This is a genomic window from Mycobacterium sp. Soil_C_30 (genome assembly GCF_057656995.1).
In genome coordinates this window covers 1-113,978 of sequence record NZ_JBDGJH010000002.1, presented here as the reverse complement: position 1 = coordinate 113,978, position 113,978 = coordinate 1, and the positions used below count along the sequence as shown (strand labels likewise).

113 protein-coding genes, 1 other RNA gene and 5 pseudogenes (1 of these 119 running past the window's edge) are annotated in these 113,978 nt (G+C 66.8%); 54 read left to right on the top strand and 65 right to left on the bottom strand.

Translation table 11 applies throughout. The annotated features are described in order from the left end of the window. A protein-coding gene (locus AC3A6P_RS03445) for a LysR substrate-binding domain-containing protein (RefSeq protein WP_487688426.1) crosses the window boundary here: on the top strand, window positions 1–61 show its end. 410 nt of this gene lie to the left of the window's left edge; 61 of the gene's 471 nt are visible here — the last part of the coding sequence; the start codon falls outside the window, past its left edge; the stop codon is at window positions 59–61. Window positions 62–522: 461 nt separating this feature from the next. After that, window positions 523–1,251: a sulfite exporter TauE/SafE family protein gene (locus AC3A6P_RS03440; protein WP_487688423.1), complete on the top strand. Its 729-nt coding sequence runs from the start codon at window positions 523–525 to the stop codon at window positions 1,249–1,251. A 456-nt stretch (window positions 1,252–1,707) separates the two neighbouring features. Here the strand turns inward: AC3A6P_RS03440 and AC3A6P_RS03435 are convergent, their stop codons facing one another. The 5 genes from AC3A6P_RS03435 to AC3A6P_RS03415 form a co-directional block, all read right to left on the bottom strand. Beyond that, the gene (locus AC3A6P_RS03435; RefSeq protein ID WP_487688421.1) at window positions 1,708–1,980 is read right to left on the bottom strand and encodes a hypothetical protein; all 273 of its coding nucleotides are present in this window, start codon (window positions 1,978–1,980) and stop codon (window positions 1,708–1,710) included. A gap of 212 nt (window positions 1,981–2,192) precedes the next feature. Further along, on the bottom strand, window positions 2,193–3,275 hold the full coding sequence (locus AC3A6P_RS03430) for an HAD-IIA family hydrolase (RefSeq protein WP_487688418.1): 1,083 nt from the start codon (window positions 3,273–3,275) through the stop codon (window positions 2,193–2,195). 267 nt (window positions 3,276–3,542) lie between these two features. Beyond that, on the bottom strand, window positions 3,543–4,625 hold the full coding sequence (locus AC3A6P_RS03425) for a zinc-binding dehydrogenase (protein ID WP_487688416.1): 1,083 nt from the start codon (window positions 4,623–4,625) through the stop codon (window positions 3,543–3,545). Continuing rightward, window positions 4,622–5,338 (bottom strand): phosphonatase-like hydrolase, encoded by a 717-nt coding sequence (locus tag AC3A6P_RS03420; protein WP_487688413.1) that lies wholly within the window; start codon window positions 5,336–5,338, stop codon window positions 4,622–4,624. Before AC3A6P_RS03420 ends, AC3A6P_RS03425 begins: the two co-directional genes overlap by 4 nt. Before the next feature lie 12 nt (window positions 5,339–5,350). After that, on the bottom strand, window positions 5,351–6,094 hold the full coding sequence (locus AC3A6P_RS03415; protein WP_487688410.1) for a GntR family transcriptional regulator: 744 nt from the start codon (window positions 6,092–6,094) through the stop codon (window positions 5,351–5,353). A 225-nt stretch (window positions 6,095–6,319) separates the two neighbouring features. Here AC3A6P_RS03415 and AC3A6P_RS03410 point away from each other — a divergent pair, with 225 nt between their 5' ends. Continuing rightward, window positions 6,320–7,273, top strand: coding sequence for a LysR substrate-binding domain-containing protein (locus AC3A6P_RS03410; RefSeq protein WP_487688408.1), 954 nt, complete (start codon window positions 6,320–6,322; stop codon window positions 7,271–7,273). A 47-nt stretch (window positions 7,274–7,320) separates the two neighbouring features. Here AC3A6P_RS03410 and AC3A6P_RS03405 read toward each other — a convergent pair whose 3' ends face one another. From AC3A6P_RS03405 to AC3A6P_RS03340, 14 genes and pseudogenes are all read right to left on the bottom strand, one after another. After that, entirely contained in the window at window positions 7,321–8,238 is a 918-nt protein-coding gene (locus AC3A6P_RS03405) for an alpha/beta fold hydrolase (RefSeq protein WP_487688405.1), read from the bottom strand. A gap of 141 nt (window positions 8,239–8,379) precedes the next feature. Beyond that, window positions 8,380–9,421: pseudogene (gene fbaA / locus AC3A6P_RS03400) on the bottom strand (class II fructose-bisphosphate aldolase). Between the two features lie 47 nt (window positions 9,422–9,468). Then, window positions 9,469–9,759 carry a WhiB family transcriptional regulator gene (locus AC3A6P_RS03395; protein WP_487688402.1) on the bottom strand — a complete coding sequence of 97 codons (291 nt, stop codon included), beginning with the start codon at window positions 9,757–9,759 and terminating at the stop codon, window positions 9,469–9,471. 145 nt (window positions 9,760–9,904) lie between these two features. Continuing rightward, the gene (locus AC3A6P_RS03390; RefSeq protein ID WP_487688400.1) at window positions 9,905–10,930 is read right to left on the bottom strand and encodes an ATP-dependent 6-phosphofructokinase; all 1,026 of its coding nucleotides are present in this window, start codon (window positions 10,928–10,930) and stop codon (window positions 9,905–9,907) included. Between the two features lie 16 nt (window positions 10,931–10,946). Further along, a complete protein-coding gene (dhaK, locus tag AC3A6P_RS03385; RefSeq protein WP_487688397.1) occupies window positions 10,947–11,942 on the bottom strand; it encodes a dihydroxyacetone kinase subunit DhaK in 996 nt (331 codons plus the stop codon). Continuing rightward, window positions 11,939–12,586, bottom strand: a complete 648-nt coding sequence (dhaL, locus tag AC3A6P_RS03380) for a dihydroxyacetone kinase subunit DhaL (RefSeq protein ID WP_487688395.1) — start codon at window positions 12,584–12,586, stop codon at window positions 11,939–11,941. The genes dhaK and dhaL overlap by 4 nt, the downstream gene beginning before the upstream one ends. Window positions 12,587–12,618: 32 nt before the next feature. Further along, window positions 12,619–13,416 (bottom strand): HAD-IA family hydrolase, encoded by a 798-nt coding sequence (locus AC3A6P_RS03375; protein WP_487689358.1) that lies wholly within the window; start codon window positions 13,414–13,416, stop codon window positions 12,619–12,621. A gap of 5 nt (window positions 13,417–13,421) precedes the next feature. Then, window positions 13,422–14,282 carry a class II fructose-bisphosphate aldolase gene (locus AC3A6P_RS03370; RefSeq protein ID WP_487688393.1) on the bottom strand — a complete coding sequence of 287 codons (861 nt, stop codon included), beginning with the start codon at window positions 14,280–14,282 and terminating at the stop codon, window positions 13,422–13,424. A gap of 99 nt (window positions 14,283–14,381) precedes the next feature. Continuing rightward, on the bottom strand, window positions 14,382–15,686 hold the full coding sequence (locus tag AC3A6P_RS03365) for an MFS transporter (RefSeq protein ID WP_487688391.1): 1,305 nt from the start codon (window positions 15,684–15,686) through the stop codon (window positions 14,382–14,384). Window positions 15,687–15,692: 6 nt separating this feature from the next. After that, on the bottom strand, window positions 15,693–17,081 hold the full coding sequence (gene phnA, locus AC3A6P_RS03360) for a phosphonoacetate hydrolase (RefSeq protein WP_487688389.1): 1,389 nt from the start codon (window positions 17,079–17,081) through the stop codon (window positions 15,693–15,695). A 133-nt stretch (window positions 17,082–17,214) separates the two neighbouring features. Next, window positions 17,215–18,363 (bottom strand): alpha-D-ribose 1-methylphosphonate 5-triphosphate diphosphatase, encoded by a 1,149-nt coding sequence (locus AC3A6P_RS03355; protein WP_487688386.1) that lies wholly within the window; start codon window positions 18,361–18,363, stop codon window positions 17,215–17,217. Window positions 18,364–18,524: 161 nt separating this feature from the next. Further along, the gene (locus tag AC3A6P_RS03350; RefSeq protein ID WP_487688383.1) at window positions 18,525–19,313 is read right to left on the bottom strand and encodes an SDR family NAD(P)-dependent oxidoreductase; all 789 of its coding nucleotides are present in this window, start codon (window positions 19,311–19,313) and stop codon (window positions 18,525–18,527) included. A gap of 134 nt (window positions 19,314–19,447) precedes the next feature. After that, a complete protein-coding gene (locus AC3A6P_RS03345) occupies window positions 19,448–20,341 on the bottom strand; it encodes an oxidoreductase (protein WP_487688380.1) in 894 nt (297 codons plus the stop codon). A gap of 398 nt (window positions 20,342–20,739) precedes the next feature. Next, a complete protein-coding gene (locus AC3A6P_RS03340; RefSeq protein WP_487688378.1) occupies window positions 20,740–21,459 on the bottom strand; it encodes a GntR family transcriptional regulator in 720 nt (239 codons plus the stop codon). 354 nt (window positions 21,460–21,813) lie between these two features. Between AC3A6P_RS03340 and AC3A6P_RS03335 the strand changes: the two genes are divergently transcribed. After that, a complete protein-coding gene (locus AC3A6P_RS03335) occupies window positions 21,814–22,377 on the top strand; it encodes an HD domain-containing protein (RefSeq protein WP_487688375.1) in 564 nt (187 codons plus the stop codon). Window positions 22,378–22,405: 28 nt separating this feature from the next. Here the strand turns inward: AC3A6P_RS03335 and AC3A6P_RS03330 are convergent. From AC3A6P_RS03330 to AC3A6P_RS03280, 11 genes and pseudogenes are all read right to left on the bottom strand, one after another. Beyond that, window positions 22,406–22,723, bottom strand: a pseudogene (locus AC3A6P_RS03330) (glycosyltransferase family 4 protein); the annotation flags it as partial. 348 nt (window positions 22,724–23,071) lie between these two features. Further along, the gene (locus AC3A6P_RS03325) at window positions 23,072–23,521 is read right to left on the bottom strand and encodes a hypothetical protein (RefSeq protein WP_487688373.1); all 450 of its coding nucleotides are present in this window, start codon (window positions 23,519–23,521) and stop codon (window positions 23,072–23,074) included. 133 nt (window positions 23,522–23,654) lie between these two features. Beyond that, window positions 23,655–24,683, bottom strand: a complete 1,029-nt coding sequence (locus AC3A6P_RS03320; protein ID WP_487688370.1) for a GAF domain-containing protein — start codon at window positions 24,681–24,683, stop codon at window positions 23,655–23,657. A 110-nt stretch (window positions 24,684–24,793) separates the two neighbouring features. Continuing rightward, window positions 24,794–25,411 carry an FHA domain-containing protein gene (locus AC3A6P_RS03315; RefSeq protein WP_487688367.1) on the bottom strand — a complete coding sequence of 206 codons (618 nt, stop codon included), beginning with the start codon at window positions 25,409–25,411 and terminating at the stop codon, window positions 24,794–24,796. After that, a complete protein-coding gene (locus AC3A6P_RS03310) occupies window positions 25,411–26,700 on the bottom strand; it encodes a vWA domain-containing protein (protein WP_487688365.1) in 1,290 nt (429 codons plus the stop codon). Before AC3A6P_RS03310 ends, AC3A6P_RS03315 begins: the two co-directional genes overlap by 1 nt. Next, entirely contained in the window at window positions 26,697–27,590 is an 894-nt protein-coding gene (locus AC3A6P_RS03305) for a PP2C family protein-serine/threonine phosphatase (protein ID WP_487688363.1), read from the bottom strand. The genes AC3A6P_RS03310 and AC3A6P_RS03305 overlap by 4 nt, the downstream gene beginning before the upstream one ends. 101 nt (window positions 27,591–27,691) lie before the next feature. Further along, window positions 27,692–29,890 (bottom strand): serine/threonine-protein kinase, encoded by a 2,199-nt coding sequence (locus tag AC3A6P_RS03300; protein WP_487688360.1) that lies wholly within the window; start codon window positions 29,888–29,890, stop codon window positions 27,692–27,694. After that, window positions 29,887–31,032 (bottom strand): hypothetical protein, encoded by a 1,146-nt coding sequence (locus AC3A6P_RS03295; protein WP_487688358.1) that lies wholly within the window; start codon window positions 31,030–31,032, stop codon window positions 29,887–29,889. The genes AC3A6P_RS03300 and AC3A6P_RS03295 overlap by 4 nt, the downstream gene beginning before the upstream one ends. A gap of 1 nt (window position 31,033) precedes the next feature. Further along, entirely contained in the window at window positions 31,034–31,993 is a 960-nt protein-coding gene (locus tag AC3A6P_RS03290; RefSeq protein ID WP_487688355.1) for a glutamate ABC transporter substrate-binding protein, read from the bottom strand. Then, window positions 31,990–33,252: a hypothetical protein gene (locus AC3A6P_RS03285; protein ID WP_487688352.1), complete on the bottom strand. Its 1,263-nt coding sequence runs from the start codon at window positions 33,250–33,252 to the stop codon at window positions 31,990–31,992. Before AC3A6P_RS03285 ends, AC3A6P_RS03290 begins: the two co-directional genes overlap by 4 nt. A 77-nt stretch (window positions 33,253–33,329) precedes the next feature. Further along, window positions 33,330–34,025 carry a proteasome protein gene (locus AC3A6P_RS03280; RefSeq protein ID WP_487688350.1) on the bottom strand — a complete coding sequence of 232 codons (696 nt, stop codon included), beginning with the start codon at window positions 34,023–34,025 and terminating at the stop codon, window positions 33,330–33,332. A 79-nt stretch (window positions 34,026–34,104) separates the two neighbouring features. On the opposite strand from AC3A6P_RS03280, the gene AC3A6P_RS03275 reads away from it, so the two are divergent. Together AC3A6P_RS03275 and AC3A6P_RS03270 are read left to right on the top strand one after the other, a co-directional pair. After that, window positions 34,105–35,073, top strand: a complete 969-nt coding sequence (locus AC3A6P_RS03275; protein ID WP_487688347.1) for a DNA polymerase domain-containing protein — start codon at window positions 34,105–34,107, stop codon at window positions 35,071–35,073. Then, window positions 35,070–35,603 (top strand): LOG family protein, encoded by a 534-nt coding sequence (locus AC3A6P_RS03270; RefSeq protein ID WP_487688345.1) that lies wholly within the window; start codon window positions 35,070–35,072, stop codon window positions 35,601–35,603. The genes AC3A6P_RS03275 and AC3A6P_RS03270 overlap by 4 nt, the downstream gene beginning before the upstream one ends. Window positions 35,604–35,611: 8 nt before the next feature. Here AC3A6P_RS03270 and AC3A6P_RS03265 read toward each other — a convergent pair whose 3' ends face one another. Then, complete coding sequence (locus tag AC3A6P_RS03265) at window positions 35,612–35,800, bottom strand: hypothetical protein (protein ID WP_487688343.1); 189 nt, start codon at window positions 35,798–35,800, stop codon at window positions 35,612–35,614. A gap of 106 nt (window positions 35,801–35,906) precedes the next feature. Further along, a complete protein-coding gene (locus tag AC3A6P_RS03260) occupies window positions 35,907–37,088 on the bottom strand; it encodes an acyl-CoA dehydrogenase family protein (RefSeq protein WP_487688340.1) in 1,182 nt (393 codons plus the stop codon). An 83-nt stretch (window positions 37,089–37,171) separates the two neighbouring features. Here AC3A6P_RS03260 and AC3A6P_RS03255 point away from each other — a divergent pair, with 83 nt between their 5' ends. Next, on the top strand, window positions 37,172–37,960 hold the full coding sequence (locus AC3A6P_RS03255) for an SDR family NAD(P)-dependent oxidoreductase (RefSeq protein ID WP_487688338.1): 789 nt from the start codon (window positions 37,172–37,174) through the stop codon (window positions 37,958–37,960). Here the strand turns inward: AC3A6P_RS03255 and AC3A6P_RS03250 are convergent, their stop codons facing one another. After that, a complete protein-coding gene (locus tag AC3A6P_RS03250; protein WP_487688335.1) occupies window positions 37,961–38,269 on the bottom strand; it encodes a DUF4242 domain-containing protein in 309 nt (102 codons plus the stop codon). Between the two features lie 132 nt (window positions 38,270–38,401). Here AC3A6P_RS03250 and AC3A6P_RS03245 point away from each other — a divergent pair, with 132 nt between their 5' ends. Next, window positions 38,402–40,999 carry an ATP-binding protein gene (locus tag AC3A6P_RS03245; RefSeq protein ID WP_487688332.1) on the top strand — a complete coding sequence of 866 codons (2,598 nt, stop codon included), beginning with the start codon at window positions 38,402–38,404 and terminating at the stop codon, window positions 40,997–40,999. 83 nt (window positions 41,000–41,082) lie between these two features. Beyond that, window positions 41,083–41,943 carry a class I SAM-dependent methyltransferase gene (locus AC3A6P_RS03240; RefSeq protein WP_487688329.1) on the top strand — a complete coding sequence of 287 codons (861 nt, stop codon included), beginning with the start codon at window positions 41,083–41,085 and terminating at the stop codon, window positions 41,941–41,943. Between the two features lie 102 nt (window positions 41,944–42,045). On the opposite strand, the gene AC3A6P_RS03235 is transcribed toward AC3A6P_RS03240, so the two are convergent. After that, window positions 42,046–42,477: a VOC family protein gene (locus AC3A6P_RS03235; RefSeq protein WP_487688327.1), complete on the bottom strand. Its 432-nt coding sequence runs from the start codon at window positions 42,475–42,477 to the stop codon at window positions 42,046–42,048. Beyond that, the gene (locus tag AC3A6P_RS03230; protein ID WP_487688324.1) at window positions 42,474–44,387 is read right to left on the bottom strand and encodes a gamma-glutamyltransferase family protein; all 1,914 of its coding nucleotides are present in this window, start codon (window positions 44,385–44,387) and stop codon (window positions 42,474–42,476) included. Before AC3A6P_RS03230 ends, AC3A6P_RS03235 begins: the two co-directional genes overlap by 4 nt. Window positions 44,388–44,519: 132 nt before the next feature. Between AC3A6P_RS03230 and AC3A6P_RS03225 the strand changes: the two genes are divergently transcribed. The 3 genes from AC3A6P_RS03225 to AC3A6P_RS03215 all read left to right on the top strand — a co-directional run bounded on the left by AC3A6P_RS03225 (window position 44,520) and on the right by AC3A6P_RS03215 (window position 46,539). Beyond that, complete coding sequence (locus tag AC3A6P_RS03225) at window positions 44,520–45,173, top strand: SGNH/GDSL hydrolase family protein (RefSeq protein WP_487688322.1); 654 nt, start codon at window positions 44,520–44,522, stop codon at window positions 45,171–45,173. Between the two features lie 71 nt (window positions 45,174–45,244). Next, window positions 45,245–45,469, top strand: coding sequence for a hypothetical protein (locus tag AC3A6P_RS03220; protein WP_487688320.1), 225 nt, complete (start codon window positions 45,245–45,247; stop codon window positions 45,467–45,469). A 29-nt stretch (window positions 45,470–45,498) separates the two neighbouring features. Further along, window positions 45,499–46,539, top strand: a complete 1,041-nt coding sequence (locus AC3A6P_RS03215; RefSeq protein ID WP_487688318.1) for a zinc-binding dehydrogenase — start codon at window positions 45,499–45,501, stop codon at window positions 46,537–46,539. A 56-nt stretch (window positions 46,540–46,595) separates the two neighbouring features. Here the strand turns inward: AC3A6P_RS03215 and ssrA are convergent. Further along, window positions 46,596–46,963: a transfer-messenger RNA gene (ssrA, locus tag AC3A6P_RS03210) on the bottom strand. Window positions 46,964–47,045: 82 nt separating this feature from the next. Then, window positions 47,046–47,891: a carbon-nitrogen hydrolase family protein gene (locus AC3A6P_RS03205; protein WP_487688316.1), complete on the bottom strand. Its 846-nt coding sequence runs from the start codon at window positions 47,889–47,891 to the stop codon at window positions 47,046–47,048. Between the two features lie 5 nt (window positions 47,892–47,896). On the opposite strand from AC3A6P_RS03205, the gene AC3A6P_RS03200 reads away from it, so the two are divergent. Further along, window positions 47,897–48,538 carry a GntR family transcriptional regulator gene (locus AC3A6P_RS03200; RefSeq protein WP_487688313.1) on the top strand — a complete coding sequence of 214 codons (642 nt, stop codon included), beginning with the start codon at window positions 47,897–47,899 and terminating at the stop codon, window positions 48,536–48,538. On the opposite strand, the gene AC3A6P_RS03195 is transcribed toward AC3A6P_RS03200, so the two are convergent. Continuing rightward, on the bottom strand, window positions 48,510–49,847 hold the full coding sequence (locus tag AC3A6P_RS03195; protein ID WP_487688310.1) for an MFS transporter: 1,338 nt from the start codon (window positions 49,845–49,847) through the stop codon (window positions 48,510–48,512). The genes AC3A6P_RS03200 and AC3A6P_RS03195 overlap by 29 nt on opposite strands. A 131-nt stretch (window positions 49,848–49,978) precedes the next feature. Between AC3A6P_RS03195 and AC3A6P_RS03190 the strand changes: the two genes are divergently transcribed. Next, the gene (locus tag AC3A6P_RS03190; RefSeq protein WP_487688308.1) at window positions 49,979–50,674 is read left to right on the top strand and encodes a DUF2848 domain-containing protein; all 696 of its coding nucleotides are present in this window, start codon (window positions 49,979–49,981) and stop codon (window positions 50,672–50,674) included. Here AC3A6P_RS03190 and AC3A6P_RS03185 read toward each other — a convergent pair. From AC3A6P_RS03185 to prfB, 10 genes are read right to left on the bottom strand one after another with little or no spacing between them, the layout of a single operon-like run. Next, complete coding sequence (locus AC3A6P_RS03185; RefSeq protein WP_487688306.1) at window positions 50,671–51,513, bottom strand: maleylpyruvate isomerase family mycothiol-dependent enzyme; 843 nt, start codon at window positions 51,511–51,513, stop codon at window positions 50,671–50,673. The two genes, AC3A6P_RS03190 and AC3A6P_RS03185, sit on opposite strands and share 4 nt — an antisense overlap. A 53-nt stretch (window positions 51,514–51,566) precedes the next feature. Continuing rightward, complete coding sequence (locus AC3A6P_RS03180; RefSeq protein ID WP_487688303.1) at window positions 51,567–52,574, bottom strand: tetratricopeptide repeat protein; 1,008 nt, start codon at window positions 52,572–52,574, stop codon at window positions 51,567–51,569. Beyond that, on the bottom strand, window positions 52,571–53,779 hold the full coding sequence (locus tag AC3A6P_RS03175; protein ID WP_487689356.1) for an ATP-binding protein: 1,209 nt from the start codon (window positions 53,777–53,779) through the stop codon (window positions 52,571–52,573). Before AC3A6P_RS03175 ends, AC3A6P_RS03180 begins: the two co-directional genes overlap by 4 nt. Before the next feature lie 48 nt (window positions 53,780–53,827). Then, window positions 53,828–54,673, bottom strand: coding sequence for a DMT family transporter (locus AC3A6P_RS03170; RefSeq protein WP_487689354.1), 846 nt, complete (start codon window positions 54,671–54,673; stop codon window positions 53,828–53,830). Beyond that, window positions 54,670–55,173, bottom strand: a complete 504-nt coding sequence (smpB, locus tag AC3A6P_RS03165; protein ID WP_487688300.1) for an SsrA-binding protein SmpB — start codon at window positions 55,171–55,173, stop codon at window positions 54,670–54,672. Before smpB ends, AC3A6P_RS03170 begins: the two co-directional genes overlap by 4 nt. A 3-nt stretch (window positions 55,174–55,176) precedes the next feature. Next, the gene (gene ftsX / locus AC3A6P_RS03160; RefSeq protein WP_487688299.1) at window positions 55,177–56,070 is read right to left on the bottom strand and encodes a permease-like cell division protein FtsX; all 894 of its coding nucleotides are present in this window, start codon (window positions 56,068–56,070) and stop codon (window positions 55,177–55,179) included. Next, on the bottom strand, window positions 56,071–56,760 hold the full coding sequence (gene ftsE / locus AC3A6P_RS03155; protein ID WP_487689352.1) for a cell division ATP-binding protein FtsE: 690 nt from the start codon (window positions 56,758–56,760) through the stop codon (window positions 56,071–56,073). Window positions 56,761–56,819: 59 nt separating this feature from the next. Continuing rightward, the gene (locus AC3A6P_RS03150) at window positions 56,820–57,287 is read right to left on the bottom strand and encodes an Rv3103c family proline-rich protein (RefSeq protein WP_487688297.1); all 468 of its coding nucleotides are present in this window, start codon (window positions 57,285–57,287) and stop codon (window positions 56,820–56,822) included. After that, the gene (locus tag AC3A6P_RS03145; RefSeq protein ID WP_487688295.1) at window positions 57,284–58,285 is read right to left on the bottom strand and encodes a mechanosensitive ion channel family protein; all 1,002 of its coding nucleotides are present in this window, start codon (window positions 58,283–58,285) and stop codon (window positions 57,284–57,286) included. Before AC3A6P_RS03145 ends, AC3A6P_RS03150 begins: the two co-directional genes overlap by 4 nt. Beyond that, the gene (prfB, locus tag AC3A6P_RS03140) at window positions 58,275–59,390 is read right to left on the bottom strand and encodes a peptide chain release factor 2 (protein WP_487688292.1); all 1,116 of its coding nucleotides are present in this window, start codon (window positions 59,388–59,390) and stop codon (window positions 58,275–58,277) included. The genes AC3A6P_RS03145 and prfB overlap by 11 nt, the downstream gene beginning before the upstream one ends. Before the next feature lie 227 nt (window positions 59,391–59,617). Here prfB and AC3A6P_RS03135 point away from each other — a divergent pair, with 227 nt between their 5' ends. Beyond that, window positions 59,618–60,979 carry an FAD-dependent oxidoreductase gene (locus AC3A6P_RS03135; protein ID WP_487688290.1) on the top strand — a complete coding sequence of 454 codons (1,362 nt, stop codon included), beginning with the start codon at window positions 59,618–59,620 and terminating at the stop codon, window positions 60,977–60,979. A 130-nt stretch (window positions 60,980–61,109) separates the two neighbouring features. Here AC3A6P_RS03135 and AC3A6P_RS03130 read toward each other — a convergent pair whose 3' ends face one another. Next, window positions 61,110–61,496, bottom strand: a complete 387-nt coding sequence (locus AC3A6P_RS03130; RefSeq protein WP_487688287.1) for a hypothetical protein — start codon at window positions 61,494–61,496, stop codon at window positions 61,110–61,112. Window positions 61,497–61,519: 23 nt separating this feature from the next. Here AC3A6P_RS03130 and hisN point away from each other — a divergent pair, with 23 nt between their 5' ends. From hisN to AC3A6P_RS03115, 3 genes are all read left to right on the top strand, one after another. Beyond that, the gene (hisN, locus tag AC3A6P_RS03125) at window positions 61,520–62,335 is read left to right on the top strand and encodes a histidinol-phosphatase (protein WP_487688284.1); all 816 of its coding nucleotides are present in this window, start codon (window positions 61,520–61,522) and stop codon (window positions 62,333–62,335) included. A gap of 76 nt (window positions 62,336–62,411) precedes the next feature. After that, complete coding sequence (locus tag AC3A6P_RS03120; protein WP_487688282.1) at window positions 62,412–63,776, top strand: acyl-CoA dehydrogenase family protein; 1,365 nt, start codon at window positions 62,412–62,414, stop codon at window positions 63,774–63,776. A 33-nt stretch (window positions 63,777–63,809) separates the two neighbouring features. After that, a complete protein-coding gene (locus AC3A6P_RS03115) occupies window positions 63,810–65,033 on the top strand; it encodes an acyl-CoA dehydrogenase family protein (protein WP_487688279.1) in 1,224 nt (407 codons plus the stop codon). 29 nt (window positions 65,034–65,062) lie between these two features. On the opposite strand, the gene AC3A6P_RS03110 is transcribed toward AC3A6P_RS03115, so the two are convergent. Genes AC3A6P_RS03110 through AC3A6P_RS03100 form a run of 3 tightly spaced genes read right to left on the bottom strand, consistent with a single transcriptional unit; the run spans window position 65,063 to window position 67,465 of the window. Further along, the gene (locus AC3A6P_RS03110; RefSeq protein WP_487688276.1) at window positions 65,063–65,599 is read right to left on the bottom strand and encodes an N-acetyltransferase family protein; all 537 of its coding nucleotides are present in this window, start codon (window positions 65,597–65,599) and stop codon (window positions 65,063–65,065) included. Then, window positions 65,596–66,456, bottom strand: a complete 861-nt coding sequence (locus AC3A6P_RS03105; protein WP_487688275.1) for an oxidoreductase — start codon at window positions 66,454–66,456, stop codon at window positions 65,596–65,598. Before AC3A6P_RS03105 ends, AC3A6P_RS03110 begins: the two co-directional genes overlap by 4 nt. Window position 66,457: 1 nt before the next feature. Next, window positions 66,458–67,465 (bottom strand): acrylyl-CoA reductase family protein, encoded by a 1,008-nt coding sequence (locus tag AC3A6P_RS03100; RefSeq protein ID WP_487688272.1) that lies wholly within the window; start codon window positions 67,463–67,465, stop codon window positions 66,458–66,460. Window positions 67,466–67,591: 126 nt separating this feature from the next. On the opposite strand from AC3A6P_RS03100, the gene AC3A6P_RS03095 reads away from it, so the two are divergent. From AC3A6P_RS03095 to AC3A6P_RS02960, 28 genes and pseudogenes are all read left to right on the top strand, one after another. After that, complete coding sequence (locus AC3A6P_RS03095; RefSeq protein WP_487688270.1) at window positions 67,592–68,752, top strand: acyl-CoA dehydrogenase family protein; 1,161 nt, start codon at window positions 67,592–67,594, stop codon at window positions 68,750–68,752. Between the two features lie 2 nt (window positions 68,753–68,754). After that, window positions 68,755–69,300, top strand: coding sequence for a TetR/AcrR family transcriptional regulator (locus AC3A6P_RS03090; RefSeq protein ID WP_487688268.1), 546 nt, complete (start codon window positions 68,755–68,757; stop codon window positions 69,298–69,300). An 80-nt stretch (window positions 69,301–69,380) separates the two neighbouring features. After that, a complete protein-coding gene (locus AC3A6P_RS03085) occupies window positions 69,381–70,472 on the top strand; it encodes a homogentisate 1,2-dioxygenase (protein WP_487688266.1) in 1,092 nt (363 codons plus the stop codon). Between the two features lies 1 nt (window position 70,473). Next, on the top strand, window positions 70,474–71,652 hold the full coding sequence (locus AC3A6P_RS03080; RefSeq protein ID WP_487688263.1) for an alpha/beta hydrolase family protein: 1,179 nt from the start codon (window positions 70,474–70,476) through the stop codon (window positions 71,650–71,652). Next, window positions 71,649–72,854 carry a CaiB/BaiF CoA transferase family protein gene (locus tag AC3A6P_RS03075; RefSeq protein WP_487688261.1) on the top strand — a complete coding sequence of 402 codons (1,206 nt, stop codon included), beginning with the start codon at window positions 71,649–71,651 and terminating at the stop codon, window positions 72,852–72,854. Before AC3A6P_RS03080 ends, AC3A6P_RS03075 begins: the two co-directional genes overlap by 4 nt. Beyond that, a complete protein-coding gene (locus AC3A6P_RS03070) occupies window positions 72,851–73,762 on the top strand; it encodes a hydroxymethylglutaryl-CoA lyase (protein WP_487688259.1) in 912 nt (303 codons plus the stop codon). Before AC3A6P_RS03075 ends, AC3A6P_RS03070 begins: the two co-directional genes overlap by 4 nt. 2 nt (window positions 73,763–73,764) lie before the next feature. Next, window positions 73,765–74,379: a TetR/AcrR family transcriptional regulator gene (locus tag AC3A6P_RS03065; RefSeq protein WP_487688258.1), complete on the top strand. Its 615-nt coding sequence runs from the start codon at window positions 73,765–73,767 to the stop codon at window positions 74,377–74,379. Window positions 74,380–74,410: 31 nt separating this feature from the next. Then, window positions 74,411–75,652, top strand: a complete 1,242-nt coding sequence (locus tag AC3A6P_RS03060) for an acyl-CoA dehydrogenase family protein (RefSeq protein WP_487688256.1) — start codon at window positions 74,411–74,413, stop codon at window positions 75,650–75,652. Continuing rightward, a complete protein-coding gene (locus tag AC3A6P_RS03055) occupies window positions 75,649–76,641 on the top strand; it encodes a phosphotransferase family protein (protein WP_487688254.1) in 993 nt (330 codons plus the stop codon). Before AC3A6P_RS03060 ends, AC3A6P_RS03055 begins: the two co-directional genes overlap by 4 nt. After that, window positions 76,638–76,994 carry a DUF6285 domain-containing protein gene (locus AC3A6P_RS03050; protein WP_487688251.1) on the top strand — a complete coding sequence of 119 codons (357 nt, stop codon included), beginning with the start codon at window positions 76,638–76,640 and terminating at the stop codon, window positions 76,992–76,994. Before AC3A6P_RS03055 ends, AC3A6P_RS03050 begins: the two co-directional genes overlap by 4 nt. Continuing rightward, window positions 76,991–77,391, top strand: a pseudogene (locus AC3A6P_RS03045) (nuclear transport factor 2-like protein). The gene AC3A6P_RS03050 and the pseudogene AC3A6P_RS03045 overlap by 4 nt, the downstream one beginning before the upstream one ends. Window positions 77,392–77,407: 16 nt before the next feature. Continuing rightward, on the top strand, window positions 77,408–77,935 hold the full coding sequence (locus tag AC3A6P_RS03040; protein WP_487689350.1) for a YceI family protein: 528 nt from the start codon (window positions 77,408–77,410) through the stop codon (window positions 77,933–77,935). Window positions 77,936–77,973: 38 nt separating this feature from the next. Continuing rightward, window positions 77,974–78,390, top strand: a complete 417-nt coding sequence (locus AC3A6P_RS03035; protein WP_487688249.1) for an Rv3143 family two-component system response regulator — start codon at window positions 77,974–77,976, stop codon at window positions 78,388–78,390. A 205-nt stretch (window positions 78,391–78,595) separates the two neighbouring features. Continuing rightward, window positions 78,596–78,955 (top strand): NADH-quinone oxidoreductase subunit A, encoded by a 360-nt coding sequence (locus tag AC3A6P_RS03030; protein ID WP_487688247.1) that lies wholly within the window; start codon window positions 78,596–78,598, stop codon window positions 78,953–78,955. A gap of 19 nt (window positions 78,956–78,974) precedes the next feature. Further along, entirely contained in the window at window positions 78,975–79,529 is a 555-nt protein-coding gene (locus AC3A6P_RS03025) for a NuoB/complex I 20 kDa subunit family protein (protein ID WP_487688245.1), read from the top strand. Further along, window positions 79,526–80,212, top strand: a complete 687-nt coding sequence (locus tag AC3A6P_RS03020) for an NADH-quinone oxidoreductase subunit C (RefSeq protein WP_487688242.1) — start codon at window positions 79,526–79,528, stop codon at window positions 80,210–80,212. The genes AC3A6P_RS03025 and AC3A6P_RS03020 overlap by 4 nt, the downstream gene beginning before the upstream one ends. Beyond that, a complete protein-coding gene (gene nuoD, locus AC3A6P_RS03015; protein WP_487688240.1) occupies window positions 80,212–81,525 on the top strand; it encodes an NADH dehydrogenase (quinone) subunit D in 1,314 nt (437 codons plus the stop codon). Before AC3A6P_RS03020 ends, nuoD begins: the two co-directional genes overlap by 1 nt. After that, window positions 81,522–82,394, top strand: a complete 873-nt coding sequence (gene nuoE, locus AC3A6P_RS03010; RefSeq protein ID WP_487688238.1) for an NADH-quinone oxidoreductase subunit NuoE — start codon at window positions 81,522–81,524, stop codon at window positions 82,392–82,394. The genes nuoD and nuoE overlap by 4 nt, the downstream gene beginning before the upstream one ends. Then, the gene (gene nuoF / locus AC3A6P_RS03005) at window positions 82,395–83,732 is read left to right on the top strand and encodes an NADH-quinone oxidoreductase subunit NuoF (RefSeq protein WP_487688235.1); all 1,338 of its coding nucleotides are present in this window, start codon (window positions 82,395–82,397) and stop codon (window positions 83,730–83,732) included. A 79-nt stretch (window positions 83,733–83,811) separates the two neighbouring features. After that, window positions 83,812–86,187, top strand: a complete 2,376-nt coding sequence (locus AC3A6P_RS03000) for an NADH-quinone oxidoreductase subunit G (protein ID WP_487688232.1) — start codon at window positions 83,812–83,814, stop codon at window positions 86,185–86,187. After that, window positions 86,184–87,413 (top strand): NADH-quinone oxidoreductase subunit NuoH, encoded by a 1,230-nt coding sequence (gene nuoH / locus AC3A6P_RS02995; RefSeq protein WP_487688230.1) that lies wholly within the window; start codon window positions 86,184–86,186, stop codon window positions 87,411–87,413. Before AC3A6P_RS03000 ends, nuoH begins: the two co-directional genes overlap by 4 nt. After that, entirely contained in the window at window positions 87,406–87,909 is a 504-nt protein-coding gene (gene nuoI, locus AC3A6P_RS02990; RefSeq protein WP_487688227.1) for an NADH-quinone oxidoreductase subunit NuoI, read from the top strand. The genes nuoH and nuoI overlap by 8 nt, the downstream gene beginning before the upstream one ends. Beyond that, on the top strand, window positions 87,906–88,685 hold the full coding sequence (locus AC3A6P_RS02985; protein ID WP_487688225.1) for an NADH-quinone oxidoreductase subunit J: 780 nt from the start codon (window positions 87,906–87,908) through the stop codon (window positions 88,683–88,685). The genes nuoI and AC3A6P_RS02985 overlap by 4 nt, the downstream gene beginning before the upstream one ends. Before the next feature lie 61 nt (window positions 88,686–88,746). Further along, window positions 88,747–89,046, top strand: coding sequence for an NADH-quinone oxidoreductase subunit NuoK (gene nuoK, locus AC3A6P_RS02980; protein WP_487688222.1), 300 nt, complete (start codon window positions 88,747–88,749; stop codon window positions 89,044–89,046). A 9-nt stretch (window positions 89,047–89,055) separates the two neighbouring features. After that, window positions 89,056–90,933 carry an NADH-quinone oxidoreductase subunit L gene (gene nuoL / locus AC3A6P_RS02975; protein ID WP_487688220.1) on the top strand — a complete coding sequence of 626 codons (1,878 nt, stop codon included), beginning with the start codon at window positions 89,056–89,058 and terminating at the stop codon, window positions 90,931–90,933. A gap of 4 nt (window positions 90,934–90,937) precedes the next feature. Beyond that, complete coding sequence (locus AC3A6P_RS02970; RefSeq protein ID WP_487688218.1) at window positions 90,938–92,500, top strand: NADH-quinone oxidoreductase subunit M; 1,563 nt, start codon at window positions 90,938–90,940, stop codon at window positions 92,498–92,500. Then, window positions 92,497–94,074: an NADH-quinone oxidoreductase subunit NuoN gene (nuoN, locus tag AC3A6P_RS02965; RefSeq protein WP_487688216.1), complete on the top strand. Its 1,578-nt coding sequence runs from the start codon at window positions 92,497–92,499 to the stop codon at window positions 94,072–94,074. Before AC3A6P_RS02970 ends, nuoN begins: the two co-directional genes overlap by 4 nt. 218 nt (window positions 94,075–94,292) lie before the next feature. Beyond that, window positions 94,293–95,057 carry an enoyl-CoA hydratase gene (locus AC3A6P_RS02960; protein WP_487688215.1) on the top strand — a complete coding sequence of 255 codons (765 nt, stop codon included), beginning with the start codon at window positions 94,293–94,295 and terminating at the stop codon, window positions 95,055–95,057. A gap of 41 nt (window positions 95,058–95,098) precedes the next feature. Here the strand turns inward: AC3A6P_RS02960 and AC3A6P_RS02955 are convergent, their stop codons facing one another. Together AC3A6P_RS02955 and AC3A6P_RS02950 are read right to left on the bottom strand one after the other, a co-directional pair. Beyond that, entirely contained in the window at window positions 95,099–96,055 is a 957-nt protein-coding gene (locus tag AC3A6P_RS02955) for an SDR family NAD(P)-dependent oxidoreductase (RefSeq protein ID WP_487688212.1), read from the bottom strand. Next, window positions 96,055–96,663, bottom strand: a complete 609-nt coding sequence (locus tag AC3A6P_RS02950) for a TetR/AcrR family transcriptional regulator (RefSeq protein WP_487688210.1) — start codon at window positions 96,661–96,663, stop codon at window positions 96,055–96,057. Before AC3A6P_RS02950 ends, AC3A6P_RS02955 begins: the two co-directional genes overlap by 1 nt. A 43-nt stretch (window positions 96,664–96,706) precedes the next feature. Here AC3A6P_RS02950 and AC3A6P_RS02945 point away from each other — a divergent pair, with 43 nt between their 5' ends. After that, window positions 96,707–97,846 carry a phosphotransferase family protein gene (locus AC3A6P_RS02945; protein ID WP_487688208.1) on the top strand — a complete coding sequence of 380 codons (1,140 nt, stop codon included), beginning with the start codon at window positions 96,707–96,709 and terminating at the stop codon, window positions 97,844–97,846. Then, window positions 97,846–98,985 (top strand): Rv3169 family protein, encoded by a 1,140-nt coding sequence (locus AC3A6P_RS02940; protein WP_487688205.1) that lies wholly within the window; start codon window positions 97,846–97,848, stop codon window positions 98,983–98,985. Before AC3A6P_RS02945 ends, AC3A6P_RS02940 begins: the two co-directional genes overlap by 1 nt. A gap of 54 nt (window positions 98,986–99,039) precedes the next feature. Here AC3A6P_RS02940 and AC3A6P_RS02935 read toward each other — a convergent pair whose 3' ends face one another. Beyond that, window positions 99,040–100,017: a TIGR03617 family F420-dependent LLM class oxidoreductase gene (locus AC3A6P_RS02935; protein WP_487688203.1), complete on the bottom strand. Its 978-nt coding sequence runs from the start codon at window positions 100,015–100,017 to the stop codon at window positions 99,040–99,042. Window positions 100,018–100,048: 31 nt separating this feature from the next. Between AC3A6P_RS02935 and AC3A6P_RS02930 the strand changes: the two genes are divergently transcribed. From AC3A6P_RS02930 to AC3A6P_RS02920, 3 genes are all read left to right on the top strand, one after another. Next, a complete protein-coding gene (locus tag AC3A6P_RS02930; RefSeq protein ID WP_487688201.1) occupies window positions 100,049–101,392 on the top strand; it encodes a flavin monoamine oxidase family protein in 1,344 nt (447 codons plus the stop codon). Window positions 101,393–101,485: 93 nt separating this feature from the next. Further along, window positions 101,486–102,955: a PE-PPE domain-containing protein gene (locus AC3A6P_RS02925; protein ID WP_487688198.1), complete on the top strand. Its 1,470-nt coding sequence runs from the start codon at window positions 101,486–101,488 to the stop codon at window positions 102,953–102,955. A gap of 83 nt (window positions 102,956–103,038) precedes the next feature. Further along, window positions 103,039–104,277: a cytochrome P450 gene (locus tag AC3A6P_RS02920; protein ID WP_487688196.1), complete on the top strand. Its 1,239-nt coding sequence runs from the start codon at window positions 103,039–103,041 to the stop codon at window positions 104,275–104,277. On the opposite strand, the gene AC3A6P_RS02915 is transcribed toward AC3A6P_RS02920, so the two are convergent. The 5 genes from AC3A6P_RS02915 to AC3A6P_RS02895 form a co-directional block, all read right to left on the bottom strand. Next, complete coding sequence (locus tag AC3A6P_RS02915; protein ID WP_487688193.1) at window positions 104,278–105,216, bottom strand: alpha/beta fold hydrolase; 939 nt, start codon at window positions 105,214–105,216, stop codon at window positions 104,278–104,280. It lies immediately after the preceding gene. 148 nt (window positions 105,217–105,364) lie between these two features. Then, complete coding sequence (locus tag AC3A6P_RS02910; RefSeq protein ID WP_487688192.1) at window positions 105,365–105,565, bottom strand: hypothetical protein; 201 nt, start codon at window positions 105,563–105,565, stop codon at window positions 105,365–105,367. Window positions 105,566–105,679: 114 nt separating this feature from the next. Further along, complete coding sequence (locus AC3A6P_RS02905) at window positions 105,680–106,780, bottom strand: M14 family metallopeptidase (protein ID WP_487688190.1); 1,101 nt, start codon at window positions 106,778–106,780, stop codon at window positions 105,680–105,682. A gap of 4 nt (window positions 106,781–106,784) precedes the next feature. Then, complete coding sequence (locus tag AC3A6P_RS02900) at window positions 106,785–107,096, bottom strand: hypothetical protein (protein WP_487688188.1); 312 nt, start codon at window positions 107,094–107,096, stop codon at window positions 106,785–106,787. A 1-nt stretch (window position 107,097) separates the two neighbouring features. After that, complete coding sequence (locus AC3A6P_RS02895) at window positions 107,098–108,636, bottom strand: S8 family serine peptidase (protein WP_487688185.1); 1,539 nt, start codon at window positions 108,634–108,636, stop codon at window positions 107,098–107,100. 134 nt (window positions 108,637–108,770) lie between these two features. On the opposite strand from AC3A6P_RS02895, the gene AC3A6P_RS02890 reads away from it, so the two are divergent. Beyond that, the gene (locus AC3A6P_RS02890; RefSeq protein ID WP_487688182.1) at window positions 108,771–109,250 is read left to right on the top strand and encodes an SRPBCC family protein; all 480 of its coding nucleotides are present in this window, start codon (window positions 108,771–108,773) and stop codon (window positions 109,248–109,250) included. Between the two features lie 60 nt (window positions 109,251–109,310). Here the strand turns inward: AC3A6P_RS02890 and AC3A6P_RS02885 are convergent, their stop codons facing one another. From AC3A6P_RS02885 to AC3A6P_RS02875, 3 genes and pseudogenes are all read right to left on the bottom strand, one after another. After that, window positions 109,311–110,630, bottom strand: a complete 1,320-nt coding sequence (locus tag AC3A6P_RS02885; protein ID WP_487688179.1) for a S1C family serine protease — start codon at window positions 110,628–110,630, stop codon at window positions 109,311–109,313. Window positions 110,631–110,758: 128 nt separating this feature from the next. Then, a complete protein-coding gene (locus AC3A6P_RS02880) occupies window positions 110,759–111,085 on the bottom strand; it encodes a hypothetical protein (protein WP_487688177.1) in 327 nt (108 codons plus the stop codon). 576 nt (window positions 111,086–111,661) lie between these two features. Beyond that, window positions 111,662–112,020 (bottom strand): annotated as a pseudogene (locus AC3A6P_RS02875) (MFS transporter); the annotation flags it as partial. Window positions 112,021–112,188: 168 nt separating this feature from the next. Between AC3A6P_RS02875 and AC3A6P_RS02870 the strand changes: the two are divergent. Together AC3A6P_RS02870 and AC3A6P_RS02865 are read left to right on the top strand one after the other, a co-directional pair. Continuing rightward, window positions 112,189–112,761, top strand: coding sequence for a TetR/AcrR family transcriptional regulator (locus tag AC3A6P_RS02870; protein ID WP_487688175.1), 573 nt, complete (start codon window positions 112,189–112,191; stop codon window positions 112,759–112,761). A gap of 22 nt (window positions 112,762–112,783) precedes the next feature. Continuing rightward, window positions 112,784–112,927: a hypothetical protein gene (locus AC3A6P_RS02865; protein ID WP_487688172.1), complete on the top strand. Its 144-nt coding sequence runs from the start codon at window positions 112,784–112,786 to the stop codon at window positions 112,925–112,927. On the opposite strand, the gene AC3A6P_RS02860 is transcribed toward AC3A6P_RS02865, so the two are convergent. Further along, on the bottom strand, window positions 112,914–113,774 hold the full coding sequence (locus AC3A6P_RS02860) for a MaoC family dehydratase (protein WP_487688170.1): 861 nt from the start codon (window positions 113,772–113,774) through the stop codon (window positions 112,914–112,916). The genes AC3A6P_RS02865 and AC3A6P_RS02860 overlap by 14 nt on opposite strands. Window positions 113,775–113,792: 18 nt before the next feature. Next, window positions 113,793–113,978: pseudogene (locus AC3A6P_RS02855) on the bottom strand (4-hydroxy-2-oxovalerate aldolase); the annotation flags it as partial.

Genomic DNA, 113,978 nt, shown 5'->3' with positions numbered 1-113,978 from the left:
AGGCATGTCTCGTCGTACCCGAAGTCCGTCGCAACGAGAGTCTTTACCGCGCTTTCCTTGAGATCACCGCGGCTCACCTCGAAGCCAGTAAGCACTCAGCAGCTTGACCTCAGCTGTTCGACGTAACTCAACCCTCGCATCGGACCGGCATCGGAGTGACATGTCGAGCCGGGCGATGGGTTTCCGCGCGAAGACGGCGCCACGTCCAGTGCGTCGAGAGCCGTGCGGTGAGAAGTCGATAGTCGGGGATGCGACGGACGCAGTCGCCCACGACGGGCGAACGCATCAGGCAAGGCCCGCACGTGCAATGACTTTCGCCTTCGCAGCCCGCGCCGGGCTGGAACCGTCCCTCTGGCTGCTACGGTAGATCTGACAGCGCCTAGGGTTCCGGCGCGCCCCTGTCGGCGCGCGTCTGGTCCGAGCGGCGCCACCGCGGTTCTGGATGGATCGCGGTCATCTGAACGGACAAAAGCCTGGAGGATCGCCGCTGGCGTGCCCCACTCCGGCGAGAAGGTCCTATCAGTGTTGTCGTTGATCGCCGTTTTCCTGTTGGCCCTGGGCGCGGGAGCCTTGGGCAGTGTCGTCGGAACCGGGTCCTCGCTGATCCTTCTACCCGTAATGGTGGAGCTGTACGGTCCGCGAATGGCGGTACCCATGATGGGCATCGCGGCCGTCATGGCCAACGTCGCTCGAGTCGCCGCCTGGTGGCGTCAAATACAATGGCGGCCGGTGTTGGTGTACGCCGCGCCGGGCGCACCCGGTGCCGTTCTCGGCGCACACACGTTGCTGACTATCTCGCCGAGAGTCGTTGACGGACTATTGGGCGTCTTCTTCCTGGCGATGATCCCGGCTCGACGGGTGGTTGCGAGGCGTGCGTGGCGGGTGAGGTTGTGGCAGCTCGCAATTGCAGGCGGCGTCGTAGGATTTCTTACAGGCCTGGTGTTGTCGACGGGCCCACTGAGCGTGCCGGTCTTCACCGGATTCGGGTTAAGCGGTGGCGCTTTCCTCGGGAGCGAGGCCGCCGGCTCGCTGCTGCTGTATTTCGCCAAACTCGCTACCTTCGGCCAGTCCGGCGCACTGGACTGGGACATCGTCGGCAGGGGTCTCGTCATCGGCGTCGCGCTGATGATCGGAACCTTTTTCACGCGCGGCCTCGTCCGCCGCCTCCGCCCGCAGTCATACGCCATCCTGATTGACGTCGTCCTGGTGGTCGCCGCCGTCGGCATGTTCAGCGCCACCTGCTCGCGGTGACCGCGAATGCGCTTGGGCCGCTCTGCGTTCGTGTCATCCGCTGTGGCTGAACCCGTCGCCGTCCAGTCGCAGACCACGGCGGCACCCGAAAGCCGCTGCCACGGCCGTTCTTCGCCTTATCGAGAACAGTCGCAGTCTTAGACTTACCGCGCGCTCCGGTCTCAGATGCCCTCCGTGGGTCGAACTGCCCAAGTCGACGCGCTGTGCGGGTATCAACCGTGTGCTGCCCTCGACCACGACCTCTTTCGCGGCCTCCTGCCAGCTTGCGGAGTGAACCGCGCCGCAGTGCCCATGGCGGTACGCGTGCTCATCGGCGTGCATCTCGTAGAAGTAATATCGGGTCGGGGTTTTGTTGAGCGCGGTGCAACGTGTCCCTACGTCGAGTGAGCCGGCGTTCCCTGAAGCAAGATCCGCGGCCTTCGGTGTCTGGTACGGACGCTCCCGTCGTCGGCGGACTCAGCTCGAGCCGACGTGTGACGAAACGGCGCCGTTCGTTCGGCGTCTCGTGTCGGCGAGCAGTCGCTGCAGTCGCTGCTGATCGGGATGCTCGTCGTACGCGTTCAGCCAGCAGGCGATCTCGGTGGCGACTGCGTCGGGTATCAAGGTCCCCGTCGCAGCGGACGCCTCCAGTGCTGCAGTGATCGCCCGCCGGTAGTGACGGCATCCCAGATGCATGTAGATGGGCGGAAGAGCCTGTTCGGGCAGCACGTTCTTGAGAGCGTCGATCACCAGCCACCCGAGACGGTGGGAGGACACCGGATCGGTTCGGCGCGCAACGGGTTGCGTGTCCGTCCCAGGATCGTCATGCGGGCACTGCACGGCACGTCCTTTCCAATAGTGCTCCGTTCGAATCCCCTGCGCTGCAGGCGAATCTGGTGGTCTCCTCACCGGCCGCCGCGGGCGCCTGCGGGTGGTGCCAGCGCGGTTCGCGTCGTCGCCGCTCATGGCGGTGTCTGCGCTCGCGTCGAACAGGGATCCTCCGGTCCCGGTCTCACACGTCCCTTCCCCGATCCGGTGTCGGGTAGCAGAGCCCAGCGGTGAAGGGCCACCCATGCGGCGTCGTCGCCTGGCTCAAGGGTTTTCCGCTCGTCGCGAATGTCGTTGTTCCACAGTGCATGTGCCGCGGCGCGCACTACCGATAGACCGTCAGCGCCGGGATCGGCGCCGGTGGAAGTGATGCCAATAGATCGACGGCCGACCGTCACGCTCCACGCCGGGTGTTCGGCGACGGCGATGTCGGCGGCGGCTTCGTGCAGTCCGCCGAGGTCGCGTGCGATGTGGGTGGGCCGGTGCCCGGGACCGGCGCGCACCGCGTCGCCGGCACTGGTCGCGCCAGTCAGCACAAGCATGCTCGGCAGACCCGCGGCGTCTGCCGCGGCGATGTCGGTGTCGAGGCGGTCGCCGACGACGAGCGGGGATCTGAAGTCGCCCCGTGACAGTGCTCGGGCGATGATCGCCGGCGTCGGCTTACCGGCGACCTGCGGAGCCCGGTCGACGGCGGTAGCCAGGGCGGCGACCATCGAGCCGTTGCCGGGCACCAGGCCGCGTTCCGACGGAAGTGTGGCGTCCAGGTTCGTCGCGACCCAGACCGCGCCGGCGCGGATGGCGAGTGCCGCCTCGCACAACTGCGTCCACCCGGTCGACGTGGAGTGTCCCTGCACGACCGCGGCAGGCGCGTCTGCGGACGCGCGGACCGGCGCCAGGCCCGCGGCTCGGATCTCGGCGGCGAGCGCCTCGGTGCCCAGCACCAAGACCTTCTGGCCGCCGTCCAGCTGGTCCGCCAGCAGCGCGGCCGCGCTCTGAGCGCTTGTGACGATGTCTTCGGCGGTGGCGGCGACTCCGAGTCTGCGCAGATCCGTCGCGACTTCGGAAGGGGTCTTGGACGCGTTGTTGGTGACGAATAGAGCGCGGGCGGTACTGGATCTCATCGCGTTCACGGCGCCGGGGGTGGGCCGCGGACCTCGATACACCGTGCCGTCGAGGTCCAGCAGAAGACAGTCATGTAGCTGGTCCAGGGTCGTCATCGCTCGTGTGCTCCCCTCAGGCCGGCGGTGCTCCGCGCGGCCGCCGCGGGCCGATGCCGGATTCCTGGCGCCGTCAGCTGCTGAGGCGGCCGGCTGCGATTAAAATCGTTTGCGGAGTCGTGAATGTCGTCGGGGGAACGGTTGGAACCCCCGTCTCCGGCGATGCCCGAGGTGAGGTGCGGAGTGCGTTCGCCGCACCCGCACGATCACCGCGAGCCCTCACCTCGTCCCTATCCGCGGTACCGGTTCGGAACCGTCACCGCATCGTCACGGCGCGACCGAGTACCGGGGTTTGGTGCCCGGCGCTCCGGTCAACAGGCTGCCAATCCGATCGAGCGGTACTGGTTCGGCCACCAGATCCGTCCACGGAAACCGAACATTGGTTCGCTGAAGGAAGTCCAGCGCCTGGATCAGGTGCCGGGGCTCGTAGTTGTGCACGCCGCGGAACGACAGGTGGCGCCGCACGACCGATTCCGGGTCCACCGCTATGTCGCCGTCCGGAGCGACGGAGCCGGCGAAGATGGCGACGCCCTGAACGTCGAGCTTGCCAATGCCCTCCTGCAACGCCGCCGCCTTTCCCGACAGCTCGATCAGGACGTCGCACTGCTCTACATCGCCGATCGACGCCACGACAGAGGTCGCGCCGAACTGCAGGGCAAGTTCCCGTCGCTCGGCCGCAGGGTCGACTGCAGTGACCGACGACGCCCCCGTGTCCGCGGCGGCCGCCAGTGCAGTCAGTCCGAGCATGCCCGCCCCGATGACCACGACGCGCCGGCCCGCCAACGGCATGGCCCGTTCGATGACGGCCATGACCGTCGCCGTCGCGCACGCGGCCGGCGCGGCGAGCGCGTCGGTTACGTCGTCCTCGACGATGGCGATCGGCATTCCCCGCGGCAGCAGCACGTGCTCGGCGTACCCCCCAGACAACGCCCAACTCGAGTCGAAGGCCTCGTGCCCCGCCTTGCGGACGGTACGACACTTGGCCGTGACACCGGCGAGACAGCGGTCGCAGGTGCCGCACGGCAGCGTCTCCGACCAGATGACGCGCTGACCGACCTGGAGCTGCCGGCCGTCCACCGACTGCAGCTCGTCGCCGCCGCCGAACGCCACGATGTGTCCGACGGTCTCATGACCCAGGATTGAGGGGCAGGGCTGGGCGCGTCGCCCGCTCACGGTGTGGCGATCGCTGCCGCACACCGTGGCCAGCGTCACCCTCACCAGCACTTCACCGGGCTCGAGTGGGGGCACCGGTACCGACTCGAGCGCCACGTCGTCCCCGCCGCGCCAGATCGCCGCGAGGGTGTGCTTTACCTGCGCCGGCGTGGCCGTCTGCTGCAGCTGATCTGTCATGACGTCTTCGCCCAGGCCTGGCGCACGCCGATGAGGCCGGGGATGTCGGCGACCGAGGACAGCAGGTGGGTGTGCGGATGTGCGCTGAGCTCCTCCTTGTCGCTAGCGCCCGACAGGACCCCAACGACGAAACCGGCCCCGGCGTTCGTGCCCGACTCCAGGTCACGTGGGGTGTCCCCCGCCACCAGCACCTTGGAGACGTCCTGCACGTTCAGCTGTTCCATCGCCCGGAAGATCATGAACGGCGCTGGGCGGCCCGCAGGCACATCGCTACCGCACAGGACGGTATCGGCCACGGCATTACCCTCCCAGCCAAGGGCGGACAACAACGAGTTGACGACGTCGCGGTCGAAGCCGGTGCTCAGGGCCACCCGAATGCCCGCGGCGCGGAGGTCGGCGAGAGCCTGTTCCACTCCCGGAAGAGCGACCGGCGGACGTTCGGCGTAGGCGGCCTTGAGCCGGGAGCGGAAGTCATCGACGATGGGCTTCAGTACTTCGTCACTGAGCGGTTCCTCTCCCTCAGGCGTGAGCATGACGCGCAGTGCCTCGTGCTTTGCGGCTCCGTGCCACTTGTTGATGTCGGCCTGGGTCGGCGACCCACCGTGCGCGACGACCGTCTCCTCAAGTACCCGGTACACGGCAAGACCCTCGTCGATGGTCGTGCCCGCCATGTCCAGAACGACGAGCTCAGGTTGAACCGTTTTGTTACTCAATGTGTTTCCTTTCTAGGGTGACGCGTTGCGTACCAGGGTGGAACGCACGTCGAGGTTGTTGTCCAGGGTGAAGCTGACAATGTCCGGCAGGTAGCGGTCGTCGTGGAACTCGACGAGCTCGCCGTCGGCGGCCCGCGTCGAGCGCTGCTGGCGAAGCAGCGGAGAGCCTTGTGCGACACCGAGATGCAATGCGTCGACCGAGTCAGCGCCCACTGCCGCGATGACGTGCGAGGCCCTCGCTAAACGGATGCCTCGAGACTGCAAATATGCCCACATCGACCCGGAGTCGGTGTCGAAGTCGAACAGCAGTCGGCCGACGTGCGCGACGAACGTCCCGCGTTCGAGCATGGCGATTTCTCCGTCCAGGTAGCGCAAGCGCAGCACCTGCACGACGGGTTCACCGACGGCGACGTCCAGGTTCGCCGCGGCTATCTCGTCCGCCGGACGCAACGTCAACTCGAGTGTTCGCTGCCCGGGAGTGCGCCCGATCGAGACCGCCCAGGCCGAGTAGGACAGCAGGGTGTCGAATGGCTGACCGATCGCCGTTGAGCACACCACGGGCGGCTTGCCGGCGCCCCCCGTAATGACCCCCTCCGCCCGCAGAGTGGCAAGAGCTTGACGCACCGGACCACGCGAGGCGTTCCACTGACTGCACAGCTGCGACTCCGACGGCAGCGCGGCTCCTACAGCGAGCTCACCGACGCGAACGCGCTCGCGGATGTCCTGTGCGATCTGGATGTGCAACGCCTCTGTCACAGACCTGACCATACAAGTTGACCATTGGGCGGATCAATGGCCGCGGCATCGTAAAACCCAATGACACCAATACTTTCCTGCCTATACCAGTGAGGATCGGCGCTACTGCGCCATTGCCGATCCGACGAAAAGGGCTCACCTGTATGTACAGGTTGCTATGGTAGAGATTGTGAGGTCCGTCACCCCGCCGTCACGCGCTGGTCTGTCGCGAACTGAAAGGTGCCCATGGAGCTGAAATCCCACCAGCTGCAGGTCTTTCTGCAGGTGGTCGAGTGCGGAGGATTCTCCGCTGCGGCCAACAAGCTGTTCATGAGCCAGCCGTCGGTATCCCAGCAGGTACGTCAGCTGGAGGCAACGGTCGACGCGACCCTAATCGACCGCTCCAGCGGGCGTGCGAGGGCCACGGCCGAAGGCGAAGTGCTCGCCGAATACGCAAAACGGCTGATTCTGCTCGGCGAAGAGGCGGTATCGGCCGTGCGGCAGGTCCAGGGCCTCAGCCGTGGGCACCTGCGACTCGGGGGAAGCACGACGGTCGGTACCTATCTGCTCCCCCATCTTCTCGGCCAGTTCCAGCATCTGCACCCGGACATAGAATGCGACTTGTTCGTGGGCAACGTCGAGCAGCTCACCGCGCGACTGGTGTCCGGTGAGGTCGGATTGGGCGTCTTCGTGGGCAAACCGTCCAACGCGCAGCTCGAGACCCGAGAGATCATGCTGGACCTCGCCGTCCTGGTGGCCGCTCCGGACCACCCGCTCGCCGGCAAGCGGATCGCAGCCAAGGAGCTTCTGGAGCAGCGGTTCATCCTTCGGGAGCGGGGCTCGGGGACCCGCTCGCTGCAGTCCGAGGCACTCGCCGAATGGCAGTTGCACGAAGTAGCTTCGACCGAGATGTGGGGCAGCGAGACGGTGAAGCAGGCGGTGCGCGCAGGCCTGGGCATCTCACTGCTCTCCGAACACGCCGTCCGTCAGGAGTTGGAGCACGGCATGCTCGCCAGCGTCGAGGTGGACCCGCCCCCGGTCGGGAGGCCCGTCGTCGCTGCCTACCGTAGGGAGCGGGTATTGGCGCCCAGCGAGAGAGCCTTCCTCGACGGTCTCCGAGATCTCAACACGTGGCCGAGCGCACTGCTGTCGAACCGCGCCGGATCTATGCGTACGCATGGAACTGTTTCGGACCGCTGACCCGGACCGACCGTCGCTTCAGCAGGATTGCACTCTGCAACGGCCGCTCACCGGGGGTTCAGCACCAGTACCGCCTCGGCGAAGGCCTGGGGGTTCTCCTGCGGCAGCCCATGGCCGGCGTCCACGAGGCGGTAGCCGACTAGTCGGCTGAAGTGGTCCTCGTGGGTTCCAGAGATGGGTCGCTTACCCAGCCCGTCGTGCTCGGTGTCCAGCACGACGGTGGGGACGGTAACCACGGGTTCGGCAGCGATGAGCTCCTCGGTGGCCTCGTACGCCGGATCACCGTCGACGAGTCCGTAACGATGTCGGTAGCTGTGCACAACCACGTCGACGAAATCCGGGTTCTGGAACGCCCGCGCCGTGGCCGCCAAGGTCTCGTCGGAGAACGACCAACGCGGAGACCACTGCTGCCACAGCAGCTTCGCGTACTCGACGCGGTATCGTTCCAGCCCTCGACGCCCCCGCTCACCGTGCAGGTAGTACTGGTACCAGTACACGGCCTCCCGTTCCGGCACAGCGGGTGTCAACGCTCCCGCGATTCTCTGGACGTTGTAACCGTCCACCGTCACCAAACCTGACACCAAGTCCGGCCAGAGCGCTGACACGATGCATGCTGCGCGACCGCCCCAGTCGAAACCGGCCACGATCGGACCCTCGAGCCCGAGCGCGACGATCAACTCGCGCAAGTCGTGCGTCACCGCGGCCTGCTGACCCGAACGCAACGTCGTCGCATCGACGAAGCGTGTCGGACCGTAGCCACGCAGGTATGGCACCACCACATCGGCGCCGGCTTCCACCAGCGGCCCCACCACATCGTCGTAACATCTAGGCGCATACGGGAACCCGTGAAGTAACACAACCGGCCAACCGCGCCGATCGCCGTACCTTTCGTAGGCGACGTCCAGCACTCCGGCGCGAACCACGTCCACGGGCACTGTGCTGCCGGTCCCGGTCACGTCTGCCATCGATCCTCCAAGTTGTTATCGAATCCGCACTCGTCACTGAATCTCGCCGTGGAACTGTCGCCGCCAGACTGCCGTTCACGTCAGAGTGTCCACAAGCGCTATTTCGCTATACCCGTTCGCTATACCCGCCAATGCGCTTGTCTATGGCGCCGCGGTCACGCTCCGGCCGCTGCTGTGCAGGTCGTTGCACGCCTCGATGACGCGCTTAGTCATGCCCGCCTCGGCCTTCCTCAGGTAGCTGCGCGGATCGTAGACCTTCTTGTTGCCGACCTCACCGTCGACCTTGAGCACCCCGTCGTAGTTGGAGAACATGTGACTCACGACCGGCCGGGTGAATGCGTACTGCGTGTCGGTGTCGACATTCATCTTCACCACGCCGAACTTCAGCGAGTCTTCGATCTCGGACTTCAGCGAACCCGACCCACCGTGAAACACGAAATCGAACGGCTTGGAACCCTCCGGCAGCCCGAGCTTCGCCACCGCCACTTGTTGACCCTGACCAAGCACCTCGGGCTTGAGCTTGACGTTGCCGGGCTTGTACACGCCGTGCACGTTGCCAAACGTCGCCGCCAGCAAGTACTTGCCCTGCTCGCCGGCGCCGAGCGCGTCGATGGTCTTCTCGAAGTCCTCGGCAGTGTGTACAGCTTGTCGTTTGATCTCAGCCTCCATACCGTCTTCCTCGCCGCCGACCACGCCGATCTCGATCTCCAGGATGATCTTCGCCGCTGCCGAGAGCTTCAGGAGCTCCTGCGCGATCTGCAGGTTCTCGTCGATCGGCACCGCCGACCCGTCCCACATATGCGACTGGAATAACGGATCCCGGCCGTTCTTGACCCGCTCAGCCGAGATCGCCAGCAGCGGACGCACGAAACTGTCGAGCTTGTCTTTCGGGCAGTGATCGGTGTGCAACGCCACCGTGATCGGATATCTGGCGGCCACGACATGCGCGAACTCGGCGAGCGCGGTGGCGCCGACAACCATGTCCTTGACTCCGATACCTGAACCGAATTCCGCTCCACCGGTGGAGAACTGGATGATGCCGTCGCTGCCGGCGTCGGCGAACCCCTTGATCGCCGCATTGATGCCTCTGCGATCCAACACAGTTGATCGCCGGAAAGGCGAAGGAGAGTTCCTTGGCGCGGCCGAGCATCTCGGTATAAGCCTCGGGCGTGGCGATGGGCATGTCTCTCCTTTGGCATTGCAATTCGGTGCGCGGGGTTTCACGCGTGGTCAGAATCCGGTGAGCAGGCGACCGCCCCAGACACCCCAGGACGTGCGTGTTGCGTTGGCGTATTGCGAGCAGCGTTGCCGTACGGGGCAACTGCTGCATATCGCGACCACGTCGTCGACCTTGCCTCGCATGTCCGCCTTTTGCTTCGCGCTGGTGCCCGCGAGCTCCGGGAAGAACGCCGCGGTGTCCATCCCGCGGCACGCCGCCTGGTCCTGCCACACGAACCGCGCTTCGTCGGAGGTGAGCCGGAACGAAATTCTGGAAGTGGCTCGGTAGGCTGGACTGTTCATGGGAGTGCGTTCGTCTCACTTTCGATCGGATTCGTCTTGGGTGCGCGCACTGTGCGCATCGAGACCGTTTAACCGGACGCTGGGCGGCGGCGGAGCGCACGAAAGTCCCATGGTGAAGGACAGAGCGGGGAGTCGGCCGTCTCCGTCACCCCAGCAGCGTGACGGCCTCGTCGTACCGGGCCGCAGGAACGGTTTTGAGTTCGGCCACGGCGTCGTCGAGCGGAACGTTGACGAGGTCGGTGCCGTGGATTGCCACCATGGTGCCCCAGTCGCCCCGGTGCCCGGAGCGGACTGCCGCCATGCCGACTCGGGTGGCGAGCACCCGATCGAATGCGGTTGGGACGGCTCCGCGCTGGATGTAACCGAGTGTGGTGGCACGTGTCTCGATGCCGGTGTGCTCTTCGATGAGCGCGGACAGCATGTCACCGATTCCGCCTAGCCGCGGGCGCCCGAATGTGTCCAGACCGTGCCGGTGGTGCGGCGTGTCCATGGTGTCCAGCGCGAATCCCTCGGCCACAACCGCAAGCGGCGTGCGGCCGCGGTCACGAGTGCTCTCCATCCAGCTGCAGATCTGTTTGATGGAGACCTTCACCTCCGGGATCAGGATGGCGTGCGCACTCGACGCGAGGCCGGCGTGCAGTGCGATCCATCCTGCGTTGCGGCCCATCACCTCGACGACCATGCACCGGTGGTGCGCCTCCCCCGAGGTTTGAATCCGGTCGATCGCCTCGGTGGCTACCTCGACGGCGGTGTCGAACCCGAAACTGTAGTCCGTCGCCGACAGGTCGTTGTCGATGGTCTTCGGTACTCCGATCACGCGGACCCCGCCGCGCTTCAGTTCGGCGGCTACCGAGAGCGTCCCCTCACCGCCGATCGCGATGAGGGCGTCGATTCCCGAATCCGCGAGCGCGGTGTAGACAGTGAGATCATCGGTGCCGGCGGCGAACGGATTGGTCCGGGACGTTCCCAGTACCGTGCCGCCGCGTCGGTTCAGACCGCGCACCGCCCGCCAGTCCAGCGACACGTAGTCGCGTTCCATGACGCCGCGCCACCCGTCTTTGAACCCGACGAACTCGTCATCGTATGCGCGGGTTCCCTGGAGCACTGCCCCGCGGATCACGGCGTTCAATCCGGGGCAGTCGCCACCGCTGGTCAATATGCCGAGTCGCATACTGTCGCGGCCTCGCTCAGAAGATCCGCAGCGCGGTCGCCGCGGGTGCATCCAGAAGAGTATCGATTTCGTCGTCGAGCTCGACGAGGGTGATCGATGCCCCGGCCATGTCCAGGGCGGTGCAGTAGTTGCCGACGTAGGACCTCTTGACGTCCAATCCCTTGTCGGCGAGGCGCTCGTGGGCGCGGCCGTACAGCAGGTAGAGCTCGCTGATGGGGGTCGAGCCCAGCCCGTTCACCATGAGCGCGACACGCGCGCCCGGCTCGTACGGCTTGTCGGCGACGACGGTGTCAACCATCTCGTCGATGATCTCGTTGGCGGAACGCAATTTCTCACGTCGGCGCCCCGGCTCCCCGTGAATGCCGACGCCGAATTCGATTTCGTCATCGGCCAAGTCGAACAACGGCGCACCCTTTGCCGGCGGCGAGCACGCCGTGAGCGCGACGCCGAGCGATCGCGTGTTGGCATTGACCCGCTCGCCGATGGCGCGGACATCATCGAGCTTGTCGCCCCGCTCGGCGGCACCGCCCACGGCCTTGATGACAAAGAAGTTGCCGGCGACACCGCGGCGTCCGACCGTGTAGGTCGAATCCTGGACGGCGACGTCGTCGTTGATGAAGAGGAGTTGCGCTTCGATGTCCTCGTCGGCGGCCATCTCCTGAGCCATCTCGAAGGCCATCTTGTCACCGGTGTAGTTGTTGACGAGCAGCAGGACGCCGGCATCCGTGGCGACCTCACGGATCGCGGCCATCACGTAATCCACCGGCGGTGCGGCAAAGACGTCACCTGGACAAGCAACGTCGAGCATGCCGGGGCCGACGTTCATGACGTGGGCCGGTTCGTGCCCGGACCCCGAACCCTGCACGATGGCGACCTTGCCGGCCACCGGTGCGTCGGCACGGACGATGAGATTGAACTTAGGCTCGTACCGCAGGGTAGCGGGATTGGCGCGCGCGACCCCGTCGAGGATCTCGGCCACGAAATTTTTGGGGTCGTTGACAAATCGTTTCATCGGTGTGATTCCTCCTGAAGGGGTCGGGATGGGTCGGTGTCGGTTCTCGATGACCAGGCTTGGGCGATGTTCTCGGCCATGACGGCGACGGCGACGGCACCGGGGTCCTCGTACCCGATGCTGCGGTCGCCGACGTAGCTGGCCCGCCCGCGGTTGGCCTTGAGTTCCCTGGTGTGCTCGGCGCCGCGGCGCGCGGCGGCGGCCACGGCTGCAGCGACTTCGGCCGGCGCGTCGGATCGCGTGGTCGCGGAGGCGAGTTCGTCGCGCACCGGGTACAGCGCATCGAGCAGGGTCTTGTCCCCCAGGGTCGCTCCGCCGCGGCGTTCGATCCCACCGATCGCGGCGTCGATCATCGCGCGTGCGTCCTGCAGGCCAAGCTCGGTGCGGTCCTTGACCGCCGCTCCGGCTCGCATGAAGGCGGTGCCCCAGATCGGGCCGGACGTTCCTCCCAGCCGGTTCGATAGCGTGGTGGCCACGCCCCGCAGAAAGCTAGACGGAGTCGTGGCGTCGATGGCGTCCCAGTTCTCCAACACGGACTCGAAGCCGCGGGCCAGCGAGAACCCGAAGTCGCCGTCACCTGCCACGGCGTCCAACTCACAGAAATACTGCTCGTTGCGCACCGCCGTGTCGGCAATTATTCGCACTGCTGCACAAACTGATTCGATCGAACTCATTTCTACTCCCGGTGTGTTGAGCTGAGTGATTGACGGCGCAGGGCCAGCAGCCGCTGTAGCGCCTCGACATCGACGACGTCGCCGAATCCGACGTGGTGCGGATCGGAGACGACTGTCGTCGGGTGGCCGGTGTCGCCCAGCGAGGTCACGACCGCGGCAGCCGGTGTGAAGTCCTCGTCCATCGTGTAGCTGCTGGGTGTGACGATGCACGCGAGCCCGGCCGACAACGCCGCACGCATTCCGACGGCGCTGTCCTCGACGACAATCGTCTTGTCGGTGTCGGCGCCCAGTCGATTCAGCGCCAGCAGATAGATGTCCGGAGCGGGTTTCTTCGCCGGGACCGCGTCGCCGGCGAAGATCGGAATGCTCTCTGCGAGGTGCTGTCCCACAACGGAATCGAGCACAGATCGCACGGATTCGGGAGCGGAGGTCGATGCCACAGCAACCTGCCATCCGTCCGAGAGCGCCGAGCGAATAAGCCGCGCCACCCCGGTCCGTGGCGGCATGACACCGTCAGCGACCAAGGAACGGTAGATGGCGGTCTTCACCTTGTGGATTCGCGGCACCACGTCATCGGGCACACCATCCTGCCCGAACAGGCCGTCACGGCGCGGTTCGGCCAACGCGGCGGTGATTCGCTCCTTCCCGCCGCCGATGCGAACGAGATCGGCGTAGTCGTCTTCGCTCCATCGCATGGGGATACCGAGTTCGGCGAACGCGCCGTTGAACGCCGGTAGGTGTCCGTGTCGTTCCGTGTCGGCCAGCACTCCGTCGCAGTCGAAGATCAGCGTGTAACCCATACCGGTCACGACGCGGCCCCCGCACTTCCGAACTGCCGCATCAGATCCGACACCATGAGGTGAATCTGTCCCGCCGTGTCCTTGAACAGTGATGGCGGATCCCACTTGTCGGTGCGCTCGGCCTCCCGCAGGTGGTCCAGACCGGCCCGCATGTACGTCATCTTTAGGGCCGTGGAGATGTTCACCTTCGCGCATCCCAACGAGATCAATCGGGTGAAGTCCGACTCCGTCAGCCCGCTGCCGCCGTGCAGCGCGATGGGGATGCTCGTCGCCCCGACGATGTCCTCCACGCGCGCGAAGTCGAGCACGGGCTCCTGCTTGTACACGCCGTGCGCGTTGCCGATGGCGGGGGCGAAGACGTCCACACCGGTGCCCCCGATGAAATCGAGCACGGTGTCCAGCGGCTGGCGTTGGCCTTCCTCGTCGGACCCGTGGTCGTCCTCGACTCCGGTGATCGATTCGATCTCGCCTTCGACGTGCGCGCCGTGTAGGCGGGCTTCGGCGACGACTTCGATCGTCTGACGACGGTTCTCGGCCACCGGAAGCTCGGACGCATCGAAGAGCACCGAGTTCCAGCCGAGTTCAAGGCATTCGGCGATCACCGTGCGATCCGGGCAGTGATCGAGATGAAGCGACACCGGCACCTCGATCCCCGCTGTCATCGCCTCCCACATCGCGAACAGAGTCGCGGCACCGACGCTGCGGACGGTCTTGACCGACGTCTGCACGATGAGCGGAGAACGTTCCGCGACAGCTGTGGCCAGAACCGCCTCCATCGTCAAGTCGTTGAACACGTTGATCGCAGGAACGCCGTACCTCTCGTCGAACGCGGGCTTGAGAATCGCGTTCAAGGGCACTACGGGCATGTACTTCTCTCCTCAGTTGGACCTGTCGTGGATGTCCGGAACACGGTCGCGGCATCCATTGGGAAACTGGTTGTCAGGTGTGGTTACGCCGTTCATCGGTCACCGTCTGATCGTGAATGCGGCTGCAGCGCTCAGCACACAGCTGGTGGCGACAATCGGAAAGACCAGCGAAGTGTCACCAGCGCCGTCGATCAGGTGACCGATGAACGGCTCGGCGGCGCCCGCGAAGACGTACGAGAAGCAGTTGACCACTCCCGTGGCCGTGCCGGCCATCCGCTTACCCACGAGATCCGGGCACAGCGCCCAGAATGACGACTGCGGTCCGTAGACGAAGAACCCCGCGAGGAACAGCACCACGATTCCGCCGTAAGTGCCCAGCTCGGCCAGCCACAGCGTCACGGCACAGACCCCGCCTGCCAGCATGAACAACATGATGGGCCGGTCGCGCCGCGAGCCGAAGAACCGGTCCGACAACTGGCCGTTCGTCAACGCCCCGACAGCCATACCGAAAGGCAGCGCGACCGTGATCCACAGCGGACTGATCCCGCCGTCGCCCGACTTCCAATCGGAACCCAGGAAGTGCACCGGCACCCAGATCAACAATCCATACCGCGCGGCGTTCTGGAAACCGATCGCGACACCCGTGGACCAGATCTTCCGGTTGCGAAGCACCAACCGGTACCGGGTCAACGACCGCTCCTGATCCTCGCCATCGACCTGGGGCTCCTCGATGACCTCTTTCTCCGTGTGCGACGCCGGCGGCTTGACACCCGCAGCCTTCGGACTCTCACGGGCAACCAGAAAGAACGTGATTCCGCCGACGAGCATGAGCAGCACCGGGATTCGGAAGATCCAGTGCCACGAAAGGTGGAAGGTGTCGACTACAAGGGTCGAGGTGACGAAAGCGAGAACCGAGGCCATGCCGGCCGCGAAGGTGTAGAAGCTGAAGCTCTTTCCGCGTTCGTGCGACCCCCACCAGTTGGAGATGACACGACCACCGGACGGCCACCCTGCTGCCTGGACAAATCCGTTCGCTGCCCATGGCACCGCGAGCGTCTTGGCGCCGACCGCAAAACTCGTGCACCAGTTCAGGATCGTCGAAACCACCGCCCCCGCGGTCATCAGGCGGTGGCCGCCCCACTTGTCCGCGAGGTTGCCGTTGATCATCTGTCCGAGTGCATAGGACCACAGCATGGCGCCACTGATTGCGCCGAGCGTGGTCTTGCTGAGCCCCAGATCCGCCTGGAGGCCAGGGATGGCGAACCCGAAAGTCTGCCTGCCCGTGTAGAAAAACAGGTAACAGAACATCGCAGCGAGCAGCATGCGCCACTTCAGGCGCGAGTACTTCTGTTCGGATACTTCGACAGGATCCAACTTCGGGGGCTTCTGGAACGTGCTGGACATCGTTGTTCACCGATCCTTTGCAGTGCTGACCATTGCTTTGACGGGGGATGTTGTTTTCTGGTGCTGTGCGGCGAGGGTGGTCGCCACCCAGAAGGCGTCGTAGTTGTGTACGTAGGCGAGGTCGCCGTAAGGCTCGTCGAGTGCGGGCGGCCTCGGCAGTTCGCGATTGACGATGAACGGAATCTGCAACTCCCCCAACGCGCCGTGCGAACGCAGGGGAGCGTCCAGGCCGCTCAGGTCGTGCCAGTCGGCGAAGCGGCCCAGTGCCGTTCCGGCCTCAGCCAGCACTACGATCTCTCCGATCCGGTCCGGGGGAAGCGCGTACAGCCGCGCGGCCTCCTCCCGGAGGTGCACCGCCTCTACGCCGTCCAGTGCCCGCAGGGCGGCGCTGACCGCGTCCAATTCGGCGCCGGCGGGCAGGTATACGCTCGCGAACGAGCCGAGTGCGCCGTGGTGGACGGTGTACGGATCGGTGATCGGCAGGATGACGCGCACCCCGTCGTGAGCTTGATCGTCGGAAACTTCTGGCAGTCCGAGGATTCTGCGCACCTCGTCCTCGACGTACAGGACGCGTGGTCGGCCGTCGTCGTCGCTCTTGGAACTCATGCCGTGGTCAGCGGTGAGTACCAAGGTGGCGCCGAGCTCATCGATCTGAGCGGCGTAGGAGTCGATCATCGCGTAGAAGTCGTCCGCCGCCGCCGTACCCGGTGCGTGCTTGTGCTGGACGAAGTCGCTGAGCGACAGGAACATCAGGTCCACCCGACGCGAGGCGAGAATGGCGACACCGGCGGCGAGGACGAACTCGCTGAGATCAGCCGAGTACACGCTCGGTTGGGGCTTTCCGACGAGCTCGGTCACGTCGGCGATGCCGTTCTCCACGACCGTGGCGTCGTCAGCGCTCTCCGCGGAGAAGCACACGCCGGTCCTCGACGGAGCGACGAAGCCCGGAGCGCCGTCGAGTCCCGGGCCCTCGTCGACCAGGCCGGCGCCGAGAATCCGACGAAGCTTGTTCTTCGCCGTGACGACCACGACGTCGAGCCCGGCCTCGTTCGCCGCGGCGAAGATGGTGGGTCCCCGCAGAAAGCGCTTGTCGTTCATCAGGGTCTCCTCGCCGCTCTCGGGGTCGAAGAAGTAGTTGCCGCTGATGCCGTGGAACGCGGCCGGATGCCCGGTGGCGATCGAGACGTTGTTCGGGTTCGTGAGTGCGGGTATAGCGCAGTGCGCGGGCCATGAGCTGGCACCTCCGTCCAGCACCCGGGTGAGCCAGGGCATGCGTCCCGCCCTCATCGCCTCGATGTGGTAAGCGGGCTCACTGCCGTCGATACAGATGACGACGACGGGAGTGTCCGGCACGGAGTACGTCCGACCGTTGACCGTGAACGAGGTCGATCCCACGTTGGGCTCCTGGTATTCGCGCTGAAGAAGTCACGTTTCACATTGCCCGTGATCGCGGTCACGCAGAACCCGGTTTCTGCTTATCGAGGTCATAGCCGAAACGCAATAGGAGCGCACCGCGCCTCGGACGGAATCAGACGAGACCCAACTGCGGAACGCCACTGCGCCACACCTGCCGCACCAACGGAGTGTCGTCCGCAGCATCGACGGCAACGAGATCGGCGGCGAGGCCCTCCGCTATCTCCCCCCTGTCGTGAAACCCGGCCAGGCGCGCCGGACCCCGCGTCACCAGGTTCAAAGACTCAGCCCAGGTGGCACATTCGTCACGAGCCAGGCTGTACGCGGCCGCCAGCATCGAGGCCGGGTGGTAATCGGAGACCATCGCATCGACCATGCCCGCACGGACCGCGGTGCGGGCTGACAGCCATGTCAAGTGCGAGCGCCCCTGCCAGGCATTCGGAGCGCCGACGACGACCCCTAAGCCGAGGCGACGTGCTTGCGTCGCCGCCTCGAGCGTGAGAGGGAACTCCGAGATGGTGGCTCCGACCCGCGCCGCTGCTGTGACGTCATCGATCGTGACATCGTCGTGGGATGCCAGCGCGATCCCAGCCCCGCGTGCCGCGTCGGCGACGCGCGATCTCGCGGCCGTGATGTCGCGAGCCCGGTCTGCCCGCCCGGACGCGAGACGATCCCACTCCTCGGGAGCAGCCCGGTGCCGCCCGGGGTACAACCGGTGCCAAGCCCCACCGTCGAGGGCGTATTGCCCGACGCCGGGCGCGTGGACCATATAGGAGACGACCCGTGCGAACCCGCCGTCCACGAGCTCCGTGGGGAGTTCGGCGAGTTCCGCGCTCAGCTCGAATCTCAGATGCAGATAACTGTCGGTCCTGAGTCGACGTCGCCCGGCGCGTAGCGCCCGCCACCACTCCGCAGGATGAGCGACGTCACCCCAATGTGTCAATTCCTCGTCGACGGTCACGCAGACGCACTGCGTGGTGACGCCGTTCGAAATCGCCTCCGTGTCGGCCTGAACGAGGGTGGAGCCCAGCGGGAAACGCGTACCCGGCCGAGGTTGTCGCCGCCGGTTGACGCTGTCGCAATGCAAGTCGACGACGCCGGGAATCAAATCCAGCGATCGGATGTCGACGACCCGGCCGCCGCGGGGGCCGTGCCGACCCACCTCCTCGACGAGACCGTTGCGAATGGTCACGAAGGGGCCCGCCACCTCGCGTCCGCCGATCAACGCACGGCGGGCGCGCAGGGTGACGAACGAATCCTCCATGGGTCTCCGAGTATGCGCCGTCGCGGCCGACTCCCGCAGGGAGACCTACAGACCCGCGACCGGGAGTCGCCACACTCCAAAGCCAATAGCGCTGCAGCACTACGGCATCTAGGCAGCTTCGGGAGTGCAGATCGCGGCAACCTCGATGCGCGTCGACCGATTCAGAGCGCCGACCTGGTGTACCCACCATCAATGTTGTACGCGACGCCGGTGATCCAGGCCGCGGCATCCGAGGCCAGGAACGCCGCGAGCGCCGCCACTTCCTCGGGTCGGCCGAATCGACCCATCGGGACATCGCGCCGCGCGACACGGTCCAGTACCGCGTCGACAGTCGACGTCGACTCATCGAGCATGGACTCGGCCATCCGCCGCCACAGCGGCGTGTCGATGCGCGCCGGACAGATGCTGTTCACGGTTATCTTGGGAGCAAGTTCGTTGGCCAGGGTCTTGGAGAATGCGAGTACGGCCGCCTTCGCGGCGTTGTAGTCACCGCGGCCCGCCGGCGGCTGGTGCCCGTTAACCGAGGAGATGTTGATGATCCGCGCGTGCCGACTCCCGAGCAGGTGCGGGATCGCCGCCCGTGAACAGCGGACGGTGCTCATGAGTGAGGTCTCCAGCATTTCCGCCCACTCGAGGTCGCTTGTCCGCCAGTCGTGTCCCATGATGGAGTCGCCGACGTTGTTGACGAGAATATCGATGCGGCCGTAGTACTCGGCGACCTCGCCGGTCATCCGTTCCACGCTCGCCGTCTGGCGCAGATCGCCTTCGAACACGTAGGGAGTGGAGGCCAGGTCCTCGATCTCAGCCGCGGTCTCCTGCAGGGCAACTCGGCCACGCGCACCGATGGCGACCGACGCGCCGAGGCCGGCGAACTCCAGTGCGATTGCGCGGCCTATCCCCTTGCTGCCGCCGGCGATCAGCGCGACCCGGCCGGTGAGGTCGAGGTTCAATACCACTCCTGACTGTTGCGAACTCGTTGAGCGGCGACACACGAGCGCCGATGTGAAACGCGCACGGCACCTCACCCCGTTGGTCACGACCGCGTCGACATCGACCGGCGTGCTGATCGCCGGCGCGTCCCGAACTAGCCGGGCCCGTCACTGGCGGCCGCGAGTAATGGGAGTACCACGTCGCTGACCGGCGTTGGAATGCCGTGCGCGCGGCCGAGGCGGCGTACCACGCCGTTACGGCTGTCCCATTCCAGGGGGCGTCCGGCCTCGCGGTCGGCGAGGATCGAGGTGCCCATGTCGGCGGGGAGAGCGTGGAACTTGTCGACGATCTCCTGCGCTGCGTCGTCACCGAGGTCCGCGCCCTCGGCGCGGGCGACGGTGACGCATTCCCCCGCATACGCCAGTGCCAGTTCGGTGATGTCGGCGCGGGTGAACATCCCCGCCCGTCGGCCGGTGAGAACCTGCAGTCCGGCGACCGCGTTCTGCAGCAGTTTGCGCCACGCGACGGTCGTGAAGTCGGCGGCGACGTCAACGGTCACGCGAGTGCCGTGCAGGGCCGCGAGCGGCATGCTCGTCGCGTGGGTGTCTGGCAAGCTCAGACGCGGTTCGCTTCGGAGCCAGACCGAGCCGTCTGACTCCCGCTGCGCCGGGAACCACACGACGGCGGGCAGCACCGCGCCGCGCGCGTAGGGCGCTACGAGCGCCCGCTGCTCGACACCGTTCTGCAGTACGCAGATCACGGTTTTCGCCGAGCACAGCGCCGACAGCCAGGGCCCGGCAGCCTCGACCTGCGTCGCCTTAACAGCAAGGAAGACCAGATCGAACTCGCCGGTGATGTCTGCCGGATCGGTGCGAACTGGTCCCGGTACAACGATGCAGCCCCCGTCGTGGCGCAGTTCCAGGCGCTCGCGCCCCGAGCGTCCGCAGATCGTCGGCGTGCGCCCCACCTCGTGCAGGGCCGCCGCCACTGTGGTGCCGATCGCCCCGGGGCCGACCAGAGCTACGGTTGGATTCTCAGACGTCGTCATCACCTCGTCGCGCTCGTCGTCTGTTCTCGCAAGACGTCGCCTCCCTCCGATGCGGAGTCGGCCGACGGCCCGAGCGACGACGGTAGCGCGTCGAACTTGACTAATCAAGAGGAACGCAGGCCGGGCGAGGCCGCCGCGCGGACTGTTCCGATGCCCCAACCGGCGGGCGGCGCCGCTATCGCCGCCACGGCTGCGGGCGCGGCGAGAGCGAGGGGCGCAGTCTCGTTGACGACCGCCGACACACCGCGCCGGACGAGCTCTGGCACCAAGTGCGTAGCCGAGGCACCTCAACCCCAGCAAATTTCCGGGACGGGACGGCAGGCCGTGAGACGCGTGCGGTGGCCAAGCAACCGCGATCCCGGGGTTGTGACGATGACGCCAGCCCCCGGAAAGTCTCATCACCTCATCTCGACGACCAGATCGACCGTATCGGGTCGCAACCAGGTCTCGCCGAACTCGATCACCCGCCCACCCGAGCGGGGGTCCTCCAGCAGCGCCGAGAGTCGATGGACCATCGGTGCGCCGCGGAGCTCGAGGTGCTTCGCGACATCGGCGGGAGCGGGCCGCAACTCCACCTTCGCCCAGGTACGCGTCGGCCGCATGCCGTACTGGTCGACCAGAATGTCATGCAGCGACGCACCGTCCGACAGTCTCGAGCGGAATCGGGGCAGCAGATCCCCGGGAAGGTAGCTGGTGGTGCACGTCGCAATCAGACCGTCCACGAAACGTCTTCTCAGGAGGACGAATACCCGCTGGCCTGGCCTGATTCTGAGCTGCTCGGAGACCCACTTCGACGCTGGCCTCTCGTGCAACCACACCGTCGAGACGCTCGGCGTACCACCGGCGGCCCGAACACTTGCACTCCAGCTCGGTGAGGATCCTGGGCTGACGACATAAGGGAGACGACGAGCGACGAAGGTTCCCCGGCCCTTGCTTCGCCGGACGACGTATCGGCGCTCCAGCTCCTCGAGAGCCGATTGAGCGGTGAGGCGGTTCACCGCAAACCGCTTCGCGAGTTCGTTCTCGGAGGCGACTTGAGTACCCGGCGCCAGCAGCCCCAACTCCTGCTCGAGCAGATTCGCGATCGCCTGATACCGCGGTCCAGTGTCGTCGGCCAACTGCCGCCCCCTCTGTCGCAGACTCGGGCGGTCCCGCGTCCACGTCACGCCGCCGGGCGACTCCGCCCGCATGCGCAGCCACGCAACCTCGCGCAAATCCTACTGCACGCACGACTTGGAACGGCCCCGCCCGGTGGGGCTTGGTGCACCCACGCGCAGAGGACGGCATGCCTGCCCAACCCGGCCCGGCCGCCTGGGGGATGTCAGCCCGCCCTCCTGGACCGGAACAGGTCGCCGCGGTCCTGAGCCCTCAATGGTCCCGCCCTCTTCGCAGAGCTCCAGGACTATACTTGACTAGTCAAGCGACGGTAGTCGAGTATGGGTTGCGTTCCCACCACCGAAAGGCGCCAAGCGTTGTCCAGCCCACACTTCTCCGTCTCCGACATCGTCGACATCCTGCGCCTCGCCGAGGCGAGCCCCTATGAGGACGAGGCGGTAAACCAGCTGCAGCACGCTCTGCAGACCGCGCAGCGAGCACGTGACGCCGGCCACGACGACGTCATGGTCGCCGCAGCTCTCCTCCACGATATCGGCCGTGCGCCAGCGGTTCTCGCGCACTATGGCGATGGCGTGCACGAACGCATCGGCGCGCAGTTCTGCGCCGACCACATCTCGCAGCGTGCGGCCTACCTGGTCGGCCAGCACGTACCGGCCAAGCGCTATCTGGTCGCAACCGACCCTGCTTACGGTGATGCCCTCAGCCCGGCGTCCGTCCGATCTCTCGCTCGCCAGGGCGGCCCAATGACACCTGCGGAAGTCGAGGAATTCCGATCGCACAAGTCGTACTCGGAGGCGGCTCAGCTCCGCCGCTGGGACGACGCCGCCAAGGATAGCGGCGCGGTCACAGACGACCTCTCTTCGTATGAGGCCATGTTGCAGAGAGTTTGGTCAACCGCTGCGCCAGCCGATCCGAAATGACCTATGGGCCGCGCTCCCGCGGGATCCGCTCGGCCTCGACGACTGACAGGTCGGCACCCGCATTGGCCAGCAGTCGTCGCTTACTGACGGCGTCGGCCTCCCCGACGACGGTGTCAGTGTCGCGCAGCAGCGGCGCTACCTGCTCCTCGAAGTAGGCCCTATCGGTCGGTTCGTCGCACTTGCCGGCCAACACCAGTGGGATATCCGCCTGGTGTGCGGCCTCCGCAGCCAGGTGCGCACCCTTGTACGGAGCATACCTACCGAGGAACAGTGCGTAGTCCTGCTTGTCCTACTGGAACGGCGATTTTTGGACACGCAGTGAGTTATGCACTCGCTCAACCGAATTGTCGTCCGCGCAACTTCTTGCTGGCGGTGGCCTGTGTGGTCTCGGGACATAGGTGACGCATTGTTATCGGGACATGGTTACCGTTGTTGGTGACGGGTGGCGTTGAAGTTGCGGATGGGTTTGGTCGATGTTCGGGCGTGCAGTGACAGTTCTGTGATGCCATCGAGCACTCGGAGTGGTGATCTTCGACCACGACGGTGACGATGAGCCCGGCATGGGTTCGTCCGACTCGCAGTCGCTGCCCGGCGACCATGACGACACCATCTTTGGGGACTCGCCGCTGCACACTTTGCGGTCCAGCGGGCGGTGGTGCGGGAAGTGTCGACGTCGCGGGACGGGCTCCCCGTATTACTCGAATCTCGTTAACGGGAACGGATTCGATAGTGTCTCGAGTAGCATGTTGCCGGCGGTGGCGTGGATCAGGCCGGCGTCAAATCGCAGCGCGACTCTGGTCCCGGCGATGCCAGTGCCCAGTGCCAGTTCCTGACCGTGGACGACGACGATGCCGTCGCGGTTAGCGGTGCGCTCTAGCTCGATCGGTGTTGAGCGGCTGTTCACGCTGTCGCCGGTCGGCGCGGGGGCGGCGGGGTCGGGTCGCCCTATGCGAACTCCGCGCAACGATAGGCGTTCGAGGTCGGCGGTGGTGACTCGGGATGGGACGGTCTTGATGGCCTCGTCAGCGTTTAGGATGTGGGTGCAGGTCAGGTGAATCCACAGTGTCACTGTCCGTCCGGCGTAGTTTTTGCCGATCCAGAGCTGCTGCAGGCCTGCGATGACGACGACGCCCGACGGCGGCACGCGGGCGTCTTAATGGGCTGGGGGGCTGTGGTGACGGCCGGTAACGCCGTCAGCGGGAGGGGCCTGGTGGTTCGTCGGGGCGGAGTAGCCCTTACGCAGAGCAGAGTTGAACTCCCGACCTCACAATGATGCGTCAGATGCCGATCAGGGTGTCACCGCGCAGCATCGGCACCGCCAGCACCGACCGCCAGCCATCGCGCAGCAGGACGTCGAGGTAGGGGTCCAGTTCGGTGTCGGCGAGATCCGGGATCTCGAGTGTGTTGTGCGCCAGCGCAGCACGGCCCAACCGCGTCGAATCCCGATCTATGGTGATGGCGCTGAGCTGCTGGAGCAGTTCGGCGCTGCTGCCGAACGCGGCGCGCATCCTCAGCACGTCGGCGGCTTCGTCGTATTCGAGGATCGACCCGCCGTCGGTCCCCAGGGTGATGTCACCGAAGCCGAGGTTGGTCAACCGGACGGCGTTGCTGACGATCCGGTCCAGCACCTCGTCGAGATCGAGGCTGGAACCCACCGCCTCGCCCACTTCGCGGAGGGCTTCCAATTGGGCGACTTTGTTGGCCAACTCGCCGCCGCGCGCTTCCAGCGCACGCAGCAGTTCGACCTGGCGCAGCACGATGGCGCCTTGGACGGCGAACTCCTCGAGTAGCTCGCGTTCGTGAACATCGAAGGGCGCCACGTCGGTTCGCCACAGCGAGAGCACGCCCACCACCTCGTCCTGGAGGATCATCGGGGTGGACATCAAGGTGCGGAACCCGGTGAGGCTCTGCAGGTCGAGGCGCCCGTATTCGGAATCATTGAGCACGTCGGCGATCTGATGGGTCTTCTTGTCGGCCGCCGCTCGCCCCACGGTGGACGAGCGGTTGCGGGCGATGGGTTGTTCGAGCAGATGCTGCCGGTAGGTGTCCGGGGTCTTGCCGGACACCCGGGACAGCCGGAACATGTCGCCGTCGAGCAGGAACAACTGTGCGGCGCCGGCGCCGCACAGTCGCGCCGCGTATTCGACCACCGTGTCGAGTACGGCTCCGGGATCGGCGACGTCGCGGCCCAGCGCCGCGAGGATCTCCCGACTGGCTGCCGACTGTTCCCGGGCGTCACGCAACTCGCGGAGCAGATCGGGCGAATCACCCGAAGAGCTTCCTGTGACACCCGGCGGATCGGCCACAGTTCCCCCCTTTAGGACCTCTAGCCATTCTGTGCCCTCAGGCGGGCCGCGGCAATACACGTCCGTCAGATGGATTCATTCTGCCGTTGTGGCAGTGGAGGTTTCGCCGTTCATGGGCTGCGCAGCACCGTGATCGTGGTCCAGGCCCCCACGTGGATGCGGTCACCGTCGGCCAGCGGGGTCTCGGCGCCGTTCTTCAGCAAGGCCTCGCTGTCGTTGAGGCTGGTGCCGTTGGTGGAGCCGAGGTCGGTGATGGTCAACTCCGCACCGTGCAGGCGCAGCACCGCGTGCTGGCTGGACACCCCGCGATCGCTGGGATGGATGCCCAGGTCGATCTGCGGTTCGATACCCTGGCCGGCATTGCGCCGACCGATGAGGGTGGCGTTGTCCTGCAGCGTGATTCGTCGTTCCGGGAAGAACTGCGGGAACTCCACGGTATCGGGTCCGCCGCGCGCCAGCACCCGGTTGTAGAAAGCGCGGTCGGCGGCCACCACCGCGGTCCACACCGTCTGCTGTGCAGCCGGTGTGGCAGCCGAGGACGTGACGGGCGCCGGAAGCGCCGAGTCGTGACCACAGGATTCACAGAACCGGCCACTGATGGGCGAACCGCACGCCGGGCACGATGCCGGTTCGGCAACCGGCGCAGCCGGTGCGGCGGCGATCGCCGAACCGCAGACGTCGCAGTAGTCCGTCGCCACGGATGTGTGCCCCTCGATGCAAGTGGGCATCAGGACTCCTTCCGCACCCGGGCCGTCTTCGTCGACCGCGCGTCCAAGGCCATCTCGTCGGCGGCGGCCACTTCCCGGCGCAGTCGCGCGGTCCCGGTCCGCTCATCCACGTCGATCACGCCCCGCAGCAAGGTGGCGGTCCCGTCGTTGCCGGACTCCACCGCCAGTTCCATGGCACGCTGCAGCTTGGCGGTGGCGGTGGCTTCGTCGCCGCTCTTGCGCGCGCTCAACCCTTCCTGCACGGCCTGCGCCAGTTCCGCCTGGCCGGTGTAATGCGCCACCCGCCTGCTGATCCGGGCGGACAACGCGGAATCGGCGGTCCACACCGCTTTGACCAGCCCCTCACCCAGCACCTGATCCCCCGCCACGACTGTCACCCGGGCGGCGAGCTTCTCGCGTCCCACCGCGGCGGGTTCGACGTCCACTTGCACGTGGTAGTCGCGCTCCTCGGCGCCCCAGGATCCCAGCGGATACTCGCCCGTCTGGGCGGCGGTGTCGACACGCCGGGCGGTCAGGTCCTCGACGGTCGGCGCCACCTGTTTGACGAACTCGATGCGGGCGCCCGCCGGGGTCCACAGCCGCAATGTCATATCGGCGATCGACTTGGCCATGGAAGTGCGCATCATGCTCGCAAAATCCTCGGCCAGGTCTTCGGGGTCGGCCACGATGTCGACGGTGCCCAGGAGAGCCGAGGCGATGGCGCGGAGCTCTTCGACCTGCCAGTCGGTGCCCACTCCGCGGCAATCACAGGTGAACTCGCCTTCGGACAGCCCGATCTCCTGGCCCAGCTGTTCGGGGGTCTCGTGTTCGTCCTTGCCGTCGGTGAGCAGGATGGCATGGGTCAACGCGCCGGGGCGTTGCCCGACGATGCCCCTGACATGAGCCAGCCATTTCCCGATCGCGGTGCCGCCGTTGGGCCGTAGCGAATCGACCGCGCGAGCCGCCTCGGCTCTGGTCGTGGGGTTGGCCGGGGCCAGCCCGCCCTGAGCCGGATAGACACTCTTGGCTTTGTCTGAGCCCGCGATCACCGTGAAGTGGGTCCCGTCGACGAGTTCGTTGATGGCCGCCAGCGTCGCGCGTTTGGCGCCGTCGAATTTGGAGGCGGGCGACAGCATGGAGGTCGAGGTGTCGATGACGATGGCTTCCACCCGTTCTGGGGCCGGGGTGGTGGCGGCCAGCTCTGCGCTTGCGGCGATGCTGACGATCGCGTCGACTGTGCCGCTGCCCTCGGCCAGATAGGGATTGTGGTCGACGTCGACGGAGATACCCTGCTGCGCAGCTGAACTCATGGTGTTCCTCCGATCGGGACGATGACGACCGTGATGTTGTCCTGGCCACCCGCGGACAGTGCGTACTCCACCAGCGCCTGTGCGGCCGAGGTGGCGTCCCCGGCCGCACAGAACCGCGCGAGCTCCTCGGCCGCGGGCAGGTAGTTCCACAACCCGTCGCTGCACAGCAGCAGGACCCCCGGGCCGGTGACGGTGAGGTTCTGCACGCTGTCCTCAGCCCAGGGCTGGGGGTCGGCATCGGCACCGAGCCAGCGGGTGATGGTGTGCGCGCCGCGCAACACGGCGGGCGAGTCGGCGGGCAGCCCGGTGGCGATGAGTTCCTGCGCAAGCGAATCATCGACCGTGAGTTGGCGGGCGGCTGCCGGCGGGGCGGGCAGCCAGTAGGCCCGGCTGTCACCGACATTGCCGATGGTGATGGTGGCAGAACCGTCGCCGGCGGGCAGGACCGCGGTCGCGGTGTAGGTGCACGACGGCGCGGTGGCCGGGTCGGCTCCGGCGTGCGCTGATGCGGCGGCCTTGGTGGCTTGGGCCAAACCGGCCAGCGTCGCCGCCCGGGTGTCCGCCCCCGCCGCCAGGGCTGTCAGCATGGCGTCCACGCCGGCGGTGGCGGCCGCCGCCGACGCCAGCTGCGCTTCGTCGGAGGTGGAGACACCGTCGCTGACGGCGATCGCATAACCGGTGAGGGAGCCGTCACCACCTCTGATCACTCCGGCGGCGGCGGCGTCCTCGTTGCGGCTGTGTTCGATACCGCGATCGGTGACCAGTACCACGCCGCCCAGTTCGGCCTGGTCCCGGTCGGGTGCCGCACGCCGGTGCCCGCAGGCACTGCAGTACCCGTCGGTGAAGGTGGTGTTACCGCAGTCCTGACATGCGGCGCCGGTGTCTTGCATCGATCGTGGGATGGTGACCCTGTGCAGGTCCGCCAGTGGGGCACCGCAGCTGCCACAGAACCGGTCGGCGGTCGCCACAGTTGCATCACAGCGTGGGCACGTCACAGGCGTGTCCTCGGCCGGACGCCGTTGGCCTTCTCCACCAGCGTGATTCGTTCCCACATGTCGGCGGTTTCGTGCGCGAGGTCGCGGTAGCACCGTTCCATCCCGGCTCGGATCCCCGGTTCGGTGAAGTCGGCGCCCAGCAGCCGCGGCGTCGACGGTTCCTTCCCGGTCTGCAGCCAGCTCAGCGCCGCCTCGAACACCCGAAGTTTGATACTCGCCCGCCGCTCCGCCGACTCCAGGGTCAGGGCCGCGGCCCGGGCGCCGGCGTCGGTCAGCGTGGGCTCGTCCACGGTGTCCGGGGTGCTGCCGTCGAGTAGCGCCTCGATGGCGGTGACCCGGGCCGCGGTGTACTGCGCGGACGCGGGCACCACCTGGTCGAGCGCTGCGACGGCACCTGCGCGCTCCCCGGCGCGCGCCCGCTGGCGCGCCAGACCGAATGCGGCGCTGACGTACCCGCGATCGGTGCGCCAGACCGTTTCGTAGTACTTTGCGGCGCGGTCATAATCGCCGCCCAGTTCAGCGGCCGCCGCGATCGCCACCTTCGGGGCGAGCTCGCCGGGCAGTGAGGCCAGCACCGAGGTGAACTCTTCGTCGGCGAGATCGAACTGTTTCTCCAGCAGAGCACACTGTCCGCCGTACCAGCGCAGCCGCCAATCGTTGAATATGACGGAGTTCAGCTCGGCGAGCCGGGCCCGGGCCACCGCGGGGTCACCGAGTTCGAGCGCCGCACGCACCAGACGCAGCGGTATTTCCACGGAGCTGTCTGCGCGCTGCCGGGTTCCGCTGTGGGACAGGCGAAGCGCCTGTTCCAGCTGTGCGGGTGAGGTGCCGCTGGTGGTGGCCAGCAACGCCGCGCCGCTGTCATTGGGGTCGACGACCGGCACCGACAGGGTGGCCACCACCTGAGCCGGTGTCAACGGCTCATCCGATCCCGCCCCGAACACCGCGCGTTGCGGGCTGAAGTAGTGCGACGTGCGTGGCTGCTCGGCGCCGGTGTCGGTGGCGACGATCTCGTGCAGTACACCGGTGAGCTGATCTGCCAGCTCCTCCATCGACGAAAAGCGTTGTGCGGGATCGGCATCGGTGGCGCGCTGAATGGCCAGGTGTAGAGATTCGTATTTGGCCAACACGGGAACGGTGTCAGGGCCGGGCAGTGCCGCAACGAAGTGCCCGTTCTCCTGCGGCACGTCCATCACCAGGACGGCGAGGGTGCGACCCACGGTGTAGACGTCGCTGGCGACAGTCGGTCCGGTATGGGCGATCTCGGGCGCCTGATAGCCGACGGTGCCGAACAGGGAGCTCTCTTTGTCATCCATCGAGATGACGGCGCCCAGGTCGATCAGCTTGAGTTGCTCATCGCTTTGCATCACGTTGTCGGGTTTGAAATCGCAGTAGGCCAGCCCCTGGGCATGCAGATAGCCCAACGCGGGGGCGATCTCGATGATGTAGGCGACGGCCAGATCCGGCGGCAGGGGGGCATTGCGGGTCTTGCGGATCTGTTTCAGCGATGTGCCGCCGACGAACTCCATCACGATGTAACCGACCGCGGTGCCCGCCCGGTCGACATGCTCGACGAAGTTGTAGATGCGCACGATGTTCGGGTGCTCCACTTCGGCCAGCGCCAGAACCTCGGCCGCCGCGGCCGCGATGGCGTCGGCGTCACTGGAGTTGATCAGCCCCTTCAACACCACCCACCGGTTGTGCACATTGCGGTCGATCGCCAGATATATCCAGCCCAGCCCGCCATGGGCGATCGCGCCCTGCACCTCGTACTGGCCACCCACCAGGTCGCCACGGGAAAGCTTGGGGATGAACGAGTACCGGGTGCCGCACTGCGTGCAGAACCCCTCGGTGCGGCCGGGCTGATCATTCTGCGCGCGCCCTACCGGCTTGCCGCACTGCGGATTGCCGCAGAACCGGTTCCGTTCGGGCACCTGCGGGTCGGTGAGGATGGCCGCGGCGGGGTCACCTTTCGGCATCCGGGGAACGGCGACGATTCCCGCGCCGAGGCGGCCGCGCACACTGGCCGAGCGGCTGGAGCCGGTGCGGGCGGTGACGGCCGACCGGGCGGTCGCGACGCTGGGTGCGGCCATGGCGGCGGTGCCCGGCGCCTCGACTTCCGCAGGCGCGGTGCCGCACACGTTGCAGTAACCGTCGACGACGGTGCCATCGCAGCCGGGTTCGGCACACTTCATCGGGTATGTCCCCGCTTCTCGGTGAGCAACTGCTGGAAGTCTGCCACCGCGCGGGTGACCGCGCGCAGATCGCAGGGCCGCCGGGACAGCAGACCTGAGGCGATACGACCGCAGGCCAGCAGATCCCGGTCTTCGCCCAGGCCCAGCCGCGCCGCCTTGGCCTGGTAGGCGCTGAGCCTGCCGTTGAGCTCGGCCCGGCGGTCGAGCAGGCCTTGCGCGAGTTCGTGGTCGTCGCGGGCTGCCTGCAGTGCGTCATCGATGCGCTGCCGTAACGCACGCAACGCCCGCGGATCCGGTGCGGTGAGCGCCGCCAGCGCGGCGCGCAATCCGGCTTCGGTGTTGTCGCGTACCGGGAACGCGCCGGCGAGCACCACTTGCTCGGCGTGGGTCCTGGTCTGCGCGGCCTGTTCGGTGACGCGATGCAGTTCGTCGAGTTGCACTGCGGTATCCGTCAACGCTGATGGCCAATTCGCTTTCACTGCTTGCAGTTCTGCCAGTTCATCGAGGCTCTGCGTGACGCGCTCGGCGATGGCCGCGACACGGTCGTCGATGTCGCTCGGGCTCAGTGACAACGGGTCGTGTGCCGAGGTGTGCAACAACTGCGCCATTTCCGGCGGTGCGGGGGTGCCCGCGTCCTCGAGACGCTGCTGCCACGGCGCAAGGCCTTTGGCCACAGCGGCGTCCACCGCGTCCACTGCGTCCAGGAATTCGACCACCCCGGGATAGGTGGCGCGCATGCGGTCAGCGGTGTCGGCCAGCCCCACGAACTCGACCGCCTCGGCGGGACTGGCGATCTCGCGTTGCGACAGTGGGACCGGCCGGCGCGCCACCTCGTAGTGCCGCTCCCGCAGCAACCGGGTCATCTCGGCGCGCTCGTCCTCGTCGAGCCGCGATCCCCGCGCCCGCGTGGCCCGCGCCGAATCCAGAATGGCGCTCATCCTGCCGAGGTCTTCCCACAGTTGGGTCAGCACCGTCTCGATCACCGTCCAGCGTTGAGCGGTGAGACCGGTCGGCGGGTACCGGCGCAGGTGCGCGAGTCCAGGGTGGCTGTCCAGTTCCACCATGGTGGACGACATGGCGGCCACTTCCCTACTGCGCGAGTCGAGTTCGCGATCGATTTCGTCGGTGCTCAGCGCCGTCATGTCAGTCCTCGTACCGTGCCGCCGGCGGACCGGGTGACGGGCCGAAGCTCTGCAGGTGGGTCGCATAGAGGCGCTCCCAGGTGCCGTCGTCGCGGAGTCGGTCCAGGACTCCGTTGACGAATCGAACCAGGTCGGCATGCTCCTTGTTGATCCCCACACCGTAGGGCTCCACACCCAGGCTCTCACCGACGATCTCGACGGTGGGATCCTGACGCGCCAGGCCGGACAGCACCGCGTCGTCGGTGCTGATCGCGTCGATCTGGCCCTGCTGCAGCATCACCAGGCAATCGGTCCAGGTGCTGACGCTGGTCAGTTCCGGCCGGGGGTCGAGCCCGTACAGCGCTGCCAGCGACGTCGTCCCTGCCACCGCGCACACCCGCTTCCCGGAAAGTGCTGCCGCAGAATCGATCCCCGAGCCTTTCAGCGCCAGGATGCGTTGCTTGGCGTTGTAGTAGACGGTGGAGAAGGCGATGTTCTGTTTGCGCGCGCAGGTGATCGAGAAGGTTCGCACCACCAGATCCACTCGCCCGGACTGCAATTCCGATTCGCGTTGGCTGGCATCGACGACACGCAGGTCGACGCGGTTCGGGTCGCCGAAGATGGCCCGGGCGATCTCCCTGGCGATGTCGATGTCGAAACCCTCCAGCTGGCCGGTACCCGGGTTGCGGTAGCCGAACAGAAAGGTGTTCTGGTCGACGCCCACCACCAGGCGGCCGCGCTGCTGGATGGTCGCCATCGTCGACCCGGGCGGCATGGCGCCCGGGGCGGGCAGCGGACCGGGACGCAGACTCGCTTCCCGATCACAGTCCGCCACTGCCGTTGTCGGCATCGTGGTCACCTCGATGGCACTGGCCGGCTCGGGGTACACCGGCGCCACCGATACCGACCCTTCCGGCGTCGAGGAGGAACACCCGGCGAGCAGCGCCACCGCTGCCGCGAACGCTGCCCAGTGTGTCCTCACAGGAACTCCTTGAGCCGCGGCCACAATCCGACCACGGCCGCGGCCCCGGCCACGACCATCAACACCAGGGTGCCGGTGGGACTCCAGGCCAGGAAGCCGCCCGCGGTGGACACGTGATCGCGCAGGGTGGCCCGCGTCTGCTCGATCTCGTCGCGCAGGCTCGTTTCGACGCCGGCGAACTGCGCCGCGGACGCGTCCGGCGCGTCCCCGATCGCCTGTGTGACAGCCGCCGGGTAATCCCCGCCGAGGTAGGCCTCCACGTGCTTGCGGTGACTGTCGGTCCACTTGGCGAGGCCGTTCATCGCGGCGGACGGACCGTCGTCGAGTTGACCGTCCAGGTTCGCGACACGTTCGTTGAAGGTCTTCTCCGAGGCCGTGATATCCCCGCGGGCGATCAGCTGGAGAGTCTCATCGGTACGTGCCTGCTGAGCCAGAATGCGCGCCTGGGCCAGCTGCCCGAACCGGACGGTGCCCTCGGTCCGGCTGTCCTCGATGGCATTGCCCGCCAATGTCGTGGCCGTCACCACCCACACCAGAACGACCACCACGACGGCCCCGGACACCACCAGGCCGAGATTGAACACGCGGTTGGTGCGCGCCGCCGTGATCACCGAACTCACCACCAGCAGAACCAGGATCACGGCCAGCAGCACAAGGGTGGTGATCGGCAGGGCGCCCACGGAACGCTGGTCTGTGTCCAGCGCCGCCAGCTTGTCGTCGAAGATCTTCTCTGCGCCCGGCAGCAGTGAATTCTGCATCAGCGCCGACGCCTCCCGCAGGTAGGCCGACCCGATCGGGAAATTCTGCCGATTGTTGGCCCGTGCGGACTCGATCAGACCCGCGTAGGCCGTCAGTTGCGCCGAGATGTCGGCTGCGGCAGTACGGGTGGCGGTATCGGCGGCACCCGCCGTGACGTCCGCCAACGCCGACGCGGCGCTGGCGAGTGCGTCTTTGTAGCGGGCCCGCATGGCCGCCGTCTCGACGCCACCCGACAGGAACGCCGACGCCGCAGCGGCGTCGGCAGCCGAGAGTGCGGCGTACAGGTCTTGCGCCGCATAGGCCAGTGGCTCGGACCGGTCGAGAACTCTGGTGTGCTGCGCTATTCGCCCGTCGAGCTGGCCGCCGCTGACCACACCGGTCAGGACGCACGCGAACGCGAGCACCGCGGCGATGAGGCACAGTACGCCCGGAGTGGTACGGGCGAAGCGCCGCAACCACGCCACCGAAGCGCGGGTATCCACCGTCCGCGGCGCGACCATCGTCTTCACCACCCCCGTCAGCTACGCGTGATCGTAATCCCAGGGGGCCTTCGAGCGCGCGCTGTCGGAGATTCCGGTCAGTCGAACAGCTGGTCGAGAGCCTTCTGCTCGAGATCCACCCACCGATTCACTTGGCGGCGAATGTCTTCCACCTCGTCGGGGGTGAGGTGATGGGCTCCTTCGGGGGTGAGCCGGCAGATGTCCATCGGGCCACCGACACTCGGCGAGGATGCATCCAACGCTTCCAGTACCCGTAACGCGGCGACGACGCCGTAGTCGAGGTCGCGTTCGGTCATGCGGAAATGCGCCAGCAGAGCGTGGGCCTGCTGCGCCATGGGTGCACCGCTGCCGATGGCCTGAAAACCGGTGACCTCGTGATGTCCGAGCAGTCCATTGGGATCGAGGTCGATGATGAAAGGCTCGTCGTCGACGTACCCCGCGGCCAGGAGATACGTCGCCGGTGTACCCGCCTTCTCCTGGCCGGGTACCTGGGGGATGAAGCTGTCGTAATGGTGTTTGAACACCGGAAGCACCTTGGCCTGCAACGCATGCCCGATGTTCTTGGCCTCCATCACGGCGTCGGCTTCGTCGTGGAAGATCTGCTCGATGTCGTAGAGCACCGCACGGGATCCGCTGCCGCCCCACGCCGCGTGCCCGCCCAGCGGGTGCAGTTTCTGGGCGGGGTAACTCAGTCCCCGGCCAGGGTCGGTGATTTGCGAGTCGGATGCCAGCACGATGCCGTTCGCACATTTGATGGCTAGAACTACGGTCATGCTTCCACCGTAGGGTGGGTGGGCATGAGTACCAGCGAGAAGCGAGTGCGCGAGGAACGAGTGCGGGAGCGGATCGCGCATGAGTACTAGCGAACAGCGAGCCGGGGTGGACCTCACCAATCTCGATCAGCAACTCGGCCCCGATTCCGGTGCCACCAAACGCGACCTGGTGGACTACCTCGACGCGGTGGCCGATCGCATGCTGCCCGGGCTCGCCGGCCGGCCGTTGACGGTGCTTCGCGCACTGCGCGGACGCGCGCCGTTCATGCAGAAGAACGTGCCCAAGTACACCCCCGACTGGGTGCGCACAGTGCCACTGTGGGCCGAAGCCTCCAAGCGAGAGATCCACTACGCCGTGTGCGACGATCGCCGGACCCTGCTGTGGCTGGCCAACCAGCGTGCGATCGAATACCACCCGACGCTGGGGTTGGCCGACAACATCTATCGCCCCACTCATCTGGTGCTGGACCTCGACCCGCCCGACGGCGCCGATTTCGCCGCGGTGGTGGCCGTCGCGCACCTGGTGCGGCAGGCGTTGACCGACAGCGGGCTGGCGGGGGCCGTGAAGACCAGCGGCTCGCGCGGCGTGCACATCTTCGTGCCACTCGATACCGACTCAGCCGGCAGTGTCGAGGACGTTGCCGCCGCCACCCGGGCTTTGGCCGCCCGTGCCGAAGCACTGGACCCGGCGATCGCGACCACCGCATTCATCGTCGAGGACCGCGCCGGGAAGGTGTTCGTCGATGCCACCCGGGCCGGCGGCGCCACGGTCGCGGCCGCCTACAGTCCTCGGCTGCGGGCCGGTACCCCGGTGTCGTTCCCGCTGGCTTGGTCGGATCTGGACCGGGTGGTGCCGCACGATTTCACCGTGCTCACCGCGGTCGACGCGCTGGCCGGGCGAGATCCGTGGGCGGAGTCGATGCCCCCGGCGCAGCACCTGCCCGCCGATCTCGTCGAACAGGGGCACACCATTCCGGTGGCGCGGGTGGCGGCGATGCACGAAGGCAAACGGCGGGCGAAGGCACGGCGGGAAAGTGAGCAGAGTTGACGAACATCTGCGTCTTCCTGTCGGCCGCGGACCTCGACGTGCGTTACACCCGGCCCGCCCGCGAATTCGGTGAGTCGATCGGCGCGGGAGGGCACACCCTGGTGTGGGGCGGGTCGAATACCGGGCTGATGCGGGTGGTTGCCGACGGTGTGCACGACGCGGGCGGCCGCCTGCTCGGCGTCTCGGTCGAGTTTCTGCGGCACCTCGCCAGGGCCGATGCCGACGAGATGGTGATCACCGCGAGTCTCGCCGAACGCAAAGCGCTGATGCTGGCGCGCTGCGACGCGATCGTGATTCTGGCCGGTGGACTGGGCACGCTGGACGAAGCGACGGAGATTCTGGAACAGAAGAAACACGGCTTACACACCAAACCCGTGGTGCTGCTGAACACCGAGGGGTTCTACGACGGGCTGATTCTCCAATTGCGCAGGATGGAAGACGAGGGGTTCCTGCCGCTGCCGTTGACGGACCTCGTCATCGTCGCCGACGACGGTCCCGAAGCGCTGGCGCTGCTGACCGCAGACTTGTGAGTGCCGAATTACCCGTCTGAGTGCGACTTGGCGACACCGCCGGTGACCAGAGAATTGGCCAGCCAGTCATCAAAGTCGAACTCGCCGTCGATCCACTGGGAGGAGTCCAGCTCATCGACGTGGGCCTCGACCTCCTCGCGAAGCTGCTCGAGTGTGAGCTCGCGGTTGTTGTACAGGTATGTGGTCTGGCTGCTCATGAAATGACCTTCCCGAAGTCCGCCCGGCGGGGTTTGACTCCCCACGTTACGTGGCCTGCGGTCACGGCGAATGGCAGGTACTCGCGGCGCCGGCGTCGTCCCCACCTCACAGCGAGAAGTGATCGTCCATCACACCCAGCCAGACCTGCGCTGAATCGATGGCAACCTTCTCACTGATGAATGCGTGCTGTGTGCCGGTGTAGAGATCGCGGAAAGCTCGCTCCAACCGGCTGCCCTCCCGGATCGATGTGGTGCCTGCGACCAGATGGGCCCACTGGGCGCACTCCCGGGCGACGTCGGTGGCGTACACCGCGGCCACCCGCATGTCGGCGCGTGACGTCGGCGTCAGGTCATCACCCGACGAGACCACGGCCTCGGCCGACCCGAACGCGTCGAGCACCAGCAGTCGCGCCGCGCGCCACGCCGCCACATGATGAGCGAGGTCTTTCTGGAACGTCGGCCGGCTGGCCAGTGCCGCCATATCGGACATCCGGAACTTCGTGGCGGCCAGCTCCTGTACGTCGTCGAGCATGCTCTTGGCCACCCCCAACGCCCAGGCCGCATGGCCGGCCGCCGTCACCGGCATCATCCCCATCCGGCCCGCCGCGGCATCACCGCGTAGGGGTTCGCGGGTAAAGAGCCGGAAGGCGCGCGCCTCGGGCACGAACACATCGGAGACGTTGTAGTCATAGGAGCCGGTGCCCTTGAGGCCCTGGACGAACCAGCCGTCGGTGAAGGTGACCTCGGCGCGTGGCAGTAGCGCGACCATCAGTTCGGGCTCACCCTCGCTGATCCAGCGCATCTCCCCGTTGTCCATCGGGATGAAACCCGCGGCGATATAGGCCGAATGGCCGGTGCCCGAACCGAAACTCCACCCCCCGGTCAGGCGGTAACCGCCGTCGGTCACGACACCCTGGCCGTTGGGCGCGAACTGGCCACCCATGGTGACGCGATTGTCGTGGGCGGTGAACACCTCGGCGAATCCCGCCTCGGGCAGGTAGCTGGCCGCAGCGAAGGACGACGGCAGATTCGCAATACCCGTCCACCCGAAAGAACCGTCTTGCCAGGACATTTCGATCCACGTCTCGATCATCTCGGGAAAAGTCGGCTCCACTCCCCCGGCGGTCACAGGGTTGAAGGCCGTCATCAACCCGGTGTCCCACAGGGCGTCGACGACAGGTTGCGACAAGGTGCGTAGCCGTTCCGATTCCGCCGCCTCGGCGCGGACGAGGTCACGCAGACCGCGCACGCGCTCGGCGAGGTCGACACGCGCAGGCGCACTCGTCATCACAATCTCCTCATGGTCGCTGCCTGACCATACATACTTCGGTCATCGGATGGTTTGGAATCGGTCGACGAAAAGGGCAGCGAATGAAGAGGTTTGAGGGCAAGGGCATCCTGGTCACCGGGGCGGCCTCGGGAATCGGGCTTGCCACCGTGCATCGCTTGATCGGCGAGGGTGCCACGGTGGTGGGTGTCGATCTGGCCGACGACGGCCCGGGGCCCGGTGTCTTCTACCACCGCGCGGACGTGCTGGACGCCGGTGCCGTCGGCGCTGCCGTGGCGGCCGTGGTGGAGCATGCGGGTCGGCTCGACGGGGTGGTGCACTCGGCCGGGGTCGCCGGGGGCGGACCCGTCCACCTGGTTCCCGATGACGAATGGGACCGGGTGGTCGACATCAACCTCAAGGGCACGTTCGTCGTCACCCGGGCCGCGGTGCAGCAGATGCTGCAGCAGGACCGGGTGGCGGGCGAACGGGGCGCCATCGTGAACCTGTCGAGTATCGAGGGACTCGAAGGCACCGCGGGCGGTAGCTCCTACAACGCTTCCAAGGGCGGCGTCGTGCTGCTCACCAAGAACACCGCGATCGACTACGGGCCGAGCGGGATTCGGGTCAACGCCGTCTGTCCGGGTTTCATCGAGACGCCGATGTTCGAGTCGGTGGTCGGTATTCCCGGCATGGAGCAGGCGCGTGAAGGGCTGCGCCACGAACACAAGCTGCGACGGTTCGGGCGCGCCGACGAGGTGGCGGCGGTGGCGGTGTTCCTGCTCTCGCCGGAGGCGAGCTTCGTCAGCGGGCAGGCGATCGCGGTCGACGGTGGCTACACCGCCGGCCGCGATCACCATGTCACCGAGTTGATGGGGTTGGGCGAGCGGTGATCACGTCTGCGGTGCGGCAACTTTCTGATCTGTCGCCGGCTTGGCGGTTTGTGGCCCGATCTCCGTTGCCACCTCGGTGACCTTGGTGGCCGGGAAGCCACCGCGGCGGGCATGTTCGCGGACGGTGGCCTCGTCATCGGCCTCGTGCACACAATAGAACTTGTCGCCGGCCACATAGCTGGTGATCCACCGGTACGGCACTCCCAATGAATCCATTGTGGCGTTGGACTTCTCGGCTATCTCCGCCAGCTGGTCCTGGGTCAGCTCAGCGGCACCCGGGATATCGCGCTCGATGATGAAGCGTTTCATGATCGTCTCCTCGTTCAGTCCGGACCGGTGCGCCGGATGTATTCACTCTGAGCGCACTTCGGCGGCCGGTCATCGGTAGAAGCTCCCCATTTCCCGCCGCAGCCTGAGCCGTTTGTCGATACCATCGCCGATGTGACGCTCACCGAGCGCGAGCACGAACTCGACCAGCTCGCCGCCCGGGCAGCCACCGCTCACTCCGGCCGTGGCGGCGCGGTGATGGTCTGCGGCGAATCCGGGGCGGGCAAGACCTCATTCGCCGAAGCTGTCGTCGCCCGGTACACCGAGCAGTTCGGAGACAGCGGCCGGGTGCTGTGGGGGGCGTGTGATCCGCTGTCGACGCCGCGGCCGTTGGGCCCGCTCCACGACCTGGCCCACGAATTCGGCCCGGCCACGCGGGATCTCCTGGGCAACAGCGAGCAGTCCTTCGACATCTTCGCTTCGGTGTTCGACGACCTCAAGACGCAGCCGACGATCCTCGTGCTCGACGACCTGCACTGGGCCGACCAGGGCACCATCGACCTGCTGCGATTCCTGCTGCGACGGTCCCGCACGTCAACGCTGCTGACCATCGGCATCGCCCGCGACGACGAGGTGACCGTGACCCACCCGCTGCGGGGTCTGCTCGGCGACGTCGCCCGCTCTCCCCACGCGCAGACGGTGGTGCTGCCACCGTTGACGGTGCAGGCGGTGGCCACCCTGGTGGGCGACCGCGCCGTCGATCCCGGCTGGTTGCACCGCGTCACCGGAGGCAACGCGTTCTTCGTCTGCGAGATGCTCGACCATGACCAGGACAGCGAACTACCGACAACGGTCCGGGACGCGATCTTGGCCCGCACGGCCGACCTGGACGTCGCGGCCTGGGATCTGCTGAATCTGCTGACCTGCGCACCGGGTTCCATCCCCGATCACCTGCTCAGCGACCTCGGTGTGAGCTTGCCGGCGTTGCGCGCACTCGATGACGCCAAGCTGATCAAACGCGACGCCCGCGGTGTGGCGTTCCGTCATGACCTGTGCCGGCGCGCAATCTCCAGTGTCATTCCCCCCGGCGCCGAGCCCACTCTGCACCGGCGGTTCCTGGCTGCGCATCAGGCTGCGGCACAGTCGGATCCGGCGGTGCTCACCCATCACGCCCTCGGCGCCGGGGACAAGAGATTGATCACCTCGGCCGCGGTGGACGCCGGACGTGCCGCGGCCCGCTCGGGCGCGCACCGACAGGCGTGCGAGTTCTTCGAGATCGCCGTCGAGCAAGGTGGAATGCTCACCCCCGCAACCGAAGCCGAATTGCTCGAGCTGCTCGCCGCCGAGTACTACCTGACCGACCGGCTGGACGACGCCATCGGTGCATGCCGCCGCGCCATGCGGATTCGCCAGGAACTCGGCGCCACCGTCGCCGTCAGCGCCGATCATCATTCGCTGGCGGTGTACGAGTGGTACAACGGGAACCGCGCGGTCGCCGACGGCCACGTCGCCGACGCGATCGCCGCCCTCGACCACGAGTGCGCCGAACCCGCCACCCTGGTGCAACTGGGTCACGCGTTCTGCATGCAGGCGTTCCTGGCGGTGCAGTCCAGCCACCTCGACCAGGCCCGCAGCCTCCTCGTGCGTGCCGGTGAGATCGCCTCAGCCACTGGCGATCCCACGCTGAACGTGCGGGTGCGGCTGATCGGTTACTACTGCGATATCGCGGCCGGCGAACACGTGGTGCGTGATGACCTGCTGGCGGTTCTCGCCTCCGGGCCCAGCCACATCGACGAGGTGTATTCCGGTGGCTACACCAACCTCACCTACTTCGACGTCGAACAGCGCCGTCTCGTGGTGGCCGCCGACCTGCTGGAGACCAGCATCCCTCTGATGGTCGAACACGATCTGCCCATCTGCCGGGTGGTGCAACTGGGATCACGCAGCCGGCTCAAACTCCTCGTCGGTGACTGGGATGACGCGTTGGCCGACGCGGATTCCGTGCTGAGCGGCCTGAGTGCACCGCTGGCGCGTACCTGGCCCCTGCTGATCCGCGGGCTGGTGTCGCTGCGGCGCACCGGCGACGACGCCGGGGGCATCGACGCGGCCTGGGACCTGGCCTGCCGGTTCGGGGAACTGGTGCGGGTGCTGCCGGTGGCCGCCGCGATCGTCGAACGGGTCTGGCTCACCGGGGAGCCCGACCCCCGTCTGGCCCAGTGCCGCACCCTGCTCGACAACGCCCCGGCCACCGGGCTGGAGTGGGCGCGCGGGGAATTGGCCATGTGGCTGCGGCGCCTCGAGCCGGCGACGACCATACCGGCGGTCGCCGAGCCCTACCGGCGGCTGTTCGACGGCCAGTTCGAGGCGGCAGCCGACCTGTTCCAGGACCTGTCGACCCCGTATGACGCCGCGCTGGCCCTCGTCGACTCCGGGGATCCCAAGCTCGCCCGGCGGGCACTCGATGTGCTCGACCGGTTGGGCGCCGACGCTGTCGCGGCCAAGGTCCGCTTCGATCTGCGGGCCGCCGGTGCGCAGACCATCCCGGCGCCGCGCCGGGCGACCACCCGGGCCAATCCGGCGGGCCTCACCACCAGGCAGGTGGAAGTGCTGCGGCTTCTGGATGACGGCCTGACCAATGCGGAACTGGCCGAACGCCTGTTCCTCTCGGTCAAGACCGTGGATCACCACGTCTCGGCGATTCTGGCCAAGCTGGACGTCACCAAGCGCCGGGACGCGGTACGGCGCGCGCGGGAGGTCGGGATCCTCACCTGAGGAATATAGGTAGCTCTTCCCGATGCCCAGGGACACCGCCGGGACGGATCGTGGACACAACTGAACGTTTCAAGGGAGGGCACATGAGCACCACGCCGACTAGCGAATTGTCACCGGCGGAGCAGGAAGCCGACAGGACACTCAAAGCCAAACATCGGGCCCTGTGGGCCGCGGGCGACTATCCGGCGGTGGCCAGCGACTTGATCCCCGAGCTCGGGCCCCGGCTGGTCACGGCCAGCGGTCTGCGTGCGGGTCAGCGGGTCCTGGACGTCGCGGCCGGGTCCGGCAACGCCGCGGTACCCGCCGCCGCGGCGGGGGCGACCGTGATCGCCAGCGATCTGACTCCCGAGCTGTTCGATGCCGGCCGGGCCCACGCCGCGCGCCTTGGCGTCGAACTCGAGTGGGTGGAGGCCGACGCCGAGGCGTTACCGTTCGAGGACAACAGCTTTGATGTCGTCCTGTCCTGCGTCGGCGCCATGTTCGCGCCGCACCATCAGGTGACCGCCGATGAGTTGGTGCGGGTGGTGCGGCCCGGCGGAACCATCGCGATGATCAACTGGACGCCCACCGGTTTCATCGGCAAGCTCTTCGCCACCATGAAGCCGTATGCGCCGCCGCCACCGCCCGGCGCCAGCGCTCCGCCGCTGTGGGGCGATGAGAACCATGTGCGAGAGTTGTTCGGCGACAAGGTATCCGAGCTCAATACCCGTCGCGAAACAGTGCTTTTCGAGCACAGTGCCAGTCCGCTGGAATTCCGCGAGTACTGGAAACGCAACTACGGTCCCACCATCGCGGCGTACCGGTTCAATGCGGACAACCCCGACCGCGTGGCAGATCTGGACCGCGACTTCCTGGCGTTCCTGGAGAGCACCAATGCCGCCACCGAACCGGGCCGCACCGCCTACGAAGCCGAATACCTGGTGGTGACGGCCACCAAACGGTAGGAACCGCCACCCGATGTTCCACCATGCCCCGGACCCACCGGGGAACGCGCCCATGGTGGTGCTACACACCGTTCGAACCTCAACCGCCACCACAGATCGACATCAGCCCGTGACGAACAACTCCAGCTGGATGTTGTCCGGGTCGCGGAACACCACCGTGGCGAACTCGAACGGCACCTGACCGTTCCTGACACCGGAATGCTCGATGCCCAAATCGTCGAGCCAGGCGGTCCAGGCGGCCAGGTCCTCCCGGGATCCCACATTCAACGCGATGTGGTCCAGACCGGTACGGGCTTCATCGAACGGTTGTCCGTCGTTGCCGCTGTTGGTGTGCAGACCGATGATCACCCCGGAGCGCTGATCGACCAGCAGTTCACCGTATCCGGTGTCCTCGCAGCCGTAGTGCGGGAACTTCATCGGCACGCGGTCGGCGCCGAACAGCCGCTGATACCAGTCGAGGCTGGCTTCGATGTCGGTGACGGTGATCGAGAAGTGATGGATTCCCGTGATCGGGGGGACCTGCGGGCCACTCATGTCGTGTCTCCCATCACCACGCCCTCGCGACGTGGGTCTGCGCCACCGACCCAACCCGGGTCACCGCGAACGATAGCTGAGAGCCCGCTGGACTGATCGGCAAGGTCGACTTCGTGTCCGAGGGCGCGCAACCCCTGTACCAGTGGGTCGTGGTCGCCGTTATCGGAGGTGTTGATCGCCGGATGCTCGCCGCCCACATTCGTTTTCGGCGTGTTGGCGGCGCCGAAGTCGACCATCGACACCGCCTGCTGCGGGTTCAAACCCCAATCCAGCAGTCCGACAAGGGTTTTGACGACGAACTGGATTATGACCGAGCCGCCCGGGGAGCCCAGCACGGCATACAGCGGGCCGCGCCCGGATGCTGCCCTGTCGAAGACCAGCGTGGGCGCCATCGAGCTACGCGGACGCTTGCCGGGTTCCACCCGGTTGGCCACCGGCACGCCGTCGGGGCCCGCCGGTTCAGCGGAGAAGTCGGTGAGCTGGTTGTTGAGCAGGAAACCGTCGACCATGTGGAACGAACCGAAGGCCGACTCCACGGTGGTGGTGAACGAGGCTGCGTTGCCTTGTGAATCGACCACGCTGATGTGACTGGTGCCGTGCTCGGGCACCGGCGGCGCGGGAACGGCCGGAACGCCGAACTCGCCCGGCTTGGCGGTGCCCATGGTGCGTTCCTGCGAGATCAGCGCCGCCCGTCCGGCCAGGTAGTCACTGGCCAGCAGGGTCTGCGGGGTGCCGCCGGGCAACGGCACGAAATCGGTGTCTGCCACGTACTTGTCGCGGTCGGCGTACGCCAGCCGCTCCGCCTCGGAGATCAGGTGCACCCCCATCACCGCGGGCCGGCCGCCGTTGAGGTCGATGTCGGTGGGCGCGTGCTGGTTCATCGGGAAGTGTTCCAGGATGCCGAGGGCCGAGGCCACGGCGATGCCGCCGGAGGACGGCGGCGGCATGCCGCAGATCTCTTTGTCCCGGTACGGGCTGCACAACGCTTCCCGCTTCTTGGCGGTGTAGCCGGCGAGGTCGTCGGTGGTGATCAGGCTCGGTGTCCGGCCGCCCGACGTGTCCCCCGCCGCGGCGACGATGGCCTGGGCCACCGCACCTTGGTAGAACCCCGGTGCGCCATCGGACGCCACGATGCCCAACGTCTTGGCGTAGGCGGGGTTGGTCAGCCGGGTGCCCTCGGCCTTGGGGCTGCCGTCGGCATTGAGGAAGTACGCGGATGCCTGTGGATCGACTCTGAGTTCGGCGGCCGCGTCGGCGATCGCGCTGGCCAGCCGGGGGCTGATGTCGAAGCCGTCGTCGGACAACCGGATTGCGGGATCGAACAATTCGCGCCACCCGGTCTTGCCGTGTTCGTCGTGCACGTCCTGCAGCATCCGGACCACGCCCGGCACCCCGATGGAGCGCCCCGAGGCGCGCGCATCCGGTTTCGGTTCGGTGCGGTCGACGTCGTCGACCCAGCGCAGATAGTTCTCCGTGGCCGCGGCCGGAGCCGTCTCGCGTCCGTCGTAGGCCTGCACCCGACCCGACACCGCGTCGTAGTAGAGCAGGAATCCCCCACCGCCGATGCCGGAGGACTGCGGCTCCACCAGACCCAGCACGGCCTGGGCGGTGACCAGCGCGTCAGCGGCGGTTCCCCCGTCCCGCAGGACTTCGCAGGCCGCTCGGGTGGCCAGCGGGTTGGCGGTGACGACGCCGTAGGTGTTGGTGTGCACGGCCGACATGTTCACGCGGTAGCCGGTGGCGACCTCGGGGGCGGAAGCGTCGCCCTCGTTTCCGGTGTCGCTGGCTTGTCCTTCGGACACGATCGCGCATGGTCCGGCGGGCGGCGCGGCGGATGCTCGATCACCGCCGCAGCCGGCCAGTAACAGTGTCAGCGCCGCAAGCGAAGCTGTCATCGTGCGAGCTGACATGACGCCCTCCCTGAAGGCCGGCCACTGCTTGTCTTCGTTGAGTACATTGGCAGCCGACGTCACACTGGGCAAGTGCTGTAAGAGTGTGTGGCGCACGGCGTTCTGGGCCCCGATCTGCCAGGATGACGCCCGATGAAGCTCCGAAGACTCCTCGGCGCGCTCCTGGTTCTCAGTGTTCTGGGGGGCGCGCAGGTACAGCTCGCCGACCAGGTCACGGCCGCACCGGGTTCGTATCCGACGGTCGCGTTCATCGGCGACTCCTACACATGGGGCTCCGGCGCATCGACCATGGACAAGCGCTGGACCTCACTGGTTGCTTCCCGGATGGGCTGGCTGGAGTTCAACGTCGGCGAAGGCGGGACGGGTTACCTCAAGACGTTCGAGAACCGCCCCAACTACTACGGCCAACTCGACGAGATCACCGCTTTGCGGCCCGACATCGTGGTGGTCGCCGGCGGCCAGAACGATCAGGACACCCTCACCGCGAACTCACCCGAACTGTTCGCCGCGGTCAGCCACTTCTACGTGCAACTGCGTTCCCGTCTGCCGCGCGCCCGCATCATCGGGGTGGGCCCGTCGTTCCCCGACGCGCTCACGCCGGAGCGTTTCGCGTTCGACAGGGTGGTGCGCGATGCGGTGCGCGCCGTCGGGGGCCAGTTCGTCTCCCTGATCAGACCGACGTCGGTGATCGATCCGGCGATGCTGGAGCCGGATCGTGTGCACGTCGGCGATGCCGGCCATGCCGCGATCGCCGATCGAGTGCTGGCCAATCTCAACCCGGTGTGAGGCCGTAACACTTCGCACTCGTTTCGATCACGGTCGCCGACCGCCCACTGGTGGGGTGTTTCAATCGAGGCGTGGGAGTTCTGGACGTCGCCTGGCTTCTTCTCGGTGTCGCCGCGATCGCGTCGTTGAGCGGCTACGCCGGGTCGGCGCTGTCGCGGCGACGCAAGCAGCGTCGTCCTCACCAGATCTTCCTGTTGGGGTTGTTCTGCGGGGCGCTGGCGGGTTCCGCGGTGCGGCGGCGGCCGCACCCGGTGGCGGCGCTCGCCAATCTGCGTCAGCGGATGCTGCGGAGCTGACGCGGCGCCGGTCCTGAGACCATGGCAGCGTGCGCGCTGCAGTGATCGAAGAATTCGGTGGTTCGGTCGACGTCCGCCCGGTGGCCGACCCTCGCCCCTCACCGGGCGGCGTCGTCGTGGAGGTGCACAGCACCGGCCTGTGCCGCAGTGACTGGCACGCGTGGGCCGGACATGACACCGATGTGACACTCCCCCACGTTCCCGGCCACGAGTTGGTCGGCGTCATCACGGCGGTCGGCGCCGACGTGCAGCGGTGGAGCGTCGGCGATCGCGTGACCTCGCCGTTCATCTGCGGCTGCGGGGTGTGTTCGTGGTGCCGGACCGGCCAGGCGCAGGTCTGCCCGGACCAGACGCAACCGGGCTTCACCCACTGGGGATCGTTCGCCGAATACGTGGCGCTGCACGCTGCCGACACCAATCTGGTGGCAGTCCCGGAGGCAGTCGAGGATGCTGCCGCCGCCGCGCTGGGGTGCCGGTTCGCGACCTCATACCGGGCCCTGATCGCGCGCGCGAAGCTGCGTCCCGAGGAGTGGGTGACGATCATCGGGGTGGGGGGCGTGGGGCTCAGCGCCGTGCAGATCGCGGCCGCCGCCGGCGCCAGGGTGATCGCCGTGGACCGCACCCCCGCCGCGCTCGAGCTGGCCCGCAGACTGGGTGCCGAGCACACCGTGGGTGCCGAGGAGAACGTCGCCGCCGTGGTGCACGAGCTCACCGGCGGTGGCAGCCATGTCGCCGTCGACGCCGTGGGCACCGCGGCCGCGTGCGCAGATGCCATCCACAGTCTGCGCCGGCGGGGTCGCCACATTCAGGTCGGTCTGCTGCCGAGCGTCGACGGCCACCCCGCGGTGCCGATGGACCGCGTGATCGCCTGGGAGCTGGATGTGCTCGGCAGCCACGGGATGGCCGCGGTGGACTATCCCGCGATGCTGAGCCAGGTCGAAGCCGGTGCGCTGCGACCCCAGGACCTGGTGGAGCGGGTGGTCGGGCTCAACGAGGGGGCGCGACGGTTGCCGTCGTTCGAGTCGTCGGCTCCCGTCGGGATCACGCTGATCGACCCGCGGCGGGACTGACATGCTCGTGACACAAGAAAGGCCCCCCATTTCTGGGGGGCCTGACCTGCGGTTTTCGGTGGAGCTGCCGGGAATCGAACCCGGGTCCTACGGCATTCCCTCAAGACTTCTCCGTGCGCAGTTCACTGTGTCTCTACTCGGATCTCTCAGTCACGTGAACAAGCCGAGATGACGATCCCAGTCGCTGTTTGATGTCCCCGTACGTCCCGCGACCGGACGTATGGGTTTGTCCCTCTAGATGACGCCAGGGTCCGGGCCGAGGGCCCTCCCGGTCTGACGGATTAGCTTCGCTTAGGCAGCGAGAGCGTAATCGCGCTGATTGGAATCGGCGCTTAATTGGTTACAACGACGCTTACGGTGGTCAGTTGTCTGCACCGGCACGCTTCCCTTGATTCGATGCGCGAAGTCGAAACCGTTCAGCCCCTCGCATCCCTGCTGACTTTCAGCAGGAAAGATTAACTATACCGGGGTGTTCAACGTGGGCCAGCCATTTATTGTTCCGCGCCTCAGGCGAACGCGCGCCGGTTGGCCAGCACCGGTAGCTGGGCGCGTACGTCGGGAACGCGGGTCAGGTCCAGATCCACGGTCAGCAGGTCGGGTGCGGCCCCCAGCGCCGCGATCACCTCGCCGGTCGGTGAGCACACGATGCTGTGGCCGACGCCCAGCGGGGCGGTTCCGCTGACGGTCTCGCCCGAGGCGGCCGGGTCGGCTTGATCGCAGGCGGCGATGTACGCCGTCGAGTCCAGCGCCCGGGCCTGGGCCAGCAACGACCACTGCTCGGCTTTGCGCGGGCCGGCCCCCCAGGACGCGGCCACGGCCACCACTTGGGCGCCCTGATCGCCGAGCTTCTGGAACAACGCCGGGAAACGGAGGTCATAGCAGGTGGCAAAGCCCACCGTGGTTCCGGCGATGTCGATCGTCACAGGGTCGGAACCCGGTGCGACGGTGTCGGATTCGGCGAAGCCGAAGGCATCGTAGAGATGGATCTTGTGGTAGTGGGCCTCGACTCCCGGACCCGTGATCAGCAGCGTGTTGTACACGCGTCCGTCGCTGGACGGGGTGAACATGCCGGCGACGATCACAACGCCGTGGCGTTGGGCGATGGCGCGGACGCCGTTGGCCCATGGCCCGCCGAGCGGCTCGGCGATTTCGGCCAGCGGCGCCCCGAAGCGACGCATCATGGCTTCGGGGAAGATGACCAGGGACGCGTCGGCGGCAGCGGCCTGTGCGGTGTAGGTTTCGACGGCCTTCAGGTTGGCGCCGGGGTCGATGCCGCTGGTCAGCTGCGCCAAACTGAGCCGTAGGGCGGCCGGGCGAGAAGCGTCGGGTTCGGCTTCGGGTGAGGTATACATTTGGTATGCAATCCCTTTCGGGTCGAGATCGGGCCTATGCGTTCGTGCGGGATCAGGTACTCAGCTCACCCGCGGCGACGGGTACGTTCCTCAACGAGCAGCAGCTGGCCACCCAGATCGGCGTGTCCCGCACACCGGTCCGGGAGGCGCTGCTGATGCTGCAGGCCGAGGGCCTGGTCGAGATGGTGCCCAAGCGCGGGGTGTACGTGCCGGCCATGTCGGGCCGCCAGATCGGCGAGCTGATGGATCTGCGCGGCGCGCTGGAACGTCACGCCGCCTCGACCTGCCTCAAGGCCGGCACCACGCCGGTCGCCGCCATGGAGAGCACACTGGCCGGCCAGCAGGAGATCTGCGCGTCCGACGCCGAGGGAGCCGGGCATCAGTTCATCGAACTCGACACCCGGTTCCATCAGATCCTCATCGACGCCGCGGGCAGTGAGCTGCTGTCCCGTACCTACGCCGGCCTGCGGGCGCGGCAGCTGCGGGTCGGTTTGACCGCGCTGCTGCACGGTCGCGACCGCCGGCGCGACGTCTGCACCGAGCACCGCGCCATCGTGGAGGCGCTCGCCGGAGGGGACGAGCAACTCGCGCACCGCGCCATCGAGGATCACCTGGGTATCACTCTGCAGATCTTGTTGCGGGCGTAGCACTTTCGGCGATCTCGCGGTAGTGCTCCTCTTCGGTGCTGTCCGGGTTGCGGCCCAGCAGCAGACCGATGACGGTCAGCACACCCACCACGGCGATGTAGCCGAGAATCGCCGGCCAGCTGCCGGTCGCGTCCAGCAGGTAGGTGAACAGCAGCGGGGCCACGGCACCACCGAAGACACCGGCGATGGTGTAGGCCAGTGACGCACCGGTGGAGCGCAGCGGCACGGTGAACTGCTCGGTGACGAAGGCCGCCTGCGGTCCGTACATGAACGAGTGGAACGCCAGGCCCACCACAACGCCGAGCACCAGCAGCGGGAATGAGCCGGTGTCGATGAGCAGGAAGAAGATCAGCGTCCACACCACCCCACCGACGGCGGCCACGCCGTAGACCAGGCGGCGGTTGATCCGGTCGGACACCGCGCCGGCCAACGGGATCAGGCCCAGCTGACACGCCGAGCCGATCAGGATCGCGATCAGCACCTCGCTGCGGTCCATGCCGAGCTGCAGGGTGCCGTAGGTGATGGAGAAGACGGTGAACAGCGCGTACATCACGTCGGGCGCGATGCGGCTGAGGATGGCCGCGATCAGCGGGCGGGTCTGAGTTTTGAAGACGTCGCGGATGGGCGCCTCCGGGCGGTCGCCGCTTTCCTGCAGCGCCTTGAACACCGGGGTGTCCTCGAGCTTGAGACGGATCCACAACCCGAAGCCGATCAGCACCGCCGACAGCAGGAACGCCAGCCGCCAGCCCCAATCCTCGAACTGCTCCTCGGAGAACGCCAGGGTCAGGCCGGCGAGGGCGCCGTTGGCCAGCAGGTTGCCGGCGGGCGGACCCACCTGGGCAGCCGAAGCCCAGAAGCCGCGCCGCCTGGGGTCGCCGTACTCACTGGAGAGCAGGACCGCACCACCCCATTCGCCGCCGACGGCCACCCCCTGGGCGAATCGCATGGCCACCAGGAGGATCGGCGCGGCGATGCCGATCGAGGCGTAGCTCGGGATGAGGCCGATGAGGAAGGTCGTGACACCGATCAGGAGCAGCGTGATCACCAGCAGCTGCTTGCGACCGATGATGTCGCCCAGGCGGCCGAACACGAACCCACCGATGGGACGCGCCACGTAGCCGACGGCGTAGGTGGAAAAGGCCAGCAGGGTCCCGGTCAGCGGGTCACTTTCTGGGAAGAACACCACCGGGAACACCAGTGCCGCGGCGGCCGAGTAGACGGCGAAGTCGTACCACTCGAGGGCCGTGCCGGTGAGGCTGGCGGCAAAAGCCTTGGTCAGGCTCTTTCTATCGGCTACATGCGCCGTCATCGAACCAATCCTCTTCTTGTGCGGGCCGCGCGTCGACGGCTCGTGTGACGTACCATACTTCTCGTATACAACATGTATGCGGACGCATGGTCAAGGCGGAAACGCAGAATTTACGAGGAGGAGCAAGCCCGATGCTGACGTTCGAACTGCCCGACGGATCCGAAGTGACGGTCGAGCCGACCACCGTGCTCAACGCCGGATATGCAGGCCGTAACCAGGAGGAGGTCGCCGCCCACATCGCCGAACTCGCCGAACTCGGCGTTCCCGCACCGTCCGTCATTCCTGCGCTGTACCCCGTCTCGCCCTACTTGGCACAGCAGACCGACACTGTTTACACACAACATGGCCGCACCTCCGGCGAGGCCGAGTGGGCGCTGGTCATCGGCGGCGACCCCGAGGCCCCCGCATCTGAGGACAACGTCCTCCTCACCGTCGCGTGCGATCACACCGACCGCGAACTGGAAACCCACAGCGTGGCGTGGAGCAAGAACGCGGCCCCCGATGTCGTGGGCAAGCAGGCGTGGCGCCTGTCCGAGATCGCCGACCGGCTCGACGACATCACGCTCAAAGCGTGGGTCGGCACCGAGGAAACCCTGATCCAGTCCGGCACTGTCGGCGATCTGCTGGCGCCCCAGTACTGGATCGGAATCCTCAAGGAACGCGGCCTGTTTCGGCCCAACACCGTGCTGCTGTCGGGAACCATCATCATGGTGGCCGGGGTGGATCAATTCGCCGACGCGTGGAAGGTCGAGCTCGCCGATCCCGCCACCGGACGCAGCATCACCTGCCAGTACCGCACGGTGCCGATGCCGGAACCGATTGGTTAGATCACGTAAGCCAGGTTCTCGAGGATCCGCTGACCGACTTCGCGATCGCCGCGGATCTCGACACCGGCGGCGGAGGCCGGCCGGCCTCCGCACAGCCGCGTGAACTGGATCCCGTCAAGCCGTAACGCCGTGGTGGGCTCCGCACCACCGAAGTCGTCGACCACCACAGCACGCCCGTCGACGGCCACCCGAATGGTGCGGGCCAGCGGACCGGTGAGTTCGAGGCCGATCCGGGAGCCGGCGGGCGCTCCACCGCGCTTAGCCACGACGAACCCCATGCTGGCCGTCAGCTCGTCGAGCGCCAGCCGCGCCGACGGGCAGCTCAGTTCGGCCTCGGATGCCGGTAGGCGCAACGCCTCCCGGATGTCCTGCTGATGCATCCAGCAGTCGAAGGTCCGGATACGCATGAACCGGCCGTAACTTTCCGGGCCGGCGGGTGTCATGGTGACGGCGTTCCAGGCGTCGTCGGTCATGTTGGTCAGCATGGTGGTGCGCTCGGCAGTCACATCACCCAAGCGGGCGAGCATGTCGTCGGGCGTCTCGCTGCGCAGATACCGCACCCAGCACTCATTGAGCGCGCCGATGTCGTTGCGCACGTGATCCAGCGCGGACACATCGCAGTCGGGTTCGGGGGTGGGAACCCCGGCCAGCATCGACTCCGTTCCGATCACGTGGCTCACCACGTCGTGCACCCGCCACCCGGGCAGCGCGGTCGCGGCGTTCCACCGTTCTGAGGGCAACCCGGTCATCAATCGTTCGATGGCCTCCCAGGACGCGAAAAGACCTGACAGAACGTCGTTTCGGTCGAGTGTGGTGACGGGGCGAACGGGGCTGGACATGCCGCGATGCTATCCAGAACGGCGGTGACGCCGGGCCGATTCGCCGATGCCGGTCAGGTTCCCGACAACCAGCCCACGACGGTCATCACCACCGCGCTGAGCAGGAGCACGACCGCAGCCGGTAGCGAGACCGCCGGCACCACCCCCACCACACTGATCGCCCCGACCAGCACGGCCGACACCGCCAACCCTGCGCGCACCGCGAGCATCGGGTGCCCGCGCAGCACCGACCGCCGAGCGGCCCGGGGCACCAGTCGCAGCACCCACACCAACAACCCCACCAACACCGCGATCGCCACGGCGGTGGTGACGCGCGGGACGAGAACGGAGGTGTGCTGGTGGCACAGGATCGCGAAGTAGCTCAGCAGCAGCGCCACCAGAGTCGTCCACCTCAGCGGACGGATCAACGCGATGCCGACGTTGCGGCGAACATGTTGTCCGAGAGAAGGATCCATGCGTGCAGCACCGAGAAATCCGTCGAGGGCCCGGGTCCACTGCCCGCGGTTGAGCCGGTTCACGGCGATGTTGTGCGCAGCCTCGGCATGCTCCGGGTCCAGGCGCAGCGTCTCCTGGTAGGCGGCAGTCGATTCCGGGATCCGGCCCAGCTGGTTCAGGATGCGCGCGGCCAGGAAGTGATTCTCGGCATCGGACGGTTCCAGCCGCACCGCTTCACCGACCGCCGTCAGGGCCTGTGCCGGATGACCCGCGTTCAGCAGCAACGTCGCATAGGTGTAGTGGGTGAGGTGATTCTGCGAATCGGCCTGCACTGCACGGTAAGCGACGGACAAGGCGTCGTCCCGACGGCCCAGGCTGTCGAGCGCGACGGCGTACACGCGCATCGCATCCGCGTTATCGGGAGCGTGTGCCAGGGCGGCATGCGCGTTGGCCGCCGCGGCCCCGGATTCACCGAGACCCAACCGGGCGCGCGCCATGGCGACCAGCAGCGCCGGGTCCTCCGGGTGGGTCTGCAGCGCCGCGCCGAGGATCTCGACAGCTCTGGAGAAGTTGCCGCCAGAGGCGTAGACGCGCGCGTGACCGAGCGCGTCCGCAACAGACGTCAACGATTCTTCCTACGCCGCAACACTTTCGCCAGATCGTCGTAAGTGCCGTCACTGTTGCCGAATTCGACCACGTTGCGGGCGGCTTCGAACCACGGGCCCGTGCTGGGCCGGATGTGTGCCAGCGCGGCGTCGACATCGGCCATGGTCACCGGGCGCACCTGTCCGCGGCGCAGCGAATCCGCCATCGCGAGTTGTGTTGCCGCTTCGCACAGGTGGGCCAGGTCCGCCCCCGAGAGTCCGTCGGTGCGCGAGGCGATCTTGCCGAGGTCGATTCCCTCGACGGGCCGGTCACGCAAGTGACTTCGCACGATGGCGGTGCGTGCTTCGGTGTCGGGCAGTCCCACGAAGATCATCCGGTCGAACCGCCCGGGCCGGCGCAGCGCAGGATCGACATCCCAGGGCATGTTCGTCGCGCCCAGGATGTACACCCCCTCATTCGACGATGTCGCCGAGTCCATCTCCGCCAGCAGGGTGTTGACCACCACCCGCAGTGCCGAATTGAGACCGGTGGCGGAGCGCCGCTGACCCAATGCGTCGATTTCGTCGAAGAACAGCACGCATGGGGCGTTGCGGCGGGCCGTCTCGAAGATCTCGTGCAACGCGCGTTCGCTGTCACCGAAGTAGTGATGCATCACGTCGGTGATGCCGACCGGCAGGAAATTGGCGCCCAGTTCGCCGGACACCGCCTTGGCCACGAAGGTCTTGCCGCAGCCCGGAGGGCCGTACAGCAGCAGCCCACCGCGAGTGGAGATGTTGTAGGCCTTCAGCAGCTCGGGATTGCGCAACGGCCCCAGCAGCGACAACTCCAACTGAGTCTTGACTTCGGGCATGCCGGCGACGTCGTCGAGGCGGACGGTGCTGCGCTGCACCGCGTCGTAGTCTCCGTCGCCGACTGCCGATGGCAGCTCTTCGGATTCGACGAAGGCGGGACCGATGATGTCGGCCACCTCTTCCTCCGCGGCCGACCAGTTGAAGTCATCGGCCGGGGCCTGCGGTCCGCTCAGCGCGGCGCTACAGCGTTGCAGCAGAGCCAGTGCTTCGGTGTTGCCGGGATCCCGGGTCAACGCCGTGCTGCAGTGGCCCAGCGCCTCGGTGGCCCTGCCGTCCTGCAACAGCAGTTCGGCGAGATGCAGACGCAGCGACAGCACTTCGGGGCTGCGTTCCACGGCCGCCGCAAGCTCTCTGATCAACGCGTCCTGCGCCACTGTCACCCTTCCCGGATCTCGCCCGTAGCCATGGGAGATCCTACGTTTTCACCCGGTGGCGATCATCGCGACCGCGGCCAGCGCCAGCACCATGCCGGCCACTTGTGTGCCGGTGACACGTTCCTTGAGCACCACGATGGCCAACAGCACGGTCGCCGCCGGGTACAGCGAGATCAACACACCGGCCAGCGACAGCAGCGACGCATGCAAGGCCAGCAACATCGCCACATTGGCGACGGTGTCGAGGACTCCGGCCAACAACGCGAGTTTCAGTGGCACACCCGACGGCCGGACGAGCGTGCGCAGGAGTGCGGCGATCACCACCACCAGGACCGTCGCAGAGATACGCGCGAACACCAGCGGCCACAGGCCCGCCTCGGGGGGAGCCTGGTCGATCAGGACGAAATTCAGTCCGAACGCCAGCCCGGATCCGACGGTCAGCCAGGCCACCATCGGGGTGAAGCGGTGCACGGTGGTGTCGGAATCGGTGGCGTCGCGGCTGACCAGGAACACCGCGACCAATGCGATCACGATGCCCGCACACGCCAGCAGCTCGGGCCGCTCCCCCAGCGCGAGCCCCACCGCCACGGGCACACCGGCCACCAGGATGGCCGTCAACGGCGACACCACCGAGATGGGCCCGGACCCGAGCGCGGCGTAGAACCACCACACCCCGAAGGCTTGGCTGACCCCACACAGCGCACCCCAGAGCACGGCGCTCCTGGAGATGTCCCCACCGACCACCGACGCTGCCACCATCAGCAGCACCATGGCCACCGGGTAGGAGACGATCACGATGCGCAGCGCGGCGATCCGGCGAGACGCCACACCGCCGACGAAATCGCTGATGCCGTAGCTCAGCGCCGACAGCAGCGCGAAGAGGATCCCCGTCAGCGCATACCCTTGACGCGGCGACCCATCTCACGGCTGATCTCGCGTTGGGCGTCGCGCTTGGCCATGTCCTGGCGCTTGTCGTGGGCCTGCTTGCCGCGGGCCAACGCCAGCTCGACTTTCACCTTTCCGTCCAGGAAATAGATCGACAGCGGCACCAACGTCAGGTTGCCGTCGCGGATCTTGCCCGTCAGGTTGTCGATCTCGTTGCGGTGCAGCAGCAGTTTGCGGTTGCGTCGCGTCGCGTGGTTGGTCCAGGTCCCCAGGTGATATTCGGGGATGTGGACGTTGCGCAGCCACACCTCGCCGTCGTCGACGGTGGCGAAGGCATCGGCGAGCGAGGCCTGACCTTCACGCAGGCTCTTGACCTCGGTGCCCTGCAGCACCACGCCGCACTCGAAGGTGTCGAGGATCGTGTAGTTGTGCCGGGCCTTGCGGTTGGTCGCGACGATCTGGTTGTTCCGCTTGTCGACGATCTTCTTCGCTGATCCTGTTTTGGCCATGTATTACCTGCGTACGTAGAGGCGCAACGTGACGTACCCCGTGATACCGGACATCAATACTCCCAGCGCGAAGAGTATCGGTGAGATGTACAGGATGTCGGCGTAGTCGATGCGCGCGATGAGATTGGCTTGATAGAACTGATCGAGTGCGCTCTCCAGGAACCACGCGCGCACCATGATCAATCCCAACACGGCGATGATCACACCAAGGGTGGCCGCGATCACCGCCTCCAATAGGAACGGCAGCTGGGTATACCAACGACTGGCGCCGACCAAACGCATGATGCCGATCTCGGTTCTGCGGGTGTACGCCGCCACTTGAACCATGTTGGCGATCAACAACACCGCACCGACGGCTTGCACCAGGGCCACGGCGAACGCCGCGCTCGAGAGGCCGTCGAGCACGGCGAACAGCCGGTCGATCAGCTCCTTCTGGTTGAGCACGCTTCGGACACCGGGTTGGCCCACCATCGCCGCGTCGAAGTCGGCGTGCTGTTCGGGGTTGTCCAGCTTCACGATGAACGACGCCGGGAAGGCGTCCTTACTGGCCACGTCGCGGTACTGCGGCACCCGGCGGACAGCGTCCTCGTAGGCGTCGTCGCGGTTGAGGAACCGCACGGAGCTCACGTCATCGCGTGATTCGATGGTTTCCCGCAGCGCCTGGCACGGCTCGGAATCACAGGTCAGGTCATTGGCCGAGATGTCGTCGGTGAGGAACACCTGGGTCTCGACGCGGTCCAGGTAGATGTTGCGCGACTGGTCGGCCAGCCGCAGCACCAACAAACCTCCGCCGAACAGGCCGATCGAGATCGCGGTGGTCAGGATCATCGCGATCGTCATGGTGACGTTGCGACGAAGCCCGGTCACGACCTCGTTGATCAGGAAGCCAAAGCGCACTTAACGATCCATTCCGTAAACGCCGCGCTGCTCGTCGCGGACCAGTCGGCCCAGCGACAGCTCGACGACGCGCTGGCGCATCGAGTCAACGATGTGGTGGTCATGGGTAGCCATCAGCACCGTGGTTCCGGTGCGGTTGATCCGCTCGAGCAGATCCATGATGTCCTTGCTGGTTTCGGGGTCCAGGTTCCCGGTGGGCTCGTCGGCCAGCAGCACCAGCGGCCGGTTGACGAAGGCACGGGCGATCGCCACCCGCTGCTGCTCCCCGCCGGAGAGTTCAGCCGGCAGCCGGTTCGCCTTTCCGGACAACCCCACCATCTCCAGCACTTCGGGAACCACCCGGTTGATGGTGTCGGCCCGTTTACCGATCACCTCGAGCGCGAAGGCGACGTTCTCGAACACCGTCTTCTGCTGCAGCAACCTGAAGTCCTGGAACACGCACCCCAGCACCTGCCGCAAGCTCGGCACATGACGGCCGGCGAGCTTGTTGACGTGGAATTTGGAAACACGAATATCACCCGAACTGGGGTGCTCTTCGGCCAGCAGCAGCCGCATGAAGGTGGATTTGCCGGAGCCCGACGGCCCGATCAAGAAGACGAACTCACCCTTGTCGATCTTGACGCTGACGTTGTCGAGCGCGGGTCGCGCCGACTGCTTGTACTGCTTCGTCACGTTGTCGAGGGTGATCATCACGGCACGCCAGTGTAGCGGTCCCACCTCAGCAAACGACCGAACCGCCCCTGTGGTGATCAGAACCCGGGGATCGGCGGAACCGGCGGCGGACCCGGCTCCGGGGTCGGGGCTGTGGTGGGCGTCGTCTGCGGTGTCGGCGGCGTCGGCAGGAACGGGTTCTGCGTCGTCGTGGTCGGCGTCGTCGTGGTGGGCGACGGCTCCGTCGTCGTCACCGGCGGCTCGGTGGTGGTCGTCGTGGTGGGCGTCGATGTCGTCGTGCGGGGCGTCGTCGTGGTCGGATACTCGCGCACCGACGTGCGCGGAACCCAGGTGTACTCGGGGTCGGGCACGAACCCGGGTGGCACGATCTGGCCGGCCGGCGCCGTCTCAGGGGGTGCTGGCGGCGGCTGGTAGGTGTCGTACAACCAGGCGGTCACGAAGAAGGCCACGATCAGCCCCAGCGTCGACGTCCGCATCCGGCCGCCCAGGATGTAGCCGGGCCAGCCGCGGGTGTCGCTCTTCTTGGTGCGCAGGGTGAGCTTCATCGTTGACTCGTGGGTCCTTGTGTTTCCTCTTCGGCGCCACCCGAGGTCGCCGGGTGCACGATGGCGCCGACCATCGGCATGGCTTCGGTGGGTGTGACGATGCCGGCGCGGCCCAGCGCCGCCACCACGAGCAGGCGCAGCCGGCGGCCCACCTCGAACTGCTTACCGGGCAGCGTGCGGGCCACCATCCGCAGGTTCACATTGTCGAGCTCGATGCTCTCGACGCCCATCAACTGGGGTGCATCGAGCAACAGCTCCCTCATGCCGGGATCTTTCATGGCGTTCTCGCACACCGCGTGCAACAACTCGTTGACCTTGTTCAGGTCGGCGCTGGTAGGCACCGGTACGTCGACCACGGCGCGCGCCCAGTCCTTGGACAGGTTGAGCGACTTCATGATCTGGCCGTTGGGGATGGTGAACACCTCGCCGTCGCTGGTGCGCAGCTTGGTGACGCGCAAGGTGACGTCTTCGACGGTGCCGGTCGCGTCGTTGGCCGAACCCAGCGTCAGTGTCACCAGGTCACCGAAGCCGTACTGCTTCTCGGTGATGATGAAGAACCCCGACAGCAGGTCCTGCACGATGCGCTGCGCACCGAAACCCAGTGCCGCGCCCAATACCGCGGCCGGGGCGACCAGCGAGCCGATCGGGATGTTGATGATCGAGGTGATCTCGACGATCATCACGACGAACACCAGCGCGATGGTCACCCACGAGATGACGGACGCCACCGCCTGACGGTGTTTGGCCGTCTCGCTGCGGACCAGCGCGTCACTTTCCTGGAAGTCCGCGTCGATACGGCGGGTGACCTTCTGCGCCGCCCAGTTGACGAACCGGGCGATCAGTACCGCCGCGATGACGAGCATGAGGATCCGCAGGCCCCGGCTGAGGATCCATTCGCCGATGTTCCCGGTCCAGAAACCGTGCCAGCGCCCTGACCAGTCGAAGGCCAGGGTGGTGAGGTTGTGGTCCGGCACTCCTGACACGGGGTTACTCGTCATCTTTTCTGTTACGCCAGCGGATTCCCGCCTCCAGGAAACCGTCGATGTCACCGTCGAGCACCGCCGCGGGGTTTCCGACTTCGTACTCGTTACGCAGGTCTTTGACCATCTGATAGGGGTGCAGCACGTAGGAGCGCATCTGGTTGCCCCAGGAGCTGCCGCCGTCGCCCTTGAGGGCGTCCATCTCGGCGCGTTCCTCCAAGCGCTTGCGTTCCAGCAGCTTGGCCTGCAGGACGCGCATGGCGGAGACCTTGTTCTGCAGCTGCGATTTCTCGTTCTGACAGGTCACGACGATGCCGGTGGGAATGTGCGTGAGGCGCACGGCCGAGTCGGTGGTGTTCACCGACTGTCCGCCCGGGCCACTGGAGCGGTAGACGTCGACGCGGATATCGCCTTCGGGGATGTCGATGTGGTCGGTGGTCTCCACCACCGGCAGCACCTCGACGTCGGCGAACGACGTCTGGCGCCGGCTCTGGTTGTCGAAGGGGCTGATGCGCACCAGCCGGTGGGTGCCCTGCTCCACCGACAGCGTTCCGTAGGCATACGGAGCGTGGACGGCGAATGTCGCGCTCTTGATGCCGGCCTCTTCGGCGTAGGAGGTGTCGAAGACCTCGACACCGTAATTGTGTTTCTCCGCCCAGCGGATGTACATCCGCATCAGCATCTCGGCCCAGTCGGCGGCGTCGACACCACCCGCGCCGGATCGGATGGTCACCACGGCTTCGCGCTCGTCGTACTCTCCCGACAGCAGCGTGCGGACTTCCATCGCCTCGATGTCCTCACGGAGTTTCGTGAGTTCGGCGTCCGCCTCGGCTGTGGCGTTCTCGGCGTCCTGCCCTTCCTCCTCTGCCGCCAGCTCATAGAGCACCGGCAGGTCGTCGAGCCGCTGCCGCAGGCCCTCGACGCGGCGCAGTTCGTTCTGGGCGTGGGACAGCTCGCTGGTCACCTTCTGGGCGCGCGTCTGGTCGTCCCAGAGGTTGGGGTCCGACGCCTCGTGCTCGAGTTTGTCGATGCGGCCGCGCAGCGCCTCGATATCGAGCACCCGCTCCACAGTCGTCAAGGTGGTGTCGAGTGCACTGATCTGTTCTTGCCGGTCGAGGTCCACGGATGTCCAGGTTACCGGCGTGCCGGTTCACCGTGACTACCGGCGGCTCAGGGCTGTGACGTTTAACATCGGATCTGTAACCGCACATGAACACCGCGCGACCGACTCAGCCCGTCCGGTCCAGCCCACAGACCGGTCATGTTGGTGTGCGCGGCAGGCCCAGGCCCCGTGTTGAGCGCGAACAGCCCCTTTGCGCGACGACGGGTACGGACAGGAAGCGTCGCGCTATGTCAGAGACCCGCCCTTTCCACGTGGCGATCGTCGGCTCAGGACCCTCCGGCTTCTTCGCCGCCGCGTCGTTGTTGAAAGCGGACGACGTCGACGTTCGAGTGGACATGCTCGAGATGCTGCCGACGCCGTGGGGGCTGGTGCGCTCCGGGGTGGCACCGGACCATCCGAAGATCAAGTCGATCAGCGCGCAGTTCGACAAGATCTCCGACGATGACCGGTTCCGGTTCTTCGGAAACGTCACCATCGGCGATCAGATCCAGGCCGACGAACTCGCCGCGCGTTACGACGCGGTGGTCTACGCGGTGGGAGCGCAGTCCGATCGGCCGCTGAACATTCCCGGTGAGGACCTGCCGGGCAGCGTGGCGGCGGTTGATTTCGTGGGGTGGTACAACGCCCACCCGCATTTCGAGGAGAAGACGCCGGATCTGACCGGTGGGCGCGCGATCGTGGTCGGTAACGGCAACGTGGCGCTGGACGTGGCCCGGGTTCTGGTGACCGACCCGTCGGCGCTGGCGGTCACCGACATCGCCGACCACGCGTTGAAGTCGTTGCATGGGCGCGGCGTCGAAGAGGTGGTGGTGATCGGCCGCCGCGGTCCGTTGCAAGCCACCTTCACCACCGTGGAACTGCGTGAGCTCAACGATCTGGAAGGCCTCGAGGACGTCGACGTGATCGTCGATGCCGACGATTTCTCCGGCATCACCGACGCCGATCTGGAGGCCGCGAGCAAGACCGTCAAACAGAACATCAAAGTGCTGCGTGGGTTCATCGACCGGCCCACCACACCCGGACACCGGCGGATCGTGTTCCGGTTCCGCACCTCTCCCATCGAGATCCGCGGCACCGATCACGTGGAGTCGGTGGTGCTGGGCCGCAACGAGCTCGTCGACGACGCCGGCCGCATTGTCGCCAAGGACACCGGTGAGCGTGAGGAGCTGCCGGCGCAACTGGTGGTGCGTGCGGTCGGTTATCGCGGTGTGGCGACGCCTGGCCTGCCGTTCGACGACAAGACCGGCACCATCCCCCACGACCGCGGACAGGTGTCCGGCCGCGCGAACGAATATGTGGTCGGGTGGATCAAGCGCGGGCCGTCAGGGGTGATCGGCAGCAACAAGAAGGACTCGCAGGAGACCGTCAACACCCTGCTGGAGAACCTCGCCGGCGCGACATTGGCTGACCGCCCGGCGGACTACAGCGATGAGTTGGTGCAGTGGCTGCTGTCGCGGCAACCCAAGCTCGTCACCGATGATCACTGGCGGTTGATCGACGCGCACGAGCGCACTGCCGGTGAACCGCACGGCCGCCCGCGGGTGAAGTTGTCGAGTGTGGCGGAGCTGTTGAAGATCGGGCACGGCTGAGGCATCTACGCCCAAACCGACGCCGGCCTGAGGCCGAGGCTGGCGAGGAACGAGCCAGGCGAAGGAGATCAGGCCAGGGTTCGGCGCCCGAAAGTTCGAGAGCGGTTCGGAATTTCGTCGGTCTCGGCGCTTACGTCCCGGGCCCGGGCGGCGCGTACGGCGGTGGCGGTGCGGCCGGAGGCGGCGGGGGCGAGTCCCCCGGCGCGAAGTTCCACTTGTCGGGGTTCTTCGGGGAGTAGATCACCGGGAACAGTTGCCCCATCGTCGGCCATCGATTCACGTCGACAGCCATCTGCTGATAAACCACGTGCTCGTTGACCGTGGGCCCGTTGATGACACCGGTGATCGTGACGAACTGTTCGCCGTCCACGCCATCGGGCCGGGGGCTCACACCTGTCACCAGCAGGGTGCCCTCCGCCAACGGTTGCCCCGGACGTGGACCCCGCTTCATCAACCGGGGTCCGATCACCAGAGCAAGTGCGCCGACCAGGAGCAATATCATCGCGAATTCCCACACACCGCCATGGTAGGACTGCTGCCATGAGCCACGATGCCGCCTCGAACACCACCGCCACCAACCAAGCCACTGACGATGATCTCGTCTTGGCCCTCCAACTGGCCGACCGAGCAGACGTCGTGACGATGGACCGCTACGGTGCGCAGGACCTGCGGATCGACACCAAACCCGATCTGACCCCGGTCACCGATGCCGACCGTTCCGCCGAAACCGAACTGCGCAATCTATTGCAGCAGGCCCGGCCCGACGATCTGGTCTTCGGCGAAGAGTTCGGCGGCACACCGACTTTCACCGGACGGCAGTGGGTTCTCGACCCGATCGACGGCACCAAGAACTTCGTCCGCCGAGTGCCGGTCTGGTGCACACTCATCGCCCTCCTCGACGACGGTGTGCCCACCGTCGGGGTGATCAGCGCCCCGGCACTGGGCCGGCGCTGGTGGGCGGCAACGGGACAGGGGGCCTTCACCTCGTTCGGCGGTCAGACACGGCAGATCTCGGTGTCCGGGGTCTCCGAACTGAATTCGGCCAGCGTGTCGTACTCCGATCTGGTGGGCTGGGGTGAGCAACGCAGCCAGTTCCTGGCACTGCTGGACGACGTATGGCGGGTCCGGGCCTACGGCGATTTCTGGTCGTACTGCCTTCTCGCCGAGGGCGCTGTCGACATCACGGCCGAACCGGAGGTCAACCTCTGGGACCTGGCTCCGCTGGACATCTTGATCCGCGAGGCCGGCGGCACCTTCACCAATCTGGCCGGCGAACCCGGCCCCCACGGCGGCAGCGCGGTGGCCACCAACGGGCTCTTGCACGAGCAGGTGTTGCGGCGGTTCACGCAAATGTGAACTAGCTAACAGGGTCGCCGTACCTTACTCTGGAGTAAGATACGGTTCATCGGTCCCCAACATTGAGGCTGCTGATATGACCAACACTCTTCCCGCCCGGTCTGAATCCGGAGTAGGGCTGCAGAAGCACAAGCGCACCGTCACCGACATCGGCCTGGCACTCATCACTCCGCTGGTGGGACAGGAATTCCTGGATCGCTACAACCTGCGCGACCCTCTCAACCGCGGGCTGCGACTCGGAGTCAAGACGGCGTTCTCGGCAGCCGGCGCTTCGACCCGTCAGTTCAAGCGCATCCAGGGCCTCGGGAAGCCACCGACCCGACTGAAGGCCAGCGGCGCCAACTATTTTGACCTCACCCCGGACGACGAGCAGAAGATGATCGTCGAAACGGTCAACGAGTTCGCCGAGGAGATCCTGCGCCCGGCCGCCCGTGATGCCGACGACGCCGCCGCATATCCCAAGGACCTGGTGGCCAAGGCCGCCGAACTCGGAGTCACGGCGATCAACATCCCGGAGGATTTCGACGGGATCGCCGCCCACCGCGCCACGGTCACCAACGCGCTCGTCGCCGAGGCATTGGCCTACGGCGACATGGGTTTGGCGCTGCCGATCCTGGCGCCCAGCGGCGTTGCGTCGGCCCTCACCCACTGGGGCAGCGCCGACCAGCAGGCCACCTACCTCAAGGAATTCGCCGGGGAGAATGTCCCGCAGGCATGTCTGGCGATCACCGAGCCGCGGGCGTTGTTCGACCCCACGGCACTGAAGACCACCGCGGTCCGCACGCCCAGCGGTTACCGCATCGACGGCGTCAAGTCGCTGGTTCCCGCCGCCGCCGATGCCGAATTGTTCATCGTGGCAGCACAATTGAACGGCAAACCGGCCATGTTCATCGTCGAGGCCGCGAGCAAGGGCGTCACGGTGACCGCCGATCCCAGCATGGGTATTCGGGCGGCCGCCCTCGGCAAGGTCGAGTTCGCCAACGTGTCCGTTCCCCTGAGCGCACGGCTGGGCGAAGACGAGGCCGCCGACGAGGATTACTCCCAGGCCATCGCCCTGTCCCGGCTGGGCTGGGCGGCGCTGGCCGTCGGCACCTCACACGCCGTCCTGGACTATGTGGTGCCCTACATCAAGGAACGCCAGGCCTTCGGCGAGCCCATTGCCCATCGTCAGTCGGTGGCCTTCATGTGTGCCAACATCGCCATCGAACTCGACGGCCTGCGCTTGATCACCTGGCGCGGCGCCGCGCGGGCCGAACAGGGCCTGCCGTTCGCCCGCGAGGCGGCACTGGCCAAGAAACTGGGCACCGACAAGGGCATGCAGATCGGCCTCGACGGCGTGCAGCTGCTCGGCGGCCACGGTTACACGAAAGAACACCCGGTCGAACGCTGGTACCGCGATCTGCGGGCCATCGGCGTCGCCGAGGGTGTTGTTGTTCTCTGAAACGGGCCAGTTCTCTAGGAAGGCACCAAGCACATGGCGATCAATCTGGAAATGCCGAAGAAGCTGCAGGCCGTCATCGAGAAGGGCCACCAAGGTGCAGCCGAGATGCTGCGGCCGATCTCGCGCAAGTACGACCTCAAAGAACACGCCTACCCGGTGGAGTTGGACACCCTCGCAGACCTTTTCGAGGGCATCTCCGAGGCGAAGACCATCTCGTTCGCGGGAGCCGAGGCCTTCCGGGACGCAGCGGTAGACGATGGCGACAAACCCGTAACGGTCAACGGCGCCAACATGTCTGCGCTGCTGAACGCCCTCGAGATCTCCTGGGGTGATGTCGCGCTGCTGCTGTCGGTGCCGCGCCAGGGCCTGGGCAACGCGGCCATCTCGTCGGTGGCCACTCCCGAGCAGCTCGAGCGTTTGGGCACCGACGTATGGGCCGCGATGGCCATCACCGAACCGGGCTTCGGCTCGGACTCCGCGGCCGTGTCCACCACCGCCAAACTCGACGGCGACGAGTACGTCATCAACGGCGAGAAGATCTTCGTCACCGCGGGCTCGCGGGCCACCCATATCGTGGTGTGGGCGACGCTGGACAAGACCTTGGGTCGCGCGGCCATCAAGTCGTTCATCGTGCCCCGCGAACACCCGGGTGTCACCGTCGAACGCCTCGAGCACAAGCTCGGCATCAAGGCCTCCGACACCGCCGTCATCCGCTTCGACAACGCCCGGATCCCGAAGGACAACCTCCTCGGCAGCCCGGAGATCCACGTGGAGAAGGGTTTTGCGGGGGTCATGGAGACCTTCGACAACACCCGGCCCATCGTGGCGGCCATGGCGGTCGGGGTTGCTCGCGCCGCCCTGGAGGACCTGCGCAAGATCCTCACCGAGGCCGGGATCGAGATCTCCTATGACAAACCGGCCCACGCCCAGAGCGCACCGGCCGCGGAATTCCTGCGGATGGAAGCCGACTGGGAGGCCGGTTATCTGCTGACCGTGCGCTCGGCATGGCAGGCCGACAACAAGATCCCGAATTCCAAGGAAGCCTCGATGGGCAAGGCCAAGGCCGCCCGCGTGGCCAGTGACATCACCCTCAAGGCCGTCGAACTGGCCGGTACCGTCGGCTATTCCGAGGAGGCACTGCTGGAGAAGTGGGCCCGCGATTCGAAGATTCTCGACATCTTCGAGGGCACGCAACAGATTCAGCAGCTGGTGGTGGCGCGTCGACTCCTGGGGTTGACGTCAGCAGAGCTCAAGTAGCAGGGCTGTTTTCGGTATCGGCCACGTGGTCAGCGGACGGGCCCCGGGGGATCACGATCGTCCTCGTGTTCGATCAGGTCGGCCTGCAGCCACGCCACATCGCGCCAGCTGCCGTGTTTGAAGCCCACGCGGCGGAACACCCCCGCCTCCTGGAATCCGAACGCACGGTGAAACGCCATGCTGGCGTCGTTGGGTTGGGTGATGCCGGCGAAGGCACGTCGATATCCGCGCCGCGCCAGCCTGGCCAGCAGCTCGGTGTACAGCAGGCGGCCGCCACCGCCGCGGTGCCGGTCCGGGGCAAGGTACACACTGGTTTCCACCGACCACTGATACGCAGCACGCGACTTGAACTCGGTGCTGTAGGCATACCCGGTCACCGCACCGGTGTCGTCTTCCAGGATCAGCCATTCGTGCTTGACGCGGGCGGCGGCGATTCGGTGCGCCATCTCGTCGGCGCTCGGCGGCTCGGCCTCGAACGTGATGGCGGTGTCCCGCACGTAGTGCGCGTAGATCCGCGCGCACGCAGCACCGTCGTCGACGCCGGCGTCCCGCACCCGCGGTGTCACGCCGCGCTGTCCAGCTGACCGCGGGTGTCGTCGTCCAGCTCGATCTCGGCCACCGCGAGGTTCTCCTCGAGATGCGGCACCGACGACGTTCCGGGAATGAGCAGCACATTGGGGGCCACACCGAGTGTCCACGCCAGCGCCACCTGCGCCGGGGTGCGGCCCAGCTGATCGGCGGTACGCCGGATGATCGGATTGCCTAGCACCGGATTGTCTTGCGCGAAGGCCGATCCCAGCGGGAAGAACGGCACGAAGGCAATGGCGCGGGCCACGCATTCGTCCAGCACGGCCTGGGAGCTGCGGTCGACGAGGTTGTACGGATTCTGCACGCACACGATGTCGGTCTGAGCCACGGCATGCACCAGATGCGACGATTCGATGTTCGACAGGCCGATTCCGCCGATCAGCCCTTCATCACGGGCCGCGATCATCACGGCCAACTGATCGTCGAACAAGGCGTCCGGCCCCGAGCTGTCCATGAGGCGCAGATTGACCGCCGCCAATCGTTCGATACCCAGCGTCTGCAGGTTCGCTTCGATATCGGCGCGCAAGTCGGCCGGGGTGTCCACGGGCAGCCAGGCACCCTTGTCGTCGCGGCGGCCACCCACCTTGCTCACGATGGCCAGATCACTCGGATAGGGGTGCAAGGCTTCGCGGATCAGCTGATTGGCCACCACCGGGCCGTAGTACTGCGCCGTGTCGATGTGGTCGACACCCAGTTCGACAGCACGGCGCAGCACCGCCAGCGCCTGATCGCGGTCTCGGGGCGGCCCGAAGACACCCGGCCCCGGCAATTGCATGGCGCCGAAACCGACTCGGCGCACCTGGAAGTCTCCCAGCTGGTAGCGCTCAGCACTCATGTCAGAACCCGTTCCGGACCACGACTCGGGTCCGCCCGGTGACCCCGCCACCGGTGATCGTGCCCAGCACCTCGGGAACATCGAGTACCGCCACATCGCGGGTCACCCGGTCCAGATGTAGCGGAAACAGCTCGGTCTCGATCTGCTGCCAGACCGCACGCCGGGCCTCGATGTCGAGTTGCACGGAGTCGATGCCGGCCAGGGTGACACCGCGCAGGATGAACGGGTGCACGGTGGCCGGAAGATCCGCGGATCCGGCCAGACCCGAGATCGCAGCGATACCACCGTATTTCAGGGTGCTGAGTGCGTAGGCCAACGTCTTGCCGCCGACGCAGTCGACGACGCCGGCCCAGTGGGTCTTCCCCAGCGGGCGCACCTTTTCGTCCGGGCCCGGCACCCGGTCGATGACCTCGGCAGCGCCGAGATCGCGGAGCAGATCATGGGCGTCGGGCTTGCCGGTGGACGCCACCACCTCGTAACCGAGGCCGGCCAGCAGGTCCACGCTGACACTTCCCACTCCCCCGGTGGCGCCCGTGACGAGGACCGGACCGTCACCCGGGGCCACCCAGTGCGCCCGCAGCGCGTTGACACTCATGGCGGCGGTGAACCCCGCCGTGCCGATCGCGGCCGCCTGCGCAGCGGTGATGCTGTGCAGCTTCACCACGTACTCCGCGGGGTACCGGGCCAGGGTGGCGTAGCCGCCGTGGCGGCCGGTGCCGATGTCGTAACCGTGCGCCACCACGGTGTCACCGACGGCGAACCCGGGAGACGAACTCGCGGCCACGGTGCCGGCCACGTCGATGCCGGGAATCAGCGGATAAGACCGTGCCACACCGGCTTTCGGTGTCACAGCCAGCGCGTCTTTGTAGTTGACGCCCGAATACTCGACAGAGATCAACACCTCACCGTCCGGCAGTGCCGACGCCTCGAGCTTTTCGTGCCGCAGCACGATGTCACCCGCGGCATCCTCATGGGCCACCAGAGCGTCGAACTCATCGACCTGGGTCATCACCGAATGTCCTCTCGACCGTCCGTACCGGATCACTGACGATCATGCTCCTCCACCGGCGCGACCCAGACCCCGACACCCGCAAACGCCGACTTTCCATACCAGACAGTATGGTACGGTCGGCCGATGAACACAGCCGCCGCGGCAGTGATCGACCAGCAGTTCATCGACCGGCTCGCCGAGCGCGCCCGAGAAGCCGAGACACTGCGCCGCCTACCCGCCGCCACCGTCGCCGACCTGGTGGAATCCGGCTTCACCGACCTGCTGGTGCCCGCCCGCTACGGCGGCAGGCAGGCGGAGTTCCCGGCGCTGCTGGACCCGGTGCGGCGGATGGCGCACGGCTGCGCCTCCAGCGCATGGACCATCGGCTTCTACGTGCTGCACAACTGGATGCTGGCCCTGTTCGACGAACAGGCACAGGCCGAAGCATTCGCCTCCCGCCCGTTCCTGGCGCCGGCTCCCCTGGCCCCCACCGGCCGCGGGCTGCCCGCACCGGGCGGCATCCGGCTCCGTGGCCGCTGGTCCTGGGCGACAGGCGTGATGGACGGCAACTGGATCATCGTCGGCGCACTGTGCGGGCCGGATCACGACCTCTACCCGGCGCTGGCCCTGCTGCCGATCACGGACACCCGCATCGAGGACGTCTGGCACACCGACGGGATGTGCGCCACCGGTTCCAACGACGTCCTCATCGACGGCGCCTTCGTCCCCGAACACCGTCTGGTGCGTGTCGCCGACATCTATGCCGGCACCGCCCCGGGCGCCGCCCTGCACGACAGCCCCACCTACCGGTGGCCCATGGTGCCTGCGTTGTCCCTACTGGCCGCCATGCCCGCGCTCGGCAGCGCCGAACGGGTCATCGACCTCTATGCCGAGCGACTCTCCGAGCGGGTGCTCGCTTACGAAGGCGTGAAACAGAAAGACAAACCGATCGCCCAGGCCCATCTCGGCGAGGCGCAGGTGCGCGTGCGCGCGCTCCGCGCGCTGCTCTGCGAAACCGTGGACAGCCTCGAAAACGCAGTGCTCGCAGGGGATCCGGTACCCAAGCCCCTTCGCGCCCAAGCCCGACTCACGGCCGCCCACGTCGTGCACGAGTCGCGGGAGGTGATCGCCATGCTGTTGGGCGCGTCGGGGGCCGGCGCCCACTTCCTGACCAATCCGCTGCAACGGGCCAAACGCGATGTGGATGTGCTGGCCGGTCACGTCATCTTCGACTACGACACCAGCCGTGAGCTCGCCGGCGCGCTGGCGATCGGCGCCAAGATCCCGCCGTTTGCGATGGTGTGACGATGACCGCCAGGACGACGTCGCGACTGTCGGTCGATGACTGGATTCAGGCCGGCTACGCACTGCTGGCCGACGAAGGCTTACCGGCACTCAAGATCGACCGGCTCTGCAGCCGGCTCGGCGTCACCAAGGGTAGCTTCTACTGGCATTTCACCGATATGGCGACCTATCGGGCCGCACTGATCCAGTGCTGGGCCGAACAGCGCGGCGAAGAACCCGACGACAGCGACAGACCACCGCGTGAGCGCCTGTCGACGATGATCACCGCGCTGGTGAGCCCGCGGCACTGGAAGCTCGAACGCACGATGCGGGAATGGGCCCGGACGGACAAGAACGTGGCCGCCGGCGTCGACGCCGCGGACCGGCGTGTGCAGTCCCGCGTGCGTCAAGCGTTCGTGGACCTGGGGTTCGACGTGCCGGACGCCGAGTTGCGGGCGGCGACGACGTTCGCGGCCGGAATCGGCTTCCTGAGCCTGGCGGGAGCGAAACCCCGGCCGCTGACCGCGGGTCAACGCGAACGTTTCCTGGATCTCATGACGCGACCGTAGCCGGAACTTGACACCCGTTGACTTCAGACAAAAGTGAAGTTAACGTCACTTTTCAGTCGACGATCGACAGGAGTAACCCAATGGAGTCGTTTACTCACCTTCGCAAGGGCGTCACACCGCGGCGGCTGCACGCGGATCTCAACGGGCTCAAAGACGATGAGCTGGGACGCGGTGGTTTCACCGGCCGCACCGCCAACATGTACCGCCGCCACGACCCCACCGCCTTCCGGTCGGTCGGCCCCCTGCGACCGGTCGACGTGCTGGCCGGCGAGCTCAAGCCCAGCGACGCCACCGAGGCCCACGGCAGCCCGATGTTGTTGTTCTCCAACGCCGATTGCCGCATCTACCTGTCTCGGCGCGGCCAGGAGATGCCGTTCTTCACCCGATACGTCGACGGCGACCTGCTGCTCTTCGTGCACCAGGGCTCGGGACTGGTGGAAACGGAGTTCGGCCCGCTGCCCTACCGCGAGGGCGATTGGGTGTACATCCCCAAGGCATGTACGTGGCGCCACCTCCCCGCCTCGGAGACCACCTGGGTGATGATCGAAGCGACCGACGAGTTCCGGGTGCCTCCGCCGGGACAGCTGGGCCGGCACTTCCCGTTCGATCCGTCGCAGGCCGTCATCCCGGAGCCGGCGCCCTCCGGCATGGAGGAGCGTGACGAATACGAGGTTCGTCTCGTCCACGACGGCGGTCCGACAACGCTGTTCTACCAACACAATCCGCTGGACGTCGAAGGGTGGCGAGGCGACAACTTCGCCTTCACGTTCAACATCGCCGACTACAACGTCGTCACCTCAGCCAGTGTGCACCTGCCGCCGACGGTGCATCTGTTCATGCAGGCGACCGGTGTCTACGTGATGAACTTCCTGCCCAAACCCGCCGAGAGTGTGCCGGGTACCGAACGCACGCCCTGGTATCACCGCAACGTCGACTTCGACGAGATCGCCTTCTTCCACGGCGGTTCGCTCTACGGCATTCCGATGCCGCCGGGACTGATCAGCCATGCCCCGCAGGGGGTTCACCACGGCGCCCCGGAGAAGGCACGCGAGCGCGCCCGCCGGAAGTTCGACGAGTACACCGATGTGGACTGGAAGGTGATCGCGATCGACACGCGGCGCCGGTTGATTCCGTCCGCCGAGGTGCTGGCCCACGACCTGGGTCAGCACTGACGTGGCCCGGCACGAGTATCGGCGAATCCCCTATCTGATTGCCTACCAGAACAATTCGGCGGTCCGCGATGTCTACGGCGGGGTGGCCGAGCTGGTGGTGCTGGAGAGTTATCTCCTCAAACCCGACCGCCCCTCCGATACCGTGCTGGTGTTCATGCACCCGATCGGAGGCGGCGCCTATCTGCCGATGATCAACGGGCTGGCCAAGGCCGGCCACCATGTCATCTACTGCAACAGCCGGTTCCGCGGCACCGACTCGGCGTTGCTGATGGAGAAGGTGGTCGAGGATCTCGGCGAGTGCGTCAAAGACGCCAAGAACCGGCTGGGGTACTCGAAAGTGGTGCTGGCCGGATGGAGCGGCGGCGGCTCGCTGTCGGTGTTCTACCAGCAGCAGGCTCAGAAGCCCACGGTGACGGCCAGTCCGTCCGGCGACGGCCCGGATCTGACCAAGCTGGGCCTGCTCCCGGCCGACGGCATCATGTTGCTGGCCGCACACATCAGCAGGCACGGCACGCTGACCGAATGGCTGGACGCCTCGATCCTCGATGAGAACGATCCGGACAACCGTGATCCCGAGCTCGATCTCTACAACCCGGACAACCCCAACCAGCCCCCGTACACCCCTGAGTTCCTGGAGCGCTACCGGGCAGCGCAGGTGGCGCGGAACCGGCGCATCACCGCCTGGGTCAAAGACAAGCTGGCCGAACTGAAAGCGGCAGGCCGAGCAGACGACGAGTTCGCGTTCGTCGTACACGGCACCATGGCCGATCCTCGCTGGCTCGACCCGTCCGTCGACCCCAACGACCGTGAACCCGGCACCTGCTATCTGGGCGACCCGCAGGTGGTCAACATGAGCCCGGTGGGGCTGGCGCGCTTCTGCACCTTGCGCAGTTGGCTGTCGCAGTGGAGTTATGACGACGCCAACGGTGACGCCGTGAAGGCCGGCCCGGATATCGACGTCCCGGCCCTGGTGATCGGCAACCTCGCCGACGACGCCTGCACCCCGAGCCATACCCGCAGACTGTTCGAGGCGATCGGGCATCCGGACAAGGAACTGCACGAAATCGAAGGCGCCAACCACTACTACGCCGGACCGGCCCAACGTGAGACGCTTGCGCAGGCAGTCGGGATCTGTACCGACTGGCTGCACCGGCACGGCTTCTCGCAGGAGGTGAAGTGACTCCCACCGGTCCATTGGACGGTGTCCGGGTGTTGGAGGTCGGCACGCTGATCTCGGGCCCGTTCGCCGGCCGGCTGCTCGGCGACATGGGTGCCGAGGTCATCAAGATCGAGCCGCCCGGGGCGCCCGACCCGCTGCGCACCTGGGGCCAGGCCGAACTCGACGGGCACCGGTTCTTCTGGACGGTGCACGCCCGCAACAAAAAAGCGGTCACACTGGACCTGCGCACCGAGCAGGGCCGCGAGCTGTTCCTGGAACTCGTCGACTGCAGCGACATCATCGTCGAGAACTTCCGGCCGGGCACCCTGGAACGCTGGAACCTCGGCTACGACGTCCTGCATGCGCGCAACCGCGGCATCATCCTGGTCCGGGTGTCCGGTTACGGCCAGACCGGGCCCGACGCGCACCGGGCGGGTTACGCCTCGGTGGCCGAAGCGGCCAGCGGATTGCGTCACCTCAACGGATTCCCCGGCGGTCCCCCGCCCCGGCTGGCACTCTCACTGGGCGACAGCCTGGCGGGTATGTTCGCCGCCCAGGGTGCGTTGGCCGCGCTCTACCGGCGCACGGTCACCGGCGAAGGACAGGTGGTCGACACCGCGCTCACCGAATCCTGTTTGGCGGTGCAGGAATCCACGATCCCGGATTACGACGTCGGCGGTGTGGTGCGTGGTCCGTCAGGCACCCGCTTGGAGGGGATCGCCCCGTCCAACATCTATCGCAGCGCCGACGGCAGCTGGGTGGTGATCGCCGCCAACCAGGACACCGTGTTCCGCCGGCTCTGCGCCGCGATGGACCGGCCCGAGCTGGCCAGCGATGACCGGTTCGTCGACCACGCAGCCCGGGGACGCAATCAGGATGAGCTCGACAAACTGATCGGCGACTGGGCCGCCACCCGGCAGCCCGCCGACATCATCGACACACTGTCGGCCGCCGGCGTGATCGCCGGCCCCATCAACACCGTCGCCGAGGTGGTCCACGATCCGCAACTGCGGGCCCGGGGCATGCTGGTGGAGCACTGGGACGAGCGGGTCGACCGGTCGGTCCTCGGACCGGGCATCGTGCCCGTGCTGTCCGAATCACCGGGCACGGTGCGCTGTTCGGGCTCCAGCAGGCCCGGTCAGCACAACGACGAGGTGTTCGGCGAGCTGCTCGGACACACCGACGACGAGCTCGCGGCGTTGCGCACGAAGGGGGTGCTGTGACAGATCTACCCGAGCACGTCACCATCCGGGAAGTGGCCCTGCGTGACGGCCTGCAGATCGAGGCTCCGATTCCCCTGGCCGCCAAGATCGAACTCCTCGAAGCCATCGTGGCCACGGGTGTCCGCGAGGTGGAGGCCACCGCGTTCGTCTCGCCCAGCAAGGTGCCCGCTCTGGCCGACGCCGCAGAATTCGCTGCGGCCCTGGCGGATTTCCCGGACACCGTGCACTTCTCGGCGCTGGTCGCCAGTCCCAATGGCGCCAAACGGGCCATTGCCGCCGGCCTGGGCACCATCGAGTACGTGGTCTCGGCGGCCGACGGGCACAGCCGGGCGAACGTGGGTCGCAGTACCGCCGAAGCCGGCGCCCAGATCCCGGAGATCGTGGCGATCGCCCACGACAGCGGGGTCAGCGTCGAAGTCATCATCGCCACCGCCTGGGACTGTCCCTTCGACGGGCCCACCGCACCGCAGCGGGTGCTCGACGTGGCGACGGCCGCGGTGGCCGCCGGTGCCGATCGGTTGGCCATCGCCGACACCATCGGCACGGCCACACCACGCCGGGTGCGGTCGCTGATCGAGCAGATCGGACCCGCAGTGGGCGAACTGCCGCTGGGTGCGCACTTTCACAACACCCGGGGCGCCGGGCTGGCCAGCGCGTACGCCGCGGTCAGCGCCGGAGTGACGCGGCTGGACGCCTCGGTCGGCGGGTTGGGCGGTTGTCCGTTCGCCCCCGGTGCCAGCGGTAACATCGCCACCGAGGACCTGGTATACCTGTTGCGCGACAGCGCTGTTCACACCGACGTCGACCTGCAGGCGGCCATCGCGGCGGCGGCCGTCGCGCAACGCCTGGTAGGACACGAGCTGCCCAGCGCGCTCCTGCGCGCCGGTGACCGGTTGCCGGACGGATAGCCGTGACAGGCGAGCTGTCGCCGAAGGGCAGACAGACCAGGGAGGCCCTCGCGCAGGCTGCACGAAAACTGTTCGCCGAACGGGGCTTCCACGCAACCACGCTCGCCGACATCACCTCGGCGGCGGGTAAGTCGTCGGCAGCCTTCTACCGCTACTTCGACGACAAGGAAGACCTGCTGGCGGTGCTGGCCGAATCCTTCCTCACCGACGTGGTGCGACCGTCCGGCGGGGACATCCACCTGCCGGAGTCCCCGGACGACACCGCGTTCTTCACGGCGGCGGTCACCGGGTACTGGAACATCTTCAAGCAGAACATCGGCATCATGGTGGCGGTGGACCAACTGGCCGCCGGTCAGGCGCGGTTCGCGGCGGTGCAGAACGAGTTCCGCAGATTCGGTATGGACATCGTGCGCGCCTCGGTGGAGCACGCCCAGAACCAGGGCTACGGCAACGACCTCGATCCGGACCACATCGCGCTGGCCATCGCGTTGCTGTTCGAACAGTTCACCACGGTGTACCTGCGCCCGGATGCCGCCGCACTCGGTGTGCGCACCAGCGACCGGGACGCCGTCCGCACACTGGCCACCATCTGGAAGAAAACGTTGTACGGCTACTGACCCCTTTCAGCCCTATCGTGGAGGAATCGACGTGGATTTCACTCTGCCGGAACATCTTCCGGGACTTCTCGCCGAGATGGACGCATTCATCGAAGCGGAGATCAAGCCGCTGGAACGCGAGAACATGCAGTACTTCGATCGGCGGCGCGAGTTCGCCAGGACCGATCTGGCGGGCGGCGGCGTCCCGGCCCGGGAATGGGAGGATCTGCTCGACGAGATGCGCCGCCGCGCCGACAAGGCAGGCTGGTTGCGGTACGGCCTGCCCGCCCAGTTCGGTGGTCGCGACGGTACCAACCTCGATATGGCGGTGATCCGGGAACACCTGGCGCACAAGGGTCTCGGACTTCACAACGATCTGCAGGACGAGTCCTCGATCGTCGGCAACTTCCCGCAGGTCATCATGATGGACCGGTTCGGCACCGAGGAGCAGAAGCGGGAGTGGATCGAGGCCATGCTGACCGGGAAGCGGTCCATGGCCTTCGGATTGACCGAACCCGGGCACGGGTCCGACGCCACCTGGCTGGAGACACGCGCTGAGCTCCACGGGGACGAATGGGTGATCAACGGCGCCAAACGCTGGAACACCGGCGTGCACCGTGCCACCCACGACCTGGTGTTCGCCCGCACATCCGGGCAAGCGGGGCAGGCGGTCGGTATCACCGCGTTCCTGGTGCCCACCGACACCCCGGGTTTCGAGGTGCCGTACTACTGGTGGACGTTCAACATGCCCAGCGATCACGGGGAGGTGACGCTGACCGATGTTCGGGTGCCCGTCGACGCGGTGCTCGGCGAGGTCGACCACGGTCTGGAAGTCGGGCAGACCTTCCTGCACGAGAACAGGATTCGCCAGGCCGCCAGCAGCCTCGGCGCGGCTCAGTACTGTATCGACCGGGCCGCGGGTTACGCCGGCGAACGCGTGGTGTTCGGCAAGCCGCTGTCGGTGAATCAGGCCGTGCAGTGGCCGCTGGCCGAGCTGCAGACCGAAGCGCAGATGGTCCGTCTACTGGTCTACTACGCCGCCTGGCACCTGGACCGCGACCACCACATGGAGGTCTCGGACAAGGTGTCGATGGCCAATTACCGCGCCAACCGTCTGGTGTGTGAAGCCGCCGACCGGGCCATGCAGATCCACGGCGGCATCGGCTACAGCCGCCACGAACCGTTCGAACACATCTATCGGCACCACCGGCGGTACCGGATCACCGAGGGCGCCGAAGAGATCCAGATCCGCCGCGTGGCCCAGCGCATGCTCAAATTCGGGTCACGCCGGTGACTCCGGAGAAGCTGGGCCCAGCACTGACCTCGGTGCTGCAGCCCCTTCTCGGCGACGACGTGACCGTCACGGATCTGCGGGTGCTCACCGGCGGGGCCAGCCGCACCACGTGGTCGTTCACCGCCACCACCGGCGCCGACCGCCGCCCCCTGATCCTGCGGACCGGCCCGCCGGATGACGTGCACGCCGGTATGGAACTCGAAGCCCGGGTGCAGTCGCTGGCCGCTGCCGCCGGTGCGCCGGTGCCGCAGATCCTCACCGCGGACAACTCTTCTGCCGGGCTGGGTAATCCGTACCTGATCTGCAGCGCCATCGCCGGGGAGACCATCGTGCGGCGGATCCAGCGTGGTCTCGATGACGCCGGCCGGGAGCAGCTGTTGCGGCAATGCGCGGGGGCACTGGCCGCGATCCATTCCGCCGATCCCGCGGACGCGGGCCTGCAGCCGCAGGACCCGCTGACCCAGTGGCGCGAGCAGCTCGACGAAATGGGCGACACCACCGCCACTTTCGAGTGGACATTCCGCTGGCTCGAGGCGCACCGCGCCGACCTACCGCCGTCCGCGCCGACACTCGTGCACGGAGATTTCCGGATGGGCAACCTCATCGTCGACGTCGAAGGCGGGACCGGGCTGGCCGCGGTGCTGGACTGGGAACTGGTGCACAGCGGCGAGATCTACGAAGACCTGGCCTGGTTCTGTGTCCGGGCGTGGCGGTTCGGCGCACCCCGCGAGCTGGGAGCCGGCGGCCTGGGCAGCATCGAGGCGTTCCTCACCGCCTACGAGGCGGCGTCCGGTGCCGCCGTGGACCGGCCGGCGTTTCGCTGGTGGCTGGTGGCCGCCACGCTGCAGTGGGGTGTCATCTGCCGATATCAGGCCCAACGACATCTGTCCGGCCAGTCCCCGTCGGTGGAACTGGCCACGATCGGGCGCCGGGTGTGCGAGAACGAGTGGGATCTGCTCGAGCTGCTCGACACCCGGGTGGGCGCATGACAGGTCTGCACGGCCGCCCGACGGCCGCCGAACTCGTGGCCGCGGTGGCCGACTTCCTCGACGGGGATGTCCGCGACGCCACCACCGGGCAGGTCAACTTCCACGCCCGGGTGGCCGCCAACGCGCTGCGCATGGTGCAGCGGGAATTGCAGGGCGCCGCGGGCGCCGACGAAGTACACGCGGCGCTGCAGCGCCTGGGATACCGCGACGAGGCCGGCTTGGCCGCCGCCATCCGGCGCGGCGACCTCGACGACCGCCCCGCGGAATTGTCGGACTGTCTGCGCACACTGGTCTCACACCGCCTGGCTGCCGCGCATCCGGGTTACGCCGAGCCCCAGGAGGCCGCCACATGACCATTCGCGAGGCATCGGCCGTCGAGGACGTCGCCGACACCCTCTTTCGTGCCATCGAGGGCAGCGACATCGCCATGATCGAAGAACTCTGGAACGACGACATCCTGGTCTGGCACTCCGGGGACCGCGAAGACAACAACCGGGAGCGGGCGTTGCGGGTCATCTGCTGGTTCATCAACCGGACCAGCGAACGCCGTTACGAGATCCTGGACCGCCAACTGTTCGAAGACCAGTCGGCGCGCAGGGGTTCGTCCAGCAGCACATCCTGCACGCCACCGGCGCCCGCGGTCCCATCGCCATGCGGGTGTGCATCGTGGTCAAGCTGGGAAACAATGGTCTGATCAGCCGTATTGATGAATACTTCAATCCGTCAGATATCGCCCCCTTGCTGAACTAGGGAGATACCGGTGACCATGCTCGACAGCTTGCTCGGCGATCCGGGCAACGCCGCGGTGTGGACGCTGGTGACTGACCGGTCCCAGATCAGGTTTCGCTGCCGGTCGTTGTGGGGACTGGTCCCGGTGAACGGCCGGTTCACCGAGTTCAGCGGCGATGGCCAACTGGGCGGCGGCACCGCCTTCGGCCGGGTGGACATCGCGGCGGCCTCGCTGACCACCGGAATCCGCAAACGTGATGAGCATCTGCGCTCGGAGGACTTCTTCGCTGTCGATCGGTTCCCCACCATCAGCGTGGTGGTCACCGCGGTGCAGCCCGCACCCGAGGGTGTGGAGCTGCGCAGCAGCCTCACCGTCCACGGCATCACCCGTCCCATCCCGATGTCGGGCAGGATCGCGCTTCTCGACGACGGCGCCGTCGAGATATCCGCCCACACCACGGTGGACCGCACCCACTGGGACGTCGACGGGAATCTGCTCGGCATGGTCAGATCGGCAACCATGCTGCACGGCCGCGCAGTGTTCGTGAAAAGCGGCTCGCAGTAACCGAAGTGGCTGCCGCAAACAGCCTGTAGCATCGGCTCGTGCCCGACAGTCGCCGCGACGTTTCGGGTGCGGTCCGTGTCCTGGTGTACAGCGACAACGCGCGTACGCGCGAGCAGGTCAAGCTCGCGATGGGTAAGCGGATCCACCCCGGACTGCCCGAACTGAGCTACCTCGAGGTGGCTACCGCCCCCGTCGTCATCCAGCACATGGACTCCGGTGATGTCGATCTGGCAATCCTGGATGGCGAAGCCACCCCGACCGGCGGTATGGGCCTGGCCAAGCAGCTCAAGGACGAACTCGACGAGTGCCCACCGATACTGGTTCTCACCGGCCGGGCCGACGATGCGTGGCTGGCCAATTGGTCGCGCGCGGAGGCGGCGGTGCCGCATCCCATCGATCCGATCCGCTTGGGCGAAGCCGTCGCCGGACTGTTGCGCGGTATTCCGCAAAGATGACGCTTCGGTAACCGAAGCCTCACAGCACACCACCCGGACAGCACCAATTACGCTGCGCCCCTTGCGGGTTCGCCGCCAGAATGGCGGCAGTCGGCTGTTGGATCGATCCTATCGAAATGCGCCAACCTGCCGGTCAAGATCGCTAGGCTGTGTTGTAGCTCACATCCACAGCCAAGGGAGCCGACGTCATGGACGGCGAACACGCATGAATCTCTATCTGCCCATCTTGGTGCTCGGGGCCATAGCGGCGGCATTCGCGATCGTGTCGGTGGGAATTGCGTTGGTGATCGGTCCGCGACGGTTCAACCGGGCCAAGCTGGAGGCCTACGAGTGCGGTATCGAACCGGCGCGCCAGCCCACGGGGATGGCGCGGTTCCCCGTCAAGTTCTATCTGACGGCCATGCTGTTCATCGTCTTCGACATCGAGATCGTCTTCCTATACCCGTGGGCGGTGTCTTTCGACCAGCTGGGCATGTTCGCCCTGGTGGAGATGCTGCTGTTCATGGCGACCGTCTTCGTGGCCTACGCCTACGTGTGGCGCCGCGGCGGCCTGGATTGGGACTGAGAAGGGATCGGGACAGCACATGGGACTGGAAGAGCAGCTTCCCGGCGGGATCCTGTTGTCGACGGTGGAGAAGGTCGCCGGGTTCGTGCGGAAGGGCTCGTTGTGGCCGGCGACGTTCGGGTTGGCCTGCTGCGCGATCGAGATGATGGCAACGGCGGGGCCGCGGTTCGACATCGCGCGATTCGGGATGGAGCGGTTCTCGGCGACGCCGCGCCAGGCGGATCTGATGATCGTGGCGGGCCGGGTGTCACAGAAGATGGCGCCCGTGCTGCGGCAGGTCTACGACCAGATGGCCGAGCCGAAGTGGGTGCTGGCCATGGGGGTGTGCGCGTCATCGGGTGGGATGTTCAACAACTACGCAATCGTGCAGGGCGTTGACCACGTGGTTCCGGTGGACATCTACCTGCCGGGATGCCCGCCGCGGCCGGAGATGTTGTTGCACGCCATCGTGACATTGCACGCCAAGATCGCCGAGATGCCGCTGGGGGTGCACCGCGATGAGGTCGTCGCGGCCGCCGAGGAGGCCGCCCTGGCGGCCCGGCCCACCATCGAACTCAAGGGGCTGCTGCGATGACGGGCGAGAACCCCGGTACGCCGGAAGCCCGAGACGTGATCGGGGTCCGGCGGGGCATGTTCGGCGCCTCCGGCACCGGCGACACCTCCGGCTACGGACGGCTGGTCCGGGAAGTCACCATGCCCGGCGGCTCCCCCCGGCCCTACGGGGGCTACTTCGACGCCGTGGTGGACCGGCTCGGAGAAGCTCTGGGCGCCAACGTGTTCGCGGCAGGAGTCAACCAGGTGGTGGTTCACCGCGGTCAGCTGACCCTGGACATCGACCGCGCCCGCCTGCTCCCGCTGGCCCGAACACTGCGTGATGACCCGCAATTGCGCTTCGAACTGTGCGCCGGAGTGTCCGGCGTGCACTACCCGAATGACTTCGGTCGGGAGTTGCGGGCGGTGTACCCGTTGATGTCCATCACCCACAATCGCCGTATCCAGCTGGAGGTGGCCTGCCCGGATACCGATCCCCATGTGCCGTCACTGTTTTCGGTGTACCCGACCTGCGACTGGCATGAGCGCGAGACCTATGACTTCTTCGGGATCGTCTTCGACGGCCATCCCGCACTGACGCGCATCGAGATGCCCGACGACTGGGTCGGCCATCCTCAGCGCAAGGACTACCCCCTGGGTGGGGTGCCGGTGCAGTACCACGGCGCCACCATTCCCCCGCCGGATCAACGGAGGTCCTACACCTGATGTCGACCGATACTGTCATCACCCTGGGCGGCCAGGACTGGGACGAGATCGTCACGCGCGCCAGGGCTTCGGTCGACGCCGGGGACGCCGGCGAGCGGATCGTGGTCAACATGGGGCCGCAGCACCCCTCCACCCACGGAGTGCTGCGGTTGATCCTGGAGATCGAAGGCGAGACCGTCACCGAAGCCCGCTGCGGGATCGGCTATCTCCACACCGGCATCGAGAAGAACCTGGAGTACCGCACCTGGACGCAGGGCGTCACCTTCGTCACCCGGATGGACTACCTGTCCCCGTTCTTCAACGAGACCGCCTACTGCCTGGGGGTGGAGAAACTGCTCGACATCACCGACGACATCCCCGAACGCGCTTCGGTGATCCGGGTGATGCTGATGGAGCTCAACCGCATCTCGTCTCATCTGGTGGCCCTGGCCACCGGCGGCATGGAACTGGGCGCCATGAGCGCGATGTTCTTCGGGTTCCGGGAGCGCGAAGAGATCCTGACGGTGTTCGAGGCCATCACCGGCCTGCGGATGAACCACGCCTACATCCGCCCAGGCGGGCTGGCCGCCGATCTGCCGGACGACGGTCTGGACCGCGTCAAACGCCTGCTGGACATCCTGCCCGGCCGGTTGCACGAATTGGAGAACCTGCTTCGGGAGAACCCCATCTGGAAAGCGCGCACCGTCGGCATCGGCTACCTCGACCTGACCGGCTGCATGGCGCTGGGGATCACCGGCCCGGTGCTGCGGTCCACCGGCCTGCCCCATGACCTACGCAAGTCCCAACCCTATTGCGGCTACGAGACCTACGACTTCGAGGTGATGACCGACGACTCGTGCGACTGCTACGGCCGCTACGTCATCCGGGTCAACGAGATGAACGAATCACTGAAGATCGTGGCGCAGTGCGTGGCCCGGCTGGAGAAGCTCGCCGGCCCGGTGATGATCTCGGACAAGAAACTGGCCTGGCCGGCCGATCTGAAGCTCGGACCCGACGGCCTGGGCAACTCCCCTGACCACATCGCCAAGATCATGGGCCGTTCCATGGAGGGCCTGATCCATCACTTCAAGATCGTCACCGAAGGCATCCGGGTCCCGGCCGGGCAGTGTTACGTCGCCGTCGAGTCCCCGCGTGGTGAACTCGGTGTGCACATGGTCTCCGACGGCGGAACCCGGCCCTACCGGGTGCATTACCGCGACCCGTCGTTCACCAATCTGCAAGCCGTCGCGGCGATGTGTGAAGGCGGGATGGTCGCCGACGTCATCTCTGCCGTCGCGAGTATCGACCCGGTGATGGGTGGTGTCGACAGATGACGTTGGTGGATCTGCAACTCGGCGCCCGACCCGACGAGCCCGGCCCACCCGTGGGTGGGCCCGCTGCCTACCCCGCCGATATCGAAACCCGGCTGGGCGCCGATGCCGCCGCGATCATCGCCAAGTACCCGCACCCCCGCTCGGCGTTGCTGCCGCTGCTGCATCTGGTGCAGTCCGAGGACGGATACCTGACCGCAGCCGGTATCCGGTTCTGCGCCAACCAGTTACAACTGACCGACGCCGAAGTCACGGCGGTCGCCACGTTCTACTCGATGTATCGGCGCACCCCCACCGGCAAGTATCTGGTCGGAGTGTGCACCAACACCCTGTGTGCCATCATGGGCGGCGACGCGATCCTGGAAGCCCTGCAGACCCGGCTCGGCATCCACGCCGGGCAGACCACCGACGACGGCGCCATCACCCTCGAGCACCTGGAGTGCAACGCCGCCTGCGACTACGCGCCGGTGATCATGGTCAACTGGGAGTTCTACGACAACCAAAACCCCACCACCGCAGGCGAGCTCGTCGACAGTCTGCGCACCGGGGCGCCCATTCCACCCACCCGGGGCGCACCCCTGTGCACATTCACCGAGACCTCCCGCACCCTTGCCGGACTTCCGTCTCCGGCCGGGCCGGCCACCGGTCCCGGGCCGGCCACGCTGGCCGGGCTGCGCATCGCCGACAGCCTGGGCATGCAGGCCCCACCGAGCACCGGCCCCGCCGACCAACCTTCGGCGGACACCGAGAGCACCGAACCCGAGGCCGTCGAATCGACGCGGGACGAACCGGCACCGGCCCCGTCGGCGACGGTGCCCGCCGAGCCGGGCACCGAGGAGACGGACCCGTCGGCAACGGAGTCAGGAGACTAGATGGCTCACCCAGATCGACAGCGGGTACCCCTGACCCCGGTCCTGAGCCGGTTCTGGGACGCCGAGCAGCCCTGGACCCTGGAAACCTACCGCAACCACGACGGGTATCAGGCGTTGGCCAGGGCACTGTCGATGCCCCCGGACGACGTCATCGCGCTGGTGAAGGATTCCGGCCTGCGCGGCCGCGGGGGCGCGGGTTTCCCCACCGGCACCAAATGGTCGTTCATCCCGCAAGACGCCACCGGCGCGGGCGCGAAGCCGCATTACCTGGTGATCAACGCCGACGAGTCGGAACCCGGTACGTGCAAAGACATTCCGTTAATGATGACCACTCCGCATTTTCTGGTCGAAGGCGCCATCATCGCGGCGTATGCCATCCGGGCCCACCACGCGTTCATCTACGTGCGCGGCGAAGTGGTCCCGGTGCTACGGCGCCTGCAGGCCGCGGTGGCCGAGGCGTACGAAGCCGGCTACCTCGGGGAGGACATCCTGGGGTCCGGCTTCGACCTGGAGTTGATCGTGCACGCCGGCGCCGGCGCCTACATCTGCGGTGAGGAGACCGCGCTGCTGGACTCGCTGGAAGGCCGGCGCGGGCAGCCTCGCCTGCGGCCGCCGTTCCCCGCCGTGGCCGGGCTCTATGCCTGCCCGACGGTGGTCAACAACGTCGAGTCCATCTCGTCGGTGCCGCCGATCCTGCTCGGCGGGGTGGACTGGTTCAAGTCCATGGGGTCGGAGAAGTCCCCGGGATTCACCTTGTACTCGCTGTCGGGCCATGTCACGACGCCGGGACAGTACGAGGCTCCGCTGGGTATCACACTGCGCGAACTCCTCGACTACGCCGGAGGTGTCCGCGCCGGCCATGAGCTCAAGTTCTGGACGCCGGGTGGGTCGTCGACGCCACTGCTGACGGCCGAACACCTCGACACACCACTGGATTACGAGGGTATGGCCAAGGCGGGGTCCATGCTGGGCACCAAGGCACTGCAGATCTTCGATGAGACGACATGTGTGGTGCGCGCGGTACGGCGCTGGACGCAGTTCTACGCCCACGAGTCCTGCGGCAAATGCACCCCGTGCCGCGAAGGCACCTATTGGCTGGCCCAGATCTACGAACGCCTCGAAACCGGCCGGGGCACCGAGGACGACATCGGCAAGCTGCTCGACATCGCCGACACCATCTTCGGCAAGTCCTTCTGTGCCCTCGGCGACGGCGCCGCGTCACCCATCGTCTCGTCCATCAAGTACTTCCGCGACGAGTACGACGCGCACCTGGCGGGCGGTTGTCCGTTCGACCCGTATGCCTCCATGCTCACCACTCCCGAGGGGGTCACCGCATGACCGCGAGCAGACTCGAACTCGGCCGATCGCGCTTCAGATCACCTGTGTTCATGACTGCCCGAGTCGGGGAGGCGCTGTCATGACGATCATCGAACCCGACCGCGACGCGACGGCCGTCGAGATGGTGTCGCTGGTCATCGACGACACCCCGATCTCGGTCCCGAAGGGCACATTGGTGATCCGCGCCGCGGAACTGATGGGCGTGCAGATCCCCCGCTTCTGCGACCACCCGCTGCTCGATCCGGTGGGCGCCTGCCGGCAGTGCCTGGTGGAAGTCGAGGGCCAACGCAAGCCGATGGCCTCCTGCACCACCACCGTCACCCCCGACATGGTGGTCCGCACCCAGCTCACCAGCCCCGCCGCCGACAAAGCCCAGCATGGCGTGATGGAACTGCTGCTGATCAACCACCCGCTGGACTGCCCGGTCTGCGACAAGGGCGGTGAATGCCCGCTGCAGAACCAGGCCATGTCGAACGGCCGGGAAGAGACCCGCTTCACCGATGTCAAACGCACGTTCCCGAAGCCGATCAACCTGTCCTCACAGGTGCTGCTGGACCGGGAACGCTGCGTGTTGTGCGCCCGCTGCACCCGCTTCTCCAACCAGGTGGCGGGTGATCCGTTCATCGAGTTGCTGGAACGCGGTGCGCTACAACAGGTCGGCATCGCCTCAGGCGCCGCGTTCGACAGTTACTTCTCGGGTAACACCGTGCAGATCTGTCCGGTCGGCGCCCTGACCGGCACCGCTTACCGATTCCGCGCGCGGCCCTTCGACCTGGTCTCCAGTCCCAGCGTCTGCGAACACTGTGCCTCCGGATGCGCGCAGCGCACCGACCACCGCCGCGGCACCGTGCTGCGCCGTCTCGCCGGCGACGACCCCGAGGTCAACGAGGAATGGAACTGCGACAAGGGCCGCTGGGCATTCGCCTACCCCCGGGTGGGTGACCGCATCCTGACTCCCCTGATCCGGGAGGACGGGGAGCTGCGACCGGCGTCGTGGTCGGAAGCCATCACCACCGCGGCCTTCGGCCTGGCCGCGGCAGGCGCCCAGACCGGAGTGCTGGTGGGCGGCCGCGCGACCGTCGAAGACGCCTACGCCTATGCGAAGTTCACGCGAATGGTGCTGGGCAGCAACGACATCGACATGCGTGCCCGCCACCACTCCGCTGAGGAAGCCCAATTCCTGGCCACCCACGTCGCGGGCCACGCGATGGAGGTCACCTACGCCGATCTCGAAGCCGCGCCCATGGTGGTCCTCGTCGGCTTCGAACCCGAAGAAGAATCCCCCATCGTTTTCCTACGGCTGCGCAAGGCGGTGCGCAAGCACGCGCTCCAGGTGGTCGCGGTGGCCCCCTATGCCACCTACGGAGCCACGAAACTGGGTGCCCGCCTGGTGATGACGACGCCAGGTGACGAGGCGGCCGCGCTGGCGGGGCTGGAACTGTTGCCCGGGTCCATCATCCTGGTCGGCGAACGTCTGGCCACCTCGCCGGGTGCGCTGACGGCGGCGGCGCGGCTGGCCGGCACCAGCGGCGCACGCCTGGCATGGATCCCGCGACGCGCCGGTGAGCGCGGTGCCGTCGAAGCGGGGTGTCTGCCCAACCTGCTGCCGGGTGCGCGGCCGGTCGACGACGCCGACGCGCGAGCGCAGCTGGCCCGCGCCTGGAATGTCAGCGACCTCCCCGCCACGCCGGGGCGCGACACCACCGCGATCCTGGAGGCCGCCGCGGCCGGTCGGCTCGCGGCGCTGCTGATCGGCGGCGTCGACCTCACCGACCTGCCCGATCCTGCGACTGCGCGGGCAGCGCTGGAAAACACCCCATTCGTGGTCAGCCTCGAACTCCGGGAAAGCACGGTGACCGCCCTGGCCGACGTGGTGTTCCCGATCGCCCCGGTGGCCGAGAAGGCCGGCGCATTCGCCAACTGGGAGGGACGGTTGCGACCGTTCGCACCGGCGCTCGCCAGCAACGCTGCACCGGATCTGCGGGTTCTGCAGACCCTGGCCGACGAACTCGGTGTCGATCTCGGGCTCGGCTCGGCGCACGCCGCGGGCGAGGGTCTCGCGCGGCTCGGCCTGTGGGGCGGCGACCCGGCACCCGCCCCCGCCGTCGAACCGTCGGGGGCGCCGTCACCTGGGCGCGGTGAAGCGGTGCTGGCCACCTGGCGGATGCTGCTGGACAACGGACGGGCCCAGGACGGTGAGCCGCACTTGGCCGGCACCGCGCGGGCACCGGTGGCACGGCTGTCCGCAGCGACGGCCGCCGAGATCGGAGCCGGCGGAGGGGACCTGCTGACCGTGAGCACCGGACGCGGCAGCATCAGCCTGCCGTTGCTCATCACCGAGATGCCCGACCGGGTGGTGTGGCTGCCGGCGAACTCCCCGCGCAGCGTGGTCTCGGAGGACCTGGGCGTCGCGGCGGGCGCCGTCGTGACGATCGCACGAGGAGACGTGTCGTGAACCATCCCGATCTCAGCGTCTTCGGCCACGACCCCTGGTGGCTGCTGTTGGGCAAAGCGGTCGCGATCTTCGCGTTCCTGCTGCTGACCGTGCTGGTGGCGATCCTGGCCGAACGAAAGATCCTGGGCCGCATGCAGATGCGCTTCGGGCCCAACAGGGTGGGGCCGTTCGGTCTTTTGCAGTCGCTGGCCGACGGGGTGAAACTGGCCCTCAAGGAAGGGCTGACCCCCGTCGGTGTCGACAAGCCGATCTACCTGATGGCGCCCGTCATCGCCGTCATCCCGGCGATCATGGCGTTCGCCGTCATCCCGATGGGTCCGGCGGTATCGGTGTTCGGGCACACCACCGCGCTCCAGCTCACCGACATGGCCGTCGCCGTACTCTACGTGCTGGCGGTGACATCGGTCGGAGTTTACGGAATCGTGTTGGCGGGCTGGGCTTCTGGCTCCACCTATCCCCTGCTGGGTGGGTTGCGTTCCTCGGCGCAGGTGGTGTCCTACGAGATCGCCATGGCGCTGTCGTTCGTCGCGGTGTTCCTCTATGCGGGCACCATGTCGACCTCGGGCATCGTGGCCGCCCAAGCGCAGACCTGGTTCGTGGTGCTGCTGCTGCCGTCGTTCCTGGTGTACGTGACGGCCATGGTGGGTGAGACCAACCGGGCCCCGTTCGATCTTCCCGAAGCCGAAGGCGAGCTCGTCGGCGGTTTCCACACCGAGTACTCGTCGTTGAAGTTCGCGATGTTCATGCTGGCTGAATACGTCAACATGACCACGGTCTCGGCGCTGGCCACCACGATGTTCCTCGGCGGCTGGCAGGCCCCGTGGCCACTCAGCATGATCGACGGCGCCAACTCCGGGTGGTGGCCCCTGATCTGGTTCATCGCCAAGGTGTGGGGATTCCTGTTCCTGTACATGTGGTTGCGGGCCACCCTGCCCCGTCTGCGCTACGACCAGTTCATGGCGCTGGGCTGGAAACTCCTGATCCCGGTGTCGCTGGCGTGGATCATGACCGTCGCGATCACCCACCAGGTGCGCGCAGACGGAGCACCGCCATGGGTCACCGCCGTGGTCTACGTCGGATTCATGGCCGCGATCCTGCTGGCCCTGTCCGCGTGGAACAGGATGCGGCGCAGACAGATCCGGGCCGCCACCGTGCCCACACCACCGGGTCCGGGCTCGTTCCCCATTCCACCCATGCCGCCGACCAAGGAGCCCTCTCGTGCCTGAATTCCTCAACGGTCTGGCCGGTTTCGGCGTGACGTTCTCGACGATGTTCAAGAAACCGATGACCGAGCAGTACCCGGACACCGACAAGGCCACCACACCGCGGTATCACGGCCGGCATCAACTCAATCGGTACGCCGACGGGCTGGAGAAGTGCATCGGCTGCGAGCTGTGCGCGTGGGCCTGCCCGGCTGATGCCATCTACGTCGAGGGCGCCGACAACACCGAGGAGCAGCGATTCTCCCCCGGTGAGCGGTACGGCCGGGTCTATCAGATCAACTATCTGCGCTGTATCGGTTGCGGACTGTGCATCGAAGCCTGCCCCACCCGGGCGCTGACCATGACCAATGACTACGAGATGGCCGACGACAACCGCGCCGACCTGATCTACGGCAAGGACAAACTCCTGGCACCGCTGGAGCCCGGGATGCAGGCCCCGCCCCATGCGATGGCCGACGGCGCCACCGACGACGACTACTACCTCGGCCATGTGAAATGACGCCCGACACCCTGCTTCTCGCCGAGGCGTTCACCCGGACCTCCACCACCGAGGCCGTCGCGTTCTACGTCCTGGGTGCCATCGCGCTGGCGGGGGCCATCGGGGTGGTGGCCGCCCCGAAAGCCGTGTACTCGGCGATCTTCCTGGCCGCCACCATGATCGCGCTGGCCATGCTCTACGTCGCCCAGGACGCCCTGTTCCTGGGCGTGGTGCAGGTGGTGGTCTACACCGGCGCGGTGATGATGCTGTTCCTCTTCGTGTTGATGCTCATCGGCGTCGACTCCTCCGAATCGCTGGTGGAGACCATTCGTGGACAACGGATCGCCGCGCTGGTCGCCGGCATCGGATTCGGCATCCTGTTGATCGCCGGCATCGGCGTGGTGTCCACGTCGGTGACCGGCGGTGGATTCGCCGGCCTGGCCGAAGCCAACGCGGGCGGCAATGTCGAAGGCCTGGCCGCACTGATCTTCACCAAGTACCTGTGGGCGTTCGAGGTCACCAGCGCGTTGTTGATCACCGCTGCGATGGGCGCGATGGTGCTGGCGCACCGGGAACGGTTCGAGCGCAGAAAAACTCAACGCGAACTGGCGGTCGAACGTTTCCAGCCCGGCGGTCACCCCACGACGTTGCCGAGCTCGGGGGTGTACGCCCGGCACAACGCGGTGGATGTCCCGGCCCGGTTACCCGACGGGTCCGATGCCACCCTGTCGGTCAGCAGCATCCTCATTCGGCGACCGGTCGATGACATCGCGGAAGACAGGAACGGGCACCGATGAATCCCGACAAGGTTTTCGGCCGATCAACGTCGCTGGTCACCATCACCGCGGCCGGTGCATCATGAACCCGGATAATTACCTGCATCTGTCGGCGCTGCTGTTCACCATCGGCGCCGCGGGAGTGCTGTTGCGGCGCAACGCCATCGTCATGTTCATGTGTGTGGAACTGATGCTCAACGCCTGCAACCTGGCATTCGTGGCGTTCTCCCGGATGCACGGCCACCTCGACGGCCAAGTGGTGGCGTTCTTCACCATGGTGGTGGCCGCCTGCGAAGTGGTGGTCGGGCTGGCCATCATCATGACCATCTACCGCACCCGGCGCTCCGCCAATGTCGACGACGCACACCTTCTGAAGGGCTAGGCGGCATCAATGGACCTGCTGTGGTTGATCCTGCTGCCGCTGGCCGGTGCAACGGTGTTGCTACTGGGCGGGCGCGCCACCGACAGGTGGGGGCACCTCCTGGGCTGCGCCACCATGATCGCCGCGTTCACGTGGGCGGTCGTGCAGTTCACCGTGCTCCTCGCCCGGGGGCCCGAGGACCGCGTCGTGCACCAGCAGTTGTTCTCCTGGGTGCCGGTGGCCGATCTGCAGGTCGACTTCGGCCTCCAATTGGACGCCCTCAGCATGTGTTTCGTCCTGTTGATCACCGGTGTCGGCCTGCTGATCCACCTCTACTCGATCGGCTACATGCAAGAGGACGCCGATCGCAGACGTTTCTTTGCGTACCTGAATCTCTTCGTCGCCGCCATGCTGCTGCTGGTGCTGGCCGACAACTACCTGGGCCTCTACGTCGGATGGGAAGGCGTCGGCCTGGCCTCCTACCTGCTGATCGGGTTCTGGTCACACAAACCGTCGGCCGCCACCGCCGCCAAGAAAGCCTTTGTGGTCAACCGCGTCGGTGACATCGGCCTGGCCGTCGCGCTGATGGTGATGTGGGCCGACGCCGGAACCCTGTCGTATGCCGGCGTGTTCGCCGCCGCACCGGAGCTGTCGTCGGCCACAGTGACCGCCATCGGACTGCTGCTGCTCCTGGCGGCCTGCGGCAAGAGTGCACAATTCCCGCTGCAGTCCTGGCTCGGAGACGCCATGGAGGGTCCCACCCCGGTTTCGGCGCTGATCCACGCCGCCACCATGGTGACGGCCGGGGTGTATCTGATCGTGCGCTCCGGTCCGGTCTACAACCTCGCGCCCGCCGCCCAGACCGCGGTCGTGGCCGTCGGGGCCATCACCTTGTTGTTCGGGGCGATCATCGGCTGCGCCAAAGACGACATCAAAAAGGCACTGGCCGCCTCCACCATGTCGCAGATCGGGTACATGGTCCTGGCCGCAGGCCTCGGGCCGGCCGGCTACGCCATCGCAATCATGCACCTGCTCACCCACGGCTTCTTCAAAGCCGGACTGTTCCTGGGCGCCGGCTCGGTGATGCACGGTATGAACGACGAAACCGATATGCGCCGCTACGGCGGGCTGCGCAAATACATGCCGGTCACGTTCGTCACGTTCGGGTTGGGGTATCTGGCCATCATCGGGGTCCCGCCGCTGGCCGGGTTCTTCTCCAAAGACGCCATCATCGAAACGGCGTTCGCCGCAGGCGGAGTCAAAGGGATACTCCTGGGCGGCGTCGCCCTTCTCGGGGCCGGGATCACTGCCTTCTACATGACGCGGGTGATGCTGCTGACGTTCTTCGGTGACAAGCGCTGGAACCCCGACACCCATCCGCACGAGTCCCCCGCGATCATGACCGCACCCATGATCGTGCTCGCCCTCGGCTCGGTCGGCGCGGGCGCCGCCCTGGCCGTGGGCGGCACCCTCAGCAGCTGGCTCGAACCGGTGGTCGGCACCCACGAGGCTCATCACGTCATCCCGGTCTGGGCCATGACCATCATCACCCTCGCCGTCGTGGCCGCCGGTGTCGGCGTCGCCTACCGCGGTTACGCCACCCGGCCGGTGCCGGAGACAGCCCCGGAAGACGTCTCGGCGTTGACGGTGGCCGCTCGCCTCGACCTGTACGGCGACGTGTTCAACGAAGCGGCGTTCATGCGGCCGGGGCAACAGCTGACCGAGGATCTGGTGACCGTCGACGACAGAGGTGTCGACGGCGTGGCCAGCGGGCTGGCCGCGTTGATCGGTGGCGCTTCGCAGCGAATGCGCAGCTTGCAAACCGGATTCGCCCGGTCGTACGCACTGTCGATGCTGGCCGGCGCCGCACTGGTCGTCGGCGCCGTTCTGGTGGTGAGGGTGTGGTGACGCGGTGAACATTCCCTGGCTGACCATCCTGTGGGCGATCCCGTTGGTGGGGGCCGCGGTGATCATCCTGTTGCCGGCGGCGGCACGGCAGTTCGCGAAGTATGCGGGCATCGTGGTGTCGCTGGCGGTGCTGGCCGTGGCGGCGGTGCTCGCGGTGCGTTTCGACCCGGCCGGCGCCCAGTTCCAGTTCGTCGAGGACCACCCGTGGATCCCGTCCTTCGGCACCGGCTACATCCTGGGCCTCGACGGCATCGCCCTGGCGCTGGTGGTGCTGACCGCCGTACTGGTGCCGCTGCTGCTGCTCGCCGGCTGGAACGACGCCCCCGATGACGGCGCGCTCTCGGGCCGCTCCTCCCACAGTTATGTGGCGCTGACGCTGGCCGTCGAAGGCATGGTGCTCATTTCGCTGGTCGCGCTGGACGTGCTGCTGTTCTACGTGTTCTTCGAGGCCATGCTGATCCCGATGTACTTCCTGATCGGCGGGTTCGGCGGGTCGGGCAGATCGAAAGCCGCCGTGAAGTTCTTGCTGTACAACCTGTTCGGTGGTCTGGTGATGCTCGCCGCCGTGGTGGGCCTGTATGTGGTGACGGCCAACAGCGGCGTCTTCGACTCTGGCACTTTCGATTTCCGCGCCATCGTGGCCGCGGTCTCCTCGGGTGAGTTGGTGGTCAACCCCGCCATTCTCAATGCGCTGTTCCTGGGGTTCATGTTCGCGTTCGCGATCAAGGCCCCGCTGTGGCCGTTCCACCGCTGGTTGCCCGACGCGGCGGTGGAATCCACGCCCGCCACCGCCGTTCTGATGATGGCTGTCGTCGACAAGGTGGGCACCTTCGGGATGCTGCGCTACTGCCTGCAGCTGTTCCCCGAGCCGTCCACCCTGTTCCGGCCTTTCGTCATCGCTCTGGCCGTCATCGGAATCGTGTACGGGGCCATCGTCGCGATCGGGCAGACCGACGTCATGCGCCTGATCGCCTACACCTCGATCAGCCACTTCGGTTTCATCATCCTCGGCATCTTCGTCATGACCAGCCAGGGACAATCCGGGTCGACGCTCTACATGGTCAACCACGGGATATCGACGGCGGCGTTGTTCCTGATCGCGGGATTCCTGGTGTCACGACGCGGAACACGGCTCATCGCGTCCTACGGCGGGGTGCAGAAGGTGGCGCCGGTGCTCGCCGGCACTTTCCTGGTGGCCGGTCTGGCCACGTTGTCGCTGCCCGGATTGGCGCCGTTCATCAGTGAATTCCTGGTGCTGATCGGCACATTCACGCGGTACCCGGTGTTCGCCGTCATCGCATCCACGGCGCTGGTGCTCTCCGCGGTGTACATCCTGTGGCTGTACCAGCGGATGATGACAGGCCCGGTGACCGACGAGAGCAAGTCGCTGCGTGATCTGGTCCCCCGCGAGATCGCCGTGGTGGCACCACTGATCGCGCTGCTGCTGGTGCTCGGCGTGTATCCCAAACCCGCACTCGATGTCATCAATCCCGCCGTGGAGCACACGCTGACCACCATCGATCAACAAGACCCCGCTCCCCGTGTCGCGGAAGGACCGGTGCGATGACCGCGCCCACAGTCGAGTACCTCCAGATCCTGCCGATGCTCATCGTCTTCGGGGTGGCCGTCGCCGGGGTGCTGGTCGAGGCGTTCCTGCCCCGGACCGTGCGTTACCGTATCCAGGTCACGCTGGCGCTGGGCGGGCTCGCCGCGGCGGTTGTGGCCGTGGTGCTGCTGGCCCGCGACCTGCACGGCTCGGCCGGTCAGGTCGCCGTCATGGGCGCGGTGGCCATCGACCCGGTGACGTTGTTCCTGCAAGGCACCATCCTGTTGATCAGCATTCTCGGCATCCTGTTGGTTGCCGAACGCCGGATATCTCAGGAGAAAACCAGTCAGACAGGCGGTTTGGATGCTTTCACTCCGCAGGCGTCGGCGATCGCCGGCAGCGTCGCGGAGAAGACGGCCGTCCAGGCCGGGGTGATCCAGACCGAGGTATTCCCACTGACGATGTTCGCGATCGGGGGCATGCTGCTGTTTCCGGCGGCGGAGGATCTGCTCACGATGTTCATCGCCCTCGAGGTGCTGTCGCTGCCGTTGTACCTGCTGTGCGGGCTGGCTCGTCGGCAGCGGCTGCTCTCCCAGGAAGCGGCGCTGAAGTACTTCCTGCTCGGCGCGTTCTCCTCGGCGTTCTTCCTGTACGGCATCGCACTGATGTACGGCTACAGCGGCACTTTCGCGTTGTCCGGTATCGCCGAGGCCGTCGCCACCGACGGCACCGCGGGCACCGGGGGTTCGGCGATCGTGCTCATCGGAATCGGGCTGCTGGCCGTTGGTGTGTTGTTCAAAGTGGGTGCGGTGCCGTTCCATTCGTGGATCCCCGACGTGTACCAGGGCGCCCCCACCGCGATCACCGCGTTCATGGCCGCCGCCACCAAGATCGCCGCATTCGGCGCCATGTTGCGTATCTTCTACGTGGCACTACCCGAACTGCGCGCCGACTGGCGCCCGATGATGTGGGCGGTGGCGATCCTGACCATGGTGGTGGGCACCGTCACGGCCGTCACACAGACCGACGTCAAGCGCATGCTCGCGTATTCTGCTGTCGCACATACCGGTTTCATCCTCACCGGCGTCATCGCGCTCAACGACACCGGGCTGTCCGGCACCTTGTTCTACCTGTTCGCGTACGGCTTTTCGACGCTGGGCGCATTCGCGGTGGTGAGCCTGGTGCGCACCCGTTCGGGCGAGGAAGCCACCGGCCTGGCACAGTGGGCGGGCCTCGGCCGGCGTTATCCCCTGGTGGGCGTGGTGTTCTCGCTCTTCCTGCTCGCCTTCGCGGGTATTCCGCTGACCAGCGGGTTCGTCAGCAAGTTCGCGGTGTTCAAAGCCGCCGGTGAGGGCGGCGCCATCCCACTGGTGATCGTCGGTGTGGTGGCCAGCGCCATCGCGGCGTACTTCTACGTGCGGGTGATCGTGCTGATGTTCTTCACCGACCCACCCGACGATGCACCTGAGGTGGTCAATCCCAGCTCCCTGACGGTGGCCACGGTGACCGTCACCGCGGCCATCACCTTCGCCCTCGGGGCCCTGCCGCAGCCGCTGCTGGATCTCGCCGGGGACTTCGCGATGTTCGTCGGTTGACGGCCTCCGGTCAGCGCAAGTGGGCGTCGAAGAAGGAGAGGATCCGCTGCCAGGCGTCCTCGGGCTGCGCCGAGGAATGCTGCACGCCGGCGATGCGCTCGACCACCCGCGGCGGGCCCACTCCCATCCACCGGTCGCTCCTTCAAACGGTTGTTGCGACCGGAGCGGCCGTAGCGTCGCCGCCTACCCGCCGATACCCACCTCGCTAGGCTCAGGGCATGACACTGGTGACGATCACCGATCACGACGGCGTCCGGGTGCTCACCTTGAACCGTCCCGAGGCACGCAATGCGTTGAGTACCAGCCTGATCGAAACCCTGTACGGCGCAATGGAGGCCGCCGACGCCGATCCCGGGGTACGGGCGGTGGTGTTGACGGGCACCGATCCCGCGTTCTGCGCCGGCGTCGATCTCAAGGAGGCGCAACAACTCGGCGGCTCGTACTTCGAGACATTCCAGTCCCACAACTGCATCACCAAACCGGCGCAGATGCGTTCGCCGATCATCGGGGCCATCAACGGACCGACCTTCACCGGCGGCCTGGAGATGGCTCTGGCGTGCGATTTCCTGATCGCCTCGGAGCAGGCGGTGTTCGCCGATACCCACGCCCGGGTGGGCATCCTGCCCGGTGGCGGCATGACCGCCCGGCTGCCTCAGCTGGTCGGTGCGGCGATGGCGCGCCGGCTGTCCATGACCGGTGAGGTGGTTGATGCGCGCCGCGCCGAACGCATCGGACTGGTCACCGAGGTGGTCCCTCACGAGCATTTGGTCTCCCGCGCGGTGGAACTCGCCGCACAGATCGCCGAGGTGCCCGGACCCACCATGGCAGGCCTGAAAGAGATCTACCGGCGCGGCGCGGCCACGATCACCGATCCGGCCCTGGCCGCCGAGCAGGACCTCACCCGCACCGTGCGCCCCGACACCAGCGCGCTCGCTCGCCGCAAAGACGAGGTGGCAGCGCGCAACAAGAGCCAGATCCGGTAGCCGAAGGCGGCGGAGTCCGTCGACCGGCCAGTCGGTATCGGCTACTGGCGGCCTGAGAACGGCCGGAAGCTTCCGTCGAGCACTTCCCGGTGCCCGACCGTCCGGCCGGTCACCTCGTTCGGGTCCACCAACGCGAGCCGGACCACCGCCTCGGCAAACTCCTGCTCCGAACCGGTCTCATCGAAATCCGTTCGGTAGTACGACAATCCGGGGGTCATCATCGGCAACGACGGCGACAGCGCATTGACCGAGATGTTGCGTCGCTGCAGTTCATAGGCGGCCGACGAGGTGAGGTGTTCCAAGGCGGCCTTGGAACCGCCGTAGCCGGGCAGAATGCCACCGGAGAAGTCGTCGAAAGGTCCGGCACCGGGAAGGCGTGAGGCCACCGAGCTGATGTTGATCATCGCGCCGAGGCCGGCGTCGAGCATGTCCGGGGCCACCAACTGCATGAGCTCGTAGGCGGCGAACACCGCGATCTCGAAGTGCCGCCGGAACGCGGTCAGCGGTGTCCCGACAAACGGTGGCCAATCCGCCTGCACCGGAGAACTCCTGGGCTGTTTCGCCTTCGGTGCGGCCCCGGGGGTGGGCGGGCGCCCCGGTGCGGTGAACGCGGCGTTGTTGACCAGGATGGTTATGGGGCCCAGGACGTCTCGCGTCTGCTCCACCAGCCGCGCGATGTCCTCGCGGTCGAGGAGGTCCGCCCGAACCGCTATCGCGCGGCCACCTGCCTCTTCGATCTGCGCCACGGTGTCACCGATGGTGCCGGGCAACCGCGTGTCCCACACCTGCTCGGTGCGCGCGGCCACCGCGACGGCCGCCCCTTCGGCGGCCAGGGCGAGGGCCGTTGCCCGGCCCAATCCCCTACTGGCACCGGTGACGATGGCCACCCGCCCGTCGAGCCTTCCGCCGGACCTCAGCCCGGCCCCGTCTCCCCGGGCTCCTCGGCCCCCGAGCTCCGCTGGGGACCCACCGGTGCCCGCATCGTCGGCCGGGACCATCACCGCTCCTTCTTCACGCCGTGGACCACGATCGCCGATGTCTGCGCCACCCAGGTGTCGTCGAGGTCGCCGTCGGGCTGTAGCAGCAATCTCAGCAAGGTGGTTCCGCCGATGATCTCCACCAGCCGGGTCGGATCGACATCGGGGTGCACTTCGCCGCGGTCCACCGCGTCGGCGATCCGCAGCCGGATCACCTCGAACACGTCGCCGAACCTCGCCATCACACGCGCGTTCAGTTCGGCGTCGGCCGCCATGTCGGCGATCAACCCGGGTAGCGCCGCCCGTACCAGCGGGCTGACGAAAACATCACGGGCCGCGGCGATCATCGCGTGGATGTCCGCGGCGATGTCTCCCGCCGGCATCTGGAGTGCGGTGGGCGCTGCGGGGAAAGCGGCTTCGTGCACGATTTCGGCCTTGCTCGACCACCGCCGGTACAGCGCCGTTTTGGTGGTTCCGGCCCGGTCGGCGATGGCCGCCATGGTGATGTTCGCGTAACCGATTTCGACAAGCAGGTCCGCGGTGGCCGCGAGTATGGCAGCGTCAATGCGCGGGTCGCGGGGACGTCCTGCACCCGGAGGCTTGTCTTCGGGGTACGGGTCTGCTTTCATAACGCTACCTACCGTATCGTAATACTGTCGCGGAGGATCATTAATGGCCCAAGAACCGGCCGTCGAAGATGTCGGCCGACTGCAACGCTCCAGCCGGGATGTCACCACCCTGCCGAACGTGCTCTCCGAGTGGTTGTCCACCGTCATACCGGGCGGGGTGAAACCCGACATCACCGTCGAGAGTGGTATCGACTCCAACGGGATGTCCTCGGAGACAATCGTGCTCACCGGGCGGTGGGAACAGGACGGCGAGGCGGTGCAGCAGAGGTGGGTGGCGCGCGTCGCCCCCACCCAGGCCGACATCCCGGTGTTCTCGTCGTACCGGCTGGACCACCAGTTCGAGGTCATGCGGCTGGCCGGGGAACTCACCGACGTTCCCGTACCCACCGTGCGATGGCTGGAGAACACCGGCTCGGTGCTGGGCACACCCTTCTTCCTGATGGATCACGTCGACGGCATCGTCCCACCGGATGTCATGCCCTACACCTTCGGTGGCAACTGGTTCTTCGACGCGGCACCGGACAAGCAGCGCGAGCTGCAGGACAGCACCGTCGAGGTCCTCGCCAAATTGCATTCAATCCCCAACGCCACCAACACATTCGACTTTCTCGCGCAGGTCGACCCTCCGGGCGACACCGCACTGCGCCGGCATTTCGGCTGGCTCAAGGAATGGTACGACTTCTCTGTCCCCGACATCGGTAACTCACCACTGGTGGAGCGCGCCCTGTCGTGGCTGGAGCAGAACTTCCCCAGCGACGTCGCCGCCGCGGAACCGGTACTGGTGTGGGGCGACTCCCGCGTCGGCAATGTGCTGTACCGGGACTTCCGACCGGTGGCGGTGCTGGACTGGGAGATGGCCACCGTCGGTCCCCGTGAGCTGGACGTGGCGTGGATGATATTCGCCCACATGGTGTTTCAGGAACTGTGCGGGCTCGCCGGCCTGCCGGGACTGCCCGAGGTGTTGCGGGAGGACGATGTGCGGGCCACGTACCGTGAGCTGACCGGTGTGGAACTGGGCGACCTGACCTGGTTCTACGCCTACTCCGCGGTGGTGTGGGCATGTGTGTTCATGCGCACCGGCGCCCGGCGCGTGCACTTCGGCGAGATCGAGAAACCCGAGGACGTGGAAACCCTGTTCTACCATGCCGCCCTGCTGAAACGGCTGATCGGAGAGACCAACTGATGCTCGGCCCCATGGACGAATTCCCGGTGCACCAAGTCCCGCAGCCGATTGCCTGGCCAGGGTCCAGCGATCGCAACTTCTACGATCGCTCCTATTTCAACGCCCATGACCGCACCGGCGACATCTTCGTGATCACCGGTATCGGCTACTACCCCAACCTCGGTGTCAAGGACGCGTTTTTCCTGGCCTCCCGCCGCGGAGGCGGCAGATTCGGCGCAAGCGGTGACACCCAGACCGCGGTGCATCTGTCCGATGCCATCGATCAGGACCGGCTCAACCAACACGTCGGCGCGTACCGCGTCGAGGTCAGTGAGCCGCTGCGCCGGTTGCGGATCGTGCTCGAGGAAACCCACGGCGTCGCCGCCGATCTCACGTGGGACGGTTTGTTCGACGTGGTGCAGGAGCAACCGCACATCCTGCGCGCCGGTAACCGGGTCACACTGAACGCACAGCGGTTCGCCCAGGTCGGTGCGTGGACCGGCCACATCGTTGTCGACGGTGAGGAGATCACCGTCGACCCGGCGCGCTGGATCGGTACCCGGGACCGGTCCTGGGGTATCCGCCCGATCGGGGAAGCCGAGCCCGCGGGCCGGCCCGCCGATCCGCCGTTCGAAGGCATGTGGTGGCTGTATGTGCCCATGGCATTCGATGATTTCGGCATCGTGCTGATCATCCAGGAGGAACCCAACGGATTCCGTTCCCTCAACGACTGCACCCGGATCTGGAAGGATGGGCGCGTCGAACAGCTCGGGTGGCCTCGGGTGAAGATCCATTACCGCTCGGGGACCCGGATTCCCACCGGTGCCACCATCGAGGCCACCGCAGCGGACGGATCGGCGGTGCATTTCGAGGTGGAATCCAAACTGCCGGTGCCGATTCACGTCGGCGGGGGCTACGGCGGCGACTCCGACTGGATCCACGGGGTGTGGAAGGGCGAGGGTTTCACCGAACGCCTCACCTACGACATGACCGATCCCGCCATCGTGGGCCGGGCCGGTTTCGGCGTGATCGACCATGTGGGGCGTGCGGTGTGCCGCGACGGCAGTACCGAGCGTGAGGGCTGGGGTCTGTTCGAGCACGGCGCGCTGGGCCGCCACGACCCCTCCGGCTTCGCCGACTGGCTCACCGTCGCCCCCTAGTCCTTGTGATTTGGGCGCGCTCATAACCGCTGAGCGGTTATGAGCGCGCCCAAATCACCGGAGTTCGTCGACGATCGCGGCCAGCACGTCGACGGGAATGGGGCCCGGCTGGTACAGGCACACGGTATCCGCCACGCCCGCAACACGTTTGCGGATGTGCTCGGCGATCTCGGCGGGGGTGCCGCAGGCGGCGATGGTGTGCAGCACCTCGTCGTCGATGAGCCCGCCCATGTCCTGCCAGCGGCCCTGCTTGGACAACGCGTGCAACTCGGGCTGCAGATCGCCCCAGCCGTGGATGTCGAGCACCGGCTTGTAGGCCGGGGTGGACCCGTAGAAGGCCAGCAACCGGCGCGTCGCGGTGTGGTCCTCGCCGGCGGAGACGATGATCTCCGGCACCACCGCGAACCCGGCCGCATCGCGGCCTGCGGCGGCCAGGCCGTCCCGGACGGCGGGCATGGTGGCCTCGTGCAGGAATTTCTGCGAACCGAACGGCATCACCAGCAGGCCGTCGGCGTGCTCGGCTGTCGCCCGAGTCAGTCGCGGGCCCAGCGCACCCACGTAAATAGGTGGTGGCCCATAAGGATTGGGGCCGGGACTGAAATTCGGCGTCATCAGTGTGTGGCGGTAGAACTGGCCTTCGAAACGAAGCCTCTCACCACTGCTCCACGCCTCGAAGATGGCCCGCAGAGCGGCGATCAGTTCGGTCATCCGGGCAACCGGGTGATCGAAGTCGGCGCCGAAGCGCTTCTCGATCTGGGTGCGGATCTGGGTGCCCAGCCCCAGGGTGAACCGCCCCTGGCTGAGCAACTGGTGGTCATGGGCCTGGTGGGCCAGGTGAATCGGGTTGCGGGGAAACGCAATCGCCACGTTCGTCATCAGGTCCAGACCGCTGACCGTCGACGCCAGGGTGAGCGGGGCGAAGACGTCGTTGGGCCCTTCGAAGGTGAAAACCCCCGTGGCACCGGCTTCTTTGAGCGCCTGGGCCCGTTCGATCGCATCGCCGGGCCCGAACAACGCCGTCTGGATCTTCACGGTCGAAGCTTAAGCTGCTTCACTGGTATTCGTGCGTGATCGCGTCGACGTTGTTGTGGTGGGTGCCGGCTTCGCCGGCTTGACCGCCGCCCGGGAACTGGTCAGGTCCGGCCTCGAGGTCGTGGTGCTCGAGGGCCGGGACCGGGTGGGGGGCCGCACCGCCCCCGGTTCGGTGGCCGGGGTACCGGTCGATCTGGGTGCGGCGTTCGTCGGGCCCACCCAGGACGCGGTGCTGGCATTGGCGGCGGAGTTGGACTGCCCCACAACACCGACCTACAACCACGGCTCCAACCTGATCCGGTGGCGCGGCCGGGTGCGCTCGTACACCGGGACCATCCCGTCGCTGTCCGTGCTCAGCCTGCTCGATGTGGCCCGCATCCAATGGCAGTTCGCCCGCCTCGCCCGGACGGTTCGCGTCGAGCAGCCGTGGACGGGACCACGCGCGCACGCCCTCGACGAGCACACGCTGGCCGACTGGCTGCATTCGGTGCGGGCGACGCAGTCCACCCGCGACTTGATGGCCATCATGTCGCGAGTGACCTGGGGTTGCGAACCCGACGCCGTCTCGCTGCTGCACACGATCCGCTACGTCAAAGCCGCCGGTGGTCTGGACAGAATGCTCGACGTGGACAACGGCGCGCAGCAGGACCATCTGAAAGCGGGCACCCACCAGATCGCGGCGCGGATGGCCGACCAGCTGGGCGAGCGCGTGGTGGTGTCAGCGGCCGTCAGCGGGGTCGAGCAGTCGGACACCGGCGTCGACGTCACGTCCACCGCAGGGTCGGTAACCGCACGGGCGGTGGTGATCGCGGTGCCACCCCAGCACCGCAGCGCCATCACGTTCTCGCCCGGATTGCCCGCCGACGCCGACCGGGTGGCGCACACGTGGCCCCAAGGCGCGCTCAGCAAGGCGTTCGCGGCGTACGACACGCCGTTCTGGCGGGCCGACGGCAGAACGGGGCAGGCGTTGTCGGACAGCGGCCCGGTGTTCATCACCTTCGATGTCAGCCCCGACGGCGCCGACGGGGCGGGGGTGTTGCTGGGTTTTGTCGACGCCCGGCATTTCGACGAGCTCCCCGCGCCGCAGCGCCGCGAGCGTGCCCTCGGCTGTTTTGCCGATCTGTTCGGTGCCCGCGCGCGAGACCCGATCGACTACGTCGATTTCAGCTGGGGAACCGATTCGTTCTCCCCCGGCGGCCCCACCGCGGCGGTCCCCCCGGGCGCGTGGACGACGGTCGGGCGGTGGCTGCGTGAACCGGTGGGCCGGATCTTCTGGGCGGGCACCGAAACCGCCGATGAGTGGACCGGGTTCCTCGACGGCGCGGTGCGCTCAGGTCGCCGAGCGGCGGCCGAGGTCATCAGTGCACTCGGCTGAAATGCTGGCGCGCGGCGGTGTTGGGCCCGTACTGTACGTTCGGCTCGGCAAACTTTCGCCGGCCAGGCTGAGGTGCCGGGGAGGATCACGACAATGAGTGCGCAGTGGAAGCGGGCCGTCACACCCGCTGTCGTCGGGGGCGCAGCGTTGGCGACGGTGGCCGCCGTCGCGTTCACCACCGCGGTTCCGCAGGTGGTATCGCGGGAGAAAGTCGAGCTCACCGCCACCATCACGCCCGGCAGCGCCACCAACTGGAACGCCGACGGGATCGACAAGTTCTACGGCATCAACTGGAACGAGACCTACGGCCCCACGGTCATCGCCCCGTTCCGGCTGGTGCAGTTCTGGCAAGGTGCCGAGAACATCATCAAGGCTCTCGACGCCGCACAGACCGACGGTGAGCCCGACGTGGTGGTCAGCTCCGGGCGCGGCGCGGGCAATGCCAGCGCGGTGATCAGCTACCTGGCCGCCAACAACCCCGACGATCCCCGCCTCACCGACACGCTGTGGATCCTCGACAACAACGTCGACCGGCCCAACGGCGGCTACGCGGCGCGCTATCCGTTCTTCGCGCTCGTTGGCGTCAACCCGGTGCCGGTGCCCAACAACCTCGAGGGCGTTCAGATCCTCGACGTGGGCTACGAATACGCCTGGAATTCCAGCGCGCCCACCTACATCTCGAATCTGCCCGCGTTGTTGAACGCGATCATCGCCTACGCCTACCGGTATCGGCAGCAGGAGAAGCTGCCGGTACCCGCCGAGATCCTCGACCCGGAGACCGGCAAGCTCGTCGAGGGCGCGTCAGGGCACTACATCATCGGCACCGACGGTCAGATCGTGCGGCATGAGCCGACCCCCGATGGGGTCACCACGGTGTATGTCACCTACGAAGCCAAGGGTCTGCCGATGCTGCAGCCGATCCGCGACTTCGGCGGTGATCTCGGCAATGCGTTCGCCGATGTCGTGGAGCCGCTGCTGACCGTGCTCGTCAACGCCTCCTACACCGACAACAACCCGCTGTCGGATCCCAGCGTGTACACCCCGATGCAGTTGTTCGCGCCGCCGAAGGTATGGGCCACCGCCGCCGAACAGCTGCCGGGAGCCCTGGCCGAGAGCTGGGACAAGCTGCAGGAACACCTTGGCCTCAAGCCCGCCGATCAGGACACCACGCTGAGCGCCGACCGGTCCACCGCGGACGGGTCGTCCGGAACCGAGCAGGTTGACCAGACCACGACCATCGCGACACCGGCGACCTCGGGGGCCACCCAGGCCGCAGAGGACACCGACGACGACGGGTCCTACAGTGCCCGGCGGCCCAGCCGCGCGGAGCGCTCCCCGGCCAGGACGGCGGACCCGACCGAGGACGACGCCACCAAAGACCCGACCGGCGACAAGGCCGAGGACCCGACCGGTGACAAGGCCGAAGACAACGCTGCCGCTGACAGTGACGACGCCGGCACCGAGTCCGACAAGGACACCGGGGCAAGCAGAGGCGGGGACCACCCCGGCAGGGCGGACAAGGACAAGGACAAGGACGCGAAGGACAAGGCTGCCGGCGAGTAGGTGAGGTAGCCGACTACCCGTGGTCCCGGTCCGGGACGCCTCCATAGTGAAGGGCGACGGAATCGTCCTGCCGAGGAGGCGCCATGACCGTCGACGACATCTCGTCCCGCTATCCCGATGTTTTCGACGCCGGCCTTCCCCGGCTCGATTACTGGAGCACCGTCGACCCCGTTGAGGCACACCGGCTCATCCGCGAGGCACGCGACCAGGCGCCCATCGCGCTGGGCCCGCACGGCCCGGAGATCCTGGCCTATCCGCTGGTGCGTAGCGTCATCCGTGACTCCCGGTTCGGGGTGCCCCGAGGTTTGTTCCTGGCGTCCCAGGGGGTGACGTCGGGGCCGCTGTGGGACAAGGCCGTGGCCAATCTGCTGGACCTCGACGGGCCTGCGCACACGCGGCTGCGCCGGTTGGTGTCGAAGGCGTTCACGCCACGTGCGACGTCCCGGCTGGACTCGGTGATCACACAGGTGATCACCGATCTGGTGGAGCCACTGGCCAGGTCGGGCCACTGCGACGTGGTCACCGACATCGCGCGGCCATACCCGGTGCCCGTCATCTGTGCGCTACTCGGCGCACCCGCCGAAGACAGCGTGCTGTTCTCCCGCTGGGCCGACGACATCTTCCAGATCTTCACCTGGGACGCCTTGGCGCACGAACACGAAATCCTGTTCGCCTATGCAGCTTTCGATGCGTACATCGACGACATGGTCGCCGAGCGCAGACTGTGCCGCACCGACGACCTGCTCTCGGAGATGATCCGCGCCGAGGAGGACGGTGACCGGCTCAGCACCGAAGAACTGTGCATGATGGCCCAGGGCCTGCTGCTGGCCGGAACCGACACCACCCGAAACCAGTTGGCGGCAGCGGTGCAGGTGCTCTGCGACCACCCTGACCAGTGGGCGTTGCTGGCCGAGCATCCGGAGTTGGTCCCGCGGGCCGTCGACGAGCTACTTCGCCATTCGCCGGTGGCGTTCTCGGCCATCCGCGTCGCGTTGCAGGACACCGAGGTGGGCGGGGTCGTCATACCGGCCGGCACGCAGGTCATGGTCAGCAACGCCGCCGCCAATCGTGACCCCGAGGTCTTCCCCGAGCCCGACCTCCTGGACGTGACCCGCCAGAATGCCTCTGCCATGGTTACTTTCGGCGGCGGGGCGCATTACTGCCTGGGCGCCAACCTGGCCAGAGCCGAACTCGTGCACGCACTGCGGGTGCTCACGGCGCGGCTGCACCACCCGCGGGTGACCGGGCCGGCTCCGTGGAAACCGCTGGTCGGGCTCACCGGACCGGTGACCTTGCCGATCGAGTTCGATCTGGCCGGCTGACTATCCACTCAAAGGTGTTGCCTCGGTGACCCTTTCCACCAGGTTCCGCAGGTGGCGGTTGACCTCGGCCGGGCGTTCCAGGATGGCGCAGTGCCCTCCCGGTAGTTCGACCAGCTCCGCCAGATTCGGGGCGTCCCGGGCAATCCGGCGCGAGGAGTCGATGGGCAGCAGCCGGTCGCGTTCACTGCCGATCACCAAGGTGGGCACCGTCAGCCCGTGCAACCGGATGTGTCGTTTCTCCATGGAATCGATGAGCATCCGGGCGCAGCCCGCCCGGCCCGCCGGCGGAGTGGCCGCGTACAACTCGTAGACGAACTGCGCGACGTCGGGGTCGGCGTCGCGTCCCACCGCCAGAGCGGCGACGAACCTGCGGCTGGGCAGCGCGGCGGCCCGCAGGGCGGGGACTCCGCCGAAAGTCCTGATGATTCGGGAGCCGACGGCCACCCTGCCCCTGGCCAGCCGCGGCGCCACGGACAAGAACTTGACCTGCCGGACGATCTCGCCCGTGGTGGTGTTGATCAACGCCACCGCATCGGCATGCTGGGCGACCTTGTGCGGGTATCGCTCGGCCCACGAGGTGATGGCGATCCCGCCCATCGAATGCCCGGCGATGACGGCTCGCTCCCCCGGCGCCAGGGTGGCCTCGAGAACCGAGTCCAGGTCCGAAGCCAGGTGGTTGAGGCTGTAGTGCCCGCGGGGCGGGACACCGCTGCGGCCGTGGCCACGGTGGTCGAACGCGATGACCCGGTAGTCGCGGGCCAGTTCGTTGATCTGTTCATGCCAGACGCTGATGGCGCAGGTGATGCCGTGCGCCAGCACGATCGGGTAGCCGTCCTGGGGGCCGAACACCTCGGTGTGCAGCCTGGTGCCGTCGGCTCCCCGGACGATGGCGGGCCGGCCGGGCGGCAACTGGATACGCCGCGCGCTGCTTACGGGCATGGGTGAACCTCTCGCCAACAACGTCGCGGGCACCCTTGCCCGCGATGTGCCGAGTTTAGTCGACAGCTGTCAAGTACGGCTCACCACGGCACTCGACAGCACAAACGCCGCCGTCCGGACGGACGGCGGCGTTGCGCAGCGACGGGTTCTACAGGAAGTAGAACACGTCCACCTGACCGTCGTCGCGCACCGAGAACTGCGCCTCGCCGGCCCCCTGCGCCGGCTCCAGGTTCACGAATTCGACGGCGGCCTCCGGGCTGCTCGCGATGGTGTGGTACCAGTTCTTCGCCTGCACACGAATCGCGCTCTTCTCCCGAGCGGCCGCCTCGGATACCAGTTGAGTGGTCATGGTTGTTCCCCCTGTTGGTTGGATCAGACCGATCACCGAAGTCGTTGTGGCGCACCGGTCTTGGCGTACATATTCACGATAGGGCGCCGCCTGGCCAGTCACCGGAGTATCCGGCTACCTGCCTGCGCCCACATGCTCGTCGGCCTTTGCCGCACCCGAATACCGTGATGCGGCAAGGCAGAACGCGATCAGCCCCGCCGACACCTCCCGGATGACGTTCTCGGCCTCCGACCAGGCCGGCGCGAAGGTGTGGCCGCATTCGATGGTGAAGCCGAACACCTTCGTCTTGGCAGGATCGACAAAGCACCTGCTGAACGCGTAGTCGTCGCTGGCACCGGAGGTTGGGTACAGCCCGAACGCCGGCTCGGCACCGTACCTGTCACCCCGCACCGCGGCGATAGCGTCGTCGAGTTCGGTGCTGAGTGTGGTGGCGATCGCGAGGTCCGCTGCGGAGATGTACTCGCGGTAGCCGGCGTCGTTGGCCCGGCCGCGTACGCCGTCGAACGCGCCGTTGCGAAAGTTCTGGGCGGTGTCCGTCGATTGGTTCTGGTCGCTGCCCCAACTGTGCAGCACGACCGGAACCGCGCTGTGCACATCGACATGCCATCGGATCCCTGGGTCGTTGTCCAGAAGCCAGACCACATTGCGGGTTTCGGGCTCGGACGCCGGTGAGGGTCCGCGATACACATTCGGATCGCAGGGGTCGTCGGAGGTCTTGACGTCTGAATCCGGAGCGAACTTGGCCAGGTGATCCCAGAGGAAGTCGAAGTTGCGGTTGATGTCGACGCCCACACAGCCGCCGTCATCACGACGACGGTTCTTGCGCCACAACGGCTCGGTGGTCTGGCTGTAGGAGCGGCCGTCAGGATTCACACACGGGTAGACGTAGATGTTCATCGTCGCCACCAGTCGGCGAATGTCTTGGGCAGTGAATCTCTTTCCCCCGTACCGTAATCCGGTGCCCTGGTCGAAGGCTTCGAGCAGATCGGCGGCGAGCGCGATCAGCGCATCCGGCGGTACCCACTCCCGCGCATGCACCCCGCCGAGCAGTAGCACCGCGTCACATTCCGACGACGCGGCACCGATGCGCAGGACATGGCTTCTGCGGCCTTCATGGGTGGAGTTCGGCACGGTGATCAGCGCCGAGGCCGCCGGGTACGCGGCGGCCAGGTTCTCCAGCGCGGACTCGATCTCGTCCACATTCAGGTAGCTCACGGCCTCACTCCTTCTCACCGAGGCCGCGAGGTACCACACCGCGCGCCGCGAACCTATTCCCCTGCGCCACTTCGCTTTGGCGTTCCCGCCCGGCTGCCGTGGCGTTCTCGATCACCTGGATGGAGGCTGCTGATCGCGCGGACCGCACCGCGTCGAGCTGCTGCTCGGACATCAGGGCATTGATCACCACCTGGCCCTCCCGGTGTCGCACCACCGGGCGACAGCCCAGATCCGGCTTGAGTTCGTCGGTGAGTGCTTTCAGCTCAGCTGTGGTGGGTGCGGTGATCTGCACGTGGAATACCGGGTCGTCGGCCATCTCAGGCGCCCCTCGCCGGCGCTACGGGGGCAAACGCCTCGATGGGTACACCACCCGGTCGTTGCGCCTGTTTGACCGCCTCGTGCGCGTTCACCCGCCCGAAACCGTAATCGTCGTTGTGCCCCTGGGCGTCGTACACCACGCCGCCGATCCGGTCCGCCGTGCCGCGCATGATCTCGCGCAGTTCGTCGCGGGTCAGGTCGGTGTTCGCCGACAGGGCCAGTGCCGCGCAGCCGGCCGCGCACGGTGCGGCGAAGCTGGTGCCGGTGCTGGTCCCATAGCCGCCGTCACCGGTGGTGCTGAACACGTCGACGCCGGGTGCGATGAGTTCCACCTCGGCACCGCGGGCTGCGTTGTCCTCGCGATCGTTGTGGTCGGAGCGCACCACGGCGATCACATCGGCGTGCGACACCACTTCGTCTTTGAGGACATCGACGTTCCTGCCGTTGCTGGCAGCCCAGAAGATGGCCAGGCCGCGTCCTTGCCGGCCGGTTGATGCGGCGAATTCGAGGGCCAGGGCCAGGGTCTGCGTCAAGGCCCAGTCCGCGCCGTTGGGTCCGAGGCTCGAGACCAGGATGTCGGCGCCCGAATCCGCACCGGCGCCGGGAACCTCGGTCGAGGGGTCTGCGGCGTAGGCCACTGCGCGCGCCAGGGTGGTCTGCGTGCCCACCTGATCGTTGAGGCAGGCGATGAGGATCAGCTCCGCCTCCGGCGCGGCCCCACATCCTCCCACACCGTTGTTGTGTCGGGCGCCCACCATGCCCGCGCAGAAGGTGCCGTGGTCACCCGAGGGCATCTGCGCCGTGCCCTGGGTGAAGCTGCCCTGCGGCCGGAAGAACCCGGATGCGGCCGAGATCCCGTCCCGCAGGTCTTGGTGCTGGGCGTTGAAACCGTTGTCTATCACCGCGACCCGGACACCGGCACCGCGACTGAGCTCCCACGCCTGTTCGGCGGAGACATTCGTCCACTGCCACTGCTCGCCGAACCGGGGATCCGATGGGGTGAACCGGGCGGGAATGTGTTCGATGAACGCGGGTTCGGCGAAGGTGAAGCGCGGATCGTCGTGCAGCCGTACCGATGCGGCCAGTGAGTCCTCCCCCGCGGGTGCGTCCACTTCGAACAGATTCGGCGCGAACCTCAACTGCCTGCCCACGGTCAACCCGGCGTCGGCCAGTACCTGCGGCGCCTGCTCTGGCGAGATCGTGTCACTCAGTTGCACATTCAGTCGCTGGGTGGCTACGCCGACAGTGCCGTCGCCACGGCGGACCACCTGACCGACCTGCTCGGTATCGCGTACCGACAGTCCCTCGTTCACCGACCGCGACACCTCCGGTGTCGGCGTGACGAAGACCCAGTTCGCGTTCCGGAATGCTTCCAGGCTCGGCCCGTCCAGCTGTTGTTCCGCGTCCCGGACGGGCGCACCGAAGATCTCTGCTTCCGGTGTCGCTCCGCGGGTGTCGGTGCTGACTTGGATCGCCACCACGTCGTCGAGGACTTCGACCGTCCTTCGTTCACCCCGGGAGAAGTATTCACGTTCCATGGTGGTTTCTCCTCGATTCTCGACCGCGGCACCCTGTTCGCCCGCGGTGTCTCCAGAGTGTGCGGTTCCGGGCGGCCTTTGAATCGCGTAATCGGCTACCCGACCCGAAACCCGTGGCTGCCATACTCAGGGTCGTGTCTGCACTCCAATTCTCCGCCTCGATCGATGTCGCCCTGGGACCGAACGAGCTGTACGCATTGGTCTCCGATGTGACGCGCATGGGCGACTGGAGCCCGATCTGTCGCGCCTGCTGGTGGGATGAAGGCGCGCTCTCGGCGGACGGGCCACGGGTCGGCGCGTGGTTCACCGGCCGCAACCAGACCCCGCAGCGGACGTGGGAGACCCGAAGTCAGGTGATTCGGGCCGAGCCGGGCCGCGAATTCGCCTGGGAGGTCAACAACGGGTGGGTGCGCTGGGGGTTCACCTTCGACGCGATCGACGGCGGTACCCGCCTGACCGAATCCTGGACGTTCCTGCCGCGGGGCCTCGAGGGTTTCCGGGAGCGTTTCGGCGAACAGGCCGACGCGCAGATCGCCGAGCGCACCGACGCCGCGCATCGCGGTATCCCCGAGACGCTGGCGGCCATCAAGAAAACCGCTGAGGGCAGTCGATGACGCACTGAAACGCACTGAAACCTGCGGCCGAGTTCGACCGCAGGCTTCAGTGTTGTCGCGTTACGCCTGTCCGAGGGTCACCTGGGTGGTCTGGGGAGAGCCGTCGCCGTCGACGTAGGTCAGCGACACTTTGTCACCGGGAGCCTTGGAGCGCACCGCCGCGATCAGTGCTTCGGGACCGTCGATCACCCGGTTGTCGAGCTTGGTGATGACGGCGCCGTCGGGCAGGCCGGCGGCCGCAGCGGGGCTGCCCGCCTGCACTCCGGCGATCGCGGCGCCGCTGGCGCTGGTGTTGCTGCTGAGCTGCACCCCCAGCGAACCGTGGGTGGCCTTGCCGGTGGACACCAACTCATCGGCGATGCGCTTGGCCTGATCGACCGGGATCGCGAAGCCCAGGCCGATCGACCCGCTCTGCGCCTCGGGGGACTCCCCGCCGCCCATGGTCGCGATCGCGGAGTTGACGCCGATGAGCTCACCGTTCATGTTGACCAGTGCCCCACCGGAGTTGCCGGGGTTGATGGCGGCGTCGGTCTGGATGGCGTCGAGCACCGCCACCTGGTCTTCGGGGCCGCCACCGGCGGCCACCGGGCGATCCAGCGCGCTGATGATGCCGGTGGTCACCGTGCCCTGCAGACCCAAGGGCGAGCCGATGGCGACGACGTCCTGGCCGACCTTGACGTCACTGGACGATCCCAGTGCGATGGGGGTGAGCCCCGAAACGCCTTGGGCCTTGACGACGGCGAGGTCGCCGGCCGGATCGGCGCCGACGACGGTGAACGGCACCGAGCGGCCGTCCGAGAACGTCACGGTCTGTTTGATATCCCCCGCCACGGACGCCTGCTGGGCCAGGCCACTGTCGGCAGCGGCGGCGACGACGTGGTTGTTGGTCAGGATCAGACCGTCCTTGGAGAGCACGATGCCCGACCCCTCACCGCTCTGGCGGCCCATGTCGATCTGCAGCTTCACCACACTGGGCATCACCTTGGCGGCCACCTGCTCCACCGAACCTGCGGGCAGGTTGGCGGCCGGTTGGCCGGGTGCGGCCGCGATGGCGGCCTGCATGGCCGTGGAGTGATCCGGTTCGGTGGTGACTGCGGCGGCTGCACCGATGCCGCCACTGACGACGGCCACCGCGACCGCGCCGGCCACCAGGGCGCCGCGCCGGGAACGCTTCTTGTGCCGCGCCGGCGCGGAATAAGGCTGCGGCACAGTGTGATACGGGTCGTGGTAGGCTCCCGCGGGCGTCTGGGCGTAACGCCAGTCATAGGCGGGCTGGTACGAACCGTCAGCCGGGTTACCCCGGTAGTGCTGTCCCCCAGAGTGACTCGGATCCTGGCGAGGATCCGGCGGATTCATGGGATACCGGGGAGGGTTCGTCATCGTGTTCGTCTTCTTCCTGAAACGTCAATGGGCACAGTTGCTTAAGCACAAGGTGCCTGCGATCACTGAGACGGAACTGAGAGCTGGCTCTGGGAAGTCCGAGACTTTTCCGCCCACAGCGAAACAGCTCAGGGCGGCGTCAGCGCCGCCGCCAGCATTCGCGCGGTCAAAGCCACCATGCCATCACGATCCGAATCGGGTGGCCGGTTCAGCGCAATGCGCAGGCATGCGCTGGAGGCCACCCCCATGGTGACGAACACCAGATCGTCGAGTTCGGCGCGAGACAGGTCCGGCCTGGCCCGGCTGGGTATGGCGTTGCCGAGCGGAAGGAGGGTGCGCTCGATCTCGTCCATGGCGGTGTGATTCAGGTACGGAGGCACGTCGAAAGATGAGGACGTCAGCGCCGCCCGCAGGATCGAGGCATGTTTCTCGTAAGCGGCGGTCAGCGTCTCCACCACGATCAGCGCGGCCGCTGCGACGTCGCGGTGGTCAAATCCCTCCCTGGCGACATCCTCTGGTTCCGCGGCATTGATTTTTCGGGATGCCTTTAAGCAGTCCTTCGCGAATCATCGCAGGCGTCCGGGTCAGACCGAGCACTAGTTCGAGCGCGTGCACATCGAACGGCTTGAGTTCCAGCCAAACCCTCCTCGGCGAACACGCGACCGAGGGCCTTCGCCGCAATGTGCGACGTTCATATGCTCCGCGCCGAAACAGCCGCTTAGCGAGCCAACTAGAACCGTGCCGCCGCGGCCGCGGGAGGAACGAGAACGGGCTACCAGTTATCGCTGTTTGACCTCCGGAGCCTGGAACCGGTCACGCTGGCGGTTAGCAGGGTGTGCCCCGCGGGATTGCCGTCGAGTGGCCTGCTGGTGCGCGCCGTGATGCGCCATTGGCCGTCTGAGCGGTGCAGGACGAAATGGTTCGCGCTTGCTCGCCACACGGTGTACTCGGCCGGCGAGCTGCGCCAGGCTTCAACGTCGAGCTTGTCCACGGATGCCGATGCCTGATTACGTAGCAGAACCAGCGATTCACAGAAGTACCGGCGCCAGCACTCCCACTGCAGCAAACGTCGGGAGTAGACCGATCGCGAAACTCGCGGTCCCATCAGTGACATCGTCAGAACCAGCATCGCTTTGCGGCCCACTCGATCACCGAAGTGCCCGAACAGAATCCCACCCACAGGACGCGCGATGTAGCCCGCTGCCAATGTGCCGAACGCCGCGGTGGTACCCACCGCGGGATCGGACTCCGGAAAGAACACCATTCCGAAGACCAAGGCGCTCATGGTTCCGTAGACCAGAAAGTCGTAGTACTCGATGGCAGTCCCAAGCAGGCTCGACACCGCTACGCGGCGCAGGTAAGCAGGATCCACAGACGTTGCCTCGGCCATCTCGCGCGCCTCCTGTGTCGGTCGTAGTGGGAGCATCCTCGTGCCGATCCCCTGCGGCGCGGTCCGAATGTCTATCAGTGGAACAACACAGGCCATCTGGACCGCGGTGTTCCGGCCACCGAGAAAGTGCAGAGTAGTCTGGCGTGAAGGTGACTACCTTCCATGATCATGAGCGTTCCTGTAGGCCTGAACGCGAGCCGACAACACCGTCGAGCCCGTATCGTGGCTGCTGCGTTGAGTGTTGCCGGCGAGGGCTATGCAGCGATGCACGTCCGAACCGTGGCCGACCGAGCCGGCATGTCGGCAAGCACCATCTACAAGTACTTCTCGTCCAAGGACGACATGCTGGTTGCCTGCCTGCAACATTGGCTGACCGAATTCGCCGTCGATCACCGGTTACCCTCGTGCGCCGATGTGTACCTGGGGGTGGCACAACAGGCCGGCAATGTGATCGAACAGCTCTGCGCGACACCCGCGCTGGCTGATGCGTTGGCGCGTGCGTACCTGTACGCCGACGGGTCGGCCGTCACGAACGCAGAATCGGTGCGCACCACGCTTGTCACCATGTTCGCCCAGGTGTTGTGTGCGGCCCCGGGATCACGAGATCACGACATCGCAGAGCTCATGGCAGACTGCTGGGCCACCAACGTTCTCGCAGTGACTCAGGATAGGTTGTCACTCAATGACATTCGACTTCGACTCCAACACACCCTGACGATTGTCCAGCTGGTGTCAACGTGACGCCGAAGTTGTTCACGAAGCTGTGGATGAGCTCGATGATGACGGTATGCCCTCGGCGCCGCCTAAGCCGCAATGGCCCGCCGCCGTCCTCGGTGAGGATCTGCGCCAGGCGTCCCAATCTCACACCACGCTGCAACGAAACCTGACGCAGGTCAAGCCGGAATGAGTTCAACGCCGGTCAACACAGCAGCGTCGTCACGTCCGGGCGCGACGGCAACGGCAATTAGACTCGTATCCTGCTCCCAGACAGATACTTTCAAATCTTCTCCGGGATAGACCACCCCTGCAAACCGGGCACTGTAACTGCTCACAGCAGCGGCGCTCCCATCCAAGAGCGTGTCGGTGATCGCTTTGCAGACCATGCCGTAGCTGCAGAGACCGTGCAGGATCGGTGCGGGAAAACCCGCAGCAGATGCGAATTCGGGGTCGGAGTGCAGCGGGTTTCGGTCGCCGCAGAGGCGGTAGAGAAGGGCTTGCTGAGGCAGGACCGGAATCAGCACTTCTACATCGGGCGCATGCCCTGGTGTAGCCGTGTGGCTCGTCGGTCCGCGGTCGCCGCCGAAACCACCTTCGCCGCGGGCGTAGATAGACCGCTTTTGCGTCCACAGCGGACTGCCATCCAGGGCGGTCACCACCGTTTCCGACCAAATGACCGCAGCTTTGCCCTTATCCCAGATGTCAGTGAACCGAGTGAGGGCTATTCCAGTTCCCGACTCTGGGATCGGCGCCGGCGCGCATATTGTCTCACTGGCGTGAAGCACCTTCGACAACTCAACGTCGATGCCGGGATACTTCACCGATGGCGCTTCGGCCTTATGGAAGCTCTGCGCGACGGTACCGAATGTCGGCAACACTTGCGGCTTGTCATCGGCGAGGTACCGGAGCTCGCGCGGATCCAGCGGCGCGGCGCCAGCACCGAGGGCAAGGTGGTAAAGCTGCACATCGCTGCTAGTCCAGGAGAATTCGACAGGGTCCAGCTCTGCCCCAAGTGCAACGTGGACATCGATCGGCATGACAGTTCACATTCCCGTTCAGGCGGTGTGTTGTTCCCGTTGTATTTCGAGGGCGATGTCGATGAGTTGGTCTTCCTGACCACCGATGAGTTTGCGCTGGCCGGCACGGTGCAGCAGCTTGTGTGCGGGCACGCCGTAGCGTTCGGATTGGCGGATGGCGTGTTTGAGGAAGCTGGAGTACACCCCGGAATAGCCCATGATCAG

Coding starts and splice junctions, on each gene's coding strand:
- AC3A6P_RS02925 (WP_487688198.1), top strand. CDS start 101,486: ATGAGTGCGCAGTGGAAGCGGGCCGTCACACCCGCTGTCGTCGGGGGC.
- AC3A6P_RS02945 (WP_487688208.1), top strand. CDS start 96,707: ATGGCCCAAGAACCGGCCGTCGAAGATGTCGGCCGACTGCAACGCTCC.
- hisN (WP_487688284.1), top strand. CDS start 61,520: ATGAGCCACGATGCCGCCTCGAACACCACCGCCACCAACCAAGCCACT.
- AC3A6P_RS03430 (WP_487688418.1), bottom strand. CDS start 3,275: ATGACGACCCTGGACCAGCTACATGACTGTCTTCTGCTGGACCTCGAC.
- AC3A6P_RS03000 (WP_487688232.1), top strand. CDS start 83,812: ATGACGATCATCGAACCCGACCGCGACGCGACGGCCGTCGAGATGGTG.
- AC3A6P_RS03265 (WP_487688343.1), bottom strand. CDS start 35,800: ATGAGCAGCCAGACCACATACCTGTACAACAACCGCGAGCTCACACTC.
- AC3A6P_RS03345 (WP_487688380.1), bottom strand. CDS start 20,341: ATGACGACGTCTGAGAATCCAACCGTAGCTCTGGTCGGCCCCGGGGCG.
- AC3A6P_RS03050 (WP_487688251.1), top strand. CDS start 76,638: ATGACAGGTCTGCACGGCCGCCCGACGGCCGCCGAACTCGTGGCCGCG.
- AC3A6P_RS03355 (WP_487688386.1), bottom strand. CDS start 18,363: ATGGAGGATTCGTTCGTCACCCTGCGCGCCCGCCGTGCGTTGATCGGC.
- AC3A6P_RS03020 (WP_487688242.1), top strand. CDS start 79,526: ATGACGGGCGAGAACCCCGGTACGCCGGAAGCCCGAGACGTGATCGGG.
- AC3A6P_RS03300 (WP_487688360.1), bottom strand. CDS start 29,890: ATGAAGTGTGCCGAACCCGGCTGCGATGGCACCGTCGTCGACGGTTAC.
- AC3A6P_RS02870 (WP_487688175.1), top strand. CDS start 112,189: ATGAGCGTTCCTGTAGGCCTGAACGCGAGCCGACAACACCGTCGAGCC.
- AC3A6P_RS03100 (WP_487688272.1), bottom strand. CDS start 67,465: ATGACCCAGGTCGATGAGTTCGACGCTCTGGTGGCCCATGAGGATGCC.
- AC3A6P_RS03365 (WP_487688391.1), bottom strand. CDS start 15,686: ATGTCCAGCACGTTCCAGAAGCCCCCGAAGTTGGATCCTGTCGAAGTA.
- AC3A6P_RS02885 (WP_487688179.1), bottom strand. CDS start 110,630: ATGACGAACCCTCCCCGGTATCCCATGAATCCGCCGGATCCTCGCCAG.
- AC3A6P_RS03250 (WP_487688335.1), bottom strand. CDS start 38,269: ATGAAACGCTTCATCATCGAGCGCGATATCCCGGGTGCCGCTGAGCTG.
- AC3A6P_RS03305 (WP_487688363.1), bottom strand. CDS start 27,590: ATGCAAGACACCGGCGCCGCATGTCAGGACTGCGGTAACACCACCTTC.
- AC3A6P_RS02940 (WP_487688205.1), top strand. CDS start 97,846: ATGCTCGGCCCCATGGACGAATTCCCGGTGCACCAAGTCCCGCAGCCG.
- smpB (WP_487688300.1), bottom strand. CDS start 55,173: ATGGCCAAAACAGGATCAGCGAAGAAGATCGTCGACAAGCGGAACAAC.
- AC3A6P_RS02860 (WP_487688170.1), bottom strand. CDS start 113,774: ATGCCGATCGATGTCCACGTTGCACTTGGGGCAGAGCTGGACCCTGTC.
- AC3A6P_RS03025 (WP_487688245.1), top strand. CDS start 78,975: ATGGGACTGGAAGAGCAGCTTCCCGGCGGGATCCTGTTGTCGACGGTG.
- AC3A6P_RS03095 (WP_487688270.1), top strand. CDS start 67,592: ATGAACACAGCCGCCGCGGCAGTGATCGACCAGCAGTTCATCGACCGG.
- AC3A6P_RS03225 (WP_487688322.1), top strand. CDS start 44,520: ATGAAGCTCCGAAGACTCCTCGGCGCGCTCCTGGTTCTCAGTGTTCTG.
- AC3A6P_RS02955 (WP_487688212.1), bottom strand. CDS start 96,055: ATGGTCCCGGCCGACGATGCGGGCACCGGTGGGTCCCCAGCGGAGCTC.
- AC3A6P_RS03185 (WP_487688306.1), bottom strand. CDS start 51,513: ATGTCCAGCCCCGTTCGCCCCGTCACCACACTCGACCGAAACGACGTT.
- AC3A6P_RS03105 (WP_487688275.1), bottom strand. CDS start 66,456: ATGAGTGCTGAGCGCTACCAGCTGGGAGACTTCCAGGTGCGCCGAGTC.
- AC3A6P_RS03085 (WP_487688266.1), top strand. CDS start 69,381: ATGGAGTCGTTTACTCACCTTCGCAAGGGCGTCACACCGCGGCGGCTG.
- AC3A6P_RS03390 (WP_487688400.1), bottom strand. CDS start 10,930: ATGCGACTCGGCATATTGACCAGCGGTGGCGACTGCCCCGGATTGAAC.
- nuoD (WP_487688240.1), top strand. CDS start 80,212: ATGTCGACCGATACTGTCATCACCCTGGGCGGCCAGGACTGGGACGAG.
- AC3A6P_RS03425 (WP_487688416.1), bottom strand. CDS start 4,625: ATGACAGATCAGCTGCAGCAGACGGCCACGCCGGCGCAGGTAAAGCAC.
- AC3A6P_RS03200 (WP_487688313.1), top strand. CDS start 47,897: ATGCAATCCCTTTCGGGTCGAGATCGGGCCTATGCGTTCGTGCGGGAT.
- AC3A6P_RS02910 (WP_487688192.1), bottom strand. CDS start 105,565: ATGACCACTCAACTGGTATCCGAGGCGGCCGCTCGGGAGAAGAGCGCG.
- dhaK (WP_487688397.1), bottom strand. CDS start 11,942: ATGAAACGATTTGTCAACGACCCCAAAAATTTCGTGGCCGAGATCCTC.
- AC3A6P_RS03150 (WP_487688297.1), bottom strand. CDS start 57,287: ATGAAGCTCACCCTGCGCACCAAGAAGAGCGACACCCGCGGCTGGCCC.
- AC3A6P_RS03260 (WP_487688340.1), bottom strand. CDS start 37,088: ATGACGAGTGCGCCTGCGCGTGTCGACCTCGCCGAGCGCGTGCGCGGT.
- nuoL (WP_487688220.1), top strand. CDS start 89,056: ATGGACCTGCTGTGGTTGATCCTGCTGCCGCTGGCCGGTGCAACGGTG.
- AC3A6P_RS03205 (WP_487688316.1), bottom strand. CDS start 47,891: ATGTATACCTCACCCGAAGCCGAACCCGACGCTTCTCGCCCGGCCGCC.
- AC3A6P_RS03395 (WP_487688402.1), bottom strand. CDS start 9,759: ATGAACAGTCCAGCCTACCGAGCCACTTCCAGAATTTCGTTCCGGCTC.
- AC3A6P_RS03275 (WP_487688347.1), top strand. CDS start 34,105: ATGAGTACTAGCGAACAGCGAGCCGGGGTGGACCTCACCAATCTCGAT.
- AC3A6P_RS03190 (WP_487688308.1), top strand. CDS start 49,979: ATGCTGACGTTCGAACTGCCCGACGGATCCGAAGTGACGGTCGAGCCG.
- AC3A6P_RS03375 (WP_487689358.1), bottom strand. CDS start 13,416: ATGGGTTACACGCTGATCTTCGACTGCGACGGAGTGCTGGCCGACACG.
- ftsE (WP_487689352.1), bottom strand. CDS start 56,760: ATGATCACCCTCGACAACGTGACGAAGCAGTACAAGCAGTCGGCGCGA.
- AC3A6P_RS03115 (WP_487688279.1), top strand. CDS start 63,810: ATGGCGATCAATCTGGAAATGCCGAAGAAGCTGCAGGCCGTCATCGAG.
- AC3A6P_RS03370 (WP_487688393.1), bottom strand. CDS start 14,282: ATGCCCGTAGTGCCCTTGAACGCGATTCTCAAGCCCGCGTTCGACGAG.
- AC3A6P_RS03295 (WP_487688358.1), bottom strand. CDS start 31,032: ATGACGGCGCTGAGCACCGACGAAATCGATCGCGAACTCGACTCGCGC.
- AC3A6P_RS03195 (WP_487688310.1), bottom strand. CDS start 49,847: ATGACGGCGCATGTAGCCGATAGAAAGAGCCTGACCAAGGCTTTTGCC.
- nuoF (WP_487688235.1), top strand. CDS start 82,395: ATGGCTCACCCAGATCGACAGCGGGTACCCCTGACCCCGGTCCTGAGC.
- AC3A6P_RS02920 (WP_487688196.1), top strand. CDS start 103,039: ATGACCGTCGACGACATCTCGTCCCGCTATCCCGATGTTTTCGACGCC.
- AC3A6P_RS03410 (WP_487688408.1), top strand. CDS start 6,320: ATGGAGCTGAAATCCCACCAGCTGCAGGTCTTTCTGCAGGTGGTCGAG.
- nuoK (WP_487688222.1), top strand. CDS start 88,747: ATGAACCCGGATAATTACCTGCATCTGTCGGCGCTGCTGTTCACCATC.
- AC3A6P_RS03145 (WP_487688295.1), bottom strand. CDS start 58,285: ATGACGAGTAACCCCGTGTCAGGAGTGCCGGACCACAACCTCACCACC.
- AC3A6P_RS02915 (WP_487688193.1), bottom strand. CDS start 105,216: ATGCCCGTAAGCAGCGCGCGGCGTATCCAGTTGCCGCCCGGCCGGCCC.
- AC3A6P_RS02900 (WP_487688188.1), bottom strand. CDS start 107,096: ATGGCCGACGACCCGGTATTCCACGTGCAGATCACCGCACCCACCACA.
- AC3A6P_RS03090 (WP_487688268.1), top strand. CDS start 68,755: ATGACCGCCAGGACGACGTCGCGACTGTCGGTCGATGACTGGATTCAG.
- AC3A6P_RS02950 (WP_487688210.1), bottom strand. CDS start 96,663: ATGAAAGCAGACCCGTACCCCGAAGACAAGCCTCCGGGTGCAGGACGT.
- AC3A6P_RS02895 (WP_487688185.1), bottom strand. CDS start 108,636: ATGGAACGTGAATACTTCTCCCGGGGTGAACGAAGGACGGTCGAAGTC.
- AC3A6P_RS03255 (WP_487688338.1), top strand. CDS start 37,172: ATGAAGAGGTTTGAGGGCAAGGGCATCCTGGTCACCGGGGCGGCCTCG.
- AC3A6P_RS02985 (WP_487688225.1), top strand. CDS start 87,906: ATGACGCCCGACACCCTGCTTCTCGCCGAGGCGTTCACCCGGACCTCC.
- AC3A6P_RS03240 (WP_487688329.1), top strand. CDS start 41,083: ATGAGCACCACGCCGACTAGCGAATTGTCACCGGCGGAGCAGGAAGCC.
- AC3A6P_RS03315 (WP_487688367.1), bottom strand. CDS start 25,411: ATGCCCACTTGCATCGAGGGGCACACATCCGTGGCGACGGACTACTGC.
- AC3A6P_RS03405 (WP_487688405.1), bottom strand. CDS start 8,238: ATGGCAGACGTGACCGGGACCGGCAGCACAGTGCCCGTGGACGTGGTT.
- AC3A6P_RS03030 (WP_487688247.1), top strand. CDS start 78,596: ATGAATCTCTATCTGCCCATCTTGGTGCTCGGGGCCATAGCGGCGGCA.
- AC3A6P_RS03230 (WP_487688324.1), bottom strand. CDS start 44,387: ATGTCAGCTCGCACGATGACAGCTTCGCTTGCGGCGCTGACACTGTTA.
- nuoE (WP_487688238.1), top strand. CDS start 81,522: ATGACGTTGGTGGATCTGCAACTCGGCGCCCGACCCGACGAGCCCGGC.
- AC3A6P_RS03040 (WP_487689350.1), top strand. CDS start 77,408: ATGCTCGACAGCTTGCTCGGCGATCCGGGCAACGCCGCGGTGTGGACG.
- AC3A6P_RS03135 (WP_487688290.1), top strand. CDS start 59,618: ATGTCAGAGACCCGCCCTTTCCACGTGGCGATCGTCGGCTCAGGACCC.
- AC3A6P_RS03235 (WP_487688327.1), bottom strand. CDS start 42,477: ATGAGTGGCCCGCAGGTCCCCCCGATCACGGGAATCCATCACTTCTCG.
- AC3A6P_RS02960 (WP_487688215.1), top strand. CDS start 94,293: ATGACACTGGTGACGATCACCGATCACGACGGCGTCCGGGTGCTCACC.
- AC3A6P_RS03285 (WP_487688352.1), bottom strand. CDS start 33,252: ATGGTCGCGCCGCGGACGGTGGATACCCGCGCTTCGGTGGCGTGGTTG.
- nuoN (WP_487688216.1), top strand. CDS start 92,497: ATGACCGCGCCCACAGTCGAGTACCTCCAGATCCTGCCGATGCTCATC.
- AC3A6P_RS03120 (WP_487688282.1), top strand. CDS start 62,412: ATGACCAACACTCTTCCCGCCCGGTCTGAATCCGGAGTAGGGCTGCAG.
- AC3A6P_RS03310 (WP_487688365.1), bottom strand. CDS start 26,700: ATGAGTTCAGCTGCGCAGCAGGGTATCTCCGTCGACGTCGACCACAAT.
- AC3A6P_RS03280 (WP_487688350.1), bottom strand. CDS start 34,025: ATGACCGTAGTTCTAGCCATCAAATGTGCGAACGGCATCGTGCTGGCA.